The 110,725-nt window shown below is 71.0% G+C and carries 107 protein-coding genes, 1 tRNA gene and 4 pseudogenes (2 of these 112 only partly in view); 48 read left to right on the top strand and 64 right to left on the bottom strand.

The annotated features are described in order from the left end of the window. The 4 genes in view from E4T13_RS23400 to E4T13_RS23385 are tightly spaced (at most 47 nt apart) and all read right to left on the bottom strand, a layout consistent with a single transcriptional unit that may run on beyond the window. Positions 1-2,244, bottom strand: partial view of an ABC transporter permease gene (locus E4T13_RS23400; protein ID WP_170985184.1) — the 5' portion only. Its footprint begins 117 nt before the window's first position; only the first 2,244 of its 2,361 coding nucleotides appear in the window; it begins with the start codon at positions 2,242-2,244; its stop codon lies off the left edge, out of view. Continuing rightward, positions 2,241-3,017, bottom strand: a complete 777-nt coding sequence (locus tag E4T13_RS23395) for an ABC transporter ATP-binding protein (protein WP_240791253.1) — start codon at positions 3,015-3,017, stop codon at positions 2,241-2,243. Before E4T13_RS23395 ends, E4T13_RS23400 begins: the two co-directional genes overlap by 4 nt. 47 nt (positions 3,018-3,064) lie before the next feature. Beyond that, positions 3,065-3,595 carry a cytochrome b gene (locus tag E4T13_RS23390; protein WP_170985183.1) on the bottom strand — a complete coding sequence of 177 codons (531 nt, stop codon included), beginning with the start codon at positions 3,593-3,595 and terminating at the stop codon, positions 3,065-3,067. Between the two features lie 16 nt (positions 3,596-3,611). Beyond that, positions 3,612-3,920, bottom strand: coding sequence for a PepSY domain-containing protein (locus tag E4T13_RS23385; RefSeq protein ID WP_137180741.1), 309 nt, complete (start codon positions 3,918-3,920; stop codon positions 3,612-3,614). A gap of 126 nt (positions 3,921-4,046) precedes the next feature. On the opposite strand from E4T13_RS23385, the gene E4T13_RS30035 reads away from it, so the two are divergent. From E4T13_RS30035 to E4T13_RS23340, 9 genes are all read left to right on the top strand, one after another. Then, a complete protein-coding gene (locus E4T13_RS30035; RefSeq protein WP_170985182.1) occupies positions 4,047-4,295 on the top strand; it encodes a hypothetical protein in 249 nt (82 codons plus the stop codon). 169 nt (positions 4,296-4,464) lie between these two features. Beyond that, positions 4,465-6,213, top strand: coding sequence for an aconitase X (locus tag E4T13_RS23375; RefSeq protein ID WP_137180739.1), 1,749 nt, complete (start codon positions 4,465-4,467; stop codon positions 6,211-6,213). 253 nt (positions 6,214-6,466) lie between these two features. Beyond that, entirely contained in the window at positions 6,467-7,375 is a 909-nt protein-coding gene (locus E4T13_RS23370) for an aminotransferase class IV (RefSeq protein WP_137180738.1), read from the top strand. After that, a complete protein-coding gene (locus tag E4T13_RS23365) occupies positions 7,372-8,070 on the top strand; it encodes a GntR family transcriptional regulator (protein WP_206030278.1) in 699 nt (232 codons plus the stop codon). The genes E4T13_RS23370 and E4T13_RS23365 overlap by 4 nt, the downstream gene beginning before the upstream one ends. Further along, positions 8,067-9,044: a tripartite tricarboxylate transporter substrate binding protein gene (locus E4T13_RS23360; protein ID WP_137180737.1), complete on the top strand. Its 978-nt coding sequence runs from the start codon at positions 8,067-8,069 to the stop codon at positions 9,042-9,044. Before E4T13_RS23365 ends, E4T13_RS23360 begins: the two co-directional genes overlap by 4 nt. Before the next feature lie 10 nt (positions 9,045-9,054). Continuing rightward, positions 9,055-10,272, top strand: a complete 1,218-nt coding sequence (locus tag E4T13_RS23355; protein WP_137180736.1) for an amidohydrolase family protein — start codon at positions 9,055-9,057, stop codon at positions 10,270-10,272. A 261-nt stretch (positions 10,273-10,533) separates the two neighbouring features. Beyond that, on the top strand, positions 10,534-11,280 hold the full coding sequence (locus E4T13_RS23350) for an FCD domain-containing protein (RefSeq protein ID WP_170985181.1): 747 nt from the start codon (positions 10,534-10,536) through the stop codon (positions 11,278-11,280). Further along, on the top strand, positions 11,277-12,230 hold the full coding sequence (locus E4T13_RS23345; RefSeq protein ID WP_137180734.1) for a VOC family protein: 954 nt from the start codon (positions 11,277-11,279) through the stop codon (positions 12,228-12,230). Before E4T13_RS23350 ends, E4T13_RS23345 begins: the two co-directional genes overlap by 4 nt. 189 nt (positions 12,231-12,419) lie before the next feature. Further along, positions 12,420-13,388 (top strand): tripartite tricarboxylate transporter substrate binding protein, encoded by a 969-nt coding sequence (locus E4T13_RS23340; RefSeq protein WP_137180733.1) that lies wholly within the window; start codon positions 12,420-12,422, stop codon positions 13,386-13,388. Positions 13,389-13,412: 24 nt separating this feature from the next. On the opposite strand, the gene E4T13_RS23335 is transcribed toward E4T13_RS23340, so the two are convergent. The 3 genes from E4T13_RS23335 to E4T13_RS23325 form a co-directional block, all read right to left on the bottom strand. Next, a complete protein-coding gene (locus tag E4T13_RS23335) occupies positions 13,413-14,453 on the bottom strand; it encodes an Ldh family oxidoreductase (RefSeq protein WP_206030277.1) in 1,041 nt (346 codons plus the stop codon). Continuing rightward, positions 14,450-15,322 carry an alpha/beta hydrolase gene (locus E4T13_RS23330; protein WP_137180732.1) on the bottom strand — a complete coding sequence of 291 codons (873 nt, stop codon included), beginning with the start codon at positions 15,320-15,322 and terminating at the stop codon, positions 14,450-14,452. Before E4T13_RS23330 ends, E4T13_RS23335 begins: the two co-directional genes overlap by 4 nt. Positions 15,323-15,396: 74 nt before the next feature. Beyond that, positions 15,397-16,086 (bottom strand): GntR family transcriptional regulator, encoded by a 690-nt coding sequence (locus tag E4T13_RS23325; RefSeq protein WP_137180731.1) that lies wholly within the window; start codon positions 16,084-16,086, stop codon positions 15,397-15,399. An 86-nt stretch (positions 16,087-16,172) separates the two neighbouring features. Here E4T13_RS23325 and fahA point away from each other — a divergent pair, with 86 nt between their 5' ends. Genes fahA through E4T13_RS23305 form a run of 4 tightly spaced genes read left to right on the top strand, consistent with a single transcriptional unit; the run spans position 16,173 to position 20,237 of the window. Further along, positions 16,173-17,495, top strand: a complete 1,323-nt coding sequence (gene fahA / locus E4T13_RS23320; protein ID WP_137180730.1) for a fumarylacetoacetase — start codon at positions 16,173-16,175, stop codon at positions 17,493-17,495. Positions 17,496-17,506: 11 nt separating this feature from the next. Continuing rightward, on the top strand, positions 17,507-18,295 hold the full coding sequence (locus E4T13_RS23315; protein ID WP_137180729.1) for a cyclase family protein: 789 nt from the start codon (positions 17,507-17,509) through the stop codon (positions 18,293-18,295). Positions 18,296-18,300: 5 nt separating this feature from the next. Then, a complete protein-coding gene (locus E4T13_RS23310; protein WP_170985180.1) occupies positions 18,301-19,248 on the top strand; it encodes a tripartite tricarboxylate transporter substrate binding protein in 948 nt (315 codons plus the stop codon). A gap of 17 nt (positions 19,249-19,265) precedes the next feature. Continuing rightward, a complete protein-coding gene (locus E4T13_RS23305) occupies positions 19,266-20,237 on the top strand; it encodes a tripartite tricarboxylate transporter substrate binding protein (protein WP_137180727.1) in 972 nt (323 codons plus the stop codon). A gap of 198 nt (positions 20,238-20,435) precedes the next feature. Here the strand turns inward: E4T13_RS23305 and E4T13_RS31040 are convergent. Both E4T13_RS31040 and E4T13_RS23295 read right to left on the bottom strand, forming a co-directional pair. Next, positions 20,436-20,651 (bottom strand): annotated as a pseudogene (locus tag E4T13_RS31040) (enolase C-terminal domain-like protein); the annotation flags it as partial. A 93-nt stretch (positions 20,652-20,744) separates the two neighbouring features. Beyond that, the gene (locus tag E4T13_RS23295; RefSeq protein ID WP_137180726.1) at positions 20,745-21,704 is read right to left on the bottom strand and encodes an IS481 family transposase; all 960 of its coding nucleotides are present in this window, start codon (positions 21,702-21,704) and stop codon (positions 20,745-20,747) included. 177 nt (positions 21,705-21,881) lie between these two features. On the opposite strand from E4T13_RS23295, the gene E4T13_RS23290 reads away from it, so the two are divergent. Further along, positions 21,882-22,253 (top strand): helix-turn-helix domain-containing protein, encoded by a 372-nt coding sequence (locus E4T13_RS23290; RefSeq protein WP_137180725.1) that lies wholly within the window; start codon positions 21,882-21,884, stop codon positions 22,251-22,253. Between the two features lie 98 nt (positions 22,254-22,351). Here the strand turns inward: E4T13_RS23290 and E4T13_RS23285 are convergent. The 5 genes and pseudogenes from E4T13_RS23285 to E4T13_RS23265 all read right to left on the bottom strand — a co-directional run. After that, positions 22,352-22,564, bottom strand: a pseudogene (locus E4T13_RS23285) (transposase); the annotation flags it as partial. A 102-nt stretch (positions 22,565-22,666) separates the two neighbouring features. Further along, positions 22,667-23,902: an HlyD family secretion protein gene (locus E4T13_RS23280; protein WP_137180724.1), complete on the bottom strand. Its 1,236-nt coding sequence runs from the start codon at positions 23,900-23,902 to the stop codon at positions 22,667-22,669. A 3-nt stretch (positions 23,903-23,905) separates the two neighbouring features. Next, positions 23,906-24,214: a hypothetical protein gene (locus tag E4T13_RS23275; protein WP_137180723.1), complete on the bottom strand. Its 309-nt coding sequence runs from the start codon at positions 24,212-24,214 to the stop codon at positions 23,906-23,908. Between the two features lie 156 nt (positions 24,215-24,370). Continuing rightward, positions 24,371-26,089 carry a SulP family inorganic anion transporter gene (locus tag E4T13_RS23270; RefSeq protein ID WP_137180722.1) on the bottom strand — a complete coding sequence of 573 codons (1,719 nt, stop codon included), beginning with the start codon at positions 26,087-26,089 and terminating at the stop codon, positions 24,371-24,373. A 120-nt stretch (positions 26,090-26,209) separates the two neighbouring features. Continuing rightward, on the bottom strand, positions 26,210-27,670 hold the full coding sequence (locus E4T13_RS23265) for a DUF2252 domain-containing protein (RefSeq protein ID WP_137180721.1): 1,461 nt from the start codon (positions 27,668-27,670) through the stop codon (positions 26,210-26,212). 538 nt (positions 27,671-28,208) lie between these two features. Here E4T13_RS23265 and E4T13_RS23260 point away from each other — a divergent pair. After that, positions 28,209-29,066 carry a hypothetical protein gene (locus E4T13_RS23260; protein ID WP_170985179.1) on the top strand — a complete coding sequence of 286 codons (858 nt, stop codon included), beginning with the start codon at positions 28,209-28,211 and terminating at the stop codon, positions 29,064-29,066. A gap of 12 nt (positions 29,067-29,078) precedes the next feature. Then, complete coding sequence (locus E4T13_RS23255; protein ID WP_137180719.1) at positions 29,079-30,329, top strand: DUF2254 domain-containing protein; 1,251 nt, start codon at positions 29,079-29,081, stop codon at positions 30,327-30,329. A 43-nt stretch (positions 30,330-30,372) separates the two neighbouring features. Here the strand turns inward: E4T13_RS23255 and E4T13_RS23250 are convergent, their stop codons facing one another. Further along, a complete protein-coding gene (locus tag E4T13_RS23250) occupies positions 30,373-32,085 on the bottom strand; it encodes a hypothetical protein (RefSeq protein WP_137180718.1) in 1,713 nt (570 codons plus the stop codon). Between the two features lie 225 nt (positions 32,086-32,310). On the opposite strand from E4T13_RS23250, the gene E4T13_RS23245 reads away from it, so the two are divergent. From E4T13_RS23245 to E4T13_RS23210, 7 genes and pseudogenes are all read left to right on the top strand, one after another. Then, positions 32,311-32,619, top strand: a complete 309-nt coding sequence (locus E4T13_RS23245; protein ID WP_137180717.1) for a hypothetical protein — start codon at positions 32,311-32,313, stop codon at positions 32,617-32,619. A gap of 47 nt (positions 32,620-32,666) precedes the next feature. Further along, positions 32,667-34,292, top strand: a complete 1,626-nt coding sequence (locus E4T13_RS23235) for a DcaP family trimeric outer membrane transporter (protein ID WP_170985178.1) — start codon at positions 32,667-32,669, stop codon at positions 34,290-34,292. 40 nt (positions 34,293-34,332) lie between these two features. Next, positions 34,333-37,047, top strand: coding sequence for a beta-eliminating lyase-related protein (locus tag E4T13_RS23230; RefSeq protein WP_137180714.1), 2,715 nt, complete (start codon positions 34,333-34,335; stop codon positions 37,045-37,047). A gap of 13 nt (positions 37,048-37,060) precedes the next feature. Next, complete coding sequence (locus E4T13_RS23225; protein ID WP_137180713.1) at positions 37,061-38,761, top strand: aspartate:alanine exchanger family transporter; 1,701 nt, start codon at positions 37,061-37,063, stop codon at positions 38,759-38,761. Positions 38,762-38,849: 88 nt separating this feature from the next. Next, on the top strand, positions 38,850-40,064 hold the full coding sequence (locus tag E4T13_RS23220; protein WP_240791277.1) for a sodium/glutamate symporter: 1,215 nt from the start codon (positions 38,850-38,852) through the stop codon (positions 40,062-40,064). Between the two features lie 79 nt (positions 40,065-40,143). After that, positions 40,144-41,829, top strand: coding sequence for a TrkA C-terminal domain-containing protein (locus E4T13_RS23215; protein ID WP_206030276.1), 1,686 nt, complete (start codon positions 40,144-40,146; stop codon positions 41,827-41,829). Between the two features lie 452 nt (positions 41,830-42,281). Then, a pseudogene (locus tag E4T13_RS23210) lies at positions 42,282-42,695 on the top strand (transposase); the annotation flags it as partial. Here E4T13_RS23210 and E4T13_RS23205 read toward each other — a convergent pair. The 4 genes from E4T13_RS23205 to E4T13_RS23190 form a co-directional block, all read right to left on the bottom strand. Next, the gene (locus E4T13_RS23205; protein WP_137180711.1) at positions 42,669-43,205 is read right to left on the bottom strand and encodes a hypothetical protein; all 537 of its coding nucleotides are present in this window, start codon (positions 43,203-43,205) and stop codon (positions 42,669-42,671) included. The pseudogene E4T13_RS23210 and the gene E4T13_RS23205 sit on opposite strands and share 27 nt — an antisense overlap. A 5-nt stretch (positions 43,206-43,210) precedes the next feature. Further along, positions 43,211-43,414 (bottom strand): ATP-binding protein, encoded by a 204-nt coding sequence (locus E4T13_RS31035; RefSeq protein ID WP_368773296.1) that lies wholly within the window; start codon positions 43,412-43,414, stop codon positions 43,211-43,213. A gap of 591 nt (positions 43,415-44,005) precedes the next feature. After that, positions 44,006-44,479 (bottom strand): hypothetical protein, encoded by a 474-nt coding sequence (locus E4T13_RS23195; RefSeq protein WP_137180709.1) that lies wholly within the window; start codon positions 44,477-44,479, stop codon positions 44,006-44,008. Between the two features lie 328 nt (positions 44,480-44,807). Further along, positions 44,808-44,882: transfer RNA gene (locus E4T13_RS23190), tRNA-Gly, on the bottom strand. A 76-nt stretch (positions 44,883-44,958) separates the two neighbouring features. Between E4T13_RS23190 and E4T13_RS23185 the strand changes: the two genes are divergently transcribed. The 3 genes from E4T13_RS23185 (at position 44,959) to E4T13_RS23175 (ending at position 47,212) form a co-directional block, all read left to right on the top strand. Then, a complete protein-coding gene (locus tag E4T13_RS23185) occupies positions 44,959-45,480 on the top strand; it encodes a prolyl-tRNA synthetase associated domain-containing protein (protein WP_137180708.1) in 522 nt (173 codons plus the stop codon). Positions 45,481-45,562: 82 nt separating this feature from the next. Beyond that, positions 45,563-46,519, top strand: coding sequence for a tetratricopeptide repeat protein (locus E4T13_RS23180; protein ID WP_137180707.1), 957 nt, complete (start codon positions 45,563-45,565; stop codon positions 46,517-46,519). Positions 46,520-46,552: 33 nt separating this feature from the next. Next, positions 46,553-47,212: an LON peptidase substrate-binding domain-containing protein gene (locus E4T13_RS23175; protein WP_137180706.1), complete on the top strand. Its 660-nt coding sequence runs from the start codon at positions 46,553-46,555 to the stop codon at positions 47,210-47,212. Between the two features lie 3 nt (positions 47,213-47,215). Here E4T13_RS23175 and E4T13_RS23170 read toward each other — a convergent pair whose 3' ends face one another. Further along, the gene (locus E4T13_RS23170) at positions 47,216-47,494 is read right to left on the bottom strand and encodes a hypothetical protein (protein WP_137180705.1); all 279 of its coding nucleotides are present in this window, start codon (positions 47,492-47,494) and stop codon (positions 47,216-47,218) included. A gap of 148 nt (positions 47,495-47,642) precedes the next feature. Here E4T13_RS23170 and E4T13_RS23165 point away from each other — a divergent pair, with 148 nt between their 5' ends. Then, entirely contained in the window at positions 47,643-47,843 is a 201-nt protein-coding gene (locus E4T13_RS23165; protein WP_137180704.1) for a Trm112 family protein, read from the top strand. 11 nt (positions 47,844-47,854) lie between these two features. Continuing rightward, positions 47,855-48,223 carry a gamma-butyrobetaine hydroxylase-like domain-containing protein gene (locus E4T13_RS23160; RefSeq protein WP_137180703.1) on the top strand — a complete coding sequence of 123 codons (369 nt, stop codon included), beginning with the start codon at positions 47,855-47,857 and terminating at the stop codon, positions 48,221-48,223. Between the two features lie 54 nt (positions 48,224-48,277). Here the strand turns inward: E4T13_RS23160 and E4T13_RS23155 are convergent, their stop codons facing one another. Then, positions 48,278-48,667, bottom strand: coding sequence for a hypothetical protein (locus tag E4T13_RS23155; protein ID WP_137180702.1), 390 nt, complete (start codon positions 48,665-48,667; stop codon positions 48,278-48,280). A gap of 212 nt (positions 48,668-48,879) precedes the next feature. Here E4T13_RS23155 and E4T13_RS23150 point away from each other — a divergent pair, with 212 nt between their 5' ends. Then, the gene (locus E4T13_RS23150; protein ID WP_137180701.1) at positions 48,880-49,137 is read left to right on the top strand and encodes a hypothetical protein; all 258 of its coding nucleotides are present in this window, start codon (positions 48,880-48,882) and stop codon (positions 49,135-49,137) included. Positions 49,138-49,154: 17 nt separating this feature from the next. Here E4T13_RS23150 and E4T13_RS23145 read toward each other — a convergent pair whose 3' ends face one another. The 12 genes and pseudogenes from E4T13_RS23145 to E4T13_RS23090 form a co-directional block, all read right to left on the bottom strand. Further along, positions 49,155-49,418, bottom strand: a complete 264-nt coding sequence (locus E4T13_RS23145; protein WP_170985176.1) for a DUF1127 domain-containing protein — start codon at positions 49,416-49,418, stop codon at positions 49,155-49,157. Between the two features lie 188 nt (positions 49,419-49,606). Beyond that, positions 49,607-50,602 carry an NAD(P)H-dependent glycerol-3-phosphate dehydrogenase gene (locus E4T13_RS23140; protein ID WP_137180699.1) on the bottom strand — a complete coding sequence of 332 codons (996 nt, stop codon included), beginning with the start codon at positions 50,600-50,602 and terminating at the stop codon, positions 49,607-49,609. 4 nt (positions 50,603-50,606) lie between these two features. Continuing rightward, complete coding sequence (locus E4T13_RS23135) at positions 50,607-51,440, bottom strand: 23S rRNA (adenine(2030)-N(6))-methyltransferase RlmJ (RefSeq protein WP_137180698.1); 834 nt, start codon at positions 51,438-51,440, stop codon at positions 50,607-50,609. 61 nt (positions 51,441-51,501) lie between these two features. Further along, positions 51,502-51,696, bottom strand: a pseudogene (locus E4T13_RS31030) (tripartite tricarboxylate transporter substrate-binding protein); the annotation flags it as partial. Between the two features lie 111 nt (positions 51,697-51,807). After that, the gene (locus tag E4T13_RS23125) at positions 51,808-52,353 is read right to left on the bottom strand and encodes a CoA transferase (protein ID WP_137180697.1); all 546 of its coding nucleotides are present in this window, start codon (positions 52,351-52,353) and stop codon (positions 51,808-51,810) included. A gap of 451 nt (positions 52,354-52,804) precedes the next feature. After that, complete coding sequence (locus tag E4T13_RS23120) at positions 52,805-53,338, bottom strand: hypothetical protein (protein WP_137180696.1); 534 nt, start codon at positions 53,336-53,338, stop codon at positions 52,805-52,807. A 129-nt stretch (positions 53,339-53,467) separates the two neighbouring features. After that, positions 53,468-54,463 carry an LLM class flavin-dependent oxidoreductase gene (locus E4T13_RS23115; protein WP_137180695.1) on the bottom strand — a complete coding sequence of 332 codons (996 nt, stop codon included), beginning with the start codon at positions 54,461-54,463 and terminating at the stop codon, positions 53,468-53,470. A 77-nt stretch (positions 54,464-54,540) separates the two neighbouring features. Next, the gene (locus E4T13_RS23110) at positions 54,541-56,007 is read right to left on the bottom strand and encodes an aldo/keto reductase (RefSeq protein ID WP_137180694.1); all 1,467 of its coding nucleotides are present in this window, start codon (positions 56,005-56,007) and stop codon (positions 54,541-54,543) included. Positions 56,008-56,142: 135 nt separating this feature from the next. After that, a complete protein-coding gene (locus E4T13_RS23105; protein WP_137180693.1) occupies positions 56,143-57,417 on the bottom strand; it encodes an ABC transporter substrate-binding protein in 1,275 nt (424 codons plus the stop codon). A 71-nt stretch (positions 57,418-57,488) separates the two neighbouring features. Beyond that, entirely contained in the window at positions 57,489-57,893 is a 405-nt protein-coding gene (locus E4T13_RS23100; protein WP_137180692.1) for a DUF4440 domain-containing protein, read from the bottom strand. Then, complete coding sequence (locus E4T13_RS23095; protein WP_137180691.1) at positions 57,886-58,923, bottom strand: aldo/keto reductase; 1,038 nt, start codon at positions 58,921-58,923, stop codon at positions 57,886-57,888. Before E4T13_RS23095 ends, E4T13_RS23100 begins: the two co-directional genes overlap by 8 nt. After that, positions 58,920-59,255 (bottom strand): TIGR04076 family protein, encoded by a 336-nt coding sequence (locus tag E4T13_RS23090; RefSeq protein ID WP_137180690.1) that lies wholly within the window; start codon positions 59,253-59,255, stop codon positions 58,920-58,922. The genes E4T13_RS23095 and E4T13_RS23090 overlap by 4 nt, the downstream gene beginning before the upstream one ends. Before the next feature lie 114 nt (positions 59,256-59,369). On the opposite strand from E4T13_RS23090, the gene E4T13_RS23085 reads away from it, so the two are divergent. The 7 genes from E4T13_RS23085 to E4T13_RS23055 all read left to right on the top strand — a co-directional run bounded on the left by E4T13_RS23085 (position 59,370) and on the right by E4T13_RS23055 (position 66,600). Next, the gene (locus E4T13_RS23085; RefSeq protein WP_206030275.1) at positions 59,370-60,116 is read left to right on the top strand and encodes an ABC transporter ATP-binding protein; all 747 of its coding nucleotides are present in this window, start codon (positions 59,370-59,372) and stop codon (positions 60,114-60,116) included. Beyond that, on the top strand, positions 60,113-60,832 hold the full coding sequence (locus E4T13_RS23080; RefSeq protein ID WP_137180688.1) for an ABC transporter ATP-binding protein: 720 nt from the start codon (positions 60,113-60,115) through the stop codon (positions 60,830-60,832). The genes E4T13_RS23085 and E4T13_RS23080 overlap by 4 nt, the downstream gene beginning before the upstream one ends. Beyond that, positions 60,832-61,752, top strand: coding sequence for a branched-chain amino acid ABC transporter permease (locus tag E4T13_RS23075; RefSeq protein WP_206030274.1), 921 nt, complete (start codon positions 60,832-60,834; stop codon positions 61,750-61,752). Before E4T13_RS23080 ends, E4T13_RS23075 begins: the two co-directional genes overlap by 1 nt. After that, positions 61,752-62,702, top strand: a complete 951-nt coding sequence (locus tag E4T13_RS23070) for a branched-chain amino acid ABC transporter permease (RefSeq protein WP_137180686.1) — start codon at positions 61,752-61,754, stop codon at positions 62,700-62,702. The genes E4T13_RS23075 and E4T13_RS23070 overlap by 1 nt, the downstream gene beginning before the upstream one ends. Before the next feature lie 94 nt (positions 62,703-62,796). Beyond that, positions 62,797-63,783, top strand: a complete 987-nt coding sequence (locus tag E4T13_RS23065; RefSeq protein ID WP_137180685.1) for an extracellular solute-binding protein — start codon at positions 62,797-62,799, stop codon at positions 63,781-63,783. Further along, entirely contained in the window at positions 63,770-64,885 is a 1,116-nt protein-coding gene (locus E4T13_RS23060; protein ID WP_137180684.1) for an ABC transporter ATP-binding protein, read from the top strand. The genes E4T13_RS23065 and E4T13_RS23060 overlap by 14 nt, the downstream gene beginning before the upstream one ends. Continuing rightward, positions 64,882-66,600 carry an iron ABC transporter permease gene (locus E4T13_RS23055; protein WP_137180683.1) on the top strand — a complete coding sequence of 573 codons (1,719 nt, stop codon included), beginning with the start codon at positions 64,882-64,884 and terminating at the stop codon, positions 66,598-66,600. The genes E4T13_RS23060 and E4T13_RS23055 overlap by 4 nt, the downstream gene beginning before the upstream one ends. 23 nt (positions 66,601-66,623) lie before the next feature. Here E4T13_RS23055 and E4T13_RS23050 read toward each other — a convergent pair whose 3' ends face one another. Genes E4T13_RS23050 through E4T13_RS23040 form a run of 3 tightly spaced genes read right to left on the bottom strand, consistent with a single transcriptional unit; the run spans position 66,624 to position 70,092 of the window. Continuing rightward, positions 66,624-66,944: a hypothetical protein gene (locus E4T13_RS23050; protein ID WP_137180682.1), complete on the bottom strand. Its 321-nt coding sequence runs from the start codon at positions 66,942-66,944 to the stop codon at positions 66,624-66,626. Then, positions 66,941-69,421 carry a cytochrome c oxidase subunit I gene (gene ctaD, locus E4T13_RS23045; RefSeq protein ID WP_137180681.1) on the bottom strand — a complete coding sequence of 827 codons (2,481 nt, stop codon included), beginning with the start codon at positions 69,419-69,421 and terminating at the stop codon, positions 66,941-66,943. Before ctaD ends, E4T13_RS23050 begins: the two co-directional genes overlap by 4 nt. After that, complete coding sequence (locus tag E4T13_RS23040; protein ID WP_206030273.1) at positions 69,418-70,092, bottom strand: cytochrome c oxidase subunit II; 675 nt, start codon at positions 70,090-70,092, stop codon at positions 69,418-69,420. Before E4T13_RS23040 ends, ctaD begins: the two co-directional genes overlap by 4 nt. A gap of 21 nt (positions 70,093-70,113) precedes the next feature. Between E4T13_RS23040 and E4T13_RS23035 the strand changes: the two genes are divergently transcribed. Further along, a complete protein-coding gene (locus E4T13_RS23035) occupies positions 70,114-70,629 on the top strand; it encodes a DUF2231 domain-containing protein (protein ID WP_137180679.1) in 516 nt (171 codons plus the stop codon). Here the strand turns inward: E4T13_RS23035 and E4T13_RS23030 are convergent. From E4T13_RS23030 to E4T13_RS23020, 3 genes are all read right to left on the bottom strand, one after another. Then, on the bottom strand, positions 70,599-71,111 hold the full coding sequence (locus tag E4T13_RS23030) for a CopD family protein (RefSeq protein WP_137180678.1): 513 nt from the start codon (positions 71,109-71,111) through the stop codon (positions 70,599-70,601). The genes E4T13_RS23035 and E4T13_RS23030 overlap by 31 nt on opposite strands. Next, the gene (locus E4T13_RS23025) at positions 71,108-71,821 is read right to left on the bottom strand and encodes a cytochrome c oxidase assembly protein (protein ID WP_137180677.1); all 714 of its coding nucleotides are present in this window, start codon (positions 71,819-71,821) and stop codon (positions 71,108-71,110) included. The genes E4T13_RS23030 and E4T13_RS23025 overlap by 4 nt, the downstream gene beginning before the upstream one ends. 189 nt (positions 71,822-72,010) lie before the next feature. Next, the gene (locus E4T13_RS23020) at positions 72,011-72,454 is read right to left on the bottom strand and encodes an Rrf2 family transcriptional regulator (protein WP_170985175.1); all 444 of its coding nucleotides are present in this window, start codon (positions 72,452-72,454) and stop codon (positions 72,011-72,013) included. A 75-nt stretch (positions 72,455-72,529) separates the two neighbouring features. Here E4T13_RS23020 and E4T13_RS23015 point away from each other — a divergent pair, with 75 nt between their 5' ends. The 3 genes from E4T13_RS23015 (at position 72,530) to E4T13_RS23005 (ending at position 74,979) form a co-directional block, all read left to right on the top strand. After that, positions 72,530-72,994 (top strand): group III truncated hemoglobin, encoded by a 465-nt coding sequence (locus E4T13_RS23015; RefSeq protein WP_240791250.1) that lies wholly within the window; start codon positions 72,530-72,532, stop codon positions 72,992-72,994. After that, on the top strand, positions 72,991-74,208 hold the full coding sequence (locus E4T13_RS23010) for an NnrS family protein (RefSeq protein WP_137180675.1): 1,218 nt from the start codon (positions 72,991-72,993) through the stop codon (positions 74,206-74,208). The genes E4T13_RS23015 and E4T13_RS23010 overlap by 4 nt, the downstream gene beginning before the upstream one ends. An 81-nt stretch (positions 74,209-74,289) precedes the next feature. Continuing rightward, on the top strand, positions 74,290-74,979 hold the full coding sequence (locus E4T13_RS23005) for an NnrU family protein (protein ID WP_137180674.1): 690 nt from the start codon (positions 74,290-74,292) through the stop codon (positions 74,977-74,979). A gap of 12 nt (positions 74,980-74,991) precedes the next feature. Here E4T13_RS23005 and E4T13_RS23000 read toward each other — a convergent pair whose 3' ends face one another. Genes E4T13_RS23000 through E4T13_RS22955 form a run of 10 tightly spaced genes read right to left on the bottom strand, consistent with a single transcriptional unit; the run spans position 74,992 to position 88,295 of the window. Continuing rightward, positions 74,992-75,339 (bottom strand): carboxymuconolactone decarboxylase family protein, encoded by a 348-nt coding sequence (locus E4T13_RS23000; protein WP_137180673.1) that lies wholly within the window; start codon positions 75,337-75,339, stop codon positions 74,992-74,994. After that, positions 75,336-76,094, bottom strand: coding sequence for a carbonic anhydrase (locus tag E4T13_RS22995; protein ID WP_170985174.1), 759 nt, complete (start codon positions 76,092-76,094; stop codon positions 75,336-75,338). The genes E4T13_RS23000 and E4T13_RS22995 overlap by 4 nt, the downstream gene beginning before the upstream one ends. A gap of 1 nt (position 76,095) precedes the next feature. Continuing rightward, a complete protein-coding gene (glp, locus tag E4T13_RS22990; RefSeq protein WP_137180671.1) occupies positions 76,096-77,331 on the bottom strand; it encodes a gephyrin-like molybdotransferase Glp in 1,236 nt (411 codons plus the stop codon). Further along, positions 77,324-77,845 (bottom strand): hemerythrin domain-containing protein, encoded by a 522-nt coding sequence (locus E4T13_RS22985; RefSeq protein WP_137180670.1) that lies wholly within the window; start codon positions 77,843-77,845, stop codon positions 77,324-77,326. Before E4T13_RS22985 ends, glp begins: the two co-directional genes overlap by 8 nt. Before the next feature lie 2 nt (positions 77,846-77,847). After that, positions 77,848-78,702 carry a peptidylprolyl isomerase gene (locus E4T13_RS22980; protein ID WP_137180669.1) on the bottom strand — a complete coding sequence of 285 codons (855 nt, stop codon included), beginning with the start codon at positions 78,700-78,702 and terminating at the stop codon, positions 77,848-77,850. Positions 78,703-78,707: 5 nt separating this feature from the next. Further along, positions 78,708-79,508: a respiratory nitrate reductase subunit gamma gene (gene narI / locus E4T13_RS22975; RefSeq protein WP_137180668.1), complete on the bottom strand. Its 801-nt coding sequence runs from the start codon at positions 79,506-79,508 to the stop codon at positions 78,708-78,710. Between the two features lie 12 nt (positions 79,509-79,520). Beyond that, positions 79,521-80,228 (bottom strand): nitrate reductase molybdenum cofactor assembly chaperone, encoded by a 708-nt coding sequence (gene narJ, locus E4T13_RS22970; RefSeq protein WP_170985173.1) that lies wholly within the window; start codon positions 80,226-80,228, stop codon positions 79,521-79,523. Next, a complete protein-coding gene (gene narH, locus E4T13_RS22965) occupies positions 80,225-81,787 on the bottom strand; it encodes a nitrate reductase subunit beta (protein WP_137180666.1) in 1,563 nt (520 codons plus the stop codon). Before narH ends, narJ begins: the two co-directional genes overlap by 4 nt. Positions 81,788-81,792: 5 nt before the next feature. After that, entirely contained in the window at positions 81,793-85,527 is a 3,735-nt protein-coding gene (locus tag E4T13_RS22960; protein WP_137180665.1) for a nitrate reductase subunit alpha, read from the bottom strand. Positions 85,528-85,547: 20 nt separating this feature from the next. Then, positions 85,548-88,295: an MFS transporter gene (locus E4T13_RS22955; RefSeq protein ID WP_137180664.1), complete on the bottom strand. Its 2,748-nt coding sequence runs from the start codon at positions 88,293-88,295 to the stop codon at positions 85,548-85,550. A gap of 219 nt (positions 88,296-88,514) precedes the next feature. Here E4T13_RS22955 and E4T13_RS22950 point away from each other — a divergent pair, with 219 nt between their 5' ends. After that, complete coding sequence (locus E4T13_RS22950) at positions 88,515-89,186, top strand: cyclic nucleotide-binding domain-containing protein (protein WP_170985172.1); 672 nt, start codon at positions 88,515-88,517, stop codon at positions 89,184-89,186. A 115-nt stretch (positions 89,187-89,301) separates the two neighbouring features. On the opposite strand, the gene E4T13_RS30030 is transcribed toward E4T13_RS22950, so the two are convergent. Then, positions 89,302-89,478, bottom strand: a complete 177-nt coding sequence (locus E4T13_RS30030) for a hypothetical protein (protein ID WP_170985171.1) — start codon at positions 89,476-89,478, stop codon at positions 89,302-89,304. Positions 89,479-89,842: 364 nt separating this feature from the next. Between E4T13_RS30030 and E4T13_RS22945 the strand changes: the two genes are divergently transcribed. Together E4T13_RS22945 and E4T13_RS22940 are read left to right on the top strand one after the other, a co-directional pair. Further along, positions 89,843-91,321 (top strand): NAD(P)/FAD-dependent oxidoreductase, encoded by a 1,479-nt coding sequence (locus tag E4T13_RS22945; RefSeq protein ID WP_240791249.1) that lies wholly within the window; start codon positions 89,843-89,845, stop codon positions 91,319-91,321. A 135-nt stretch (positions 91,322-91,456) separates the two neighbouring features. Beyond that, complete coding sequence (locus tag E4T13_RS22940) at positions 91,457-92,239, top strand: DUF547 domain-containing protein (protein ID WP_137180662.1); 783 nt, start codon at positions 91,457-91,459, stop codon at positions 92,237-92,239. Between the two features lie 159 nt (positions 92,240-92,398). Here E4T13_RS22940 and E4T13_RS22935 read toward each other — a convergent pair whose 3' ends face one another. Then, complete coding sequence (locus tag E4T13_RS22935; protein ID WP_137180661.1) at positions 92,399-93,817, bottom strand: tetratricopeptide repeat protein; 1,419 nt, start codon at positions 93,815-93,817, stop codon at positions 92,399-92,401. Positions 93,818-94,137: 320 nt separating this feature from the next. On the opposite strand from E4T13_RS22935, the gene E4T13_RS22930 reads away from it, so the two are divergent. Further along, complete coding sequence (locus tag E4T13_RS22930) at positions 94,138-94,749, top strand: hypothetical protein (protein WP_137180660.1); 612 nt, start codon at positions 94,138-94,140, stop codon at positions 94,747-94,749. A 36-nt stretch (positions 94,750-94,785) separates the two neighbouring features. On the opposite strand, the gene E4T13_RS22925 is transcribed toward E4T13_RS22930, so the two are convergent. The 8 genes from E4T13_RS22925 to E4T13_RS22890 form a co-directional block, all read right to left on the bottom strand. Further along, entirely contained in the window at positions 94,786-95,694 is a 909-nt protein-coding gene (locus tag E4T13_RS22925) for an acetamidase/formamidase family protein (protein ID WP_137180659.1), read from the bottom strand. 187 nt (positions 95,695-95,881) lie between these two features. Continuing rightward, on the bottom strand, positions 95,882-96,847 hold the full coding sequence (locus tag E4T13_RS22920; protein ID WP_137180658.1) for a trypsin-like serine protease: 966 nt from the start codon (positions 96,845-96,847) through the stop codon (positions 95,882-95,884). Positions 96,848-96,852: 5 nt separating this feature from the next. Next, positions 96,853-97,593, bottom strand: a complete 741-nt coding sequence (locus tag E4T13_RS22915) for a trypsin-like serine protease (RefSeq protein ID WP_137180657.1) — start codon at positions 97,591-97,593, stop codon at positions 96,853-96,855. Continuing rightward, positions 97,587-98,294: a Sir2 family NAD+-dependent deacetylase gene (gene cobB / locus E4T13_RS22910; RefSeq protein ID WP_137180656.1), complete on the bottom strand. Its 708-nt coding sequence runs from the start codon at positions 98,292-98,294 to the stop codon at positions 97,587-97,589. The genes E4T13_RS22915 and cobB overlap by 7 nt, the downstream gene beginning before the upstream one ends. Positions 98,295-98,302: 8 nt before the next feature. After that, positions 98,303-99,430: a sugar MFS transporter gene (locus E4T13_RS22905; protein WP_137180655.1), complete on the bottom strand. Its 1,128-nt coding sequence runs from the start codon at positions 99,428-99,430 to the stop codon at positions 98,303-98,305. A 56-nt stretch (positions 99,431-99,486) separates the two neighbouring features. Continuing rightward, positions 99,487-99,666 (bottom strand): hypothetical protein, encoded by a 180-nt coding sequence (locus E4T13_RS22900; protein WP_137180654.1) that lies wholly within the window; start codon positions 99,664-99,666, stop codon positions 99,487-99,489. 42 nt (positions 99,667-99,708) lie between these two features. After that, positions 99,709-100,245 (bottom strand): RNA 2',3'-cyclic phosphodiesterase, encoded by a 537-nt coding sequence (gene thpR / locus E4T13_RS22895; RefSeq protein ID WP_170985170.1) that lies wholly within the window; start codon positions 100,243-100,245, stop codon positions 99,709-99,711. 82 nt (positions 100,246-100,327) lie between these two features. Then, the gene (locus E4T13_RS22890) at positions 100,328-100,951 is read right to left on the bottom strand and encodes an arylesterase (protein ID WP_137180653.1); all 624 of its coding nucleotides are present in this window, start codon (positions 100,949-100,951) and stop codon (positions 100,328-100,330) included. A 91-nt stretch (positions 100,952-101,042) separates the two neighbouring features. Between E4T13_RS22890 and E4T13_RS22885 the strand changes: the two genes are divergently transcribed. From E4T13_RS22885 to E4T13_RS22870, 4 genes are all read left to right on the top strand, one after another. Continuing rightward, a complete protein-coding gene (locus tag E4T13_RS22885; protein ID WP_206030296.1) occupies positions 101,043-101,732 on the top strand; it encodes an ABC transporter ATP-binding protein in 690 nt (229 codons plus the stop codon). Then, the gene (locus tag E4T13_RS22880; RefSeq protein ID WP_137180651.1) at positions 101,729-104,287 is read left to right on the top strand and encodes an FtsX-like permease family protein; all 2,559 of its coding nucleotides are present in this window, start codon (positions 101,729-101,731) and stop codon (positions 104,285-104,287) included. Before E4T13_RS22885 ends, E4T13_RS22880 begins: the two co-directional genes overlap by 4 nt. 20 nt (positions 104,288-104,307) lie before the next feature. Then, positions 104,308-104,811 (top strand): nucleoside deaminase, encoded by a 504-nt coding sequence (locus E4T13_RS22875; protein WP_137180650.1) that lies wholly within the window; start codon positions 104,308-104,310, stop codon positions 104,809-104,811. A 128-nt stretch (positions 104,812-104,939) separates the two neighbouring features. Beyond that, positions 104,940-105,743, top strand: coding sequence for a Bax inhibitor-1/YccA family protein (locus E4T13_RS22870; RefSeq protein ID WP_137180649.1), 804 nt, complete (start codon positions 104,940-104,942; stop codon positions 105,741-105,743). Between the two features lie 208 nt (positions 105,744-105,951). Here the strand turns inward: E4T13_RS22870 and cysD are convergent, their stop codons facing one another. The 5 genes from cysD to E4T13_RS22845 all read right to left on the bottom strand — a co-directional run. Continuing rightward, positions 105,952-106,872 (bottom strand): sulfate adenylyltransferase subunit CysD, encoded by a 921-nt coding sequence (cysD, locus tag E4T13_RS22865; RefSeq protein WP_137180648.1) that lies wholly within the window; start codon positions 106,870-106,872, stop codon positions 105,952-105,954. 146 nt (positions 106,873-107,018) lie between these two features. After that, the gene (locus E4T13_RS30025) at positions 107,019-107,738 is read right to left on the bottom strand and encodes a CarD family transcriptional regulator (protein WP_240791275.1); all 720 of its coding nucleotides are present in this window, start codon (positions 107,736-107,738) and stop codon (positions 107,019-107,021) included. 923 nt (positions 107,739-108,661) lie between these two features. Continuing rightward, complete coding sequence (gene fdxA / locus E4T13_RS22855; RefSeq protein WP_137180646.1) at positions 108,662-108,994, bottom strand: ferredoxin FdxA; 333 nt, start codon at positions 108,992-108,994, stop codon at positions 108,662-108,664. A gap of 90 nt (positions 108,995-109,084) precedes the next feature. Continuing rightward, positions 109,085-109,369, bottom strand: coding sequence for an RNA-binding S4 domain-containing protein (locus E4T13_RS22850; protein ID WP_137180645.1), 285 nt, complete (start codon positions 109,367-109,369; stop codon positions 109,085-109,087). Between the two features lies 1 nt (position 109,370). Continuing rightward, a protein-coding gene (locus tag E4T13_RS22845; protein ID WP_240791247.1) for a helicase-related protein crosses the window boundary here: on the bottom strand, positions 109,371-110,725 show its final stretch. The gene runs 1,618 nt beyond the window's last position; 1,355 of the gene's 2,973 nt are visible here — the last part of the coding sequence; its start codon lies beyond the right edge, outside the window — the gene reads right to left on this strand; it ends in the stop codon at positions 109,371-109,373.

Raw genomic sequence — 110,725 nt, 5'->3', positions numbered from 1 at the left:
GCTGCTGATCACGGCCGGCACGTCGAAGCTTTCGTTGTCCCGCGCACCCAGGATCAGCGCGACGATCCACTGCGCCAGCAGCAGCCCGAGCGGCACCGCCACCAGCACTGCCAGCGCCAGTTCCGCGAGCAGGATGCGCGATACCTCCTGCCGCGTGAAGCCGAGGACACGGAGGCTCGCCATCTCCCAACCCCGCTCCTGCAGCGCGACGCGGGCGCTGTTGTAGACGACGCCCACCGCGATGATCACGCCGAAGCCGGTGAGCGTGACGGCGCTGGTCAGGACCAGCCCGGCGATGACTTCGTCGAAGACACGCAGCCACACCGCTTTCACGTTGGTCGCCGCGACGCGCGGGCGCTCCGCGAGCTGCCGCCACAGCGCCTCGGCCGCCAGCGGGTCCACGCGCAGCGCGACATGGGAGACGAGGTCGTCCTCGCGCATCAGGCGGTTCAGCGCGCCGATCTCCATCAGCGCGGTGTAGCCGATGATGTCCTCGACCAGCGCGGCGACCGGCAGGTCGTGCACGCGGCGGGCGCCTTCCAGCACCTCGACCTGCACGGTGTCGCCCGCGCGCACGCCGAGCCGCTCGGCCAGGCGCCGGCTGAGGGCCAGGCCGTCCTGCGGGATCGGCACGGGGCGGAGGTCTGCGTCACGCGGCACGCGCAGCTCCGCGCTTTCTGGCAGGCCGGTGACGGCGAGCAGACGGCTGCGCTGTGCCGCGCGCAGCCGGACTGGCACGATGCGCTGCCCCTCCGCCGCCAGCACGCCGGGCAGGCGCGCCATCTCGCGCACGGCGCGAGAGGGGCGTGGGTCGGTGAGCGCCACGAAGGCGTCGCCGCGCTCGATGCGGTCGAATTGCAGCTCGACCATGCTGTCCATCGCGTCCCACCAGAACAGTCCGAGCACCACCATCGGCACCGCGAGCGCGATGCCGAGCACGGTCAGCGCTGTGCGCAGCGGGCGGCCGAGCAGCCCGCGCAGCGGAACCTTGGCTGCGGCGCCGAGCCGTCGTCCCACGCGGCCGAGCGCACCGCCGCCGAAGGCGGTCGGCCGCGCAGGGCGCAGCCCCTCGGCGGCGGGCTGGCGCAGGATCCGCCGGAGCGCGGCGAGGACCCCGAGCAGCGCGACCGCGAAGCTCGCCGCGGCCGCGAGCAGCGGCAGCCAGGGTGGCAGCAGGTAGGCCATCTCCGGGAAGCGGAAGAAGGGCCGGTAGTTGCCGAGCATGCCCGCCCCCATCCAGGCGCCTGCCGCGATGCCGAGTGCGGAACCCAGCAGGCAGATCACCGCCACGAACTTCGCGTGGTGCATTGCGATCGGGAATGACGGGTAGCCGAGCGCCTTCAGCGCCGCGACCTGCTCGCGCTGCGCCTCCACCATCCGGCCGAGCACGACGTTCAGCAGGAAGGCTGCGATGCCGAAGAAGACCAGCGGCACGGTCACCGCCAGCGTGCGCTGCTCGGCCAGTTCGTCCTCCAGGAAGCGATGGGAGGGCTGGTCGCGCCGTCCGTAGGCGCCGCGCCCGCCCCAGGGCAGCAGAAGGCTGTCCAGCTCGGCGATCACCGCGGGTTCGGAGGCGCCGGGGGCGAGGGTCAGCACCGCCTCGCTGAAGGCGCCCTGCATGTCGAAGGCACGCGCCACCGCCTCCTCATTTGCCCAGAGCACGACGAAGCCGCGGTCGTCGGGCAGCGGGCTGCCCGGGCGGGACGTGAAGACGAATTCCGGCGAATGGGCGATGCCGGCAATGCGGAAGCGTTCGCGCCTTCCGTTCAGGATGACAGCGATCTCGTCGCCGGGGCGGACCTGCCACGCCTCGGCGAAGGCGGCATGGATCACCGCCTCGTCATGCCGGGTCGGTTCCGGCAGGCGGCCGGCGATCAGCCGCAGCCGGTTCAGCGCCGGCTGTTCCCCACTGGTCGGTAGGGACAGGACGCGGCCGGCGACGGGCACCTCGGCGCCCGGCCAGTCCACGCGGGCCTCGCCGCCTGCGCGCCCTTCCGCCACCGCCACGCCCGGGATCTCGGCGATTCGTGCCAGCAGCGTGCGTGGCGCCCGCTTCACCTCGGCGAAGACCTCGGCAAAGCGGCTCTCGGCGTAGAAGGCCTCCTGCGCGCCGCGGAGCGAGAGGAAGCTGCTCACCGACATGACCAGTACGGCGACGCCGGCGCCGACCAGCAGAGCGATGGTCAGGACCTGGCCGCGCAGCGCCCAGAGGTCGCGGAGCAGCTTGCGGTCCAGCACGCTCACCAGACCAGCTCCTCGGGCGCCAGGCGCCGCGTGTTCGTCTCGATCGCGACGATGCGCCCGCCGCCCATGCGCAGCACCCGGTCCGCCATGCCGGCGATCGCGGCATTGTGGGTGATGACAACGGTCGTCGCGCCGACCTCGCGGTTCGCCCGCGCGATCGCCGAGAGCACCAGCTTGCCCGTCTCGACGTCGAGCGCGCCGGTCGGCTCGTCGCAGAGCAGGGCGTCGGGGCGCTTGACGATGGCGCGCGCCACCGCGACGCGCTGCTGCTCGCCACCGGAAAGCTGGCCCGGGAAATGGTCGAGCCGGTGCGATAGCCCGACCAGTGCGAGCGCCTCCTCCGGTCGCATGGGGTCGCGCGCGATCTCGGCGACCAGTTCGACATTCTCGAGGGCGGTGAGGCTGGGGATCAGGTTGTAGAACTGGAACACGAAGCCGACATGGTCGCGGCGGTAGGCGGTCAGCGCCGCCTCGTCGGCTCCGGTCAGCTCATGATCCCGCCAGGCGGCGCGGCCGGTGGTCGGGGCGTCGAGCCCGCCGAGGATGTTCAGCAGCGTGGACTTGCCGGAACCCGAGGGTCCGAGCAGAACGACGAACTCGCCCTGCAGGATGTCGAGGTCGAGGTCACGCAGCGCGTGCACCGTGGCGTCGCCGCTGCCGTAGCTCTTGCACAACCCGCGCGCGACGAAGACCGGGGTCGCACCGGTCGTCTGGGAATCGCCTTCCGGGGGCGCTGCGTCGGCTGCCATCGTCATGGGCGTCCGGCGCAGCATGGCACGTTTCGTAGGCCGGCGAGGGCAAAGGCGTCGCGGATTGCCCTTCAGCCCCGCACCATGCGGGAGATGGCTCGGTCCCGCAGGACGAACTGGTGCCAGAGCGCCGCCAGGACGTGTGCCGCGATCGCCGCGAGCATCAAGTTGGCCAGCACCTCATGCGCCTCGCCCCAGATGCGCCCCCCAGGCACCGGGAACGGGGCCGGCAGGGGCACCCCGCCGAAGACCGTGACCGCCCGGCCCCGCGCCCAGCGGTCGAGCAGCCCGCTGAGCGGCACGCCGATGGTGAGGCCAATCAGCGCGATGTGCATGGCGACGGCCGCCAGGCGCTGCCAGGCCGGCCCTTCCGCCGGGGATGGTGGCGCCATCGCACGCCAGGCGACGCGCAGCGCCGCGAAGCCGAGCACCAGGACGCCGAGGCTGTAGTGCACCTGCATCGCCAGGTCGCGGCCAGCGCCGCGTGGGAACTCCTCCATCGTGCTGCCGACCACCCAGGCCGAGAGCACCAGCAGCGCGGTTGCCCAGTGGATGGCGCGCGTCGCCATGCCGGGGGAGCGCAGCTCGACAGTCGTCGCCATCACTGTCCTCCCGCGCTTAGCGGCTGCGCGGCGCGACGGCGCCGGTCGTGGCATCCACGCGGAGCTCCACCCGGCGCCCCTGCGCGTCGTTGGCCTTCACCTGCCAGCCGCCACGCTCCCACTCGAGCTCGCTGATCGCGGTGTAGCCGGCGCCGAGCACGGCCGCGATGGCGGCGGGGGCGTCGAACCGGGCATTGCCGGGCGTCACCGCTTCCGCCGTGCGGCGGTCGGGGCGGTTGTCGCCGGAGGAGGCCAGCGCGGCCCCGAGCGGGGCGGCGACGGCGAGCGCCAGGGTGAGGGCGGCGACAGGACGGATGCGGGACATCTCGGATCTCCAGGGTTCGGCGTTGCGGCCTCTCCGCAACGGGGCGCATCCTGCTCGACACCACCTGAACCGGCGCTGAGCTGCCCGTTCAGCCACGGTTCAGGCGGGCGTCCCGATGCTGCCCGGATGCGCCGAGCCCCGCTGCCGATGCTGATGCTGTCCCTGCTCTCCCTGGGCGTGGCGGATGCACGGGGCGATGGCCGGCGCGACCACGAGCGCGCCTGCGCCGCGCTGGCCGCCGGGGAGATCCGCCCGCTGGCCGGTGTGGTGTGCGCGGGCGAGCGGCTGCAACTCGCGCCGCTCCGGCGCCGTCAGCTCGATCGCTACCGCGCCCCTGCCCATCGCCATCCCCCACGACCACCATCAGAATCGTAGGGACTGCGCGATCAGGACGCTGGCAGGTTCTCGGCCTCGGCCCACACCGGGGCCCGATAGCGGCCGGTTGCCTCGTCGATGCTGTCGGCATAGGCGATCAGATCGCCCTTGGAAGCCAATGCCTCCGCCTACGTCGCGGGTGGCCAGCCGCCACAGGATCGGAGAACGCATGAACGACGCCATTCTCCGCGGACGCTCGCTGGTGCCCGGCACTGCTGCGGGGCCCCTGCTGCACGCCGATCTGGGCCTCAGCTTCTGGGGCGGGGTGTCCGCGCAGACGGGGACCGTCATCGACAAGGAGCATCCGCTTTACGGGCAGTGCGTCACCGGGAAGGTCCTGGCCATCCCGAGTGGCCGCGGGTCATGCACGGGAAGCGCCGTCCTTCTCGAACTGATCATGAGTGAAGCGGGCCCCGCCGCCATCGTCTTCTGCGAGGACGAGACCATCCTGCCCCTGGGGGCGCTCATCGCTGATGCGCTGTTCGGCCGCAGCCTGCCGATGGTCCGTCTCGATCGCGGTGCCTTCGAGCTGTTGGGAACAGCGCGGCACGCAACAGTCAGCGACGGTCAGGTCACCGCCCTCGGCGCATCGGCATCGGCGGCGGGCCGGCAACTCCCGCCATTGCCCGACATCGATCTGGAACTCACCGAACGTGATCGCGCGATGCTGGACGGCGCAGACGGCCCCGCCCGGCAGCTGGCGATGCGCATCGTCCTCGCGATGGCCCGGCTGGAAGGCGCCTCCAAGCTCATCGACGTCACCCGATGCCATCTCGATTGCTGCATCCACACAGGCCCGGTGAGCGTCGCGATCGCCGAGCGCATGCGCGACCTTGGTGCCAAGGTGAAGGTCCCGACGACGCTCAACGCGATCTCGATCGATCGCAGCCAGTGGCGCATTCTCGGCATCCCGCCCGAGCGCGCGGCGGAGGTGGAGCGGCAGACGGACGCCTATCTTCAGATGGGTGCGCAGCCCAGCTTCACCTGCGCTCCGTATCTGCTCGAAGGCGCACCCGGCGTTGGGGAGCATGTCGGGTGGGCGGAATCGAACGCGGTCGCCTTCGCCAACAGCGTCCTCGGCGCCAGGACCGGGAAGTATCCCGACTATCTCGACCTCTGCCTGGCGCTGACCGGCCGGGCGCCCTTCAGTGGCTGCCACGTCGACGCGCACCGAAAGGCGCGGCTGCACATCCACGCGGCGGCTCCCACGGATGCGGACGACTCACTGTTCCCGTTGCTGGGCTACCTGGCCGGGAAGCTGTCGCCGCACGACATCCCCGTGCTGACGGGACTGGAGCAGACATCGCCCTCGCGGGACGATCTGAAGGCCTTCGCCGCGGCCTTCGCGACAACCTCCGCGGCGCCGATGTTCCACATCGCCGGCATCACGCCGGAAGCGCCGGATCTGTCGTCAGCGCTGGATGAAGGGCCCGTCGCCGGCCCGCTTCGGATCGGCGCTCCCGACCTGCTGGCCGCTTGGGAACACCTGAACGGCGCCGATACGTCTCAGGTCGGCTGTATCGCGATCGGCAACCCGCATTCGTCGCTCGAGGAGATGCGATTGATCGCCGGCCTCTGTCACGGACGAACGAAGTCCGCCGGAACGCAGGCCATCATCACGACCAGCCGTGCCGTGCTCGCCCAGGCAAAGGCCGCCGGCATCGCGCGATCCCTCGAACACTTCGGCTTCCGCCTGGTGACGGACACCTGCTGGTGCATGATCGAGGAGCCCGTCATCCCGAGCACCCCCGGCGGCCTGCTTACCAATTCCGGCAAGTATGTCCACTACGGGCCGGGCCTGACCGGCCAGCGCGTGCGCTTCGCCGGTCTTGCAGCCTGCGTCGATGCCGCTGCGACGGGCATGTTCGCCGGCGCGCCGCCGGCGTGGCTCGTGCGCGCTGCATCGGACACAGATTGATGCACGCGCCGTCGGCGCAGCACGAGCTCATGACGCCGCTGGCGGCCACGCTGCCAGGCCACAGCGCCAGGTGCCGGGCTGTCCGCCTTTCCTGAGCCCGTTCGCCGTTGGCGGGCGTGCAGCCGCATCGAGCTCCGTGCCGGGAGCTGGTGCCCCCCTGAGACGGCGATTGACCAGCCTCGTTCTGGCTGCCTAATGTCGACAGTCGTGTGTCGTTCAAGGGACGTGATGCCGCCTATCTCCGAGGGCTACCATGGCCGGTAGCCAGGATTTCCCCGCCGATCCGCGCAATTCGGGCGTGCGCGTCTACGTCAACGGCGCCTTGGTCCCGCGTGACGAGGCGCGGGTCTCGGTGTTCGACGCCGGTTTCGTGCTCGGCGACGGCGTCTGGGAGGGGGTACGGCTGCACAAGGGGCGTCTCGTCTTCCTCGACGCGCATCTCGACCGGCTGTTCGAGGGGGCGCGCGCCATCGACCTCGACATCGGCATGACGCGGGCCGGGATCGTCGCCGCGCTGCACCAGACGCTCGCCGCGAACGACATGGAGGACGGCGTCCATCTGCGCCTGATGGTCACGCGCGGGCTGAAGAAGACGCCGAACCAGGATCCGCGCCACACGATCGGCCCTGCGACGGTCGTCATCGTGGCGGAGTGGAAACAGCCGAACCCGGCGCTGCAGACGCGCGGGCTCAGCCTCTTCACCTCGACCATCCGCTGCTCGCCGGCCGACATGTTCGACATGCGGCTGAATTCGCACAGCCGGCTCAACCTCATCACCGCGCTCATCCAGGCGATCAAGGCCGGGGCGGACGAGGCGCTGATGCTCGACCCGCACGGCTTCGTCTCCTCCTGCAACGCCACCAACTTCTTCTTCGTGCGCGGCGGAGAGGTCTGCACCTCGACCGGCGACTACTGCTTCCAGGGTATCACGCGCGGCAACGTCATCGCGCTGTGCCGCGACAATGGCATCCCGATCCGCCTCGGGAACTTCGCGCTGAAGGATGTCCATGCGGCGGAGGAGGCCTTCGTGACCGGCACCTTCGGAGGTCTCACGCCGGTCAGCGCCGTCGATGGGCGCGCGCTGCCGGCGGCGCTGCCGGGACCGCTCACGCTGCGCCTGAGGGATCTCTATGGCGCGCTGAAGGACCGCGCGGCGAGGTGAGCGCATCAGCGCCGATCGCCGATGCCCCGCTGGCGCGCGTGACGCTGCGCCAGGGTGCCGCCGATGCGCTGCGCGCCGCGGTGCTGTCCGGGCGGCTCGCGCCCGGCGCGCCGGTGGTCGAGGTGGCGCTCGCGCGCGCGCTTGGCATCTCGCGCGCCCCGCTGCGCGAGGCGATCCGCGAGCTGCTTGAGGAAGGGCTGCTGGTGCAGCAGCGCGCCTGGGGCGGGGTGAGCGTCGCGCCGCTCGACGCCACCGTGGCGCGGGAGCTGTACACGCTGCGCACCACGCTTGAGATCTTCGCCTTCGAATGCGCCTGGGACCGCCGCGACGCGGCGTTCCGCGCTGCCCTGGCGCAACGCCGCGGCACCTTGTGCGCGGCGATCGACGCCGGCGACGACGAGGCCGCCATCGCCGCCGAGCTCGCCCTGCACGGCGTGGTCTACGAGACCGCCGGGCATGGCCTGCTGCTGCAGGCCTGGGGCGCCATCCGCGGGCGGCTCGCTTTGTACTGGGCGGCGCATCATCGCGCGCATGGCCGGCCCGGGCCGCGGCGGGACGCGCATGACGACTACATGCGCCACGCGCTTGGCGACGACCTGGACGCGATGCGCGGCGAATTGCGGGAGCACATGCAGCGGGGCCTGGCGACCGTGCTGCGCTTCATCGAGGACCGGGAAAGGGAACACCAGCCATGACGATCGCCTCCACCCGTCGCGCGCTGCTCGCCGCGGGCGCGCTGCTGCCGCTCGCGCGCCCGGCGCTGGCCCAGGCCTTCCCGAGCCGACCGATCCGCTTCATCAACCCGTATCCGGCGGGCGGCATCGTCGACCTGGTGATGCGCACCCATACCGAGGAACTCGCCGCCGAACTCGGCCAGCCCGTGGTGATCGACGTGCGCACCGGGGCGGGCGGCGTCATCGGCTCGCAGCAGCTCGTGCAGGCGCCGCCGGATGGGCACACCTGGATGATGGCGGCTCTCGGCAATCTGGTCGGGCCCATGCTGACGCCCTCGGGCTTCCATCCCGTTGAGGCCGTCCAGTGCCTGTCGCTCGTCTCGCACAGCGTCTCGGTGGTGGTGGTGCGCGGCGACAACCCGGCACGCAGCATGGAGGACTTCGCCGCCCAGGCGCGTGCGCGGCCGGGCCAGCTGAACTACCTGCGCGCGGGCAACGGCACCTTCACCCATATCTCCATGGAACTGATGCAGCAGGCCATGGGCTTCCAGGTCACGGCGGTGGATTACCGCGGCCTGCCGCCGGGCATCCTGGACCTGCTGGCCGGGCGGCTCGACGTGGCCGTGCTGAGCACCGGGCTGGTCAAGCAGCACATCGCCGATGGCCGGATGCGGGCGCTGGCCGCGATCGGCACCACCCGCTCACCCGATTTCCCGGACCTGCCGACGCTGAGCGAGATGGGCCTGGCCGCAGCAAACCTCGATTCCTGGTACATCGCCATGGCGCCCCGCGGCCTGCCCGCGCCTGTGCTGGCGCGCATCCACGCCGCCTATGTGAAGGTGCTCTCGACGCCGGCGGTGCAGCAGAAGCTGCGCTCGGTCGGCACCATCCCCGCGCCGAGCCTGCCACCGGCTGCAGAGGTGCAGGCGATGCTGGCGCGCGAGTACACGAAGTTCGAGCGCCTGATCCGCGAGGCGAACATCCGCGCCGGTTGAGGCGCGCGCGATGCGGACCCTGCTGCGCGGCGGAGCCGTGCTGGATGTGGATGCCGGCGCGCTGCGGCGCGCCGACGTGTTGCTGGACGGCAGGCGCATCGCCGCCGTCGGGCCAGGGCTTGCTGCCGGCGATGCACGCGTGGTGGAGCTTGGCGGGCGCACCGTCATGCCCGGGCTGATCGACTGCCACGTGCATGTCTGCGCCGATGGCATGGTACCCTATCCGACGCTGTTTCCCTCCCTGGTGGCCGCCCGCGCGGCACGGCTGCTGCACGAGACCCTGATGCGCGGCTTCACCACCATTCGCGACATGGGCGGCGCCGATGCCGGCCTGCGACGCGCGGTGGAGGAAGGGCTGTTCGCCGGGCCGAGGATGTTCGTCTCGGGCCGCCCGCTGAGCCAGACCGGCGGACATGGCGACATGCGCAACCCCGCCGATGCGTGCCCCGCCTGCGCGCTGCGCGCCGAGGCCAACATGATGGTCGTGGCCGATGGCGTGGATGGCGTGCGCCGCGCCGCGCGCGAGGAGATCCGCCGCGGCGTGGACCAGATCAAGATCATGGCCTCCGGCGGCGTCTCGAGCCCGGCCGACCCCGTCGACTACGACCAGTACGCGCTGGATGAGATCGCGGCGGCGGTCGACGAGGCGGCGCGGGCTGGCAAATACGTGGCGGCCCACGCCTATACGCCCACCGCCATCGCGCGCGCGGTCGGCAGCGGCGTGCGCACGATCGAGCATGGCAATTTCCTCGACGAGGCCGCCGCCGCGCTGATGGCCACGCGCGGAGCGATCCTGGTGCCGACGCTGGTGGTCTATCGCCGCGTCGTGCAGCACGCGGCCGAGGTCGGCATCTCGGCCTTCCACCTCGAGAAGGCGAGGGAGGTGCTCGCGACCGGCGCCCGTTCTCTTGAGATCGCGCAACGCGCGGGGGTACGGATGGCACTCGGGACCGACCTGTTCCGCGCACCCAAGCAGTACCAGGCCGAGGAGCTGCTGATCCGCGCCGAGGCGCTTCCGGTGGCCGAGGTGCTGCGCCAGGCAACCATCCATGGCGCCGAGGTGGTGCGCATGCAGGGGCAACTCGGGCGGGTTGCCGAGGGGTACCTGGCGGACCTGCTGGTGGTGGAGGGCGATCCCCTTGCGGACCTGCGTGTGCTGCAGGACCAGGGCGCGCAGATCGCCATGATCATCAGGGATGGCGTCTCCGCTAAGGATAGTCTGGCCTAACTTGCGGCTCTTCGCGCGGCCTATGGTGAAGCCCCTGCTTCCCGGCAGCCAGTGCGGCGATGTCCGCCGGCGCGGCGCGCCGAGCCCCGTGCCGGAAACCACGCGATCGGCCCGCAAGAGGCTGCTTACCCGCCGAGCGGATCATGGAAATCAAGCCGCTGGCCAGGATCTTCCGCACCGGACGCACACGCGCAGATTTTCGAAGATGCTTGCTTGATCGAACATGCTGCCCTAACGTCGCACCGACGGACAGGAGCTGCCGTGCCGCCGCGCGCCACCCCGCATGCCGAGCCGGATGCCGTGCTGGTCAGTCAGGACGTGCTGACGCGCCTCAAGGGCGACATCCTCGACGGCGCCTTCGCGCCCGGCGCCAGGCTGCGCTTCGCCGAGCTGCAGCGCCTCTACGGCGCCGGCATCGGCACGTTGCGGGAGGCGCTGTCGCACCTGCTGCCCGAAGGGCTGGTCGAACTCGACGCCAATCGCGGCTTCAGGGTGGCGGTGATTTCGGCCGAGGACCTGCGCGACGTCTCCGCGCTGCATGTCGAGTTCGAGCAGCGCAGCATCGTGGAGTCGGTCCGCAGCGGCGACGACGCCTGGGAAGCCGGCCTCGTCCTGGCCTTCCACCGCCTCGCCAAGATCGAGCGGCTGTCGCGGGACGAACGCAAGGCGCGCAGCAGCGAATGGCTCGTGGCGCATCGCGACTTCCACCGCGCGCTGGTGGCAGCCTGCCCGTCGCGCTGGCTGCTGCGGCTGCGCGCGCAGCTCTACGACCACATGGAGCGCTACCGACTCGTCTCGCAGCGCCATCGCCAACTCGGCCCCTCCAAGCGGGCCGAGCATGAGGCGATCAAGGACGCGGCGCTGGCACGCAAGGCGGAGCTGGCGGGCGACCTGCTCGCCGCGCATCTGCGCGAGACCACCGAGACCGTGCTGCGCCATGCCCCGCAATTCATGCCCGCCGCCACCGAACGGGGGCGCGCGCGCCAGCCGAGGAGCCCAACGGCATGACCGGACCGATCATCAAGGTGCGCGACGTCGCCTGGGTGCGCCTCGGCTCGCCGGACCTCGACGAGGCGGAGAGATTCCTCACGGATTTCGGCCTGCTGCGCCAGGTGCGCACCGACGACGCCCTCTACATGCGCGGCACCGGCGAGGCGCATCATCTGCACATCACCCAGCGCGGGCCGGACCGCGTGCTGGGCATCGGCTTCTACGCCGACAGCGAGAGCGACCTCCATCGCCTCGCGGCGCACGCCGCCGGTGCCTCCGGCGTGATGGAGCTGAACGAGCCCGGCGGCGGCAAGGTGGTGCGCCTGAAGGAACACAACGGCTTCACCATCGAGGTCGTGCACGGCATCGCGGAGGTCGCGAAGCTGCCCGAGCGCCACAGCGTGATGAACACCGGCGCCGCGCGCGAGCGGCTCGGCGAGTTCCAGCGCATCGACCCGCGCCCCTGCCAGGCGAAGCGCATGGGCCACGCCGTGCTTTCCACGCCCGACATCGAGGGCTCGGTCGCCTGGGCGCACCGCCATCTCGGCTTCGTCGTGTCGGAGCATGTCCATGCCGAGGACGACCCGGACACGCTGCTGGCCAGCTTCAACCGCGCCGACCGCGGCGAGGACTATGTGGACCACCACATCATGATGTTCGGCCGGCACAGCCGGGCCGGGCTGAACCACATCTCCTACGAGGTGCAGGACATCGACGACCTGCATGCCGGCCATGACTGGATGAAGCAGCGCGGCCATCATCACCTCTGGGGCATCGGGCGCCATCTGCTGGGCAGCCAGATCTTCGACTACTGGAAGGATCCCTGGGGCCGCGTGCACGAGCACTGGACCGACACCGATGTCCTGAACGCGGCGATGCCGGCGCGCGTGGTGCCGAAAAGCCAAGGGCTGCGCAGCCAATGGGGACCGCAGGCGCCGCCAGAATTCCGGGACGCCGCGAGTGTCTGATTCCAAGGGCCTCAATGTCTGACCGGCGGCCGGTGTCAGACGGCCGAGCGCCCGAACGGGCGCCGCGGCTTGTGCCGCGCAGCCAAGCGCCCAGAGGGCGCGCCGGCGATTGAGGCTCAAGACGACCGACCAACGGGTCGCTGAAAGCGGCCGTTGGTATGAAGCAACGAGTGGGAGGAACGACACACCATGATCACCCGCCGCGCCACGCTCGGCCTGCTCGCCGCACCGCTGCTCGCCACCCCGGCGCTCGGCGCCTGGCCGGAGCGTCCGATCCGCCTGCTGCACGGCTTCGGTCCCGGCGGCACGGCGGACATCCTCGCCCGCCTGCTGGCGCAGCCGATGGGCGATGCGCTCGGCCAGCCCGTGGTGGTGGAGCCGCGGCCCGGCGCCGGAGGCAACATCGCCTCCGCGCAGCTCGCGCGCGCGCCGGCGGATGGCTACACGCTCGGCCTGCTCACCGGCGGCCATGCGGTCAGCGCCGCCTTCGCGCAGGGGCTCACCTTCGATCCGCTGAACGACTTCGACTTCGTCGCGCTGGTCGTGCGCTATGCCTTCGTGGTGGTGGTGCGTGCCGACAATCCCGCGCGCGACCTGAAGGCGCTGCTCGACCAGGCACGTGCGCAGCCGGGCCGCGTGACCTTCGGCTCGGCCGGCGTCGGCTCCACCCACCACCTGGTCGGCGAGATGCTGAACGCCACCGCCGGCGTGCAGATGCAGCACGTGCCGTATCGCGGCGACGCCGCCGGCACCACCGCGCTGCTGGCCGGCGAGGTGACGGCGATGGTCACCACCAGCGTCGGCGTGCTGCCGCACATCCGCAGCGGGGCGGTGCGCGCACTCGCCGTCAGCTCCGCCACGCGGTCACGGCTGCTGCCGGAGGTGCCGACCGTGGCCGAGGCCGCGGTGCCCGGCTTCGAGGCGCCGACCTGGGCCGGCATCGCCGGCCCGCGCGGCCTGCCGGAACCCGTCGCGCTGCGCCTGCACGAAGTGATCGCCAAGGTGATCGCCGAGCCGACCATACGCCGCCGGCTGGACGAATTGCTGGACGGCGAGGTGGATGCGGGCCGCCCTGGCGACATGCGCCCGCTCGTCGCCCGGGAAATCGCCCGTTGGCGCGAGCTGATCCAGCGCCAGGGCATCCGCATGAACGGGTAGCGGACGCGGAGAAGGCGACGACCGTCACGACAGCGGCGGCACCGCCACGCCGAGGCGCTCCGCCGCATCCGTCAGTTGCTTCCACACGCCTGGCGGCAGCGGGATGCCGTCGCGCGCGCGCCGTGCGCGCTCGGCGTCGCCGCGTTCGCCGGGCACCATCAGGGCGTCCACGCCAGGCGCCCTCGGCTGCGCGGCGATGACCGAGGACAACTCGTCCACATCGGCCGCGAAGGCCGCGGCGTCGCCGAAGGCCGCGACGTCCACGGCGATCGCCACGCCGTTCATGTTGGTGCCCTTGCGGCCGCGCAGCGCCGGCGCCAGCACGGGATTCCCGGCTGCCAGGCTGGCGAGGCACTCGATCATCAGCGACAGCCCCGCGCCCTTCGCGCCGGCCATCGGCGTCAGCGTCTGCACCGCCGACGCATCCGTGGTCGGGTTGCCTGCCGCGTCGATGCCCCAGTCGGGCGGGATCGGCGCGCCGGCCTGTTTCGCGCTCATGATCTTGCCGAGTGCGACGGTCGCGGTGGCCATGTCCAGCAGCAGCGGCGGGTGCTTGCCCGCCGGGATCGCGATGGCGACCGGATTGGTGGAGACCACCGCGCCGCGGCTGCCCGGCCAGGCCATCAGCGGCACGGAGGCGGTCATCACCAGCCCCGCCATGCCCTGGGCCGCGGCGCGCAGGGCGAAATGGCCGACCGCCCCTGCATGGGTGATGCCGCGCGCGACGCACCAGCCGACATGCACGCGCTTCGCTGCCGCGATCGCCTCATCCATCGCGCGCGCCATCGCCACCGGCCCCGGCGCGCGGTCGGCGTCCAGCAGCGCGATCGCGCCGGCCGCCTTCAGCAGCGTCATTGCCGGCCGCGGATTGATCTCCCCGCCGGCGATCCACTCGAGGTAGCGCGGGATGCGCAGCACGCCGTGGCTGTCCACGCCGCGGAGATTCGCCCAGACCAGCGTCTCCGCCCACAGCGCCGCATCGTCGCGCGGCGTTCCCGCGGCCGCCAGGATCTCGCGGGCGAGATCCTGCAGCGCCGCCGCGGCGATGCGCGGCTTCGCGCTCACGACGCCCTGGCCGGGAAATGCACGTCGAGCCAGCCCTTCAGGATGCCCGCGGTGCGCTGGTTGCCGGCGGCGAGGGGAAAGTGGTCCGTGCCGGTGATCAGCACCAGGTCCTTCGGCTGGCCGGCCTTCTCCCACAGGCGGATGGACTGCTCGGTCGGCGTCACGGTGTCGTCGGCGCCATGGATGAACAGCACGGGGCGCGGGCTGATCCAGTGCACGACCTCTTCCGCCTTGAAGTCGAACATCGATTGCGCGGTGTCGGCCGAGACCTCCATCAGCGCGTTGGGCGACAGGTTCTTGCGCAGGTGTTCCTGCATCGGCACGACATCGAAGCGCGGCACGGTCAGCGCCGTGCCGGTCTTCTCCTTGTGCAGGCGGTTGGCTTCCAGCATCGCCATGAATTTCGGCCATGCGTCGCCCGGGTGCTGGCCCTGGAACTTGCGCTCCCCATGGCCCCAGCCGCAGGAGGAGACGACGGCGGCGAAGCGCTGGTCCATCGCGCCCGCATAGCAGGCGACGGCGGCGCCGAAGCTGTGGCCGATCACCGCGATGCGCTGCGGGTCGATCTCCGGCCGCTGGCTGAGCCAGTTCAGCGCGTTCTTCGCATCCGCCACCTGGTCGTGGCACAGCACGTAGCCGCGCCGCCCCTCGCTCTTGCCGCAGCCGCGGAAGTCGAAGCGCAGCACGGCGTAGCCGAAGCTCTCCAGCAGCCGGGCCATGATCTCGGCGTGGCTCTTGTCCTTCGAGCCGATGAAACCGTGCAGGACGATGAAGGCCGGCAGCTTCTCGCCGGGCCGGTGGCCGTCGGGGATGTGCAGGTCGCCGGCGAGCGACAGGCCATCGGAGGAGAAGGTGATCGGCGTATCCATGGCACTGCTCTCCCTCGGGCGTACGTCGCCGGGCGAGGACACCATGGATATTCGAAAACTGCAATATCTTCGAACTAGTTGGAGGCATCCCCATCGGGCCCGAACAGGGCGGGCGCCACGATGCGGGCGGTGCTGCCGATATGCGCATGCAGCGCCGCCCGGCCGGCCGCCACGTCGCGCGCCAGGGCGGCATCCGCCAGCTCCTGGTGCACCGCGACGGCGCGCGTCCAGTCCGCAAGCGCGGTCTTCATCACCCGGCGGTAGCGCGTGGTCTGGTCGTAGAGCTCCTCGCAGACGTCACGCAGCGCCGCCAGCGGGCAGGCGCTGATCAGCGCCTGGTGGAAGCGATGGTGCTTCAGCTCATACGCGTCGTGCCAGGCCATCGAGCCGGGCTCGCGCCGTTCCACCTCCCGTCGCAGCAGCGACAGGCTGGCGACGATCTCGTCCTCCCAGGCCGCGCCGCCGGCCTGCATCGCGAGCGAGAAGGCCTCGACTTCCACGACCTGGCGCGTGCCCGTGATGTCCAGCAGGTGCTCGCGCGTCACCGGCGGCACCGAGAAGCCCTTCTGCCCTTCGACATGCACCAGCCCTTCGGCGACCAGGCGCGAGAGCGCCTCCCGCAGCGGGGTGGTGCCGAAGCCATAGCGTTCGACCAGGTCGCGCAGGCGCAGCCTGGTCGCCGGGGCAAGGTCCCCGGCGATGATGTCCTGGCGCAGCCGCCGCGTCGCCGCCTCGGTCACCGTCAGGGACGTCAGATCATCCACAGTTTGATCTCGTAATATATATTTTCGGTTGACTCATGTATGTTCATCGTGATCATGGAGATAACACGGAGGAAGCGTATAGTTCCATGGGCATTCCGCTCGTCGATTCGACACACGACCCCGCGTTGCGCAGCTGGGTCGCCTCGGCCAACGCGCCGGGGACCGACTTCCCCATCCAGAACCTTCCCTTCGGCATCCTCCGCACCGGCGGCCATGCGCGCGGCGGGGTCGCGATCGGCGACGAGATCCTCGATCTCCCGGCCGCGCTCGCCGCGGGGCTCCTCGCCGGCGATGTCGCCCGCGCCGCGGAGGCCGCCACCGGGGAAGCGCTGAACCCGCTGCTCGCGCTTGGACGCCCGGGGCTGCGTGTGCTCCGCCAGCGCCTCTCAGCGATCCTGGCAGAGGGCAGCGAAGACCGCGCGAAAGCCGCGCGCTGCCTGGTGCCCATGGCCGAAGCCGAACTGCTGCTGCCGATGCAGGTCGGCAATTTCACCGATTTCATGGCGTCGCGCTACCACACCGGCCGCCTCGGCCGCCGGCGCGATCCGCAGAACCCGCTGCCGCCGAGCTTCCTGCATCTGCCCATCGCCTATCACAGCCGCGCCACCACGGTGCGCGTCAGCGGCGAGCCGGTCGCGCGCCCGCATGGCCAGAGCGCCGGGCCCGATGGCGCGCCGCGCTTCGGCCCGGTGCAGTCGCTCGATTTCGAGCTGGAGTTCGGCGCGGTGATGGGTCCCGCCAACCGCCTGGGCGAACCCATCCCCGTGGCCCGCGCCGCCGACAGCATCGTCGGCTATTGCCTGCTCAACGACTGGTCGGCGCGCGACGTGCAGCGCTTCGAGATGATGCCACTCGGTCCTTTCCTGTCGAAGAGCCTCTCCACCACGATCTCGCCCTGGCTGGTCACCGCCGATGCCCTCGCGCCCTTCGCCGCGCCGGCCTTTGCGCCGCTGCAAGGCGACCCGGCGCCGCTGCCCTACCTGATGGACACGGACGACCAGGCGACAGGGGGCCTGGACGTCACCCTGCGCGTCGCCGTCACGACGCCGCGCATGCGGGCGGAGGGCGCGGCGCCGGCCATCATCTGCACCAGCAGCCTGCGCCACCTGAATTGGACCTTCGCGCAGATGGTGGCGCATCACACCAGCAACGGCTGCGACCTGCGTATCGGCGACCTGCTCGGCAGTGGCACCGTCTCCGGCCCTGAGCCCGATGGCCGCGCCTGCCTCGCCGAGGTCGTGATGGAGGATGGCGGCTTCACCCTGCCGAATGGCGAGAAGCGCGTCTTCCTGGAAGACGGCGACGAGGTGACCTTCACCGGCCGCGCCGAGCGCCCAGGCCGCGTGCCGATCGGCTTCGGGCGCTGCGCCGCGCGCATCCTGCCCGCGCGCCCCTGGCCCACGGCCTGAGGAGACGCGCCATGCCACGCCGCATCATCGACATCTCCTCCGCCCTCAAGGCCGGCATCCCGAGCGACCCGCCAGGCATGGGGCCGCAGATCGAGTACCTCGATCATCACATGACCGCGCCGCGCATGGCCGAATACATGGGCGTGCCGGTCTCCGCCCTGCCGGAAGGCGAATACTGCGCCGTCGAGCGCGTGCAGATCAGCACGCACAATGGCACCCACATGGACGCGCCCTGGCACTACTTCTCCCGCATGAACGAGCGCACGGTCCCCGGCGGCGAGCCCTCCATGCGCATCGACGAGGTGCCGCTGGAATGGTGTTTCCAGCCCGGCGTGAAGCTCGACTTCCGCCGTTTCGAGGACGGCTACATCGTGCAGCCCGCCGACGTGGAGGCCGAGCTCAAGCGCATCGGCCACACGCTCCGGCCGCTCGAGATCGTCGTGGTGAACACCCGTGCCGGCAGCCGCTACGGCCAGGACGACTACATCGATTCCGGCTGCGGGATGAGCAAGGCCGCGACGCTGTGGCTGCTGGAACGCGGCGTGCGCGTGACCGGCATCGACGGCTGGTCCTGGGACCCGCCCTTCAGCGCCACGAAGCGACGCATCGCCGAGGGCGGCGACCCTGCGCTGATCTGGGAGGGCCACCGCGCGGGGCGCGAGATCGGCTACTGCCACATCGAGAAGCTGTCGAACCTGGAAGCCCTGCCGCCGCACGGCTTCATGGTCGCCTGCTTCCCCGTGAAGGTGCATCGCGGCTCCGCCGGCTGGACCCGCGCCGTCGCGATCATCGAGGAGTGAGCATGATGACGCTTCGCCTCCTGGGCGCCGCGCTGCTGGCCGCCGTCCTCGCCGCGCCGGCCGCCGCGGAATTCCCGGAACGTCCGATCACCGTCGTGATGCCCTATTCGCCCGGCACGCCCGATGTCCTGGTGCGCGCGATGAGCGAGCACTTCCAGCGCACGCTGGGCCAGCCGCTCGTGACGATCACGCGCGACGGCGCTTCGGGCGTGGTCGGCATGCGCACCGTCGCGAGCGCGCCGCCGGACGGCTACATGGTCGGCCACACGCCGGTGACCGCTATCGCCGTGCAGCCGCATCTGCTGCGCAACGCCGGCATCGGGCCGGACAGCTTCGAGGCGGTCTGCGGCACCAACGAGAACGTCATCACCATCGCCGTGCGCGCCGACAGCCCGATCCGCGACCTTGCGGGCCTGGTGGCCGAGGCGCGCAAGCGCCAGCTCTCCTTCGGCAGCCCAGGCCCCAACTCCCTGCCGCAGCTCGCGCTGGTGCGCGTGATGCGCGCCACCGGCACGGAGATGAGCCACATCCCCTATCGTGGCGAAGCGCCGCACATCAACGACACGCTCGGCGGCCGGCTGGATTTCTCGGCCGCCATCGTCAACTCGACGGCCGAGCTCGTGAAGGCGGGCCGGCTGCGCCTGATCGCCGTCTTCTCCGCCAATCGTCACCCGGACTTCCCGGACGTGCCAACCGCCACGGAGCAGGGCATCGAGGTGCAGATGTTCTCCCAGGTCGGATGGTACGCGCCGCGCGGCACGCCGGCTGCGGTGCTCGACCGGCTGGAGGAAGGCTGCCGCACCGCCCTGCAGCAACCCGCGGTGCTGCGCGTCCTGGCCGACAGCCGTGCGCCGGTGAGCTTCTTGCCGCGCGCTCGGCTGAACCGCCTGATCCGCGACGAGTACGAGAATTACGGACGCCTGCTCAGGGAACTCGGCGTCCAGCCGGAATAGGCGGAGCCCGGAGGAACATGACGATGCGACATGCGATGGGGCGCCGCGCCGCGCTGCTGGGCTCGGTCGGCCTTCCGCTTCTCGGGCGGCCGGCGCTGGCCGCCTTCCCGGACCGGCCGATGACGCTGATCATGCCGTACGCGCCCGGCACGGTCGCCGGCGCCTATGCCCGGGCGATCGCGGAAAGCCTTCACGCGCGCTTCGTCCAGCCCGTGGCGGTGACGCATCGCGACGGCGCCTCCGGCACGGTGGGCATGCGTGCGCTGGCGCAGAGCCCGCCCGATGGCCACACCATCGCCATCACGCCGCTGACGCCCGTCGTCGTCATGCCGCACCTGATCCGCAACCTCGGCATCTCGCCCGCCAGCTTCTCCGTGGTGTGCGGCGTGGCCGAGAACATCCTCGGCGTGGTCGTGCGCGCCGACAGCCCGATCCGCAGCATGCCCGACCTGGTGGAGGCCGGTCGGCGGCGCAGCCTGAACTTCGGCAGCCCAGGCCCGAACTCGCTGCCGCAGCTCGGCATCGTGCGGGTCAGCCGCGCGACGGGGGTGGAGTTCAACCACATCCCGTTCCGCGGCGACGCCGCGCCGATCACCGAGACGATTGCAGGCCGGCTGGACTTCGCCTCCATCGTCGTTGCCTCCGGCACGGCAGGCATCGAGGCGGGCGAACTGCGGCTGATCGGCGTCTTCTCCGACCGCCGGCATCCCGGCTATCCAGCGGTGCCGACGGTGAAGGAGCAGGGCATCGACGCCGTGCAGCTGAGCTATGTCGGGTGCTTCGCCCCGGCCGGCACGCCCGACGCCGCGCTGGACCTGCTGGAGGCAGGGATGCGCGACGCGATGCTGACCGAGCAGTTCACCAGCGTCGCGCAGCGCGGCCGCGTGGTCGTGGACTTCCAGCCGCGGGCGCGCTTCGGCCCCCTCGTGCAGCGGGAGTACGAGAGTTTCGGCGCCATCCTGCGCGCGCTCGGCGTGACGGCGGAATAGCGGAACAGGGTCGCGGCGCCCGTCCGCGCGCCCGCCGGCAGCAGGATGCATCCGTCTTCGAGGCGGAAGGTTTTCTCGGGCAGCCGGTCGAAGAGCAGGCGGTGGATCACCTGCATCTCCACCGATTCCGCATTCGCCGCCGCCGCCGTACGGGATCGCGTCAAGCTGCGCCACGTCCAGCGCGCCCGGCTCGATCAGCCGCCGGAAGCCGTCGAGGCCGCAGGCGAACTCGTTGCCCTCGATCGCCACGGGGCTGCGACGGCGCACTCCGGCAAGACCCTCGACATCCTCCGGCGCAACGGGCGCCTCGAGAAAGCGCACGTCGTGGCGTTCCACCGCGCGCGCGAAGCGCAAGGCATCACCATCGGCGTAGGCGTAGAGCGCATCCACCATCAGGGCGACATCGGGCCCCACCGCTTCACGCACGGCGGCAACGCGAGCGACATCCTGTCGCAGCGGCGCCGCCGACCTTGATCTTCACGGCACGGAACCCCTGACCGACATAACCTAGCTGTCGTTGCCAAGGAGGTTGTCTTTGGTGATGCGGGTGATGGGCGGGTTACCGCCGAGGGCGGAGTGTTGCCTGGAGCCATTATATCGGCGGACCCATGCGGGCATGGCGCGGGCGCGGTCGGCGGAGCTGTGGAAGGGCGCGGCATAGGCCCATTCGCGCAGTGATGTCTGGATGAAGCGCTCTGCTTTGCCTTTGGTGCGTGGGGTGTAGGGCCGGGTGCGCTTGTGCTTGAGGCCGTGCGCCTGCATGGCGGCGCCGAAAAGTTTGCTTTTGAAGGCGGAGCCGTTGTCGGTCATGACGCGCTCGACGACGACGCCACAAGCGCTGAACCAGGCCAGCGCGTCCTTGAGGAAGCGGACGGCGCTCTCCTTCTTCTCGTCGGGCATGAGCGCGATGTAGGCCAGCCGGGAGGCGTCATCGATGGCGACGTGGAGATACTCCCAACCCAGCCCTTCGCCGCGGCCGCGCCTGCTGCTCTGGCCTGTGCGCTCGCCAGTGATGCGATGCCCGATGCCATCGATGCGGCCGAGCTTCTTGATGTCGATATGGATCAACTCGCCGGGCCGCTCGCGCTCGTAGCGGATGACCTGACGGGGCGGGTCGAGGGCGGCGAGCCGGCCGAGACCGAGGCGGCGCAGCGCGACGCCGACGGTGGAAACGGGTCGCCCGAGCTGGCGAGCAATGGCGGGGCCGGAGAGGCGCCGGCGCCGCAGCGCCTCGATCTCGGCCTCTGCCGCCGCGGGCAGCCGCGCCGGGCTGCGGTGCGGGCGGCAGGAGCGGTCGCGGAGGCCGGCATCGCCCTCGGCGGCGAAGCGGTCGCGCCATTTGCGCACGGTGCTTGGGCTGGTGCCGAGCGCTGCCGCCACCGCAGCCACCGTCCAGCCAGCGGCCAGCCGCTCGACAATCAGCATTCGACTATGCGGCGTGGTGCGCGCATTCTCATGGGCGTCCATCCGGGGCTCCGGGTTGGTGGTTGTCGGCCTCGCAACCACAGCCTCCCAACTCAGCCCCGGAGGGACAACCTCCATAGCAGCGACAGCTAGAGCATGCTGTTTTCGAGCGGAATCGGGATTCCGGCGCGGGCTGATTTCTGATTCAAGCTACGGGCTGGGTGTTGGAGGCCAGCCTGTATGCGGCCGTACTCCGAAGATCTGCGTGAACGAGCGGTTCAACGTGCCGAGGCGGGCGAGACGATCCGCGAGATCGCTGCTGCCTTGCGTATCAGCCCGTCCTGCGTGTCGAAATGGCGCAAGCGGCAGCGCGAGACCGGCTCGCTTGCGCCGGACAAGATCGGTGGTCACAAGCCACGCGTGCTGACGGGCGATTACGCGGATTGGCTACGGGCGCGTGTCGCTGAAGGCCCCTTCACCACGCGCGGCCTGACGGCGGAACTCGCGGCACGCGGCATCAAGACTGACCGGCGCGCGGCCTGGGTGTTCCTGCACGCCGAAGGGCTGAGCTTCAAAAAAAACCGTGTTGCCCGCCGAGCAGTCGCGCCCTGACATCGCCTTCAAGCGGGCGCGATGGCTGGCGCACCAACGCAAGATCGACCCGCGACGGTTGGTATTCGTCGATGAGACCTGGATCAAGACCAACATGGCGCCGCTGCGCGGCTGAGCTTCGCATTCTCCTCCTCGAGTTGCTTCAGCCCTCGGATCTCGGCCACCCCCATCCCAGCAAGCTGCTTCTTCCATCGGTAGAACGCCGGCTCTGAGACGCCCGGCTTGCGGCATATCTCCTCCACCGACGTCCCGCCCTCCGCCTGCCTCGGCGCAAAGGCGATCGGCTCATCCGCGTAGCGCTTCCGCTTCATGGCACCCTCCTCCAGCAGTTAGAGTGCCCGAAAATATGCGCTCCGCTCAGACCAGTTCCCCGGGTCAGGACCACCGCTGATCGTCGCCGACACGCAATGCGGTCAGTGCCCACCACCCAGCACCAGGGTCTTAAACGGCAGCAAGGCAACCTGGATCCGCAACAGGATCGCATGCACGAGGCCAACTGCGTCGACGACGTGCAGCCCAAGCCATCGCCCGGTGCTGATGCCCGGCTCCGCTAGCTCCTCGTGCATCGATGTGTAGGCGTTGGCGATGCAGCTGCTGCCGGGCACCACGGCGTCCAGCCCGCCCTCGTAAAGCGGCTCCAGCACGGCAAGCACGGTGCCGGGCTGGCGGAACTGCTGAAGATCGATGAGCTGGTCCGTGCTGCGCAACTGACCCGTGGCGATGAAGCCCTGCACATTCGTCATCACCATCGGGATGACGCGCCAGGGCAGCGACGCGCAGGTCGCTTCGGCCAGCATCCCTGGGCGCATGACCTGCGCCTCGATCTGCCCGAACCCCGCCGCGAGCACCGGGCGCAGCATGCCCTGATCCTCGGGGACAAGAACGCCGGCGGGGCGCATCATCGGGTTCACGATGTCGCCGGGCTGCACCATGAACTGCTCGACACGACCGGTCACGCCGGCGCGGACCACGGTCTTCGCAAGCTCCGCCTCGGCCTGCGCAAGCGCGGCTTCGGCGCTCGCGCGCTGTGCCGGCAGTTGCTCCCCGATGCGCGCCTCCACGGCGGCCTTCGCGGCTTCGGCCGCGGCGACCCCGGCCTGGCGCGTGCGCACCAGCACCTCGAGCCGCTCCGCCTCCCGCCGCGCCACCACGTCGCGCGCGGCGAGCTGCGACTTCGTCTCGAACTCGTCGATCGCCTGCTGCAGGTTCCACGGCGCCTCGAGCACGCGCGCTTCGGATTGCAGCAAGTCGGCACGCGCCGCGACGACGGCGGCGTCCACCTCCGCGACACCCCGGCGCGCGGTCTCGACCGCGGTGCGCTGCGTCGCGTCGTCCATGCGGAACACGGGTTGCCCCACCTCTACGCGCTCGCTGCCGCGGACATAGACCTCCGCGACACGGCCGATGCCTTCCGACAGCACCGGCACGCTGCGATAGACGGCGCTGACATAGGTCGAGGCCGGGTGGAAGTAGAAGACCAGCGTGATCAGGCTGATCGTCAGGATCAGGCAGCCGACGATGCCCCAGCGCAGCTCGAACCAGACGGAGAACAGCGTGATCTCGTGCCCGATCCGCTTGCCCTGCGCATAGCGACGGAAGAGGTAGTCGGGCAGGATCGTCAGCATCGAGCAGATCATGAGTTCGAGCATCGGTCAGGCCTCGTGACGCTCGGCAACCGGGCCGCCGGCCTGCGCCAGCGGTGCATCGGGGGGCGCGGGATGCTCGGCGGAATGGAACGGGCCGACCGTCGCCGTCTCCGCAGCGTCGCCGCCGCCGGGCGGCAGCCCGGCCAGTCGCTCCGTCGAGCCCGCGATCCGCCGCATCGGTCCGGTGAAATCGGGAATGTCGATCAAGGCCAGCAGCAGGCCGGCCACCCAGAAGGCGTGGATGTGGGTGAACAGCGCGAGAAGGCCGAGCACCGCGACGATCTCGAATTGCAGCTTGTGACCGCGGTGCGCCATGCGCTCCGGCAGTGTGCAGGCGCAGGAAGACCAGGCCGAAGGTCACCACCGCCACGACCAGGAAGATGCTGGTGCCGATGAGCAGCGGGTCGGAGCCATCCGGGCCCGGCAGGAAGACGGGAAGCCGGTGCGGTGCGGCCGGGTGCATCGATACGGTCACGGGGGTGTCCCCTCTGCATCCTGCAGGACGGCCTCGATCGTCGCGAAGCGCGAGACGCCGCCGACCTCCTCGGCGAAGCCGTCGCGCCGCAGCAGGTCTCGGATCCGCCCATGCGCACCGGTGATCGTGAAGCGGATGTCCCGGCCCGCAAGGCTCGCATGCAGCTTCCGCAGCATCCCGAGCGCCGAGAGATCCATGTGCGGCGCGGCGGAAAGGTCACAGACCACCAGCCGGACGGAACCGTGCGGCTGGGCGGCCAGCCGCGCCAGCACCGCATCCCGGACGTTCTCCGCATTCACGTAGAGCAGCGAGCCTTCCGGCCGGAAGGCGAGAACGCCGCGAATCGGTTCGTTCTCGGGATGGCGCGCCATGTCGCTGTAGTGCGCCGTGCCGGGAGCGCGGCCGAGGAAGGCGACATGTGGCCGGCTCGCCCGGAGGAGCATCATCACCAGCGAGGCAAGCGCCGCGAGCAGGATGCCTTGCAGGATGCCGAGCAGCAGCACGCCGACGAGCGCGACGGCGGCGGCGGCGAAATCCACGCGGCTCACGCGCCAGAGGCGCAGGAGTTCGGGGACATTGATCAGGCCCGCCACAGCGGTCAGGACTATGGCGGCCAGCGTCGCCTTCGGGAGGTTCGCAAGGAGCCCGGTGAGGAACAGCAGGCAGACGCCGAGCGTCGCCGAGGCGACCACCAGCGTCAGCGGCGTCCGCGATCCCGCCTTCTCGGCGACCGCGGATTGCGAGAGCCCGCCGGCGACAGGATAGCCGTGGCCAAGGCCCGCCATCAGGTTCGCGGCGCCGATGCCGAGGAATTCCTGGCGCGGGTTCAGCGCGTAGCCGTGCTTCTCCGCGAAGCTGCGCGCCGCGGAAACCCCCTCGATATAGGCGAGCAGCAGGCAGCCGGCGGCGAGCGGCACGATGCCCTCCACATCCGAGATGCGCAGCGAGGGCAGGCCAAGTTCGGGAAGTCCTGCCGGGATGATGCCGGTGACCACTACGCCCTGCGCGGCCAGGCCGAACAGGCTCGCGGCGAGGATCGACAGGACGACCACGGCAAGCGCGACAGGCCGCCCGGGCAGCGCCCTGCCCCCCGCGACCAGCAGCGCAAGGCCCGCCAGTCCGACGCCGAGGGTGGTCGCGTCGAGTTGCGGCAACTGGTCGGACAGCTTCACGAGGCGCTCGATCGTGTTCTGGCCGCCGCCCGGCACGCCGAAGAAGGCCGGCAGCTGCGTCACCGCGATGGTGATGCCCGCGCCCGCCTTGAAGCCGACCAGGATGCTGTCGCTGATCAGCTTCACCAGGACGCTGAGCCGCAGCGCCCAGGAGAGCAGGCAGAGCAGCGCGACGGTGAAGGCGGCGAGGCTCGCGATCTCGGCGTAGCGCGCCGCATCCCCGCCGGCCATCGCGCCGACATTCGCGGCGACCATCAGCGAGATCGCCGAGGTCGGCCCGATGGCGAGGTGGCGGGAGGAGCCGAGCAGCGCGTAGCCCAGTCCGCCCAGCATGTAGCCATAGACGCCGACCTGCGGCGGAAGCCCCGCCAGTGTGGCGTAGGCCAGCGCGACGGGCAGCGCGTAGGCGGCGAGCGTCACGCCGGCCACGAGGTCGCCGCGGGCGGCGTCGGACGAATAGCCACGCAGCCATCGGAGCGGCGGGAACAGCGCGGCCAGGCCAGCCTCTGTCTTGCGTGCCGGCGCCCGTTGCCCTGCGGCCATCACGCCCTCCTGCACGCGGCGCCGGTTCCGTGCGCGAGCCAGGCCGCGCGGCGCGGCGCCGCCGCTGGACGTGTCACGGACCGCTTCATGCGCATCCTGCTCCCCCTCGCGCCGGGTGCCTCACGCCTCGGAGCGGATCTCGATGCGGCCGGCGCGCACCGCGGCGACCATCGCCTCGTGGTCGCGCTCGGCCTGGTCGGCATAGGCGGCGGCGAAATCCGCCATCGCGTCCTCGAAGGCCTCGCTGTCGCCCATATAGGCGCTGAGCAGCACCGGATCGCCCGAGCGGCAATGCGCCCGCGCCAAGGTCATCCCCGTGTAGCGGGCATAGACCTTGGTGCCGGAGGGGATCGCGACCTCGATCTGCGGCTTGATCTTCACGTCGTTCAACTGCCGGACATAGAGGTTCGGATGCCCCTTGCCGGCACCGGTGAGCCAACCGAGGAACATGTCGCTCGCGCCCTGCATCAGCCGCTGGCCCTGCACCACGCGCTCACCCGGGTGCGCGATGGGGTTCTCGCCGGCAAAGGGCTCCAGCACCGATCGGCGCGCCTCCTTCACTTGCAGGAACAGCGGGTCGCCGTTGCCCGACATCAGCAGGACGACGGCGCAGAGCGTGCCGACGCTGCCAACGCCCACGACCTTGATCGCGATGTCCACGAGCCTGTAGCGATCGAGCAGCGTGGCGACCGAAGGCAGCACCGACTCCTTGTAGCGACGGAAGGATTCGGCGACGTCGTCGCGGAAGTACCGGCCGCGCTCGTCGTCGAGGTGGTAGATCAGCGGCTGCTGATCCCGGATGCGCGGCTCCGGTCGGCTGCGCACGGCGAGCTTCTCGAATTCCAGCTCGTGGCTGGAGGTCACGGTGCCGTCCTTGACCTTCTTCTGGAGCTTCTTCTGCAGCGTGGTGTTGCCTGTCGCCTCCAGCAGCTCCTCCAGGTCGAAGCTGTCGTACCAGGCTTCCAGGATGGGCATCTCCGCGTAGCGCGCCATGCGCTTGCGGTAGGCGCGGGCGGCCCGCCAGGCGCATTCGCGCGTGTCGTCGAGCGAGAAGTTCCGGTAGCGGCCGAGCAGCACGAAGCTCGCGACCAGACGCTTCACGTCCCACTCCCAGGGCGCGGGGGAGGTCTCGTCGAAGTCGTTGATGTCGAACACGACGCGCCGTTCCGGCGTCGCGAAGCCGCCGAAATTCACCGCGTGGCAGTCGCCGCAGGCCTGCACATGGATGCCGGTGGACGGCGTGCGCGACAGGTCCGCCGCCATGATGCCGGCCGAGCCGCGATAGAAGGCGAAGGGGTTGGCGAGCATGCGGCCGTAGCGGATCGGCACCAGGTGCTCGATGCGCCCCGTGCTGCTCTCGACCAGCAGGTCGATCGGGTCGTGCTTGCGCTGCGCCGCGCGCCAGGCGGCGTGGTCCTTCAGCGGCGTGTGCTTCGCCAGGGCGCGGCCCGCGGCCTGGCGATCGCGCACGGCCGCGGTCTGCGGCGGGGGCGCGCCGGCCGCGCGATGCGCGGCGCCGCCCGCCTTCGCCGATTGCTTGTCCTGGCTACGCCGATCCTTGTCCTTCGACGCCTTTGACATCTCAGTCCGGTCCCTCATGGGTGGGGTTGGCCCCGCGATGGATGCTCGCCGGGCGCGCGTGCTCGCGTCAGGCATGCTCACCTCCCGTCGCGCCGTCCGCCCGGATCGGGCGCTCGCCTCGCGCGTGGACCCTTCGCGTCGCCGACACCGCACGACGCCGATGCGCAGACGACACCTAGCACCGCGGCAGCGCGCCGAAGCGGACGCGTCGGCGTCCTTGGGGTAAGTTACGGTGACATGCGGTGCTGTGCGGCCGCCCGTCGCCCGGGCCTCCATCCTGCAGGCCGGTGGGGCGGCGGGCGCCCCGAAGGCCGAGTGGCACCCCCCCGCCTTGCTCCGGCCTTCACCGCTCGGGCGCGACCGAACGCGGCGGCGTCGCGGATTTACGGTAACGTACTGCGCCGCCGCACCTCCGGGATCATGCTGCGATCCGCCCGCGAAGCTTGGCCCGCATGAACGAGACACGACGGTTCCGACACGACGCGTCGAGGGCGGTTGCACCGCCGCCGTCCCCGCGATCCTGACGCCCATGGAAGGCATGGACGGCCCCCTCGCCCTGGCGCTCAAGGTTCTGCTGGTGATCTTCATGGCGGGATCGCTGCTCGAGATGGGGCTCGGGCTGAGCGTGACGGAGGCGCTGAAGGGGCTGCGCAATGCGCGCTTCCTGGCCCATGGCGTGCTGTTCGCCTTCGTGCTCGGGCCGCTCCTCGCCTGGCTGCTGACCCGCGTCCTCCCGCTCGCCGAGCCCTATGCGATCGGGCTGCTGCTGCTCGGCATGACACCCTGCGCGCCCTTCCTGCCGACGATGGTGGACCGTGCGCATGGCGACATCGGCTATGCGCCTGCCATGCTGCTGCTCTGCGCCGTCGGCACGCTGGCCCTGATGCCGGTCGGGGTGCCGCTGCTGGTGCCCGGCCTCGCCGTGGACGCCTGGACGATCGCACGGCCGCTGCTGGGCATGGTGTTGCTTCCGCTGCTGGCCGGACTGGCCGTGTTCCGAGCCGCACCATCCTTCGCAACGGTGGTCCGGCCCGTGGCCAGGCGCGTGAGCGGGATCGCCGCGGTCGGGCTGCTGGCGGTCTGCCTCCTGCTCTACGGGCGGGGCTTCGCCAGCACCTTCGGCACCTTCGCGATCGGCGCGCAGATCCTGTTCCTGGCGCTGCTCACCGCGGCGGGCTACGCCATCCCGCAAGGCCTCGCGCAGGCGCAGCGCAGCGTGCTCGGGCTCGGCCTCTGCACGCGGAACCTGGGCGCCGCCGTCGCGCCGCTGCTCGCCGTGGCAGGGCTGGACCAGCGCGCGGTCGTCATGGTGGTGCTCGGCGTGCCGGTGCAGATCGCCTGCAGCCTCGCGGCCGCCGCCTGGTTCGCGCGCGATGCGAAGCGCGCCCCGCGCTGAAGGACACGCCGCATGCCGGTCTGGCTCATTCCCATGGTCTACACGGCGGTCAGCCTGGTCTGCGCCCTCTTGCTGCCGCGCGTCGAACACGCGATGGCCCTGCCCATCGACCTCGGGATCTCGGCCGCCGCGGCGCTTGCGGTGCTGTCCTCGATCGCGTCGGGGATGATGGCGCTGACCGGCATCGTCTTCTCCATCGCCTTCGTCATGCTGCAGTTCAGCGCCGTGACGTACTCGCCGCGCTTCGCCAACCGCTTCGCGCGCGATCCCGTGCTGTTCCACGCGCTCGGCATCTTCTTCGCGACCTTCACCTATGCGCTCGCCGCGACCGCCTGGTCCGACCGCGGCGGGTCCGGCCAGGTGCCGGCCGTCTCGACGGTGCTCGCCGTCGCGCTGCTGTTCGCCAGCCTGATGGCCTTCGGTCTCCTGATGCGGCGGCTGGGCGACCTGCAGATCGCGAACACGCTGCGCTACATCGGCGACAAGGGGCGCGCCATCATCGAGGAGAGCCTGGCCGCCTCTGCGCAGGGCAGTGACGGCCCCGGCGCGGGCCGGGCCGTCGCGGGGCCGCCGGCTGCGCCGGTGACGCAGATCCTGCGCCATGCCGGTCCGCCGGGCTACGTCCAGCGCTACGACGTCCCCGCCCTCATCGCCCTCGCGCAGGGTGCGGGCGCGTGCATCAAGATCGAATGCGCCGTCGGCGACATGATGATGGACGGCAGCGTGATGCTGCGCGTGCTCGGCGGCCGCGGGACAGTGCCCGAGACCGCCCTGCGGCGCGCGATCAGGCTCGGTGCCGACCGCACCTTCGAGCAGGACCCGAAATACCCGATCCGCCTGCTGGTGGACATCGCGATCAAGGCGCTGTCGCCGGCGATCAACGACCCGACCACGGCGGTGCAGGCGCTCGACCAGATCGAGGACCTGCTGCGCCGCCTCGCGCGACACGACCTGGAGGACGGGCGCCTGGCCGATGCAGAGGGCGTGGTCCGCGTCGTTTTTCCGACGCCGGACTGGGACGACTACCTGGCGCTCGCCTTCGACGAGATACGCTTCTTCGGCGCCACCTCGGTGCAGGTCATGCGGCGGCTACGCTCGGCACTCCGCGGCCTCGCGGAGTTGGTCGGCGACAGCGCGCGCGCCGAGGGCGTGCAGCGCTACCTCGAGCATGTGGACGCGGTGATCGAGCACTCGGCCTTCGACGAGCGCGACCGCCTGGCCGCCCGGCAGGAGGATCCGCAGGGCCTCGGCCTGACGCGGTAGCAGCCGGCCCGCAGCTCTCGGGCTCCGGTGGCGACGCGGCAGGCTACCGCGGCATGCCGCGCGCCGATGCCGCCTCGAGGGCCTGGTCGATCCGCAAGCCGGGCATCGCGCGCTGCCGCCCGGGGCTTTCACGCGGGCAGCCCGTTTCACGGCCGGGCAAGCCGGCCTTCCGGAGGCCCTCGATCATGGCGGCGACGATGTCCGGGTGGGCGTTGCGCGCCATCAGATCGGCCTTCGCGTGGTCTCCATAGGCGGGGTCGATCCGAAGGATCGCCTGGACCGCCGCCTCGGCCTCGGCGGCTAGGCCGAGCTCCGCCGCGGCGGACGCCACGACGACGAAGGCCGGTATGGCATGCTCGACCGTCATGCGCCGCATTTCCGCGAGGGCCTCCGCGTGGCGGCCCTGCATGTAGTGGTAGAGCGCCAGCCCGATCCGGTAATTGCCGGGCTGGGCCGGATTGCGCGCGTAGGAGTCCCGCAGCAGCGGCAATGCCTCGTCCCACTGCATCAGGACCGCGTGACGGAGGCCGAGATCGGACATGATCTCGGTGTCGTTCGGGTTGAGCGATAGACCGGTGCGGAGTTCGGCGAGCCCGCCGGCGACGTCGCCGCCGAACCAATAGGCGAGCGCAAGTGCGTGGTGGCCGCGGCTGCAATGCGGCGCGAGCTCCACGGCCCGAAGCGCCAGATCCCGTGCGCGCTTGAGGAGGTCGGCCGCCGTGCGCGACGGCTCGTGGCCGAAGCGCAGCAGGTTCACATGGACCTGCGACAGGCAAGCGAAGGCTTCCGCATAGTCCGGATCGCGCCGGATCGCCTGTTCCAGCCCATCCTGGACCGAGCGGATCAGGGCGCGGTCGTAGGTCCGCCAGTACTGGTAGAACCTGATCACGCTGTCATAGGAGGAAAAGCTCCCCGGCGGCTTGCCCTCCACCTCGCGCGCGCGCTCGCTGAAGATCACGCCATAGGGTTGGGCGAGGCTGCGCACCACGCTGTTCGCCACCTCGTCCCGCACGCGCAGGATCTCGCCCGGCTCGAGGGTGCGATCGAAGGTGCCGCCCCAGATGTAGCGGCCCGTGCGCGCGTCGCTCAGCAGCGCTTCCAGCACGAACCGGTCGGCGGTGAGCGCCGTGCCGCCCGCCAGCAGGAGGTCGAAGTCCAGCGCGCCGCCGGGCGCTGCGCCCTCGCCCTGCGCGGCTTCGTGGCTGAAGGCGGTGTCGGCGCCGAAGACGAAGAGGTCGGTGAAGCGCGTCAACCCGACGATCACCTGGCGCGTCAGACCGCGGCTGAAGTTCGGGAACGAGGAGTGGTCGCCCTCCTCCTCGAAAGGGCGAACCAGTATGGCGCAGCCACGGCGGCTGTCCGTGCGGCACGGCGCGAGCGGTGCGGCCGCCGGCACGGGCGCGCTTGCCGAGTGCGTTGAGAAGGCGGGCACATATCCGCCGCGCGGGATGGCGATCCGGACGCCATCGGCTCGCCCGGCGGTGAGGTAGTAGCGCTCGAGCGCGCGCCGCAGCCGCCCGGCCTCAATGCGGACGATGGAGTCGACCTGGGGGTCGAAATCCGCCGCCCGGCCGAAGACCGACGTGGCGATAGTGTAGGCCTTGATGCGGTCGGCGCGACCGCTCAGCGCTTCCTCGACCACGTAGCTGAGGAAGTTCCGGTTCCGATCGGATGCCTCGAAGTCGTGGGACGCAAGGATGCGACGCAGTTCTTCACGAACCGCAGACGCATCGTCCTTGCGCACGCCCTCATCCATCCCGACCCCACGTCCCGCGATCACGCGGTGCCCGCAGGACTCATATATACCACAACTAATTTAGATTCAGCGAAATTTAACGCCGGACGAAACCGTGCAGCCGCCGGCCGGGCGCGGCGGACCGGCAGAACTAACAGTGACGTACTTCGCCATGGGCGGATGCCGCCGTCTCCTGACCCGGATGATCCAGCCGTGGCCGACTAGGTTTCTGGGAGTCAGGGAGCCATGCCCGACGAGCCCGCAATCCGCTCCGATCTGGACTGGGTACTTTCCCGATTTCCGGAGAAGGCGGCGCTGGTCCGGCGCCTGTTCGAGACGCAGCCTTCCTTCCGCAGCGCCTGCGAGGACTACCGCCTGGCGCGGCAGGGCCTCTCGGCCTTCGAGGAACGGCTCTCCGCAAGCGGGCCGCGCGCCGAGATCGCCGAATACCGGACGCTCGTCAGCGAACTCGAGAGCGAGCTCCTGGCGATGCTCAGCACCGCCGGCGACGGGACCCGGCCGCCGGGCGCCGCCCTGCCTGACACCATCCAATGAGAGCGACGGCCCGGGCGCCCGCCCCGGAGATCCGCGGAAGGAGGCGCATGCGACAGCTTCGAGGCATTCGCGCGATACTGGCGAGCGGGGTGTGCAGCGCCGTGCTGCTCGCGTCGCCGGCTGCCCACGCCCAGAGCAACGAGGAACTCCTCCGCCGCCTGGACGCGATGCAGCGGCGCATGGATGAGCTGGAGACGGCGTTGCGCGAAGCCACGCGCGCGCCCAGGCCGGCGGCGCAGGCTCCCGCAGCCGCGGTCGCGCCCCCTCGCGCGCCGCGGCCGAGCCCGCCGCCGGCCGCCATTGCCCAGGCGGCCGCGCCCGTCGGCACGCCGGCACCCGCGCCGGCCGCTGCCCCCCGCGTGACGCGCGAGGAGGTGGACGAGGCGCTGCGCGGCAGCATGCCGAATTCCTGGCGCATCCCCGGCACGGACACCTCCGTGCGGCTGTATGGCTTCGTGAAGGCGAACCTGTTCAGCGACCTCGACATGGTGAACCGCAGCGACGCGCCCTCGGTGCAGGGCATCCCGCTGATCGGCAGCGCCGCGACGCAGCAATCCGGTGACACACAGTTCAGCGCAAGGCGGTCGCGCATCGGCTTCGACACCTCGACGCCGACGGGCCTGGGCCCAGCGACAACCAAGATCGAATTCGACTTCGCCGGCGACCAGCCGAGCCCGTCGGGCGCGGCGACGTCTTCCGGCTATATGCCGCGCCTGCGCCAGGCCTATGTGCAGCTGGGCGGCGACGTCTTCAGCGTGCTGGTCGGCCAGGCGAACAGCGTCTGGAACGACGGCTTCATCGAGACACTGACCGACTCGACCTTCGTCAACGCCTCGGCGGTGCGCCAGGCGCAGATACGCGTGACGGGTAGGCTGGCGCAGGGCCTGACCGGCCAGCTTTCGCTCGAGGCGCCCTACACCGACTACACGAGCAATGCGGGCGTCTTCTATCCCGACAGCAGCCTTGACGGCGGCGCGAGCCCGTCCACCACGACGTTCCCCGACCTCGTCGGGCGGCTGACCTATCGCGGCGACTTCGGCGATGTCTCGCTACGCGGGCTGCTCAGGCAGCTGAGCATCGACACCAACGGCACGAACGCCACGCCGAAGGGCACGGCAGATACCCTCGGCTGGGGCTTCGCCGCGGGAACCAACCTCAACCTGCGCGGGCTCTGGCGCGGCTTCGGCGCCGACCAGGTCAGCCTCATGGCCTACTACGGCGAGGGTATCGGCCGCTACTTCGACGCCACCACATCGGGCCAGTCCGCATTCAGCAACATCGGCCTGCCGGGCGTCACCGACGTCTCGTTGGCGCCCGTGCCGACTTACGGCGCATCGATCGGCTATCGCCACTACTGGATTCCGACGCTGCGGAGCAACGCGGCGTACGGCTACGCGCGCGTCGACAATCCTGCCTTCGTCTCGCAATTCGCTGCCGGCGGATCCGGGGCGACGGCGGCCAACCGCGACATGCAGATGGGCGTGGTCAATCTGATCTGGAGTCCCTTCGCCACAGAGCGCGACGACCGGATCAGCAATGGCTGGCTCGATGTCGGCATCGAATACATCTACTTCCGCCGCGACCTGCAGGACGGGTCCATCGCCGCGCCAGTCGGCCAGGGCGGGTACGGCATCGAGCAGCGCATCCAGGCATCGGCGATCGCCCGCTTCTAGCAGCGGGCGGAACAGCGACCACGACGAAACGGAGCGTCACATGAGCAGCAGCGCACCACGCATCGACCAGTTCACGCTGGCGCATGCGGGCCGGGCCGATGGCTGGCGGGACCTGACACACCTGGCCGATGCCTGGGCGCGCGGGGCCGCCGCACGTTCGGACGTCGAGGCCGCGATGTCGGCGCTCGGGCCCACGGAGGCCTTCCACGCCTATCCCGGTCCGCGTCTGTTCGGCGTGCTGGCGGAGCGGGTCGCCAGCGACGATGCGGGCGGCGTCGCGCGCCTGGTGCGCCGCATCTCCAACGCGCTGCTCACGCGTTCCTACCGTACCCGGCAGAGCGAGTGGGATGTCCACGACGACCGCGTCGGGTCCGAACTGGCGGAGGTGTTGCCGCCCGCCCTCGACGAGGACGTGAGCGGCCACCGACCCTATTTCGAGGCGCTGTTCGTCACCAGCCAGCCGGCATCGCGCTGGCCCATCCTGGCCGCGGAGATCCGCCGCGTCCGCCGGCCAGAGGACTCTTTCATCTACGAGCCCGTCTTCGTCGGCTCCTTCGAGGACGCCTTCTGCGCGGCCGCGATCAACACCGCGATCGCCTCCGTCGTCATCGCCGAAGGCTTCCCCTATCGCTCGCGCCACGATGCGCCCGTGCTGCGGGCGGTGCTGGAGCCGTTCGGCGAGCCGGAAAGCACCGACGTCTCCGCGCTCCGCCTGGCAGGTTCGCTGAAGCGCATCCGGCCCGAGCTCGACATCTTCCTGCTCTCCGACCGGGAGGTTGAGGAGCTTGCCGGCAATCCGGCCGCCGATTGCGTCCGGCGTATCTTCTACGCCATCGAGGAGCCGCTGGAGCTGCACCTGGCCGTGCTCGAAGGCGTGCGCGACCGCTACGAGACGCCGTTCTTCGACAACCTGAAGCGCTATGCGCAACGCCCGATCGGCACCTTCCACGCGCTGCCGATCGCGCGCGGCAAGTCGGTGTTCCGCTCCGACTGGATCCGAGACATGGGCGAGTTCTACGGCATCAACCTGTTCCTGGCGGAGAGCAGCGCGACCACCGGCGGCCTAGACAGCCTTCTCGAGCCCACCGGCAACATCAAGAAGGCGCAGGACATGGCGGCGCGCGCCTTCGGCGCCGACCACGTCTTCTTCGTCACCAACGGCACCTCCACCAGCAACAAGATGGCGGTGCAGGCGCTCACCAAGCCGGGCGACATCGTCGTGGTGGACCGCAACTGCCACAAGTCGCACCACTACGGCATGGTGCTGACGGGCGCTCAGCCCTTCTACGTCGAGGCCTTCCCGATGACGGAGTACTCGATGTACGGCGCGGTGCCGCTGCGCACGATCAAGCGCGCGCTGCTGACGCTGCGCGCCGAGGGCCGGCTGGACCGGCTGAAGATGCTGGACCTGACCAACTGCACCTTCGACGGGCACATGTACAACGTCCGCCGGGTGATGGAGGAATGCCTGGCGATCAAGCCGGACCTCATCTTCCTGTGGGACGAGGCGTGGTCCGGCTTCGCGCGCTTCTCGCCCTTCCTGCGCCCGCGCACCGCGATGGGCGCGGCCGCCGACATCGAGGCCTGGATGCGCGACCCCGCCTCCGTGGCGGCGTACGAGAAGCAGCGCGCGGCACTCGGCGAGAACCCGACCGACGAGGCGCTGCTCGAGACCCGGCTGATCCCCGATCCGCGCCAGGTGCGGCTGAGGGTCTACCAGACCAATTCGACGCACAAGTCCATGTCCGCGATCCGCCAGGGCTCGATGCTGCTGGTGAAGGACGTGGACTTCCACACGGTGGAGGCGCAGTTCCACGAAGCGGTCTTCACGCATGCCTCCACCAGCCCGAACCAGCAGCTCATCGCCAGCCTCGACGTCGCGCGGCGGCAGATGGAGCTGGAGGGCTACGGCCTCGTGATGAACGCCATCGAGATCGCGCTGTCGATCCGCCGGGCGGTCAACGAGCATCCGCTGATCTCGCGCTACTTCCGCGTGCTGGGGGCGGACGCGATGATCCCAGCGGAGTACCGGCAGTCGGGTTTCACGGACTACCTCTCGCCGGGCGTCAACTGGGCGACCGTTGCGCAGGCCATGCGGGAGGACGAGTTCTACCTCGATCCGACGCGCATGACGCTGGTGTGTGGCACCGCGGGCTTCGACGGCACGCAGTTCAAGGGCCTGCTGGCCAGCGAGTACGACATCCAGCTCAACAAGACCTCGCGCAACTCGGTGCTGCTGCAGTCCAACATCAACAACACGCGCAGCGACGTGGCGCACCTGATCCGCGTGCTGGTGGAGATCTGCCACGGCATCGAGAAGCGGCTGGAGAGCGGCGGCGAGGCGGCGCGGCAGGCCTTCGAAGCCCGCGTGAAGGCGCTGATGACCGACGTGCCGGACCTGCCCAACTTCTCCCGCTTCCACGAGGTGTTCCGCGACGATGCGGGGCGGGATTCGCCGGAAGGCGACATGCGCACCGCCTTCTTCGGCGCGTATGAGCCGGAGCTGTGCGAATACGTCCCGCTGTTCGGCGCCGAATGCGACCGGCGCCTGCGCGAAGGGCCTGAGATGGTCTCGGCCAACTTCGTGATCCCCTACCCGCCGGGCTTCCCGATCATGGTGCCCGGCCAGGTGCTGACGCAGGAGACGATCGACTTCATGCGCAAGCTCGACGTGAAGGAGATCCATGGCTACGAGCGCGAGCACGGCCTCAAGCTACTGAAGCCCGACGCCATCGCCGCCCGGTCGAAGCGCTGAGGAGCCGACTGCGATGGACGCCTTCTTCGCCTGGATCGCCGCCAACCCCTTCATCCTGCTCTTCGTCACCGTCGGCATGGCCGTGTGGCTGGGGCGGCAGAGCGTCGCCGGCTACGGCCTCGGCATGGTCGCGGCGGCGATCATCGTGGGCTGCGGCCTGTCCGTCTGGGCCTCGCTCTACGGCCACAAGCTGGAGCTGAACAGCTTCACCAAGAGCCTGTTCTACTACCTGTTCATGTACGGCGTCGGGCTCCGCGTCGGCCCGTCCTTCGTGAACAGCCTGGGCGGCGACGGCATCAAGTTCACGGTGCTCGCTGTCGTCTCCTGCTTCGTCGGGCTTCTGCTCGTCGTCGCCGGCGTCAACCTGCTGGACCTGCCGCCCGGCGCAGCCGGCGGCATCCTGGCGGGCTCGCAGACCATGTCGGCCGCGATCGGCTCGGCCGAGCAGGCGGTGACGGCCGGCGCCGTCGCGCTGCCGCCGGGGACCGACCCGAACAGCGTCACCGCGATGATCGCGCTGTCCTACGGCATCACCTACATCTGGGGCACGGTCGGCATCATCCTGATCACGAAGTACCTGCCGAAATGGTGGGGCCTGGATGCGAAGGCTGCGGCGCGGGACTACGAGAAGGAGCACGGCGTCGCCTCCGGCGACACGCCCGCGCTGTCGGGCTGGACGGCGGGCGGGCTGCGCGCCTACCGGCTCGAGAACGAGGCCTGGGTCGGGCGCACCATGCAGGACATCCTGCGCGAGAACCCCGAATACCGCTTCGTCAATTTGGTGCGCGACGGCCAGGCGCTCGGCGCGCTGGATCACGAGCGCCTGCAGCGGGGCGACATCATCGCCCTCGGTGGGCGGCGCGAGGCGATGACGGAGAAGATGGGCCTGATCGGCCCGGAGGTCTCGGATCGGACGGCACTCGACCTGCCGCTGGACCGCGCCGAGATCCTCGTGACCAACAAGGAGATGCTGAAGAAGACGCGCGAGGAATGGCGGGCGCAGCCGGGCGTGGATCAGATCCAGGTGGTTTCGCTCGAGCGTGGCGGCGTGCCGATCCCCATCGGCAACGACACGACGCTGCAGCGCATGGACCTCGTCACCGTGGTCGGGCTGAAATCCGCGGTGCAGAAGGTTGGCGACGCCTTCGGCCGTGTCGTGCGCCCCTCCACGGCGACCGACCTGCTGACCCTCTCGCTCGGCATGATCCTCGGCTTCCTGATCGGCGCCATCGAGTTTCCCGCCTTCGGGGCCAAGGTGGGGCTCGGCAACGCTGGCGGGCTGCTGGTGTCCGGCGTGATCGTCTCCTCCCTCTCCTCGCGGCTGCGCTTCTTCGGCAACACGCCGGCCGCCGCGCGCAACGTGCTCGAGGATCTCGGCCTGATCGTCTTCGTGGCGATCGTCGGCATCAACGCCGGCAACTCGCTGCTGGCGCAGCTGACCGGCGTGCTGGCGGTGAAGATCTTCCTCGTGGGCTTCGTCGCCTGCAGCGCGCCGCCCTTCATCGTCTGGATGGTCGGCCTCTACGTCTTCAAGTTCAACCCGGCGATCCTGATGGGCGGCGTCGCGGGCGCGCGAAGCCATTCCGGCCCCTGCCGGGAAGCGGCGGTGGAGATCCAGTCCAACGTACCGTGGATCGGCTTCCCGGTGGCCTATGCGGTCTCCGGCGTGCTGCTCACGGTGTTCGGCTACTTCGCCATGGTGTTGGCGCAGTAGGCCACGGGGCGTCGCGTCGCAAGCGAAGAGGCGCTGCCGCGGGCCGTCCCGCGGCAGCTCCCGCCACCGAAAATGGGAGCACGCCTTGATGGTACGCTACGAGTTGGATGAGCTGACGACGCTTCTGGTCGGCATCGCTGCCCTGTTCGCCGGCAAGGCCATCCGGCAGTCCATACCTCTGCTGCGCCGGATCGACATGCCCAATGCGGTGGTCGGCGCCTCGCTCGTCTCGCTGCTCGTGCTGTTCGGGCAGCTCGCGCTCGACGTGGATGTCGCTTTCGGAGCGCGGACGCGAGACGCGCTGCTTCTGATCTTCTTCACGACCATCGGTCTCTCGGCGAAGCTGAGTGCGCTGCTCAGCGGCGGCAAGCCGCTTCTGATCCTCTGCGTCGTGACCGTCTTGGCGCTGATGGCGCAGAACCTCGGCGGCGCGGCCTTCGCCAACGCGTGGGGCACGCACCCGGCCTATGGCGTGCTTGCCGGGTCGCTCTCCTTCGTCGGCGGGCCCGGAACCGCGATGGCCTGGGCGAAGGAGCTCGAAGCGCAGGGACTCGCGGGTGCGCAGATCGTCGGCGTCGGGGCGGCGACGCTGGCGGTTATCAGCGGCGCGCTGGTTGCCGGGCCGATCACCGGCTGGATCATCCAGCGGCACCGCCTCGCCTCCACGGATGCTCCCGCCGGACCGGTCGCCTCGGCGGCGGCGCCCGAGGAACCGAAGGAGGGCGGCGACCACCTCGAATCGCTTCTGGCGTCGGTCTTCGTGATCGCGCTCGCGGTGTATGTGGGAGAGCATCTGAACGACCTCGCGCGCTCCGCAGGATTGCTGCTTCCAGGCTTCCTGTCGGCGATGATCGCCGGTGTCGTCATCACCAACCTGGCCGATGCGCTGAAGCTGCCGCTCGCCTTCGCGCCGATCGAGCGCGGCGGCGCGATCGCCCTCCAGCTGTTCCTGGTGATCGCGCTCATGGCCACGCCGCTGATCTCGGTGGCGCAGATCCTGCTTCCCCTGGTCATCAACGTCGTGATCCAGATCGGGGTGACGGTTGCGATCGCCTATTTCGTCCTCTTCCGCCTGCTGGGCCGCGACTATGAGGCGGCAGTGACCGCCGGCGGCTTCCTCGGCTTCGGCCTGTCCTCGATGCCGGTCGCCATGGCGACCATGGATGAGGTGACGCGGCGCTACGGGCCTGCGCCGAAGGCCTTCCTGCTGATCACACTGGCCGGGTCGTTCTTTGTCGATCTGGCCAATGCATTCGTGGCCAAGGGGTTCCTCGCCCTGCCGTTCTTCGCCATCGCGCGATGATGCCCGGGCAGCAGGCAAGGGCGCCAACACCGGCGCACCTGCCCTGGATCTGACCGCGCGGGGGGGCGGCGATGCTCGAATGGCTCAGCCATTTCCTGGAGAGGTATCCGGAATTCGCCGGCTTCTGGCGATCGGCATCGGCTACTGGTTCGGCGCGCTGAAGTTCGGCGGCTTCAGCTTCGGCGCGGTCACCGGCTCGCTCTTCGCCGGCGTGCTGATCGGCCAGTTCGCGCATGTCCCGGTCTCCTCGCAGGCGAAGTCCTTCCTGTTCCTGCTGTTCCTCTTCGGCATCGGCTATTCCGTCGGGCCGCAATTCATGTCCGCGCTGAAGCGCGACGGGGTGCGGCCCATCGCGCTGGCCGCGCTCATGTCCGTCACCGGCCTCGCCGTGGCCTATGTCGTGGCGCGCATCCTCGGACTCGATGCCGGTTTCGCGGCCGGGCTCGTCCCCGGCGCGCTGACCGAGAGTCCCGCGATGGGCACCGCGACGGAGGCGATCAACGCGCTGCCGCTGGCGGAGGCCGAACGCGCCAGGCTCGTGGCGCACATCGCGGTGGCGGATGCGGTCTGCTACCTGTTCGGCGCGCTCGGCGTGATCTTCTTCTGCGGCACGCTCGGGCCCCGGCTGCTCGGTATCGACCTGCAGGCCGAGGCGCTGGCCCTCGAGAAGCAGCTCGGGATCGTGCGGGCCCGGCCCGGCGTCTTCTCCGCCTGGCGGCGGGTGGAGGTGCGCGCCTTCGGCATCCCGCCCGGCTCGCCGGTCGCCGGGCTCACCCTCGCCGAGGCGCGGAATCTCAAGCCGGGCCACCGGCTCTACATCCAGCGCATCCGGCGTGACGGCGAGATCATCCCGGCCGAACCTTCGCTGCGGCTGGAGGCGGGCGACGTGGTCGCGCTCGCCGGCCTGCGCGAAGTGCTGATCGGCGAGATCGGCCCGCTGGCGGAAGAGGTCGAGGATCGCGAGCTGCTCGACATCCCCGTCGCCGTGCGGCAGGTGCTCGTCGCGCGCGCCGAGACCGCGGGGCGCAGCCTCGGCGAGCTCGCGGAGACGGACTGGGCGCGCAGCATCTACCTCAACGGCGTCACCCGCGGCGGCGAGGCCATCCCGCCCTCGCTCGAGACGATCGTCGAGCGCGGCGACCTGCTGAGCATCGTCGGCCCCGAGGGGGCGATGGAGGACGTCGCAAGGCGCATCGGCCCGCTGGTGCAGCCGACCGAGGCGACCGATTTCGTCGTGCTCGGCCTCGCCATCTTCCTGGGCGGCGTGGTGGGCGTGCTGGTGCAGCTGCCGATCGGCGGCATGCACATCTCGCTCAGCACCAGCGTCGGCACGCTGCTGGCGGGGCTGCTGGTCGGGCATCTGCGCACCCGACTGCCGCTGTTCGGGCGCATCCCGGACGGTGCGATCTCGCTGATGACCTCGCTCGGCCTCGCTGCGTTCGTTGCCATGACCGGGCTGCATGCCGGCCCGATCTTCTTCGAGGCGCTTGCCGAGGCGGGCATCGGCCTGTTCCTCGGCGGCATTCTGGTCACGCTCGCGCCGCTCTTCGTCGGCCTCTATGCCGGCCGCTACCTGCTGCGGATGAACCCGGTGTTGGTGCTTGGCAGCCTGGCCGGGGCGCAGACCATGACGGCCGGCCTCGCCGCCGTGCAGGACAAGTCGGGCAGCCCGGTCGCGGTGCTGGGCTACACCCCCGCGGTGCCGATCGGGCACATCCTGCTGACCACCTGGGGCACCGTCATCGTCGCCCTGGTCACAGGATGAGCGGCGATGCGGCGTGGACGGCGCTTCGGCACATGCGGCACCGGAGCCGGGCCACGGATCGGAGCACGACATGATCCGCCACGCGCCGCGCCGGGCGCTGCTGATCGCTGTCGGCGGAGTGTTCCTCGGCGCCGCAGGGGATCCGAACCCGGATGCGAGCCTCTGGATCGAGGAGATCCGGATCGGCCTGTTCGGCCGCACCGGTGCGATCGGCGGCGGCCGGCTGCGCTACCGGGGCGAGGTGCGCGCCTTCGCCATCGAGGGGCTCAGTGCGGCCGGTGTCGGCGTGACCACCGTGCGGGCGCAGGGCGAGGTGTTCGATCTCCGGCGCCTGTCCGACTTTCCCGGCACCTACACCGCCTTCGACGGCAGCCGCAGCCCGGCCGACGGGCCGGTCGAGGTCCACTGGCTGCGCAACCCGCGCGGCGTCCGCCTGCGCCTGCGTTCGGCACGCAGGCAAGAAGATCAAAGGCCGCAAGCGCCACGCCATGGTGGACACCGACGGGCGCGGCCTGACGCTGGACAACCATCCGGCCAGCATCCAAGACCGCGACGGTGCGCCGCCGTTGATGCGGTTGTCGCGCTGCCGCTGGCCATTCGTGCAACTCGCCTTCATGGATAGCGGCTACGCCGGAGACCGCGTCGCCGGTGCCACCACCATCCGCGTCGAGATCGTGCGCAAGCCCAAGGGGCAGATCGGCTTCGCCGTCCACGCGCGCCGCTGGGTGGTCGAACGCTTCTTCGCGTGGATCGGCCGCAACCGACGCCTCGCCAAGGACTTCGAGGCCACCATCGCTTCCGCCAACGCCTTCCTCTACGCCGCTTCCGTCATCATCCTGCTACGCCGCATCGCACGTTCCGTGTGAGATTCGAGACAGACTCTTAGTGGGGACATCCGCGGCCAGTGTAGAGAAGTTGTTATCGGTCAGGTGTTTCCTGAGGCGCTTGGCGCCATCGGAGAAGCGCACTGCCTCTGCTTCCTGCTCCTTCCTGAGCTTGCGAGGCAGGGTACTTCGCAGGTACTCCTGCACTCGCCGACTACGCTGGCCGAGGTGCTGGAGGGGCCGAAGGCCAGTCACTTCCGCGAGCGCCCTGGCGAGGTCATTCGCCTCGTCGAACCTGATGTGCGGTACCCGGTGCAGCATCACAGCCGCAAGCTCGATCGACCGGGCCGGCGCGCCCAACGCCGCGGCTAAATCCCCACATTCGGCGCCGTCGATCGAGAGCATCTCCGCGATGGTGCCTCGGGGCCGGCGTTCGAGGCGGCGCTCTACGACCATCGAGCCGCTGCCGTCCGCGCGCTCAAGGCTTAGGCGGACGGCGGTCCGCACACGGGGCACACCCCCGACCGACCGAAGTTCGTCGGCAGTGGGCATCGGGACTATCGGAGGTAGTTGGAATCACGAGCTCCAGGCGGAAAATGACCGTGGTGCTCATCTGACACATGGAAGGCAGTGTCCACGCCAGGCTTCGCCGGCGCTGTCTGCGGCCGCTGGATCAGCCCCGTCAGAACCCAGGAGATCGCGTTAGCTAGGGAGCTCTTTCCGGCGCCGTTTCGCCCACGGCAGGCGACCAGCCCCTTCATTAGGTCGAGGCGGAGCGGCGCCGGGTTCGCGCCGTCAGAGGTGCAGTGCGCGTGCAGGCCGCCGAACTGCTCAATCTCGACAAGCACGGGCAGCCACACCACAGCGCTGCGTCGCGTCGGCACCGGCGCCTCGGTGTCCGCCTGATCGGGGGCGGCGAGGGCGTCTATCAGTTCCCGGACCTCGGGCTCCGTGACGTTGTTCGGCGCCGACCATCAAAGCTGCCGTCTGTTCGCGTAGAAGGCCAACGCTGTCCGAGCGGCCGTCGGAAGGACGCGGGCACCGCTGCCTTGGGCGTCGATCGGTCGCCCGGAGATCAGCGACGAGACCAGTTCGTCCAGCGTCAACCGCGCAATATCGGAAAGCTGTTCGGACAATCCCGCCTCGAGCATAAACCGCCCTCGGAATGTCCGATTCGGTCATCGTAGGGCGTTGCGAGAATGTCCCGCAGCGCATCCCTGCGCAATCAAGAGTAGCGGTAGGGCGGTCGCATTCTCCCCGGGGGGGCGAGGTCGCGACGCTAAACGATGCTACTCACACCCCGCGCACGTCATCACCCCGCGCCGCTCACGCGCCGGCTCGATGACGTAGCCTCAACGCAGGCAGTTCGCGCCCTCGTCGCTCGCGTCGAACGGATCTGCGAAGCGCCTGATTGGCGCTGCGGCCGCCTGCTTGCGAGGCCGCCCACGACCGCGACGGCTTGCAATGACGGGCGTCGGGTCAAGGACGACAGGTGCGGCTTCAGCCGCAAGCGTCGACGGCGACCGCGGGGGCATGATGTGAAAGGTCGGTTCGACCGGCACACTAACGGGCGGCTGCGGTGCGGCAGGACGCGGAGGCGCTTGCTTGGCCGGGAAGCCATCGTCCCACGCTGCGGCCCGAACTCCGAAGGACGAATGACGCGGCTCGCCGGCGGGACGGGGCGTTGCGCCGGACCGAACATGCACGACCTCGATGGTCCTGCTGCTGCGGGTGCCACGCTGAGGAATGATACGAGTCCCGCGCCGACCGGTGGATGCAGACTTCTCGTCGCGAAAGCTGGCGAACACGTCGTCGATGTCGGACATGGATCTCCATATGTGTCAGTGGCTTGGGCTTCCTAGGCCTGCCTGCCGAGGCTCGGGGGCCAGGAGAAAGTTGAGCAGCCGAATCGCCCGAGCAGTCAGAATGCTGAATTCCAGGGCAGGGTCCTGCAGAGAACGATTCGCAATCAATGACTTAAGCTTGAGGGTAAAATCGGGCTACCCTCAAGGTTCGGAGACTCCCCGCTCTCCGGGGCACGAATTCGGCCTTCGTTCCGCCTGCGCACCCTCAAGGTCTGCGCGAAAACATCGGCCACACGGGCGCATATTCGCGGCGTGACCGGCAGCGGAGAGAGTTGAACGAAGGACCGACTGGAGCGGGCGAAGGGATTCGAACCCTCGACCCCGACCTTGGCAAGGTCGTGCTCTACCCCTGAGCTACGCCCGCGCTCCGTGCGGAGGCCGGGCTTTTAGCATCCCGGATCGGGATTGCAAGCCACCCCTCCGCACGGCATTCCCGCCCCATGCCTGAAACGCCCGAAAGCCTCCTCGCCAGGCTCGATGCCCTCGGCATCGTCCACCGCACGGTCACGCATCCGCCCGTCTTCACCGTCGAGGAAAGCAAGGCCCTTCGCCCGGAACTCCCCGGCGGGCATTCCAAGAACCTGTTCCTCAAGCCCCAGAAGGCGCCCGGCCCCTTCATCCTCATCGTCCTCCAGGAGGATCGGCGGGTCTCGGTGAATGCGCTGGCCCGCGCGCTGGGCGCGCCGCGGGTCGCCTTTGGGCCGGCCGAGGACCTGATGGCCCAACTCGGCGTGCAGCCCGGCTCGGTCACGCCCTTCGGCCTGGTGAATGCCGCGCCCGGCGCGGTGCGCCCGGTTTTCGACCGGCATCTGATGCAGGCGCATGACTGGGTGAATTTCCACCCGCTCACCAATGCCATGACCACCGCAATCCGCCCGGACGACCTGCTGCGCTTCCTACGCGCCCTCGGCCATCTCCCCGAACTGATGGACCCGCCCGAAGCCCCGCCCGCGTCGGGCTGAGCGCAGCTTCGGCCTGCCGCCCCATTGCCCTCCGCCGCGCGGCTGCGCATCTATCGGCGCGAAAAACTGGGAAATGCCCGACATGGACGTGATCTTCGACCCGACCCGCCAGACCGCGCCCGGCGGCAGCCCCGCCTCCGGGGGCGCCGGCGACCTCATCAAGGATGGCGACCAGCGCACCTTCATGGAGGACGTGGTCCAGGCCAGCCGGGAAGTGCCGGTCCTCGTCGATTTCTGGGCGACCTGGTGCGGCCCCTGCAAGCAGCTCACCCCCACGCTCGAGAAAGTGGTGAAGGCCGCGCAGGGTCGCGTGCGGCTGGTCAAGATCGACATCGACAAGAACCGCCAGCTCGTCCAGCAGCTCGCCCAGATGGGCCTGCCGCTGCAATCGGTGCCGACCGTTGTCGGCTTCGTGCAGGGCCAGATCGCGGACCTGTTCCAGGGCGCGCTGCCGGAAGGCGAGGTGAAGAAGTTCGTCGAAGCCCTGCTGAAGATGGGCGGCGGCAGCCTGCCCGGCGCCGACCTGCTGGCGGAGGCCAAGGCGGCCGCCGAGCAGGGCGACCACAATACCGCGCTGCAGCTGTTCGCCGCCCTGGTCGAGGCCGAGCCGGAAAATCCGGAGGCCTTCGCCGGCCTCGCCCGCTCGCTGATGGCGCTCGGCGAGGAGGAGCAGGCGCAACAGGTGCTGGACCAGGTGCCGGACAAGCTGAAGGAGCATGCCGAGATCGCCTCGGTGCGCTCCGCCCTGCAACTGGCGATCGAGGGCCGCGCGGCGCGCGAGAAGCTCGGCGAGTTCGAGCGGCGGCTGGCCGCCGATCCGGATGACCACGCGGCCCGCATCGACCTTGCCGTCGCGTTGAACGCCATGGGCGAACGCGCCAAGGCAGTGGACGCGCTGATGGAAGCGATCAGGCGCGACAAGGCCTGGAACGAGGAAGCCGCGCGCAAGCAGCTGCTGAAGTTCTTCGAGGCCTGGGGATTCGATGACCCCGCGACCCTTGCGGGACGCCGGAAGCTCTCCACCCTTCTGTTCAGGTGATCCGGGCCGCTCCATGCGGCCGAACAGGGGAAAATGTCCGCCTTCCACCCGGCCTTCGCGGATCTCCCCGGCGAGATTCCCATCTTCCCGCTTTCCGGCGCATTGCTGCTGCCGGAAGGTCGGCTGCCGCTGAACATCTTCGAGCCGCGCTATCTTGCGATGGTGGAGGACTCGCTCGGCGGCGGCCGGATGTTCGGCATGGTGCAGGGCGATCCCGGCCTGCCGCGGACCGCGCTCGGCAGCCAGCTCTATCGCATCGGCTGCCTCGGCCGCGTCTCCTCCTTCGCCGAAACGGATGACGGGCGGCTGCTGATCACGCTGACCGGCGTGATCCGCTTCCGCATCGCCGAGGAGCTCGAGATGCACCGCGGCTACCGCCGCGTGCGCGCGGACTATGCGCCGTATGAGCGCGATCTCGCGCTAGACCGGCCGGCGCCGCAGCTTGACCGCGCGGAGCTTCTGGGCGCGCTGCGGCCCTATTTCCGCGCGCGCGGGATCGAGGCGAACTGGGAGGCGGTGGAGCAGACCAGCGACGCAATGCTCGTCACCACGCTCTGCATGGTCTGCCCCTTCGATGTGCGCGAGAAGCAGGCGCTGCTGGAGGCGGCGAGCGTCGAGGAGCGCGCCCGCATGCTGGTGGCGCTGATGCAGATGGACAGCCACGGCACGGTGCCGGAAGGACGGCCGAGCTGAGCCTCAGCCGGCGGCCGTGCAGGTGAAGCGTCCTGCCTTCCGGCGGATGGAGGCGCGGGCGGCCGGTTCCGCCATCGCTGCCCGGCAGGCCTCGAGAATACGCAGATGCGCGGCCCAGGCGATGGCGCCGCTCTTCTCGCCGAGGGCTATGCGCCAGGTGGCGTCGTCCAGCGCCTCGCCCGGCATGGCGCGTTCCATCGCGCGTGCGCGGCGGGCGATGTCCGCGGGCATCAGCGCCGGCCGCGGCTCACGCGCATCCCAGTCCTCGCAGGCATCGCACATGCAGCGCATGCTTGCCGCCTTCGCGAGCGGGGATCAAGCGGCATGCCGATTCGAAAGCATGGGATAACAAGGTCCTGCGACGCCACGCCGCTTCTAACGGCGCGGCCGATGGGCTAGACAGGGCGTGCATCCGCAGGGGTATCGAGGCATGAGCGGCGAGGCAGGCGTGACGACCGGCGGGGCGGTGGATCCGCGGTTGCTCGAGATCCTGGTCTGCCCGGTCACCAAGGGACCGCTGCGCTACGACCGCGAACGTGGTGAACTGGTCAGCGAGAAGGCGGGGCTCGCTTATCCGATCCGCGACGGCATCCCGATCATGCTGCCGGAGGAAGCGCGCAAGCTCGACTGATCGGGCGCGCCATGCCGACGCCGACGGAGCTCCGGCTCAACCGGGCCGATCGCGTGCTGCATGTCCGATTCGACAGCGGCGAGCACTTCGCCCTTCCGGCCGAGTACCTGCGCGTCGAAAGCCCTTCGGCCGAGGTGCAGGGGCACGGCCCCGGGCAACGGGTCACCGTGCCCGGCCGGCGGCATGTCGGGATCATGCGGGTCGAGCCAGTCGGAAACTACGCGGTGCGGCTGGTCTTCGACGACCTGCACGACACCGGCATCTACTCCTGGGACTACCTGCACAGGCTGGGCAGCGAGCAGGCGGAGCGCTGGGCGGCCTATGAGCAGGCGCTGGCGGCGCAGGGGCTCAGCCGCGATCCGCCGTCGCGGACAGGCTGACTCGACCGCGGCGGCAGGAAGGCGAGGCGGCCCTCGGCGCCGCCGCAGCCTGGCTCAGTGCCGCGTGACCGGCGTGCGACCGCGCTTCGGGGCGGGCTTCGCCGCCTTCCGACGCTCCACCGCCGTGCGCAATTGCACCGGGCGCTTCGCGGTACGCAGCGGCTTCGGCTCGGCTGCCGCCTCGGCGGTCGGCAGCGCGGCGGGCGCGGGCAGCGCCGGCGGCGCGGCGGGCACCGCGTGCTCCGCGACCGGGGCCGGGGAGGGCGTCGGGGCGAGCGCCGCCTTCGCCCAGGCACCCGTCCAGAACTGCAGGGCCTGGCGCTGCCATTCGGTGACCAGCGCGGTCTGCTGGCGGGCCATCTCCGCCGTCCAGAAGCCGCGCCAGGACCCGGATGCGGCGTTGGCGGCGCTCAGCCACTGGCTCAGAAAGGGATTGCTGCTCATTCTCGCTTGCCTTCACAGGGGAAACTCGCGGCCTTATGCTGCGATGCAGCATGAAAGGCTACCCCGCGCCCGGGGGCGTCGATGACGTTCCCGCGAGAGTCCGGCGTGTCTGCCCGGCCGAGTTCCGAGCAACGTGTTGCAGCGCAGCATGGGCGGGCCTAGCCTTCCCTCCGACCATGGGGAGGTCGTTCCTTCCTTCACGAGGTGCAATCTTGGGCCGCCTGACAGCCGTTTCCTTCCGCTCCTACCGGGGGCACCAGATCGAGTTGCGGGATAGTGGCCGCGACCGTTACCAGGTGATCATCCATCCGCCGGGCGGCCGCGGCGCGCCGCATGAGATGGCGCCGCCGGAGCCCGGCGCGACCCTGGCCGCGATGGTGTCGCATGCGAAGGCGATGATCGACGCGGTGATGGGGCCGCGGCCGGAGCCGGTCCGGCCGATGGGCGGCTTCGCCCGCCGGCGGGCCTGACCGCCGGCGGCTGCCGGTCACGCCAGGTTCCGCCACGCGCCTTCGCGCAGCAGCACCCGGTCGCGTTCCGCGCGCAGCTGCGCATCCAGGCTGCCGCGCGTCAGGCCGATATCCCGCAGCACGGCGGGGTCGAGTTCCGCGATGGCGGCGCGCGTCGCCTGTTCCAGTCGCCACCGGCGGAAGCGCAGCGCCAGGCGGGCAAGGATCGGCGGCAGCCGCGCCGATGCGAAGGGCGCGGACAGGCCGTGGCCTTGCAGTGGGGCGATGGCGGGGGCAGGCATGGCACGTCTCCTGGCGGAGCCCCGCCGGCGGCGGGCTGCCGCGGCCGAGGCGATACCGGGATCCTGCCGGAGAGACCTTGCTGCGCGATGTCGCGGCGTGTTGCACCGCGGCAAATCAGGTTGCGCGCATGTCGCGACCATGCCGCGACATGCGCCGGGACGACATGCGATGCCGTGTGTTGCGCGGGCTACTCGTCCCGTCGTGGCCGTGCCAGCAGGCGCCCCATCGCGTCGCCGACCGACATCCGCCCGGCCAGCAGGTCGGCGACGGCCGCGCAGATGGGCAGCTCGATGCCGGTCTCCGCGGCACGCGCCACGATGGCTGGCGCGGTCTCGACGCCTTCCGCCACGCCGACCCGGCTCGCCAGCGCGTCCTCGAGGCTGGCCCCGCGCGCGAGCTCGACGCCGAGCGAGGTGTTGCGGCTGCCCGGGCCCGTGGTGGTCAGCAGCAGGTCGCCCAGGCCCGACAGGCCCGCCGCCGTTTCCGCGCGGCCGCCAAGAGCGACGGTAAGGCGCGACAGCTCCGCGAGGCCCCGGGTGACCAGCGCGGCGCGGGCATTCTCCCCCAGGCCCGCGCCGATCACGGCGCCGGCGGCGATCGAGATCACGTTCTTCGCCGCGCCGCCGACCTGCACGCCCATCGGATCGTCGCCGCCATAGATGCGGAAGCCCGCGGTCCCAAGCAGATCGCCGGCCATCTGCCGCAGCCCGGCATCGCTGCTGGCCAGCACCGCGGCGGCGGGCAGGCCCTTGGCGATCTCATGCGCGAAATTCGGGCCGGACAGCACCGCCCCCGCGCGGCCCGGCCGCAGGGACTCGACCACCTCCAGCGGGAAGCGCAGCGTGCCGCGCTCCACACCCTTTGCGCAGACGATCAGCGGCGCACCGGTATCCGGCACCGCCTGCAGCACCGGCCGCAGGAACTGCGCAGGGACGACCAGCAGCACGAACAGCGCATCGGCGAGCGCCGCGGCGGGATCGGCGGTCACCTCGATGGCGGGTGACAGCGTCACGCCTGGCAGATAGGTGGCATTCTGCCGGCCGGAGGCGATCGCGGCCGCACGCTCGGGGTTGCGCGCCCAGAGACCGACGGAATTGCCGGCGCGCGCGGCCTGAACGGCGAGCGCCGTGCCCCAGGCGCCTGCGCCGAGGACCGCGATGCGTCGCCTGGGGCGTCCTGCCATGGCGCTATCTCTCCCCGGTGATGCGCGTCACCGCTGCCGTTGCACCATCCTCGCCCCGGCCGAGGCGGGCGAGCAAGGCATCCAGGATCGCCTGCGCCTGATCGGCGAAGCCGAAGGGCGGGTTGGCGACAAGCAGCCCGCAGCCGTTCAGCCGTGCCGGATCCGTCGGCTCGCGCAGCGCAAGCTCGCAGGCGAGGCAGTCGGGCACGTCGGCGTCGCGCAGCGCGGCGTGGAAGGCGCGCACCGGCGCGCGGTGCTTGATCGGATACCACGCGGCCACGATCGCCGCGCGGAAGCGGTGGCGCAGCGTGACGATGGCGCCCGCAAGGCGATCGAACTCGCCCTCCTGCTCGAAGGGCGGATCGATCAGCACCAGGCCGCGACGCTCAGGGAAGGGGGTGAGGGCGGTGATCGCCTCCCAGGCGTCGCGACGGTGCACGGCGACCTGGCCGTCGCCGCGGAAGGCAGCCTTCAGCGTCGCATGGTCGTCCGGGTGCAATTCGCACAACAGCAGACTGTCGCCGGGGCGCATCAGCGCCCGGATCAGCGCGGGCGAGCCGGGGTAGGTCGCGGGAAAGCCGGCGGCACCGACCAGCGACAGGTAGTCGGCGAGCGCGGGATGCGGCGCGCCTTCGGTCAGGCGCGCGATCCCGTCGCGCCACTCCCCCGTGCGCTGCGCTTCCGACGCCGACAGGTCGTAGCGCCCGATCCCGGCATGGGTATCGAGCACGCGGAACGGCTTGTCCTTCGCCAGCAGGGCGCGCAGCAGCGCAACCAGCAGCGCGTGCTTGACGCAGTCGGCGAAGTTCCCGGCATGGAAGGCGTGGCGGTAGTTCACGCGGGCGGGCTAGCCCGCGCTCCACCGCCGCGCAAGCGTGCCGGGAGGTGGACGAGGTCAGGATCATGGAATCGACCTGGCCGCCCACGATGTCGCGCTGCGCATCCGCGCCGCCGCGATAAGGCGCATGCAGCAGCCGGATGCGGGCGCGCTGTTCCAGCAGCGCCAGCGCAAGTTGGCCGGCACCGGCCGCCGGCGGCGTGCCGCAGGAGACGCGGGCGGGATTGGCCTTCGCATGGGCGATGAAGCCCGTGATGTCATCATGGGCCCGCGGGTGAGCGTGGGCAGGTCCTGCCCTTCCCGGAAATCCTCGAAGAACCGCACCTCCCGTTCGCGTGTCTCGAGTTTCAGCACGACCGCTTCCCTCTCATCGGATCGCTCCGCTTTCTTCCAGCGCGGCGCGACCCGCAGGATCGAGCCCGAGCAGATCGCCGAACACGTAGCCATTGTCGGCGCCCAGCCCCAGCCCCGGCACCGGCACCGGCACCGGCGCCAGCGCGCCGCGCCAGCCATCGGCTTCCATCCGGGGCAGCGCGATGCTCCAGCCGCCGTTGCACATCTGCCGGTAGACGCCGCGCGCATCCAGATGGCGGTCGCGCACCAGGTCGAAGATCCCGCGCGAGCGTGCCGCGGGCACGCTCTCGGCGTGCAGCGCGGCTTCCGCCGCACGCGCCTCGCGGCCATGGCACCAGGCGGCCAACGCTTCCCGCAGCGCGGGCGCATCCGCCGCAAGCGAGTCGGGCCGCGCCAGCGCCACGCAGAGCCCTGCGCGTGCGGCGGCATCGGGCGCGGAGAGGGCGAGCCACTCATCCTCGCCCGCGCCGCGAACAGGCCGGACAGCGGCGCCGAGAGGTCCTCCGCGCGGCCGTCGCGCGGCACGCCGCGCCCGAGGCCCGCATGCAGCAGCGCGTATGCCCCGTCGCCGCGCGGTGCCGCAGCGCCGCGAGGATCGCGAAGCTCTCCCAAGACGAGGCGACGGGACCGGTCCAGGCGGGCATCACGCCCATCGCCTCGAGCTGCGGATTGGCGCGGCCGATCAGCCCGACGAACATCGCCGCCTCGCGATCGGGGCAGCACCGCGGCGCAGGTGGAAGCGTTGGCGCGCCATGCGGCGAAGCGCGGCGCCTTCTGCGCGGTGACGCTGGTGTTCCGCAACGGGGAGTTCTTCCGGCTGCTGGAACCTGATGTGCGTCGCCTCCGGCATGGCGCGCAGCGGCGACATTCCCTTCGTCAACACCTTCGGCGCCTTCGCCACGCGCCGCGCCCTGCCGGCCGCGCAGAACCCACGCTGAACCGCGCCGATCGGATCTCGTCGTGCCATGCGCGGCCGATGGGATCCGATCCCGCCCACGCCCCGTCTTCGGTCAGGCGGCAGCCAGTCCCGGCAGGAAGGACCGGAGCTCGCGGACCCGTTCGAATGTCCAATCGGCCAACGCCATCGGCGACCCCTGGTCGAGCAGCGGACGTGACGCAGCGAGGAAGGCCGCCTCGCCCCGGATCAACGACCAGCCTTGCGGCAGCGTCGCCGACGACGCCGCGTGCGGCACGATCCGGGGCAGGCCGCTTGCGCCGAGGGCAACGATGGCGTGCGGCGTCTTCGGCAGGCGAGGATCGGCGCCGTCCCAGCCGCTTCCCCCGTCCGGGAAGCGCAGGCCCCATCCGATGAACCACTCCGCCTCCGCGCTCGGCGCGTAGGGCGGGCGGAGGAAGGCGTGGCCCCAGATCACGCCTCGCTCCGGGTCGGTCATATAGGTCGTCCGCCCCGTCGCGCGCATGCTCCGCAGCAGCGGTGCGATGCCCTCCTCGATCCGCTCGAAGCAGGCGGCTATCCGCGCTTCGGCGGCAAGGAAGCGCTCGGCGGCGAGCAGGTCGTCGGCATCCGGCATGGCGTCGTGCATCGCATTCCTTTCGCGCGGATTGAAGGCCAGAGCAGATCGCGTTCAGATGGGATCATCTGAACGCGTGAAGATGCTCTGAAAACATGAGGCCAGAGCCTGCGACGTGAGCGCGAGCGAACGCAGCATGCTCTATGCGCCCGCGGGCGGGTGCACATCGGCCAGGATCCCGAAGGATCGCACCCGGGCCGCATGGTCATGGATCTGCGCGGTGACCATCAGTTCGTCGGCGCCGGTGCGCGCGACGAATTCCGCGATCCCGTCGCGCACGGCCCCCGGCCCACCGACGACGGAACAGGCGAGGGCATGGTCCAGCATGCGTCGCGCCTGCGGGTCGAGTTGCCCATCCAGCCCGTCCACGGGCGGTGGCAGTTTGCCCGGCCGCCCCCGCCGAAGGTTCAGGAAGGCCTGCTGCAGCGAGGAGAACAGGCGGCGCGCCTCCACCTCAGTCTCGGCGGCGAACACGTTGAGGCCCAGCATCACACGCGGCGCGGCGAGGCGTTCCGATGGCCGGAAGCGCTCGCGATAGACCCTGATCGCGTCCATCATCTGCGCCGGCGCGAAATGCGAGGCGAAGGCGTAGGGCAGGCCGAGATAGGCGGCGAGCTGCGCGCCGAAGGTGCTGGATCCGAGGATCCAGACCTCCACCTCCTCGCCGGCGCCGGGCACGGCCTGCAGCGCCTGGCCCGCCTCGGCAGGCTGGAAATAGCCGAGCAGCTCGACGACGTCCTGCGGAAAGGAATCCGCCTCCGCATCCAGGTTCCTGCGCAGCGCGCGTGCCGCAAGCTGATCGGTACCCGGCGCGCGGCCGAGCCCGAGGTCCACCCGGCCGGGATGGAGCGCGGCGAGCGTGCCGAACTGCTCGGCGATGATCAGCGGCGCGTGGTTCGGCAGCATGATGCCACCCGCGCCGATCCGGATGCGCTGCGTGCCAGCCGCGACATGCGCAAGGGCGACCGCTGTCGCCGCGCTCGCGATGCCGGGCATGTTGTGATGCTCGGCCATCCAGAAGCGCCGATAGCCGAACGCCTCGGCATGGCTGGCGAGGTCGAGCGAGTTTCGCAGCGCCTGACCGGGATCGCTGCCTTCGGGCACCGGCGAAAGATCGAGAACGGACAGACTTGCCATGGCCCGCATATGGGCGGGCGAGGCCGGCGCGGAAACCCGTCCGTCCGTGTCGTTCCGGAGGCGGCGCTGCGCCGCGATCAGTCGAGCAGCGCCTCGGCTTCGATCTCCACCAGATAGGGGCCGACGAGCCTGCCGATCTCGACCAGCGTATTGGCCGGGCGCGCCGTGGCGAAGACGCGACCATGGACACGGCCGACCGCTTCCCAGTCATTCGCGTCGCGCAGCCAGATCCGCGTCTGCACCACGTCGTCGAGGGTTCCGCCCAGCGCCTCGATCGCGGCGCCGATCTTGTCGAGGATGTAGACCGCCTGGCCGCCGGGATCGCCGGGGCAGACGACGGAACCATCCGTGTGCGTCGCCGTGGTGCCGCTGACCAGGATGCGCTTGCCCACGCGCACGGCGCGCGAATAGCCGCACAGCCCTTCCCACACGCTGCCGGAATCGACGCGGAGGCGGCCGGGGCGGAATTCCGTGGCGTCGTAGATCTTCGGCAGGCTTTCGAGGTGGTGGCTGAGATCGCCGGCCGCGGTCAGGTAGGGCGGCTTGCGGTATTCGTCGCCGCAATCGCCGGGAATCGGCGTGCTGCCGACCAGCGCGCTGTCGATCCGCGCCTGGTCCTCCGCATCCAGTGCGAAGGAGAAGAGGCGGAGATTGTCCGCGCGGTGCTCCGATTCCGTCAGCCGCGCGCCGACGATCACCGCGCCGACCGCCGGGTGCTGCAGCACCCAGCGCGTCGCGACGTTGGAGACGGAGACGCCGTGGCGCCGCGCGATCGCCTGCAGCTCCCGCATCAGACGCTGGAACACGCCCCAGCCGCCCATCGCGCCGATGAAGCGGCGGTATTTCATCTTGGACCAGTCGGCGATGTCGGCCTCGGCCGGCTCCTCGCGCCCGACCCAGCGTTCGGAGAGGAAGCCGCCGCCGAGCGTGCCGTAGGCCAAAATCTTCACGCCGTTCGCCAGGCAGAAGGCGGACATCTCGCCCGCCGCGCGACGATCGAGCAGCGAGAAGGAGAGCTGGTTGGTCGCGATCGGGATGCCGTTCTTCACTGCGACGCGCAGATGGTCGGTGTCGAAATTCGTCACGCCGAGATGCTTCAGCGTGCCCTCCGCGCGCATCGCCGCCATCTGCTTCAGCGCATCGAGCCAAGCGGGGTGCTTGAAGGTCCACCAGTGGAACTGCATCAGGTCCGGCGCGCCGCCAAGCCGTTCCAGGCTGCGGCCGACACCTTCGCGCACGACCTCGCTGGTCATCGGGCCGGGGGTGGGCACCCATTTGGTGAAGAGCGCGGCCTGGCCGCCCTGGCGGCGGAACAGCCCGGCGATGTCCTCGGCGCCGCCATAGTGGTCGGCCATGTCGAAGCTGTCGAAGCCGGCGGCAGCGTATTCCGCGAGAGTCGCCGCGGCCGCCGCGTGATCGAGGCTGCGTCCTTCCCGCTCCTGGTCCGCCACCTGCCAGAGGCCGGTGACGATGCGGCTGCTTTCGAGACCCGGAGCGAGAACGACACGAGGCGGACGAGCGGGAATGGTCACGACATCACCCATTCAGTGCTGGCGGCGGGCGACGCCCGCCGAGCGGCCGAATGGCCGCCGCGCACAAACCGACGGCGATGCCGGGCGCGACAATCGCCTGCGCGCAAGCCAAGCGGCCGGAGGCCGCGCCCGGCGTCTGAGGGCGGATTATCTCAACTGCCGCTGGACCGCCTGCACTTCCTCGGTCGTCATCTGGCCGACGGTGGTGATCTCGCCGTTCTGGATGCGCCACTTGCGGAAGGGGCCGGTGATGTCGCCGTTCTGGTCGAAGGTCACCGGGCCGATCACGCCCACATAGCGGATCTTCTGGCCCGCCCGCAGCAGCTCCAGGGCGCGCTTGAAGCCATCGGGGCCGGCATGCACCACCTCGCCCTCCGCGCCCGTCACCTCGCGGATCGCGTCGCGGATCGGCGCGGCTTCGAAGCGGCCGGCCTTCGCGATGGCGAGGCCCAGGATCGCCGCGGCGTCGAAGGCGCGGTCGGCCGCCGGCGCGCCGGCGCCGAAGCCGCCCGACATCGGCGGATAGGCGCGGGCGAAGAATTCCGTCGACGGCGTCGTCACCGTGCCGGAGGAGGTGCCGAAGGCGTTGTTGAGGAAGCGCGGGCCGACATCGCGGATGAAATCGGCGCTGTTCATGCCGTCATTCAGCAGGAAGGTGTTGGCGCCGCCCTGCTGGATCCAGGTGCGCGCGATGGTGGTGCCGTCGCCGGGGTAGGAGACGAGGTAGAGCGCCGGCGGATCGCCCGCCAGCGCGCGCGTCACTTCCGGCGCGTAGCTCGCCTGGCCCTGGTTGTAGGGCGTGGTGGAGGTGATCTGCCCGCCCAGCGCGACATAGGCGCGGCGGAACTCGTTCACCATGTTCACGCCAAAATCGTTGTTGACGTGGATGATCGCCAGGCGGCGCAGCCCCTGGTCCATCGCGTAGCGCGCGGCGGCCGTGCCCTGCAGCGCGTCGGAGGTGATGGTGCGGAAGAACCAGCCGCGCGTCTGGCCCTCGGCCGCCATGCGGGTCAGCGTGGGCGAGGAGGAGGCGGGCGAGATCTGCACCACGCCGGCGGGCCCCGTCACGCTGGTGACGATCGGGATCGAGACGGAGCTTATGATGCCGCCGATGATCGCCGGCACGCGGCGCAGGTCCACCAGCTGCCGCGCCTGGTCCACCGCGACGCTGCCCTGCGACTGCGCATCGCGCAGGTCGAAGGCGAGGCGCCCGCCGGCGATGCCCGCGCTGCCGGCCGCCTCGTTCAGCGTGTTGAAGGCGAGCTCCACCGACTTCGCCGCCGCCTGCCCGAAACGGCCCGCGGGGCCGGTCAGCGAGACCACCATGCCGACCGTGTGGGTGGCGCCCTGCGCCCGGGCCAGGGTGGGCGCCGCGAGGACGCCGAGGCCGGCGCCCAGCGTGGCGCGGCGGGTGATGGACATGAAGTTCGCTCCCGATCCACAGATGGATTTCAGGCAATCTCGCCCTGCGCCCGGCGCTTGTAAACGGGGGTTCAGGCCGGGGGCGGGGTGACCCAGGTCTCCTGCACGAAGAGCCAGTGCGGGCCGGTGGGCTCGATGCGGAACAGGGCGGCGGCGCGGCGGGCTGTCTCGATCCCGCCCGGAAGCCATTGCCGCTCGATGTAATGCATCAGCATCAGCGGCGGCGCGGCGTGCAGAACGCCGACATCCTCGATGGCGATGCGGAAGCCCGGCCCGCGCACGCCGCGGGCCTGGCGCAGGAAATCCAGCACCTGGGCGCGGTCGAGCCGGGTTCCGTTCGGCATCACCATGGCGAAGCCGGGCGCGAAGGCCGCTTCGTAGCGGCCGTTGTCGTCGGCGCCGGGCGCGCCCAGCGTCTTCTCGAAGACTCGGTGAAGGTCGCGGATCTCCTCCGCGCAGCGTTCCGCGTCAGTCACGGTTGAGCTCGTATTTCATGATGCGCCCATGCGGCCCGGCGCGATCGCGTTCCAGCGCGTAGAAGTCCCCCTGCGGCCCCGGATGCTGCGCCAGCAGCGCCGCGATGGCGGCGCGGTCCTCGGCGTCCAGCGCGAAGCGGAAGACCGCGAGGTTGTCCGGCAGGTGCTCGGCATAACGCGCGCCGACGATCGCGCCCGCGACATGCGGCTGGTCCAGCACCCAGCGCGTGGCGACGGCGGTGATGGACACACCGTGCTTGCGCGCGATGCCGTCCAGCAGGCGCAGCAGCGCCTGGAAGGCGTCCCAGCCGCCGAACTCCTCGATGATGAGCCGGTATTTGACCAGGCTGCGGTTCGCCAGCGGCTCCGCCGGCGCGTCCTTGCCGAGCCAGCGCGACGACAAGAAACCGCCGGCCACGGTGCCGTAGCAGAGGAAGCGCATGAAGCTGCGTGCGCAGAGATCGCTCATCGCCCCGGCGACGCGGCGGTCCAGCAGCGAATACTGCACCTGCATGGAAACCAGCTTCACGCCGGCCTCGATCATCGCCGCGCTGTGCGGCGTGTCGAAATTGGTGCCGGCGAGGTTGCGGATCTTCCCGCGTTCCTTGAGCCGCGCCAGGTGCTGCGCGGCGTCCAGCCAGCCGGGAATGGCGTAGTCCCACCAGTGGAACTGCACGAGGTCGAGCGCCTCGGCGTGCAGGCGCTGCAGGGACCGGTCGATGATCCGCTCGATGTCGGGGGGCGTCAGCGTGGCGAGCGCGGAGAGGTCGGGCACGAACTTCGTGTGCACCTGCAGCCGCGCGCGCTCGGATGGCGGCAGCGTGGCGCGGAAGGCGCCGATCATCTCCTCGACGCCGGTGTAGATGTCGGCGCAGTCGAAGGTGGTGATGCCGGCCTCGAGGAAGGCGCGCATGTCGGCGATGGCGCGGTCGCGCTCGATCTCGCCATGCCCGCCGGCCAGCTGCCAGCCGCCGCGGATCAGGCGGGAGATCGTGTAGCCCGGGGCGAGTTCGAAGCGCTGGACGGTCATGGGGCCTCGGTCGCCGTGGTGTCGGAGCGCTTGAAGCGCCGAAGCTGGGTGCGGGTGATGCGGAAGCGGCTCGGGCAGTTCGGGTCGGGGCAGGCGACCTCGGCGTCGGAGGTCATCCAGTCCATCGGATGCGTCGGCCGCTGCTTCGCCGCCAGCAGCGGCAGCACCGCCGCCAGCGAGTAGATCGAAAAACCCTGGCCGGGCGGCAGGTGCAGCATCTCGCCACGCAGCTCGAAATGGTCGCCGGGCACGGCGCCGCACCAGAGCCTGGCGCCCGGCGGCGCCACCACCTCCACCCGCAGGTCCCAGAGGTCGAATCCGTCCTCGTCCATCGCCGTTCTCCCGCTGGCGGCTATCTCGGCCGGGCGGAACGGCGGCGCAAGCGGGGGCCTTGACTTGCGCTGCGCCGCGCGGCCTTTCCGCGGCCAAGACCGGGGGATGACCGCGTGCTGGTGGCCGAGGGCGTGACGAAGGGATTCGGGGGGCCGCCCGTGGTGGACGGCGTCTCCTTCACCCTCGCGCGCGGCACCATCACCGGGCTGATCGGGCCGAACGGCGCCGGCAAGACCACGTTGTTCAACCTGATCGCCGCCAGCCTGGCGCCGGACACCGGGACGATCACGCTGGATGGCGCGCGCATCGACGGCCTCCGGCCCGACGAGGTTTTTGGGCGCGGCCTGGCGCGCACCTTCCAGATCCCGCGCCCCTTCCCGGCGATGACCGTGCTGGAGAATGTGATGCTCGCGCCGCAGGGCCAGCGCGGCGAGCGCTTCTGGGCCAACTGGCTCAGCCCCGGCGCCGTGGCGGCCGAGGAGCGGCGCAACCGCGAGCATGCGATGCACTGGCTCGATTTCGTCGGCCTCGCGAAGCTCGCCGCGCAGCCGGCCAGCGTGCTCTCTGGCGGGCAGCGCAAGCTGCTGGAACTGGCGCGCGTGCTGGTGGCGGAGCCGAAGCTGATCCTGCTGGACGAGCCGGGCGCCGGCGTGGCGCCGCCGCTGCTGGCGATCATCATGGAGAAGATCGCGGCGCTGAACGCTGATGGCATCACCTTCCTGATCATCGAGCACAACATGGACCTGGTGATGACGCTGTGCCGCCCGGTGATGGTGCTGGCGCAGGGCAGGCTTCTGCTGGAGGGCTCGCCGGAAGAGGTGAAGCGCGATCCGCGCGTCGTCGAGGCCTACCTGGGATGACCGCGGCGCTGTCCATCGAAGCGATCGAAGGCGGCTACGAGCCCGGCCTGCCGATCCTTCGCGGCGCCTCCGTCAGCGTGGCGCCGGGCGAGATCGTGGCGCTGCTCGGGCCCAACGGCGCGGGGAAGTCCACGCTGGTGAAGGCCGCCGCGGGCCTCGTGCCGATCTGGTCGGGGCGCGTGACGCTGGCGGGCCGCGACGTCACCGGCCTGCCCGCGCATCGCATGGTGCATGAGGGGCTGGGCTTCGTGCCGCAGACGGAGAATGTCTTCGCAAATCTCAGCGTGCTGGAGAACCTGCAACTGGCCGCGGCCCTCATCGCAAGGCAGCGCCGCGGCAGCCTGTCGAAGATGTTCGCGCTGTTCCCCGATCTCGACCGCCAGCGGACGCTGGCGGCGGGGCGGCTTTCGGGCGGACAGCGGCAGATGCTGGCGGTGGCGCGCGCGCTGGTCGCCTCGCCGTCGGTGCTGATGCTGGACGAGCCCTCGGCCGGCCTCTCGCCCAAGCTGGTCGGCGTGGTGTTCGAGCGTCTGCGCGCCGTGCGCGACACGGGGGTGACGATCCTGCTGGTGGAGCAGAACGTGAAGGCCGCGCTGGCGCTGGCGGATCGCGCGGTGGTGCTGGTGGAGGGGCGGGAACGCCTGGAAGGCGCGGCCCGCGACCTTGTCGATGATCCACGGATGGCGGCGCTCTATCTCGGCGAGGCCGCTCACTGATGCTGCAGCTGATCGCCGATGGCCTCGTCGTGGGCAGCGTGATCGCGCTCGGCGCGGTCGGGCTGACGCTCACCTATTCCATCCTGCGCTTCGCCAATTTCGGCCAGGGCGAGTTCATGACCTGGGGCGCCTATCTCGCCGTCTCCGCGCTCGCGCTGGTGCTGGCGGTGACGGGCGGCGGCGTGATGGAGCCGCTCGGCCCGTTCAGCTTCGGCTGGCAACTCATCGTCGCGATGATCCTCGCCGCCGCGCTGACGGCTTGCCTCGCGCTGGTCGTGGACTGGCTGCTGTTCCGCCGCCTCCGGCGCGGCAACGCCATCACGCTGGTGATCGCGAGCTTCGGTGCCGCGCTCGCGTTGCGCAACCTGGTGCAGTTCCTCTACGGCACCCTGCCCGAATACTACACGCGGGAGATCCAGATCGCGATCCGGCTGGTGCCGCGCGATGTCCTGGGCGGGCTGCGCATCACGCCGGACCAGATGCTGGTGATCGGGCTGACGCTGGTGCTGATGCTCGCGCTGCAGGGACTGCTGACGCGCACCACGCTCGGGCGCGCGATGCGTGCCACCGCACAGAACCCGGCGCTGGCGCGCGTGGCGGGCGTGGACGTGGAAGGCGTGATCCGCGCCACCTGGGTGATCGGCGCGGCGCTCGCCGCCGTCGCGGGCGTGCTGGCCGGTGTCGTGGGGCAGGTGCGCCCCGGCCTCGGCTTCGAGTTGCTGCTGCCGCTGTTCGCCGCGGCGATCCTCGGCGGCATCGGCAGCGTGCGCGGCGCGGTTGTGGGCGGCTACATCGTGGGTCTTGCCGAAAGCCTTTCGGTGCCGCTGGTCGGCGCCGAGTATCGAGCCGCCACCGCCTTCGTCGTGCTGATCGGCATCCTGCTGCTGCGCCCGACCGGCCTGTTCGGGGAGCGCGCGTGATGGAGTGGCTGCCCGTCCTGAACTACCTCGCCTTCTTCCTGGTCTTTGCCGGCATCTTCGCCGTGATGGCGCTGGGCCTCAATCTGCAATGGGGCTTCTGCGGCCTGTTCAATGTCGGCGTCGCGGGCTTCGTCGCGGTGGGCGCCTATGCCTCCGCGCTGCTCACCGGCCCGCCGGAGCCTGAGCGCTTCGGCGGTTTCGGCCTGCCGGTCGCGGTCGGATGGCTGGGCGCGATGGGCTTCTCCGGTCTCGCCGCGCTGGTGGTGGGCGTCGCGGCGCTGCGCCTGCGCGAGGACTACCTGGCGATCACCACCTTCGGCATCGCGGTGGTCATCCAGCTCATCGCGCTGAATGCGCAGGCGCTGACCGGCGGACCCTTCGGCATCCAGTCCATCCCGAAGCCCTTCGCGGAGTCGCTTGGCACCGGACTCGGCTGGAACCTGGCGTATCTCGGGCTGGTGCTGGCCGTGCTCGGGCTTGCCTGGTGGGCGCTGGAGCGGCTGGTCGCCAGCCCCTGGGGCCGCGTGCTGCGCGCGATCCGGGAGGACGAGCTCGCCGCCGCCTCCCTCGGCAAGCGGGCCAGCGCCTTCCGGCTGCAGAGCTTCGTCATCGGCTGCATGCTGATGGGGCTGGCGGGCGCGATGTATGCCCATTTCGTGGGCTACATCGCACCGGAGGATTTCCTGCCGGTGCTGACCTTCCAGATCTGGGCCATGCTGATCGTCGGCGGGTCCGGCCGCAATGCCGGGGCGGTGCTGGGCGCGGTGCTGGTCTGGGCGATCTGGAGCACCGCCGGCACCCTGATCCGGGAGGCGCTGCCCGCCGCCGAGCAGGCGCGCGGCGCGGCGCTGCAAGTGGTGCTGATCGGAGTGCTGATCGCGGCCATCCTGGTGCTGCGTCCGCGCGGCGTGCTGGGCGAGCGTGCGACGGTCTCGCGCCACGCCGGGTAGGACCGCGGAAGGGCGTTACGTCCGGCGCGGAAACACGATAGACCGTCCAGGCAGCGGGGCAGGGAGCCCCCATGGGACGACGAAGGAGAGACAGATGACGATCGGCCGCAGGACTGCGTTGCTGATGGGCGCGGGCGCCGCGCTCGGCCTGGCCCGCCCTGCCTTTGCGCAAGGCGGCAACGTCGTCGCCTACACCGCCTTCTCCGATTCGATCACCGCGCTCGCGCCCGGCTTCAAGGCCCGCAGCGGCGCCGACATCCAGGTGGTCGCGGCCGGCTCGGGCGAGCTGGTGCGCCGCGTGGTGGCGGAACGCGCCCGGCCGTTGGCGGACGCCATCGTCTCGGTCGGCGGCGAGTCGATCGATGCCAACCCGGGCGTCTTCGCCCGCTACACCCCGCGCGAGGATGCGGCGATCCTCGAATCGCTGAAGGTCAGCCCGAACTACATCCCCTTCTCCGTCACCCTGCCGACCGTGATCGCGGTGAACACCCGCCTGGTCCCGGAAGCCGAGATCCCGACCACCTGGGCCGCGCTCGCCGACCCGAAGTGGAAGGGCAAGATCGCCTTCGCCGGCGCCGACCGCTCCGGCTCCGCGCTGCAGCAGCTGATGCAGATCCTGTACAATTTCGGCGAGGAGGAAGGCTGGCGCCTGTTCGAGCGCATGCTGGAGAACTTCGTCATCACCGGCAGTTCCGGCGCGGTGCCGCGCGGCGTGGCGCAGGGTGAATACGCGATCGGCTTGACGCTCGAGGATTTCGCGCAACGCTTCATCACGGGCGGCGCGCCGGTGCGCATCATCTACCCGCGCGAAGGCATCACCATGGCGGCGGATGCGATGGCGCTGGTCGCGGGCGGACCGAACCCGGATGGCGGCCGCGCGCTGCTGGACTACATCGTCTCGGCCGAGGCGCAGACGCTGATCGTGGAGCGCTTCAACCGCCGCCCGATCCGCAACGACGTGGCGCCTCCGGCCGGCGCTGTGCCGCCTTCCGACCTGCCGATCAAGAACATCCCGGTCGAGTGGTCGAACGCGAACCAGCGCAACATCCTGAACCGCTACCTGCGCCTTGTCCGGCGCTGAAGCCCGCACCGGCCCGGCCCCGCATCTCGCGGCGGCCGGGCTGGTCAAGCGGTTCGGCAGCTTCACCGCGCTCGACCGCGTGGAGCTCTCCGCCGAGCGCGGCGAGCTGCTGACGCTGCTCGGCCCCTCGGGCTGCGGCAAGACCACGCTGCTGCGCGTGATCGCGGGCTTCCTGCAGCATGAGGAAGGCACGCTGCGCCTCGCCGGCCGCAGCCTGGACGGCACGCCGCCGGAAGCGCGCAACTTCGGCATGGTGTTCCAGAGCTATGCGATCTTCCCGCATCTCTCGGTGGCGGAGAACGTCGCCTACGGCCTGCGCGCCCGCCGCGTCCCGCGCGAGGCCGCGGAGCGGAAGGTGGCGGCTGCGCTGGAGCGCGTGCGCCTCGGCAATCTCGGCGCGCGCTACCCGGATGCGCTCTCCGGCGGGCAGAAGCAGCGCGTCGGCCTGGCGCGGGCGATGGTGATCGAGCCCGACCTGCTGCTGATGGACGAGCCGCTGTCCAACCTCGACGCCAAGCTCCGCATCGAGATGCGCGACGAGATCCGCCGGATGCAGCGTGAGATGGGCATCACCACCATCTACGTCACGCATGATCAGGAGGAGGCGCTGGCCATCTCTGACCGCATCGCGGTGATGGAGCGCGGCCATATCCGCCAGTTCGCGACGCCGCGCGAGGTGTTCGAATCGCCCGCGCATGCCTTCGTCGCTGAGTTCGTCGGCGGCTGCAACTGGCTTGACGCCACGCTGCTGCGGGACGGCGCCGGCGCCGCCGCGCGCATCGCCGATGGCGCCGCCTTCGCGCTGCCGGCGGCCGCGCCCGGCGCGCAGGGCGCCGCGCGCGCCGCGCTGCGCACCGAGGATCTGCGCCTCGCCACGCCGGAAGACCCGCCGGGCTGCTGCCTGGAAGGCCGCGTCGCGAGCCTCGCCTATCTCGGCCCGCGCACCCGCATGCGGGTGATCATCGGCCCCGGCGAGGCGGCGGTGGAAGCCGACCTGCCGAGCGCGCTGCCCCTGCCCAACGAGGGCGAGCCCGTGCGCCTGTCCTTCGAGCCGCACCGGCTGCGCCTGTTCGCGCCCGAAAGCGGCGTGCGGATCGCATGAGCGCCGCGGGGATCGCGCAGCCGAACGCCCCCGGCTGGCCGGCGCGGCTGCTGCGCGGCATCCGCCACGATCCCTGGACGGCCATCGCCTGGGCGACGGTCGCCTTCATGCTGGTCTTCGTCGCCTGGCCGCTGGCCGAGCTCGCGCGGCAGAGCTTCATCGGGCAGGAGAGCGGCCGCCTCGGGCTGGAGAACTACCAGACCTTCTTCGGCTCCAGCTATTTCCGCCGCGCGCTGTTCAACAGCCTCACGGTCGGCGTGCTCGGCACGGTGATCGCGCTCGCCATCGGCCTGCCGCTCGCACTCGTCTTCGCGCGCTTCGACTTTGCCGGGAAGGCCTGGATCGAAGTTGCGATCCTGCTCTCCATGCTGTCGCCGCCCTTCGTCGGCGCCTATGCCTGGATCATGCTGTTCGGCCGCAGCGGCCTCGTGACAGAGGCCGCGCGCGGCATCGGCATCGAGCTGCCGCCGATCTACGGCGCCTTCGGCATCGCGCTGGCCAGCGCCTTCGCGCTCTATCCCGTGGTGTTCCTGGTGGTGCGCGGCGGGCTCGCGCGGGTGAACCGCACGCTGGAGGATGCGGCGGCCAGCCTCGGCCGCGGGCGCATCGGCGTGGTGCGCACGGTCACGCTGCCGCTGATCCTGCCCTCCGTGCTGACAGCCGCGCTGCTGGTCTTCCTCGGCATCATCTCCGATTTCGGCACGCCCTCGATCCTGGGGGAGGGCGAGCGCTTCCCGGTGCTCGCGACGCTCGCCTTCTCGCTCTACCTGTCGGAGATCGGGGCGGAGCCCGGCATGGCGGCGACCACCTGCGCCGTGCTGGTGGTGATCGCGATGGCGCTGGTGGTGGCGGTGCGCATCTTCTCCACCCGCCGCTCCGTCGCGGATGACACCGGCGGCGGCGCGGCGCCGGTGCGGCTCCGCGGGCGCACCGGCGCGCTGCTCGGCTTCGGCACGGCGGCGCTGGTCGCCATTGCCAGCACGCCGCAGATCGTCGTCACCATCTGCTCCTTCCTCGAGGTGCGGGGCGTGGTGTTCCAGCCGGTCCTCACGCTCGACAACTATGCGCGCGCGATCGAGGCGCTGGGGGACGCGCTGTGGAACAGCCTGATCTTCGCGGGCCTGGCGCTGGCGCTGATCATCCTTGTCGGCTCGGCCATCGGCTATGTCATCGCGCGCCGCACGGGCCCGCTTACCCGCGCGCTCGACCTGCTGATCATGGTGCCCTACGTCGTGCCAGGCACCGTGCTCGGCATCGGCTACGCCACCGTCTTCAACGAGCCGCCGCTGCTGCTGACCGGGACGGCGACGATCATCGTCACGGTCTATTTCGTCCGCCGCCTGCCCTACATGACGCGCGCCTCGGCGGGCATTGTCTACCAGATCGACCGCGGGCTGGAGGATGCGGCGCGCAGCCTGGGCGACCCGCCGCTCACCGGTTTCCGTCGCGTGATGGCGCCGCTGATGCGCCCGGGCATCCTGGCCGGCGCCGCGATCGCCTGGGTGGAGGTGTTCAGCGAGCTTTCTGCCTCCATCGTGCTCTACACCGGCACGACGCGAACGCTGCCCATCGCGGCCTACCAGCAGGCGCTGTCGGGCGATGTCGGCATGGCGGCGGCCTACGCGACCATGCTGGTCGGCGTGGCGGCGGCGGGGCTCGTGCTGTTCGTCATCGCCCGCGGGTCGGAACGCGAGCGCAGCCTGGGCTGGCTTTAGGCGGGTCGCCGGCCTTCATCGCATCACAGGCACAGCGTGCTCGTGGCCACCGGCAGCAATGTCCAGGCCGTGGCGAGCAGCGCGACCCCGGCGAGCGTCAGGCTGACGCATCGGACGAAGCCGGATGGCGAGGCAAAGCGCGGCGAGCGAAGCCCGATCAGCAGGACAGCCTGCAGCGCGACGGCCGCCGCCCAGGCCCCCACCAGCGCAAGGCGGCCCGTGGCGCGGTCCAGCCCGGCCGCCGTCCAGCGCTCGGAACAGACAAGCCCCTCCAGCCCGTAGACGGCGCTGAATGCACCAAGCCAGACCGTCAGCGGCAGCGCGATGCGCAGGACGTCCCTCACATCGCCAGCCCCGGCAGCCAGGCCGCACCGAGGCCGAGCAGCGCCACGGCCGCCATGTAGTCGTGCCAGAGCCGGACGATCCGCGCCTCGCCGATCCGCCGGCCGGTGACGTAGCCCGCGGCAATCCGCGCACCGAGGAACAGGGTCATCGCGCCTGCCAGCGTCGCGTGGAACAGCACATAGCCGCCCAACACCCATACCGTCGCATCATAGGCATGCGCATCATGCGCGGTGCCGAGCAGCAGGGTCGTCGCGGCCAGTCCCGTTGCGCCAGCGCCCGCCACGCCCAGGACCAGGCCGATCCATGGGCCGCGGCCGCGCCTCAGCGCCCGATCGGTCATCCGTATGCCGCCCACCGACAATGGTATGCCCGCGAGCAGGAGCGCGGGTCCCGCGAGGCCGGGCTGCAGATAGGCGGCTGGCGGCCAGCCCGGTGCGACCGTCCACAGGAAGGCGTAGCCGAACAGCAGCGAGCCGAAGAGCGTCACGTTCGCGAGCAGCAGGAACCGCGTGCCCCACCAGCCCGGCGGGTCCGCGGCCTCCGCGGCAAGCGGCAGCGCCAGGCCACGGCCCACGTCCTGCGGACCCTCCTCGCGCGTCGAGCCGAGGCTCCATGCCCAGCGCGCGACGAGCGCCGCGACGCCCAGTACGGCAACGGGTACGAGCCAGTAGAGCTTCAGCAGCATGCCGAGGAAGATGCCGCCGGTGACGAAGGCCATGAGGATCGGCAGCGCCGTGTTGGCGGGGAAGACGACGATCTGCGCGGGTTCTCCGCTCGCCACCTCCACCACAAGCGTTTCGCGACGGTTCCGGGACGGATCGCCCAGATACCCCTCGCCGCGTGCAAGTCGGGCCGGCAGTTCCGGTTCGTCGTGCAGCGGATCGCGTGACGCGACCTGCGGCAGGCTCGCGAAATTGTAGGCCGGCGGCGGCGTCGGCATCGCCCATTCCAGCGTGCCGGCGCGCCAGGGGTCGCGCGAGCCGCGGACCGCCATGGCTGCGTTGGCCACGACGTCCACGATCACCAGGGCGAAGCCGATCGCCGTGGCGAAGCCGCCGATGGAGGCGATCAGGTTGATCACCTCCCACCCCTGGCCCTCGTCGTAGGTGTGGATGCGGCGCCGCTGGCCCAGCAGCCCCGCCCAATGCACCGCGAGGAAGGTGACGTGGAAGCCGCCGGCGATCAGCCAGAAGGCCGTCTCGCCGAGCCTGAAGAAGCGCTTCCGGCCCGTGACGTGCGGCATCCAGTAATACAGCGCGGCGAGCATCGGGAAGACGAAGCCGCCGACGAGCACGTAGTGCAGGTGCGCCACGACGAAATGCGTGTCGTGCACCTGCCAGTCGAAGGGCACCACCGCCACCATTACGCCGGTCAGGCCGCCGATGACGAAGGTGGCGAAGAAGGCCAGGATCCAGAGCATCGGCAGCGTGAGGGTCGGGCTGCCTTTCCACAGCGTGCCGATCCACGCGAAGACCTGCACCGCGGTCGGCACCGCCACCAGCGTCGACGCGGCGGAGAAGAAGGCCAGCGCCATGTGCGGGATGCCGGTGGCGAACATGTGGTGCACCCAGAGCCCGAAGCCCAGCACGCCCAGCGCCACCGCCGCCGCCACGACCCAGCCGTAGCCCAGCAGCGTCGTGCGCGCCATGACCGGCAGGATGGTCGAGATCACGCCCGCGGCGGGCAGGAAGATGATGTAGACCTCCGGGTGTCCGAACAGCCAGAACAGGTGCTGCCACAGCAGGCTGTCGCCGCCCCGGGCGGTGACGAAGAACGGCATGTCGAAGGCGCGTTCGAGCTCAAGCAGGATCGAGCCCAGGATCAGCGGCGGGAAGCCCGTCAGGATCATCACGGCGGTGACAAGCGCGTACCAGGCGAAGATCGGCATGCGCGACAGCGACATGCCCGGCGCACGATAGCGCAGCACCGTCACGGTGATCTCCACCGCGGCGCAGATCGCGGAGATCTCGACGAAGGTGATGCCGAGCAGCCAGAAATCCGTGTTGATGCCGGGGCTGCTCGCCCGCGAGGTGAGCGGCGGGTACATGAACCAGCCGCCGTCGGGCGCGACGCCCAGGAACAGCGAGACCAGCAGCAGCGACCCGCCGAAGGCGTAGCACCAGAAGCCGTATGCCGTGAGCCGCGGGAATGCCAGGTCGCGCGCCCCGAGGAGCTTCGGCAGCAGATACACCGCGATCCCCTCGAAGAGCGGGATCGCGAACAGGAACATCATGATGGTCCCGTGCATCGTGAAGACCTGGTTGTAGACATCCGGTCCCATGAAGGCCGAGCGCGGCGTGGCGAGCTGGGCACGGATCAGCATGGCCAGGATGCCGCCGATCAGGAAGAACACCACCGCGGCCAGCATGAACATGCGTCCGAGATCGGTGTGGTTGACCGTGGTGAACCAGCCTCTCCAGCCCGGTTCCGAGGCCCAGATGCGCGTGAGCGCGCGATGCCGGCGAAGCGCGTTCATGGCGCGCCACCGGCCAGGAAGCGGCCCCAACCCGCTTCGTCATGCGCCCGCACGGTGAAGACATGCCCCCGATAGCCGGGACCGTTGTACTCGGCGTTGACGCCGGCATAGTCGCCAGGCGCCCAGGCTTCGATCCGCAGCACGTTCACATGGCCTGGGATCGCGTCGAGCTTGCCGGCCAGGCGCGGCACCCAGAAGCTGTGGATCACGTCGGCCGAGGTGATCTGCACATCCACCGGCCGCCCGGCGGGGACATGGAGCACGTCGCCGGTGATGCGTCCGGGGGCATCGGCGTAGGAGAAGGACCACGCCCATTGGCGCCCTTCCGCCCGGACGGTCACCACATCGGATGCCGGCCGCGGTAGCAGCCGCTCGCCGACGACGAGACCGTAGGCGAGCAGCGAGGACAGCACCGCGAGTGGGAAGCCGAGGCCGAGGGCCGCGATCCAGATCCGCTCCTGCCGCTGCTCCGCGGCCGGCGCCTGCGGCGCGGGCGCGCGGCGGAAGGCGAGGACCAGCAGCACCATGACGAAAAGGAAGATGGCGCTCGCGCCGATCAGCATCACCCACCACAGCGTTGCGATCGTTGCGGCGGCCGGGCCGGCCGGGTGCACCGCGGAGAGCCTCTCCGCGCAACCGGCCAGCACCGGCAGTGTTGTGGTTGCGATCAACAGCCGGAGAGAATGGTCGCGATGACGCAGCAGATGCGGCAGGAGACCGGCAGCGAGCTGACCGACCCGATCGCGCAACACCCCGCCTACGGGGTCACCGAATCGCGGATCGCACTCTGGGGCCATCCGCTGCACGCCATGACCGTGGCCTTCCCGGTCGCGCTGACCTTCTGCACCTTCGGGGCGGATGCGCTTCACTTGCTTTCGGGCGACGAGTTCTGGGCCCGCGCCGGCGTCTGGGCCGCCGGCACGGCCTTCCTCTTCGGGCTCGCGGCGGCCGTCACCGGGACGATGGAGCTGCTGATGGTGCGCGGCATCCGCATCCGCGCGCCGGCCTGGACTCATGCCGTCATCGCGGTGCTGCTGCTGGCCCTGCTCGGCGCGAACTGGGGCTATCGCATGCAGGGCTACGAGGCAGCGGTGCTGCCCTACGGCATCCTGCTGTCGGGCTTCAACGTGCTGGTGGTGTCTGCGACCGGATGGCACGGGGGCAAGCTCGTCTTCGACTATCGGCTGGGCACGTCGAAGGGAAGCTGAACGTCCCAGGGCTGCTCCAGCCAGGCCGGCATCGGGATGCCGTCGAGATCGGGCTTCCCGAGCACGAGCGCCAGGATGACGAGGATCGTGAGCGTCAGCAGCAGCGCCGGCCAGAGCGGCTCCGGCGGCGTGTGGGCGCCTGGCGTCTCCGCCGTGGCGACGATGGCGTAGCTGACCCAGGCATGGAAGGCGACGAGCAGTGCCACGAACACCAGCTTGGCGAACATCCACAGGACGAAGACCTCGCGCAGGAAGATGAGCAGCGTCCCGGACGCAATGGCGATGATGCCCGCGGGGCTGATCACGAAGGCGTAGCCGTAATGCGTGGCGCGGCGGATGCGTGCGTAGTCCTCCTGGCCGGTTGCCGTGTCGTGCCGCGCGAGCATGAGCGGCAGGGCGAACAGCCCCGCGCACCACAGGCCGAGCGCGACGATATGCAGCGCCTTGAGATGCGGGATGATCGGCTCCAGCCACGCGATCACGCCGGGCGTCCTTCCGCGGACAGCCATGCGCGCCGTGCCACGGCCGCGCCCCAACCCATGTAGAGCAGGCCTGCAGGTACCCACATCAGAAGCCCGCCGAGCTGCTGGTCCTGCAGCGGCCACAGGCCCCAATCCAGCGGCGCGATCGCGTGGATCGCGTAGAGCGGCTGCGGTGCGAAGGTGAGCAGCGCGCCGAGCAGCGCCATCTGCACATAGCCGCCAAGGATGAGCAGAAGCGCGTGCCCGCCGGCCTGTTGCGGATGAAGCACGGCGCGCCAGAACGCCGTTGCGGTGACGAGCAGCGAGACCTGCATCGCCCAGTAGGCCGGCACGAAGGACAGCGCGAGATCGTAGGCGCGCGGCACGTGCCAGGCCCAGAGCACCACGGTGGAAACCACGAAGGGCAGCGCCAGCGATCCCGCCGCGCGCGACGGCCAGGCAAGCGCGAGAAGCGGCGCGGCGGCCGCGACCAGCAGGATGTGGTGGACGACGCGTGCCGAGAACAGCGACGCGGACAGCGCGCAGAGCGGCGAGACAAAGGCCACGGCAAGCACCGCCACCGCTATTGCGCCGGGTCGGCGCCGGCCGACCGCGCATGCGAGGACCAGGAGGCCCAGAAGCACCGCCGGGTCGAGATTCCAGCGCAGCCAGATTTCCGACGGATCGGGCGCAGGGCCGCAGTAGATCCGGCTCCAGAACTCCGTGCCCATTGCGCCCCCTCACCGCCTCCAACCCCGCCGCGCATCCGCGCCGTCCCATGGCTGGTCGGCACGCGCACGCGACCCGGCACGGGCGCGACGTGCGGCGATCACGCGCCGCGGCCGTACCGCCGATGGTTGCTAGCGCCCTGTGACGACGATGGTTTCCATGCGGCGAAATTGTCCCGGACGGCGCGGCGGTCAGGGCGCCGCGTCGTCGCCGACGGCCTGCGGCATCGGCCGTGGTGGCGCCACGCATGCCGCCAGCGTCGTCGCGTCCAGCTCCGCCAGGAAGGCCTCGCGCGCCCGCCACAGCACGTTGCGCAATCGGCAGTCCGGCGCCAGGCAGCAGGCACCGCCATCCGGGCGGAAACATTCCACCAGCGCCTGGCCCCGCTCGAGCCGGCGCACGACCGCGCCGACGCTGATCTCACCCGGCGACTTCGCGAGCATGACGCCGCCGCGCGCGCCACGCAGCGTGCGGACGAGCCCGGCTTCCGCCAGGTCCTGCACGATCTTGTGGAGATGGTTGCGCGGCACGCCGATATCGGCCGCCAGGGTCTCGGTGCTGCGATGCCGGGCCGGGTCGGCACCGAGACGCATCAGCACGCGGAGCGCAAAGTCGGTGGAGGCGAGCAGGCGCAAGCGGGCGAGCTCCATAAATTGGTATTGACGATACCATATTTTGGGCTGAAGGTAATTGGCATTGGAGATACCAATTTGCTCGCCTCCACACCCATCCCAGAAAGCGCCGAGCGTCGCGCCGCCCTCTCCGTCGCCGTGACGGCGCGGACCGGCCTGGACCCCGCCGCCATCGAGCGCTTCCTGCGCGCCTTCTATGGCGCGGCCCGGCAGGACACGCTGCTTGGGCCTGCCTTCGCCGGCGTGGCCGACTGGGAGCGCCACATCGCGGTGATCACGCGCTTCTGGTGCTCGGTCGCCCTGATGACCGGCGACTATCACGGCCAACCGATGCAGGCGCATGCGCATCTCGCGCTGCAACCCGCGCATTTCCGTCGCTGGCTCGCGCTGTTCGAGCAGGTGGCGGGTGCCGAACTGACGCCGCAGGGCGCCGAGCACATGCTCGAACGCGCCCGGCGCATCGCCCGCAGCCTGGAGATGGGGCTTCTTCCCCTCCCGCTCCCCGCGACACCGCGCCCGACGGCGCAAGGACAGCCCGCATGAACGCCGCCATCATCCGAGCCGGGAACGGCGCGCCTGCCCGTGTGGCGCGCCTGCCGCTGTTCGGCCACGGCTTTCGCCCGTTCTTCCTGCTGGCCGGCCTCTGGGCACCGCTCGGCGTGGGTCTCTGGCTTGCGGTGCTCACGGGTCTCGATGCGCCGGACCATCCGCTGCCGCTGATCCGCTGGCATGCCCACGAGATGCTGGCCGGCTTCGTCGGGGCGGCCATGATCGGCTTCGTGCTGACCGCCGTGCCGAACTGGACCGCGCGGCGCGGCTATGCCGGCTGGCCGCTGGTCGGCCTGGTTGCGCTGTTCGTCGCCGGGCGCCTTGCGCTGCTGCCGGGATCGCCGGTGCCGCCCGGCATCGCCGCGCCGGTCGCGCTCGCCGCCATCCCCGCGACGCTGCTGCTTGTGCTGCCGGCCCTCGTCGCTGCGCGCAGCGCACGGCTGTTCGGCCCGCCCATCCTCGTGCTGTGCTTCTGGGCCGGCGACCTTCTCATGCTGGGCGAGGCTGCCGGGTGGTGGGACGGGACATGGCGCGCCGGGCAACTCCTCATGGCGGATGTCGCGCTGTTGCTGGTCGGCCTGATCGGTGGACGCATCATCCCCTCCTTCACGCTCAACGCGCTGCGCAAGACCGGCAGGCCTGCGGAGCCGCAGCCGCTGCCGGGCGTCGATGCCGCGGCGCTGCTTGCGCTGGCCGCCGTGGTGCTCGTGGATCTGGCGGCGCCGGACAGCGCGCCGGCGGGCGGCGTCGCGGCGCTGGCCGCGGTGCTGGTGGTGCTCCGCCTCTCGCGCTGGCACGGCCTGCGGACGCTCGGCCAGCCGCTCCTCTGGGTGCTGCACCTCGCCTACGGCTTCGTGGCGCTCGCACTGGCCACCAAGGCGGCCTGGCTGTTGGCGGGGGCGGATTGGGCCGTCCACTGGCTGCACCTGCAGGGCGCCGGCGCGCTCGCGCTGATGATCATGGCGGTGATGACCCGCGCGACGCTCGGGCATACCGGGCGCCACCTGGTCGCCGGGCCGGCGACCGTCGCGGCCTATGCCCTGGTCGCGATCGCCGCGCTGGTCCGCGCCTTTGGCCCTGCGCTGACCGACAGCCGGCTGGTGCCGCTCGTCCTCGCGGGTTCCTGCTGGCTGCTGGCCTTCGGCCTGTTCCTCGGCATCTACATGCCCATGCTGCTGGCACCGCGCGCCGATGGAAAGCCGGGATGAGCGCCCGAAGGCGGCGGGAGACCGCCCCCGCTTCATGCGTCGCCTTGCGCCCGCAGGGCGGCTGAACAGGGCTGCGTGAACATGGCCGGGTGGGGTGGCTTCGCCGCGGCCTTCGTGGCCTTCCTGCTCTCCCACGCCATTCCGGCGCGGCCGGCGGTGCGAGGGAAGCTGGTACGCCGGCTGGGTGAGCGCGGCTACGTCGCGGCCTACAGCGCCGCTTCGCTCGCGCTGCTGGCATGGCTTGTCATCGAGGCGGCGCATGCGCCCCCCGTGCTGCTCTGGCCCTACGCCGCCTGGCAGGCCTGGCTGGTCAACCTCGTCATGCCCGTCGCCTGCCTGCTGATCGCCGCTTCGCTCGGGGCGCCGAACCCGCTGTCCTTCGGCGGCGACGCCCACGGATTCGACCCGGCACGGCCGGGCATCGCCGGCGTGGCGCGGCACCCGCTGCTGCTCGCGCTCGCCCTCTGGGCCGGCGCGCATGCGCTGGCGAATGGCAGCCTGGCGCATGTCCTGATGTTCGGCAGCTTCGCCGGCTTCGCGCTGCTGGGCATGCGGATCATCGACCGGCGGAAGCGGCGGCAGATGGGGGAAGCGGCGTGGGCAGGGCTTGCCGCGCGGACCTCCCTGTGGCCCTTCGCCGCGCTGCTCGGGGGACGCTGGCGTCCCGCCGGTCGGCCGAGCCTCGCACGGCTTGGCGCAGGCCTTCTGCTCTGGCTCGTGCTGCTGCACCTGCATGCGCCGGTGCTCGGCGTCTCGCCGCTGCCGCCCTGACGCGCCGCGTCTTCACACCTCTGCGGGAGGACGTCGCGCTTCCGGCCCGGTGACATCCTCGACCCAGGTCAGCGCCGCGACCGCGCGCGGGAAGCCGAGGGTGGGGATCGCGAGCAGCGCGACCTGCTTCAGCGCATCGGGCGCGATGCCCTGCTCGAGGGCGCGCCGGCAGTGCGAATGCACCGCGCCTTCCGACCCTGCGCCGATGGCCAGCGCCAGCTTCACCAGGCGCAAGGCCTGGCCTTCGACCGGCCCGGCCTCCGCCGCCGCCTTGCCGAGCGCGGCGAAGGCGCGCCAAAGCTCCGGGTAGCGCGCCGCCACGTCGCCGGCCGCGCCGGGCAACTCGCCTGCATCCGTCATCCGCCATCCCTCCAGGCTGCCCCTGATGATCGGACGGAACGCAGCAGCGCCGAGCCGGCTTCGCCGCCGATGGCCGGGCGCGGCGTTTCGCCGGGATCGAGCTGCCGGAAGGGACCGTCCGGGCCTTCGGAGGCCTGCAGCACGCCCCAGCCGAAATGGAAGTACCAGCCATGCAGCGCGAGCGTGCCGGCCGCGACGCGCTCCGCCACGAAGGGATAGGCCGCGAGATGGCGCAGGCTGGTCAGCACCGAGGCCTGCTCGGCGCGGCGGGCGATAAGGCTGCGCTCGGCCTCCGTCACCAGCCCGTCCATCTCCCTGCGCACCTCCTGCGCGATCTCGACCCAGTCCGAGACGTAGTCGAAGCGATGCCCGCCATGATCGTGATCGAGCATGCAGCGCACCCCGGCGCAGAAGGAATGCCCGAGCACCACCACCTCCCGCACGCCGAGCGCCTTCACGCCGAACTCGATCGCCGCCGCCGTGCCGTGCGGCGCGCCGTCGGTGGTGGGCGGCGGCACCAGGGCGGCGACGTTGCGCACGACGAACAGGTCGCCCGGCTGCGCGCCGCAGATGATCGCCGGGTCCGTGCGGCTGTCGGAGCAGGCGATCACCATCACCTCCGGCCGTTGGCCCTCCAGCAGGCTGTCATAGAGGGCGTGGTCGTTCTCGAAGTGCACGCCGCGGAAGCGGTCGAACCCCTCGACCAGGCGCCGCAGCGCGCCGCCCGCGCCGGCGGCGGTGTCGAAGCGCGCCATGTCAGCCGCCGGCGGGGAAGGGCAGGAAGCCGACGGCGGCGCCCGCCGGGAGCCACGCCGTTTCCGCCGCGATGCGGAGCAGGCCATCGGCCCCGCCGAGCGGCAGCAGGCTGGCCGAGCCGCCGCGACCCAGCGGCTCCAGCACCGGGCGGCCCAGCGCGTCGGCGCCGAGGATGCGTGCCGGGCGGTATTCGCAGCGCCCTGCGCGGCGGCGCAGACCCTGCGCCATCACGCCCGGCTGCAGGCGCGCCGGCCGCGCGTCCTCGCCGGCCAGCAAGGACAGCAGCGGCAGGCCGAGCGTCGTCATCGCGACGAAGGCCGCCACCGGGTTGCCCGGCAGCAGCAGGCAGCGCGCCGCGCCCAAACAGCCATGCGCCAGCGGCTTGCCCGGCTTCTGCGCCAGATGCAGCGTCTCCACCACGCCGCCCGCGCGCCGGAGAGCGTGGGCGAGGTGATCGGCATCGCTGCCGGAGATGCCGCCGGATGTGACGATCAGATCGGCCTGCGCCGCGGCATCCCGCAGCGCCGTGGCAAGCGCGCCCGCATCGTCCCGCACGAGGCCGAGGTCGGACGCCTCGGCACCCGCCGCGCGCAGCAGCGCCAGCAGCATCGGGCGATTGCTGTCGCGCACCGCGCCGCCATGCAGTTCGTTACCGTTGGACAGCACACCCACGCGCAGCCTGCGCCGCACCGGGACCTGCGCGACGCCGAGCGCGGCGAGCAGCGCGACATGCCGTGCGCCGAGACGCAGGCCCGGCGGCAGCGCCGGCATGCCCGGCCGTACATCCTCGCCCCGGCGACGGATGTTCTGTCCGCGCTCCGCCTGGCGCAGCACCTCCAGCCTGTCGCCGCGCAAGCGGGCATGCTCCTCCATCACCACGGCGGCGGTGCCTGCGGGTACCGGCGCGCCGGTCAGCACGCGCGCCGCCTCGCCCTTTCGAAGCGCGCGGCAGGGCGCCTCGCCGGCGGCGATGCGGGCGACCACGCGCAGAGGTCCGCCGGAATCGAGGCCACACGCCGTCAGCGCGAAGCCGTCCATGGCCGCAGCGTCGAAGGGCGGCAGGCTGACCTGTGCGACGACCGGCTCCGCCAGGATGCGGCCAGCGCAGTCCGCGATCGCACACGTCTCCACCGGCGCGACCGGCGCGATGCCGGCCAGGATGCGGGCCAGCGCCGCTTCCGGCGCGATCAGGCCGGCTTCCTCGTCGCAGCTCCGCAGGACGATGCCGTCAGGCATGTGTCGCACCGCGATGGCGGCGCGCCGCCATTTCCCGCGCGATGGCGCTGCGTTCGGCGCCGCGCAGGCGGCGCCTGGCAAGCGGCATGATCTCTTCCTCCTCGATCGTCAGGTGGCGCCGGTATGCGGCGGCGAAGGCGAGTGCCGCCTCCGCGAAGCCGGCGGCGGGCGCATGCCCGGTGGCGATGGCGGCAAGCGCGGCACGCAGCCCCGCGCGGACGTCCGGCGCGGTGGCGGCGCAGCCGGCCAGCGCGCGGTAGCGCCGCGCAGCCTCGGCGCCGAGCCGCGGATAGACCGAGTCTTCCTCGTCGGCGGCATGCAGCGGCAGCTCGCAGGCGAACCACGCGGCGAGCGCGCGCGCGATCGGCCCCTGCGCGGGCCCGCCGGGCTGGCGGGCAAGGCGTTCCAGGTGGCCGAGCAGCACCCGCTGACGGGCATGCTCGGCGCTGAGGAAGACGAGTGGATCCCGCAGCAGCGCCTCGTCCAGGGCGCCGATCCAGGCTTCGCCATGCATGGTCAGTTCACCAGCGGGCCATCCGCGCGCGCTTCGCCCTCGGCGCCAAGGACGAAGCCCTCGATCCGCGCCTGCGCGGCAAGCACCGCGATGGTGTGGCGCAGCGCCGCTTCCCAGGCGGCGGCGCGCAGGTCGCGCAGCACCTTCGCCCGCACCTCGGGATAGGCCGGCAGCCGCGCGGGGATATGGCGATGAACTTGCACAACGTGCAGCCCGTAGCGCGTGGCGACCGGCGCCGTGCAGAAGGCACCGGGGGCAAGGCCGGCCAGCGCCGCCTCGAAGGGCGGCACGGTGCTGCCGCGCTCGACACGGCCGAGCAGCCCGCCCTGCTCGCGCGACGGGCAGGCGGAGTGCTGACGGGCCAGTTCGGGCAGCTTGCCGGGCACCGCGCGCAGCTCCGCGAGCAGCGCCTCCGCCTTCCGCGTCGCGGCGGCGCGCGCCGGGGGGTCCTCGGGATCGGCGGCGAGCAGGATATGGCTCGCCTCCCAGGCCTCGGGCGTGCCGAAACGCTCGGGATGGGCGGCAAGCCAGCGCGCGCCGGCGGCGTCATCCGGCTCCGGCACGCGGATCTCGCGGGCCAGCAGCGCATCCACCGCCGCCTCCTCGTCCTCGCCTTCAGCGGGCGCGGCGGCATCCAGCAGCAGGCGCCGCACGACCAGCGCCCGCGCCGCGCTCTCCCAGGCTGCCATCGCATCCGGCGCGGGATGGTGCTGCATCTCCGCCGCGATCTCCGCCGCGGCGATGACGGTGCCGTTCACGACGATGTCGTGCTCGGGCAGGGCGGGCTGCGCCGGATGGGCGTGCGGCGCGGGCGCGTGCGCCTGCGGCTTCGGCGGCGGGTTGAAGACCACGGCCATGGCGCCTACTCCGCCGGCACGCGCTGCGCAGGGGCGGCGGCTGCCGGCTGCGGTGCGCCGCCGGCAAGCCCCGGGCGCGCCACCGGACCCGGTCGTGTCGTGGCGCCGCCACGCACCCGCACGATCTGCCAGGCGCGGAACAGGTACCAGACCGGCGCCGAGAAGATGTGCACGAGCCGCGTGAAGGGCGTCAGCAGGAACAGCGTCATCCCCAGCACGAGATGCGCGAGATAGGGGAAGTCGATGCCGCGGATCAGCTCGGCCGCGCCGCCCTGGAAGGTGACGATCGCCTGGCTCCAGGCCGAGAGCTTCAGCATCGCCACGCCGTCCGAGTGCCCGAGCGAGAAGGGCAGGGTGATGAGGCCGAGCGAGAGCTGCACCCAGAGCAGCACCAGGATCGCCATGTCGGCGCGCGTCGAGGTGCGGCGGATGCGTTCGTCGAACAGGCGGCGATGCAGCAGCATCGAGAGGCCGACGAAGCAGACCGCCCCGGCGATGCCGCCCGCGGTCACGGCGACCATCTGCTTCTGCGACGGCGCGATCGCCCATTCATACGCCCAATGCGGCGTCAGCAGGCCGACGAAGTGGCCGAAGAACAGGAAGATGATGCCGAAGTGGAAGAGGTTGGACCCGAGGACGAGCTGCTTGCGGCGCAGCAGCTGGGATGAGCCGGAGCGCCAGGTGTACTGGTCGCGGTCGAAGCGGATCAGCGAGCCGATCACGAACACGCCCATGCAGATGTAGGGGTAGATCCCGAACAGGAAGTCATGGAGGTAGTGGAGGAAGCCGTTCCAGGGGACGGACATCGCGTCGCTCCTTCAGCGGATGGCATGGTTGGCGCGCAGCGTGCGCAGCCGGTCGATCATGGCGCCGAGCTTCGCGCGCGCGCCCTGCTTGTCGGGATCGGATTCCGGGCCGAAGACCACGGGCTCCGATTCATAGGCGGCGTCGAGCGCGGCGAGTTCCTCGGCGTCGGACAGCTCCTGTTCCTCGGTCGGCCGTGCCTCCGGCCTGACGCCGGCCTCCGCCAGCACGGCGGCGACGATGGCGGCATAGGCGCGCGACGTCGCGGTGCCGCGCCCGAGCAGCTTCGCGTGCAGCTGGTCGAGGATCGGCGCGCATTGGCCAAGCAGGTTCGTCGTGACCCCGGGCTCCGCATGCGCGCAGAACTCCAGGAACAGCGGCAGGTAGTCCGGCAGTTCGCGCGCATCCAGCGCGAAGCCGGACTGCTCGTACACCTGCGCCAGCTCGATCATGGCGGGGCCGCGGTTGCGCGTGTCGCCATGCACATGCTCGAACAGGTGCAGGCTGGTGCCGCGCCCGCGATCGAACAGGCGGACATAGTCCTCTTCGCGGTCGAGCGCATCGCCCAGGCCAAGCCGGCGGACCAGCCTTGCCAGGTTCGAAGCAAGATCCGCGCGGAAGCCGGCGTCCGTGATCGCCGAGGCGACCTGCGGCAGGTCCGCGCGCAGCGCCTCGTCCGGATAGCGGAGCAGGACGGACAGGATCGCGAGACGGCGGTTCACTGGCCCGCCTCCTGCTTCGCGACATCCTGGGCTTCGCGGATGCGGGTCGGCGCCATGCGCCCGGCCGAGGGGCCGGAGGCGCTGAACAGGTTGCCGACGGTGCGCCCGTCGTAGCAGCCCTGGCCGAAGCTGAAGCCGCAGGACGATTTCAGGTCGAAGGCGTTCTCGGCGTATTCGCGATGCGTGCTGGGAATCACGTAGCGGTCCTCGTAATTCGCGATCGCCAGCGTCTGGTACATCTGCTCGACCTGCGCGGCGCTCATGCCGACCTGGGCGAGGATCGCGGTGTCGTCGCGGTTCTCCACGGTCCGCGCCCGCATGTGCATGCGCATCGCCATCATCCGCTGCAGCGCGCTGACGATCGGCGCCTCGGCCCCCGCGGTCAGCAGGTTCGCCAGGTACTTCACGGGGATGCGCAGGCTCTCGACATCCGGCAGCCCGTCCTTCCAGCCGATATGGCCGGCTTCCGCGGCCGACTGCACCGGCGAGAGCGGCGGCACGTACCAGACCATCGGCAAGGTCCGGTATTCGGGGTGGAGCGGAAAGGCGATCTTCCAGTCGATCGCCATCCTGTAGGCCGGGCTGTTGCGCGCCGCCTCGAGCCAGGCCTCCGGCACGCCATCGGCGCGCGCCTGGGCGATGACCTCCGGGTCCTCAGGGTCGAGGAAGACGTCGAGCTGTTCCTGATACAGGTGCTGCTCGTTCTCGACGCTTGCCGCCTTCTCGATGCGGTCGGCGTCGTAGAGCATCACGCCGAGGTAGCGGATGCGTCCCACGCACGTCTCGCTGCACACCGTCGGCTCGCCCGCCTCGATGCGCGGGTAGCAGAAGATGCACTTCTCGGCCTTACCGGACTGCCAGTTGTAGTAGATCTTCTTGTAGGGGCAGGCCGAGACGCACATGCGCCAGCCGCGGCACTTCTCCTGGTCGATCAGGACGATGCCGTCCTCCTCCCGCTTGTAGATGGAGCCGGAGGGGCAGGAGGCGACGCAGGCCGGGTTGAGGCAGTGCTCGCAGAGCCGCGGCAGGTAGAACATGAAGGTCTGTTCGAACTGCCCGTAGATCTGCTTCTGGATCCCTTCGAAGTTCCGGTCCTTGGAGCGCTTGCGGAACTCCGTGCCCAGGATCTCCTCCCAGTTCGGCCCCCACTTGATCTCCATCCGCTCGCCGGTCAGCAGGCTGACGGGACGCGCGACAGGCATCGTCTCGCTCTCGGGCGCGGTCTGCAGGTGCGTGTAGTCGAAGGTGAAGGGCTCGTAGTAGTCGTCGATCTCCGGCAGGTGCGGGTTGGCGAAGATGGAAGCCAGGATGCGCCACTTGGCACCCATCTTCGGCTGGATCGTGCCGTTGCGCTTGCGCGTCCAGCCGCCCTTCCACTTCTCCTGGTTCTCCCAGTCCTTCGGATAGCCGATGCCGGGCTTCGTCTCGACATTGTTGAACCAGGCGTATTCGACGCCCTCGCGGCTGGTCCAGACCTGCTTGCAGGTGACGGAGCAGGTGTGGCAGCCGATGCACTTGTCGAGGTTGAGCACCATCGCGATCTGCGCGCGGACCTTCATCGTCTTCACTCCGCTGCCTTGAGGTCGGCCGCCTGCGGCGTCACGCGCGGGCCGTCGAGCCATGCGACATTCGCCATCTTCCGCACCAGCACGAACTCGTCGCGGTTGGTGCCGATCGTGCCGTAGTAGTTGAAGCCGTAGGCGAGCTGCGCGTAGCCGCCGATCATGTGCGTCGGCTTGATCGTGGCGCGCGTGACGGAGTTGTGGATGCCGCCGCGGGCCTGCGTGATCTCGCTGCCCGGCACGTTCACGATCTTCTCCTGCGCGTGGTACATCATGATCATCCCCTTCGGGACGCGCTGGCTGACCACGGCGCGCGCGCAGAGCGCGCCGTTGGCGTTGAAGGCCTCCACCCAGTCATTGTCCTCGATGCCCATCGTCTCGGCGTCTGTCTCGCTGAGCCAGACGATCGGGCCGCCGCGCGACAGCGTCAGCATCAGCAGGTTGTCGGTGTAGACGCTGTGGATGCCCCATTTCTGGTGCGGCGTGATGAAGTTCAGCGCCAGCTCCTTGTTGCCGTTGGGCTTCGCGTTGTGCAGCGCCTGGTGCGCGCGCAGATCCACCGGCGGGCGGTAGAGGCAGAGCGCCTCGCCGAAGGCCAGCATCCACGGATGGTCCTGATACAGCTGCTGCCGCCCGGTCAGCGTGCGCCAGGGGATCAGCTCGTGCACGTTGGTGTAGCCCGCGTTGTAGCAGACCTCCTCGCTCTCCAGCCCCGACCAGATGGGGGAGGAGATGATCTTGCGCGGCTGCGCCTGTACGTCGCGGAAGCGGATCGCCTCGTGCTCCTTGGGCAGCGCCAGATGCGTGTGGTCGCGGCCGGTCGCCTTGCCCAGCGCCTCCCACGCCTTCACCGCGACATGGCCGTTGGTCTCCGGCGCCAGGTGCATCAGCACCTCGCAGGCGTCGATGTCGCTCTCGATCTTGGCGAGCTTCCCTTCGACGCCGGCGACCTCCGTCGTGCCGTTGAGGTTGCGCAGGAACGCCACCTCGTCGCCGGTCTTCCAGGCCATGCCCTTGCCGTTGTTGCCGAGCTTGTCCATCAGCGGGCCAAGGGCGGTGAAGCGTGCATGGGTGTTGGGGTAGTCGCGTTCCACCACCGTGACCGCCGGCATGGTCTTGCCGGGGATCGGCTCGACCTCGCCCTTCTTCCACTCGCGCACCTGGTGCGTCTGGCCGAGCTCGCCCGGGCTGTCATGCATCAGCGGCGTCAGCACCACGTCGCGTTCCTTGCCGAGATGGCCCTTCGCCATGGCGGAGAAGCGCTTCGCGATACCCCGAAAAATCGCCCAGTCGGTACGGCTCTCCCACGCCGGATCCACCGCGGCGGAGAGCGGGTGGATGAAGGGATGCATGTCCGAAGTGTTGAGGTCGTGCTTCTCGTACCAGGTCGCGGTCGGCAGCACGATGTCGGAATACATGCAGGTGGTGCTCATGCGGAAGTCGAGCGTCACCAGCAGGTCCAGCTTTCCCTTCGGCGCCTCGTCATGCCAGGCGGCCTCCTCCGGCTTCGCCGCGCCCTGCTCGCCCAGGTCCTTGCCCTGCACGCCGTGCTGCGTGCCGAGCAGGTGCTTCAGGAAATACTCGTGCCCCTTGCCCGAGGACCCCAGCAGGTTGGAGCGCCACACGAACAGGTTGCGCGGCCAGTTCGCCGGATGGTCGGGATCCTCGCAGCTCATCTCCAACGCGCCGGACTGCAGCGACTGCGCGACGTATTGCGGCACCGGAACGCCGGCCTCGTCGGCGTCCCGTGCGATGGTCAGCGGGTTGCGCGCAAGCTGCGGCGCGGAGGGCAGCCACCCCATCCGCTCGGCGCGGATGTTGAAGTCGATCAGCGCGCCGGTCATCGGCTTCGGCGCGGTGGGAGACAGCAGTTCGCTGACCTGCACGGTCTCGTAGCGCCACTGGTCGGTATGCGCGTACCAGAAGCTGGTGGAGTTCTGCTGCCGCGGCGGGCGCGCCCAGTCCGTGGCGAAGGCGAGCGGGATCCAGCCCGATTGCGGCCGCAGCTTCTCCTGGCCGACGTAATGCGCCCAGCCGCCGCCGGACTGGCCGATGCAGCCGCACATCACCAGCAGGTTGATGATGCCGCGGTAGTTCATGTCGGAGTGGTACCAGTGATTGAGCGCCGCCCCGAGGATGACCATCGACTTGCCGCGCGTCTTCTCGGCGTTGTCGGCGAACTCCCGTGCCACGGTGATGATCTGCCTGCGCGGGACGCCGCAGACCGCCTCCGCCCAGGCCGGGGTGTAGGGCGCCATCGCGTCGTAGTCCGGGCTGCCGCCCTGGGACACGCCGTAATTCGCGAGGAACAGGTCGTAGACGGTCGCGACGCGCGCGGTGCTGCCATCCTTCAGCGTCACCGCCATCACCGGCACGCGGTGCGTGACGGTGTTGCCCAGATTGGTTGGGTTGAAGAATTCCGGCGCGCCGTCGCCGAAATAGGGGAAGGTGACCTCCGCCGCCTCGCCGCCCGAAAGCGTCAGCCGGGGCGTCGTCACCTCAAGCGTGCGCGCATCGCGCCCCTCGAGGTTCCACCTGCCCTGCTCGCCCCAGCGGAAGCCGACGGAGCCGGTCGGCACGTAGAGCGCGCCGGTCGCGTCATCCACCGCGATCGTCTTCCAGTCCGGATTGTTCGCCTGCCCCGCATCCTCGACCAGGTCGGACGCGCGGAGCTGCCGGTCCGCCACCAGGCGCCCCTCGCGCTCCGCCAGCAGCACCAGCATCGGCATGTCGGAGTAGCGCCGGCAGTAGTCGAGGAAGTAGTCGCCCTTCCCCTGCGCATGCCACTCGCTGAGGATCACATGGCCCATAGCCAGCGCCAGCGCGGCGTCCGTGCCCTGTTTCGGGTGCAGCCAGAGATCGGCGAATTTCGACGCCTCGGAATAGTCGGGCGTCACCGTCACCACCTTGGTGCCGCGGTAGCGCGCCTCGGCCATGAAGTGGGCGTCGGGCGTGCGCGTCTGCGGCACGTTCGAACCCCACATCATGATGAAGCCGGCATTGTACCAGTCGGCGCTCTCTGGCACGTCGGTCTGCTCGCCCCAGGTCTGCGGCGAGGAGGGGGGCAGGTCGCAGTACCAGTCGTAGAAGGACATGCAGACGCCGCCGATCAGCGAGAGGTAGCGGCTGCCGGCCGCGTAGCTGACCATGCTCATCGCCGGGATGGGCGAGAAGCCGATCACGCGGTCCGGCCCGTGCTGCTTGACGGTGTGGACGTTGGCGGCGGCGATGATCTCCTCCGCCTCATCCCAGGTCGCGCGCACGAACCCGCCCTGGCCGCGCACCTGCTGGTATTCGCGCCGCGCCGCCGGGTCGTCCTGGATGAACTTCCAGGCCTGCACCGGATCGGCGTGCGCTGCCCGCGCCTCCCGCCACAGCTTCAGCAGGCGCTTGCGGATCATCGGGTACTTCACCCGGTTCGCGCTGTAGAGATACCAGGAGTAGGACGCCCCGCGCGAACAGCCGCGCGGCTCGTGGTTCGGCAGGCCGGGCCGCGTGCGCGGGTAGTCTGTCTGCTGCGTCTCCCAGGTCACGATCCCGCCCTTGACGTAGATCTTCCAGGAGCAGGAGCCGGTGCAGTTCGCGCCATGGGTGGAGCGCACGATCTTGTCGTGCGCCCAGCGCGAGCGGTAGGCGTCCTCCCAGGCGCGGCTCTCGGTCGTGGTCTCGCCGTGGCCGTTCGCGAAGGTGCCGGTGTACTTCTTGAAGTAGGTCAGGCGGTCGAGGAAGTGGCTCATTCCGTGCTTGTCCTTCCCGGTCATTCGGCGGGCATGGCCGCGGCAGTCGGCGGCTTGCGTTCGATGTCGTGCAGCAGCCCGCCGCGGCGGGTGTAGACCCACCAGGTCACGCCGATGCACAGCAGGTAGAAGATGAAGAACCCCCACAGCGCGGCGAGCGGCCCGCCCGTCATGGCGATGGAGGTGCCGTAGCTCTTCGGGATGAAGAAGGCGCCGTAGGCCGCGATGGCGGAGGTGAAGCCGATGATCGCGGCGCTTTCCTTCTCGGCCTGCAGCCGCCGCGTGGTCGCATCGGCACCAGGCATCAGCCGCGCCATGTCCTTGCCCATGATCGCGGGGATCATCTGGAAAGTGGAGGCATTGCCGACGCCGCTGGCGAAGAAGAGGAACATGAAGCTGCCGAAGAAGCCCCAGAAGGCGCCCGGCTCCTCCTTTATGCCGATGAAGTGGATCACGCCGTAGACGCCGAGCGCCATGGCGACGAACACCCAGAAGGTCACGCGCCCGCCGCCCCACCGGTCCGAGATCCAGCCGGTCAGCGAGCGCGAGAGCGCGCCGACCAGCGGGCCCAGGAATACGAGTTGCAGCGCGTCAACGGACGGAAACTGCGTGCGGGCGAGCAGCGGAAAACCCGCCGAGTAGCCGATGAAGGATCCGAATGTGCCGGTGTAGAGGAAGCACATGATCCAGTTGTGCTTGCGCTGGAAGATCACCGCCTGGTCGGCGAAGGACGCCTTCATGCTGGCGATGTCGTCCATGCGGAACCAGGCCGCGAAGGCCGCCGCCGCAATGAACGGCACCCACACGAAGCCGGCGTTCTGCAGCCAGAGGCTGCTTTCCGCCTGACCGATGCGCGCCGTCTGCGCATCGCCGCCGAGGGCGCCGAACACGCCCGCGGTGATCACCAGCGGCACCACGAACTGCACCACGCTGACGCCGAGATTGCCGAGCCCGGCGTTGAGCGCGAGCGCGTTGCCCTTCTCCCGCCGCGGGAAGAAGAAGGAGATGTTCGCCATCGAGGAGGCGAAGTTGCCGCCGCCGAAGCCGCAGAGCAGCGCCAGCGCCATGAAGATCCAGTAGGGCGTCTGCGGGTTCTGCACCGCGAAGCCGATGCCGAGCGCCGGCACGATCAGCGACCAGGTCGCCAGCGTCGTCCACAGCCTTCCGCCGAAGATCGGCGGCATGAAGGAGTAGAAGATGCGCAGCGTCGCGCCCGAAAGGCCGGGCAGCGCCGCCAGCCAGAACAGCTGGTCCGTCGTGAAGGCGAAGCCCACCTGCGGCAGCTTGGCCACCACCACGGACCAGACCATCCAGACCGCGAAGGCCAGCAGCAGGCAGGGGATCGAGACCCAGAGGTTGCGCCTGGCGATGGCGCGGCCCGTCTGCTCCCAGAAGGTCTGGTCCTCGGGCCGCCAGTCCTCGATCGCCTTGCCACGCAGCGCGCCGGCCTGCGCCGGGCCATGGATCGGCTGCATCTCCGGCAGTTCGGGCAGGGCAGCGAGCGCGGGGGCGGCGGCTTCGCGCTCCATGCGCAGGATGGCCAGGTGCATCCACACCAGCGCGACCGCACTGATCGCGAACAGCAGCATGAAGCAGGACTGCCGGATGCCCGTGAGGTCGTTCAGCAGGCCGAAGACGATCGGCAGGATGAACCCGCCGAGGCCGCCGATCAGGCCGACGATGCCGCCCACGGGGCCGACGCGGTTCGGGTAGTAGACGGGGATGTGCTTGTACACCGCGGCCTTGCCGAGGCTCATGAAGAAGCCGAGCACGAAGACGAGCACGATGAACGTACCCACGCCCGTGGCGAGGCGGAATTCGATCGGCCCCTTGATGCCGTCCATCACATAGGTGGTCGGCGGGTAGGAGAGGATGAAGCTGACCACGACCGAGACGCCGAGCGTCCAGTACATGATCCGCCGCGCCCCGTACTTGTCCGACAGCACGCCGCCATAGGCGCGGAAGATCGAAGCCGGCACGGAATAGGCGGCGCCGATCATGCCGGCGGTGGCGATGTCGAAGCCGTAGGTATCGATGATGTAGCGCGGCAGCCACAGCGACAGCGCCACGAAGGCGCCGAAGACGAAGAAGTAGTAAAGGCTGAAGCGCCAGACCTGCACGTTCTTCAGCGGCTCGAGCAGGGCCGACATCGGCTCTGGCTTCGCCCCGGCCGCGCGCCGCGCCGCCAGCGAGGGATCGTCCTTCGTGCCGAACCAGAACACGATGGCCATGACCAGCAGGCCGGCCGCCCAGATCTGTGCGACCAATTCCCAGCCGAAGGCGACCATGATCACCGGCGCGAGGAACTTCGTCACCGCCGCGCCGACATTGCCCGCGCCGAAGATCCCGAGTGCGGTTCCCTGCTTCTCCTTGGGATACCAGCGCGAGACATAGGCGATGCCGACCGCGAAGGACCCGCCGGCGATGCCGACCCCGAGCGCTGCCAGCAGGAATGTCGGATAGTCGTAGGCGAAGGTCAGAAGGTAGGTGGCGATCGCCGCCGAGACCATCACGCCGACATAGACGACCCTGCCGCCATACTGGTCTGTCCAGATGCCGAGAAGCAGCCGGATCAGGCTGCCTGTCAGGATGGGCGTGCCGACGAGCAGGCCGAACTGCGTGTCGGTCAGCCCAAGGTCCTTCTTTATCTGCACGCCGATGATCGAGAAGATCGTCCAGGCTGCGAAGCAGACGGTGAAGGCGATGGTCGAAAGCCATAAGGCGCGCGATTGCGCCCCAGGCTCCGGTGCAGTGGATGCGACGCTCATGCCCTCCTCCGGGTCCATACGACGGGGCATTTGCGCGGAGCGGCGCCGGAGCGGAGTTGATATCGATCAAGCTTGCCGGGTTCCGGGCGGGCATTTCACCGCCAATCCTGCCTGCGACAACGGAAGCGATGATCCAGGCGCGCCGTCGTCTTGATCTGGATCAACGCGGACGGGCCGCCGATGCGCTCTCCTGCCGGGGAAGCAGAAGGAAGCCGACCGATGCCGGACAAGGGCGTGACCGCGACGCTGATCGAGCGCAGCCCGTTCTTCACCGCGGCCGGTGCGGCTGCGATGGCCGAGTTGCTGCGGCCGAGCTTCACCCAGTTGCTGCCGCGCGGCACCACGCTGTTCGATCAGGGAGAGGAGCCGGACTTCCTGCACATGCTGCTCGAAGGCAGCATCGGTCTTCAGGCCAGAGTGGAGGGCAGCGGGCGCACCATGGTCGAACTCTTCGGCCCCGGTGAGGTCTTCCTCGCCCCCGCCGTGGTTCTCCGCATGCCCTACCTTGCCTCAGCCGTCGCGCTCACCGAGATCCGCGTGCTGATGGTGCCGGCCGAGTGCTTCCGCGAAGGGGTCGCGCGCTCCCACGATTTGTGCCGCGCAACGACGCAGTTGCTGGCGCGGCATTGGCGCCTGATGGTCGACCAGGTCGTGGACCTCAAGCTCCGGCCGGCCGAGGCGCGCGTGGCGCGCTTCGTCGCGCGGCGCGTGTCGGAGGAGTCCGCCGCCGGCAGCGTCGCCCTTCCGGAACCGCGCGGTGCGATCGCAGCGCGGCTGGGCATGACGCCGGAAACGCTGTCCCGTGCCCTGGCGGGACTTGAGCAGAAGGGCAAGCTGCGCCGCGGCGCAGAAGGCGCGGAGGTGATGGATCGTGCGGCCCTGACCGGCTGACCGCTCCAGGGCCGCATGGGCCACACGCCGGCCCGTGTTCTGTCGCGGCGTGCCCGAAGCGCGGCGGGACAGCGGCGAAGCCCGCCGTCCCGCGGCCGCGGAGACGTGGCGCTCGTCAGCGGTCGCCTTGCTTGCGGCTGCTCTGCGCCGTCTTGCCGACGCCACCCTGCTTGAGATTGCCGCTGTACTTCGACCCGGCGCGGGCATCCTTCGGATTGGCCTTGCCGGCCGCGGCATTGTTGCCGCCCTGGGGTGCACGACCGGCGGGCGGGAGAGGGGGAAGTTTCGACATGCGGTCCTTTCAGGACTGGATGGGGCCTGGCTGGCTGCCGGGCCGCCGGCAAATGCAGGCGATGGCGTGTCCTGCGCGGTCGCGGCCGATGCGGCGACGACGCACATCTGGCGATCCGCGGGCGACAAAGCAATCGCATAAAGGGATTCCGGTACAGCGCCGACCGAGGCCGGTCTGGCGCGCGGACCATGCGCGGTGCTGGACCTGTCTTGCTCCATCGTCCGCTGAGGCGCCGCCGCGACCGTTAAGGCGCGGGCGGGCAGGCGACGTGTCGCCTCCCGATCCGCCGCTGCCGGCGGAAGGGCGCTAACCTTCCGCGGCATCACGGCGAAGCAGGTCCAGCGAAACAGACCGGGCCCGCTCCATGACCGATATCCCATCCCCGCCGGGCCGCCCCGCCCGGGCGCCCGAGCGGCGCGACGGCATGCTCAGCGCCGATCTCTGCATCATCGGCGCCGGGTCGGGCGGGCTCTCCGTTGCGGCCGGCGCGGTGCAGATGGGCGCCTCCGTCGTGCTCATCGAGAAGCACCTGATGGGCGGGGATTGCCTCAACACCGGCTGCGTCCCGTCCAAGGCGCTGCTCGCCGCGGCGCATGCCGCCGACGCCGTCCGACACAGCGGGCGCTTCGGCGTCAACGGGCATGAGCCGGCGGTCGATTTCGCCGCCGTGCACCGGCATGTGCATGGGGTGATCGCGGCCATCGCGCCGCATGACAGCGTCGAGCGCTTCGAAGGCCTCGGCGTCACCGTCATCCAGGCCGCGGCGCGCTTCACCGGGCCTGACGAGGTCGAGGCGGGCGGCGAGCGCATCCGGGCGCGGCGCTTCGTGGTGGCGACAGGTTCGGCCGCGGCGGCTCCGCCTGTGCCCGGCCTCGCCGAGGTGCCCTTCCTCACCAACGAGACCGTCTTCGGCCTGACGGAGCGGCCGGAGCATCTGATCGTGCTCGGCGGTGGACCCATCGGCATCGAGATGGCGCAGGCATTCCGGCGTCTCGGCGCCGCGGTCACGGTGATCGAGCGCGCGACCATCCTCCCGAAGGACGAGCCGGAAGCGGTGGACATCATCCGCGCCACGCTGCGCCGCGACGGCGTGGTGCTGCATGAGGGCGCCGAGGTCGCGGCCGTGCGCCGGGCGGCCAACGGCGTGGAGGTGTCGTTTGCGATCGGGGGCATCCCGCAGGACGTCGCTGCGACGCATCTGCTCGTGGCGGCCGGCCGCAAGCCGAACCTCGGCGGCATGGGCCTCGACGCCGCGGGGATCGAGGCGACGCCGCGCGGCATCACGGTGGATGCGCGGCTGCGCACCACCAACCGCCGCGTCTTCGCCATCGGCGACGTCGCCGGCGGCCCGCAATTCACGCACATCGCCGGCTATCATGCCGGCATCGTCATCCGGAACGCGCTGTTCGGCCTGCCGGCCAAGGTGGACTACGCCGCCTTGCCCTGGGTCACCTACAGCGACCCCGAGCTCGCCCATGTCGGCTTGACCGAGGCTGATGCGCGCGCGGCCGGGCATGCGGTCTCGGTCCTGCTGCAGCCGCTTGCCGGAAACGACCGTGCGCAGGCCGAGCGCGCGACCGAGGGGCTCATCAAGGTCGTGCTGGGGAAGGGGGCCAGGATCCTCGGCGCGACCATCGTCGCGCCGCGTGCCGGCGAGATGATCGGACTCTGGGGGCTGGCGATCCAGCGCAGGCTGAAGATCGGCGCGATCGCTGCATCCCTCGCGCCCTATCCGACGATGTCGGAGATCTCGAAGCGTGCCGCTGGCGGCTTCTACACGCCCACCCTGTTCGGGCCGCGCACGCGCCGCCTGGTCGGGATGATCCAGCGCTTCCTGCCGTGAGGAGGTTTCCGATGACATGGCATCACCTGCTCCGCGACCGTCGGATATGGCTCGGTGCCGGCGCGCTGCTCGGACTTGCCGCGCTGTCGCTCGCGGCCATCCCGCTCAGGGCGCGCTTCGCCCGTGGCTGAGCGGATGGCCGCGCGCCGCGCCGTGCTCGGCCTCGCCGGCGCGGCCGCGCTGCCGGGGATCGTGGCGGCCGATGCCGATGCGGCACTGGATGGGTTGCTTGGTCGCTACGTCACGCCCCATCCGGACGGCGTGAATCGCGTTCGCTACGCAGGCTGGAAGGCGAGTTCGGCCGATCTCGGCGCGCTGGACGCCTGGATCGCGCAGGCGGCCGCGCGCCGTCCCTCCGCCATGGGACGGGCGGAGGCTTTCGCCTACTGGGCCAATCTCTACAACGCGCTGACGCTGAAGGTGGTGCTGGATCGCTACCCCGTGCGCTCGATCCGCGACATCCGCTCGACGGGCGTGCCGCTGGATCCGAAGGGCTGGATCGGCCCCTGGCGCACACGGTTGGTGGTGGTGGAGGGGCGCCGCATGTCGCTCGACGACATCGAGCACGAGACGATGCGCCCCGGCTTCCGCGATCCACGCGTGCACTACGCCGTGAACTGCGCTTCGATCGGCTGTCCGAACCTCTGGCCGCGCGCCTGGCGCGCCGCGACGCTGGAGGTTGAGCTCGATGCTGCCGCCGCCGCCTTCGTCAACCATCCGCGCGGCGCCGCCATGCGCCCCGACGGGCGGCTGCGCGTCTCGTCCATCTATGTCTGGTTCCGCGAGGATTTCGGTGGCGACGAGGCGGGGGTGCTGACGCATCTGCGCCGCCACGCCGGCCCCGCCCTCGCTGCGCGCCTGCCGGGCGCCACGATCGCGGAGGACGGTTACGATTGGGCGCTGAACGACGCGCCGTGATCGCTCCGCAGGGTCGGAACGGGAAGGAGCGCGCTGCTGCGCCACCGGATCGGCGCGCAGCGCCTGCGCCATGACGCCAGGCGCCCCGCCGTTCCTCGGCACGGGAATGACCAGGGCGTCGAGCCGTCGGCGGCGCGATGCGACACCGCCCTCGCCGCGTCAGGCGAAGCCGACGCGCAGCAGGGCCGGCATGCCGCTCCCCGGCCGCGCGGCCGAGGGGCGGACGCGCCGGGGCGAGCGCCGACGCATGGCGGCGAGCCGCGCCAGCCGCGCCGCCTCCCACGCGCCGGAGGCGCGCGACGCGGCACGCTCGACCAGCGCGCGCTCCGCTTCCGCGCCGTCCTGCGCCGCAAGGGCAGCCTCCACCCCGATGCGATGCACGAGGTCGCGCTGCGCATTGCTGCCGCCAAGCGCCTGCACCTCGTTGCGATGCGCCCGCAGCACCGTCGCGGCCTCCGCGGGGTCGCCGAGCAGCGCGCCCACCACGCCGCGCACCACCGGCAGGCCGACGCGCGCCATCACCTCCGCCTGACTGTCGGCATGCTCCGTCGCGCGCACCCGCATGCCGCGGATCAGCCGTGCCGCCGCGCCACGCCGCCCGGCCGCACCGAGCGCGACGGCGTGGTGCAGGTCGGCGAAGGCCAGGCAATGCTCACCGAGCCGACGCTCCGCCTCATCCGCCAGCGCGTCCCAGCGCGCCGCGCCGACCGCGACGCCCTGCGACTCCAGGCGCCACAGCAGCGAGGCGGCGTTGGCGAAGTCGCGAAAATCGGTGCCGGGCTCACGCCACACCTCGGTGTCGTAGAGATGCAGCGCCGCCTCGGCCTGGCCGAGATGCAGATGGAACAGCGCGCGGTGCCAGACGAGGTGACGGCCGAACACCGACGCGCCGGCGGTGCTGCGCGCCGTGCCGTCGAGCCAGCCGAGGCCTTCGCGCGCGCGGCCGGTCTCCTCCATCACATGCGCGACCGCATGCGCACCCCAGAGGTCGTCCGGCGCCTCGGCCAACGCAAGCCGCCCTTCGCACTCGGCGCGCCAGCGTTCGCCGGTCTCGCCCAGGGCGAAGGCGAGGCAACCGCGCAGATAGCCGCGTCCCGGCGCGTGCAGCGGCAGCGCGTCCAGTACGGGCTGCACGGCGAGCCGCATGCCGACGGGATCGCCGAGCATGAAGCGGATCGCATAGGCAAGCCGCAGCATCAGCGGGTCCGCTGGTGCGTCGCGCAGCTGCTCGTCCAGGATGTCGGCGGCGCGCCACATGTCGCCGGCTTCCCCCCAGGCGCCGAGCGCCAGCACCAGCGCGCCCTCGCGCCGCGTACCGCCGCGCTCCGCGAAGGCGATGCGTGCGGCGCCGAGATGGTGCAACGCGTCCGCCTGCCGCGGGCGCCTGCCGCTGGCCAGATGCAGCAGGCCGAGCGCCGCATGCGCCGCGACGAGGCCCGGATCGGAAGCGATCGCCGCGGCCAGGTTGCGCGCGGTGTCGTCGCGCTGCGCAAGCAGCGAGAGCGTCGCGGCATCCAGCGCATCTGCCGCCGCCCGGCTCGTCGTGGTGACCGCGCCACCCCACAGGTCCTGCTGCATCCTGGCATCCTCCCGGCCGACGCGGCGCGATGCCGCGCGGCGACCATCGATGCGTCCTCTTCGCTGCTGTCGTGCGGACGTTACGCCGCGGCCAAGGAATTCGCCCTGCATCGCGGCGTAACCTGGGCGGTACTGTAAGCGAAGCGCAGTGCAGGCGACGCCTCCCGCGAAGGCGGCGGCCCGGTGCGACGGGCGCTCCAGACGGGCGCTCCATCCGTGCGCGCGAGAGCCGGCGTGTGCCGGCGACGCGCAAGGGCGCCATTGATCCGACCGCGTTCGCGGCGCACGGTTCGGATGCACAAGCAGCGGAGGACCGACGCATGGCTGAGACGCTTGTCTTTCCGGGCACCGTGGAATGGTCCGGCGAGAACCCCGGCATCTCCCTCAAGGAGACGCCGGACGGCCCCTTCACGACCCTCGCCTCGTTCTTTCGCGTGGTGCTGTCGCCGCATGGCCGCGGGCATGCGCTGGTGCTCATGCTGTCGCCGCAGGAGTCGGCTCCGGCCGCTGACCGGGCTAACCTGTGCCTGACCGACAACGAGCCGCTCGCACGCTGGCTGGTGTCCGACTACGTGTCCCACTTCGGCGCGTGGCGCGGGCTGCCGGGCTTGCGGGGCCTCGAATACCGAAGCCTCGACAGCGTGACATCAGGCGGCGATGCCATCAGCCGCTACAGCGAGACCGTGCGGGCCGGTGGCACCACGGTGGTTCTGGAGTGGTCCGGTCTGGGCAAGCCGTTCTGCTTTGCGTTGCCGCCCGCGCAGTCCGCCACGGGCCATCACCACATGCCGAGCCTGTTCGTGGGCTGCGACGCCGCGACCGTGACCGTGAACGGGCAGAAGCGGCCTGGCGCCCCGATACCGCGGGAGATCGCGGGGCATCGCATCTCGACCGCGATGCTGGCCTTCTCGGAAACCTGGATCCGCGCCTGACGGCACGGAACGCCCTGCGCGGCGTGGCGTCCGATCCTACCGCTGCGGCAGCCAGCGCCGGGCGATGCGGCAGGACACCGTGAAGGCGGGGTTGAAGACATTGCCGATATCGTAGCGGACGACCTGGCCCATCAGGTGGCTCGCCGCGCGCGCATCCAGGCCGTAATCCTCGCCGAGCCAGCGTGACATTTCGGTCGTCGCGTGCTGCAGCGCCTGGTCCAGCGGCCGGGCATTGCCGACGGTGAAGATGTCGTCGGCCGTCTCGCCACGCGGCCAGGTGATCCTCCGCTTCAGGACGCGGAAGGTCACTTCCATCTCGAAGGATGTCTCGATGCCGGTGCCCGTGATCTCCCCGTCGCCCTGGCAGGCGTGCCCGTCGCCCAGATAGAACAGCGCGCCGGGCACCGCGACGGGAAACCAGGCCGTCGTGCCGGGTGCGAACAGGCGGTAGTCCATGTTGCCGCCGTTCTGCGCGCTGGTCGCGGTGGACAGCGCCTGCCCGCCCGGCGGCGCGACCCCGAAGCAGCCGATCATCGGCTGGAGAGGTGGCGCGAAATCCTCAAGCCCCGTCACCGTGTCCTGCAGGCGCACGGTGCCGGCCTCGCGGTCGATATTCCAGACGACGCGCTGCTGCGGCGGCCGCTCGAGGATCGCGGCCGGGTCCAGCACGGTCAGCGCCAGCGGCGAATAGGTCCAGCCGGTCGCCCGGCTCGGTGTCAGGCGGTCAATCCGCACGGCCAGCGTGTCCCCGGGCTCGGCGCCTTCGATGAAGAACGGACCGGTCATGGGGTTCGGCCGGGGGGCGACGGTCACCTCCCGCGCATCGAGGCCGGATGCATCGATCGTGTCGGTGATCACGGTGTCGCCATCGGCGACGCGCAGGCAGGGTTCGGCGATGCCGATCACGTTGAAGTATCGCGTGGGATGGAAGCGGTGCGTGGCCATGGGCTCCCCGGAGATTGCGCTGTGATGGCGGCGGACTGGTGCGCGACAAGGCTGCTCGAGGAACGCTAGAGCGTTCTCGAGCCGAGCGGAATCGCCCGGCGACCCGCCGCGCTGCGCCGCCTGATGCCGGGAGTTGATGCCGGGCGCGCGGCACGCCACGCAGCAAGCCTTCGGCGCGGAGGCGCCCCTAGCGGATCTCCGGCAGCACCTCCGCCGGCACCGCGAAGCCCAGCGCCATGCCGCGGGCCATGCTGACCAGCACGCCCGCCACCGCCCAGCCGCCCTCCTCCGGCAGCTCGACCAGGATCGGCGAGCCGGAGGCGCCGCGCGTCGCGGTGCAGTCATGCAGCAGCATCGGTCGCCCGAGCCCCTGCATCCTCTGTCCGACCACGCGGCAATCGGGATCGGCCATCAAGACCTCCCGCCGGTCCTGCTGGTAGCCGCCGACCATCGTCCGGTCGCTCGAGAGCGGCATCCGGCGCAGCAGCGGCAGCACGCGGTCCGGCGTGCCGAGCGGGCTGTCGATGGTCAGCAGCGCCCAATCCGCCCATTGCGGGCCGGGCGTTCGGCTGGTGGCGTCGTAGTCGGGATCGACGCGGATCGCGGTCACGCGCGCCTCCGCCACCCGCCGTCCGCGGTCGTAGCCGAGCAGGAAGCGGAAATCGGCCGCGGGCATGATGCGGTTGCCGTCCTCGCCGCGGCCCACCAGGCAATGCGCCGCGGTGATCACGCTGCTCGGCCCGACGAGCGCGGCGGTGCAGATCGTGTTCTCCCGCTGCAGCCGGCCGACGCCGCGCCAGGGCGTATCCGCCAGGTTCACCGGTTCGCGCGGGTCCACCCGCCCGATCCCGATACGCTGCGGCTGGCGGCGCGCGGGCTCGGCCTCGCCGGGCTCGGCCGGTGGCCGGGCCGCCGAAGGCCGCGACGTGCCCTGCGACGGGGGCTGCCGCTGCGGCTGGCCCTGCTGCCTCCCCTCGGGGGTGATCAGCCAGTCCGGCGCGCGGCGCAGCTCGATCTGCGGCCGGCCGCGCGGCTGCGGGTCGGTCATCCAGGCCGGCGGCGGACGCAGCTCGACCTTGGGTGTGGCCTGCTGCGCGGCCGCGGGAGTGCCCAGCAGCAGCAAGGCCAGCGCCGCGAGGAATGGGGGCTTCATGCGCCCTAATCCATCGCCGGCAGCGCGGCGGCCGGCACCGCGAAGCCGAGCGCCATGTCGGCGCTCACCGAGGAGGCGACGCCGGCCACGCCCCAGGCACCGCCGGGCAGCTGCACCAGCAGCGGCGCGCCGCTCGTGCCCCGCGTGCCGGCGCAGTCATGCACCAGCGTCGGTGGGCCGGTGCGCGAGCGGTTCAGGCCGATGATGCGGCATTGCGCATCGGCCAGCAGCACCTCCGGCCGGTCCTGCTGGTAGCCCGCCAGCATCGCCGGCGTGCGCGGCGCCGGCACGTCGCGCAGCACCGGCAGCGGGCGATGCGGCGGGCCGAGCTTCCGGTCCAGCGTCAGCAGCGCCCAGTCGGTGCCCGAATCGCCGCGTTCGAAGTCGTAGCCCTCGCCGATCACGAAGCCGGTCACCCGGGCCTGCGCGGTCCATTCGCCGCGCTCGTAGCCCAGCAGGAAATGCACCGATCGCGGCTGCACCATGCGGCGCGTCCGGATCGAGACCAGGCAATGCGCCGCGGTCAGCACCCGGTCCGGCGCCACCAGCACCCCGGTGCAGCGCCCGCCCAGCTCCGTCTGCACCCGCCCGAGCGACTCCCAGGGCTGCAGCCGGCGGTTCACCGGCCGCCGCGGGTCGTCGGAGCCCACGCCGGGCAGCAGCACGCCCGGCGGCCCGGGCCGCGCCTGCTGCGCCGCCGCCGGCAGCGCGAGGAGCAACAGCGCGAGGGCAGCGCGGATCAGCATGAAGCCAGCAGCTCCGCCACGAAGCGCGGCACGGTCTCCGTCGCCGGCCCGTGCCGTGCCTCGTCGAATTCGCTGCGCACCGCCGAGGCTTCGAGGTTCAGCTCCACCGTCCGGGCACGCCCCCGCACCTCCGCCACGAAGCCGGCGGCCGGATAGACCTGCCCGCTGGTGCCGATCGCCGCGAACAGGTCGCAACGTGCCAGCGCGGCGCCGATGGCGTCCATGTGCAGCGGCATCTCGCCAAACCATACCACATCCGGCCGCATCCCGCCGGCCTGGCCGCAGGCAGGGCAGGGGTTGGCGGTGGAGAGGTCCTCCTCCCACGGCATCACGGCGGCGCAATGCCGGCAGCGTGCCTTCATCAGCTCGCCATGCATGTGCAGCAGGCGGCGGGAGCCGGCGCGGTCATGCAGCGCATCCACGTTCTGCGTCACCAGCAGGAAGTCGCCGGGCCAGCGCGCCTCCAGCTCGGCCAGCGCGCGATGCGCGGCATTCGGCACGATGGCGGGATCGCGAAGCTGGGCGCGCCGGGCATTGTAGAAGGCATGGACGCGGGCCGGGTCGCGGGCGAAGGCCTCGGGCGTCGCCACATCCTCGATCCGCACCTTGGCCCAGATGCCATCCGCGTCGCGGAAGGTCGCGAGGCCCGATTCCCGGCTGATGCCGGCGCCGGTCAGGATGACGAGAGACGGGGCGGCCATGCCGCATCCTACCCCGCCGCGCGGGGCTTCGGCAGCCCGTGGATCAGCCAGGTCAGCAGCCCCGCCAGCGCCACCAGCAGCCAGGGCACCGCGTTCGCGCCGGCCAGGTCGGCCGCGACGCCCATCAGCCCCGGCAGCACCGCCACCCCGGCCATCGCCGCCGCCACCTGGAAGCCGATGGCATGCACCGCATGCGGGCCGAGCCGGGCCGGCGTCAGCGCCATCATCGTCGGGTAGACCGGCGCCAGCAGCGCCGCCATCAGCAGCAGCGAAGCGAGGTCGGCGAAGCCCAGCGCGAAGCCCGTCGCTGCCAGCACCACCGGCGGCATCGCCAGGCGCAGCAGCCGGTCGGCGCCGATGCGGTCCACCACGAAGCCCATCGCGATCCGCGCGCCCGCCAGCCCGGCAAAGAACAGCGTCGCGGCGAGCGCGCCTTCCGCCGGCGTCGCGCCCCGCGCGCCGAACACCGTGGCGGCCCACTGTCCGGCGCCGGCCTCCAGCCCGGTATAGACGAAGAACACCGCCATCTGCCGCCGCACCAGGGGCACGCGCAGCGCCGCCAGCGCGGTGACATGCACCGCCGCATCGGCCGCGGGCCCGTCGTCCCAGCGCCGCCGCGTCGCGACGAAGGCCAGCGAGAGCAGGGCAAGCGCGGTGCCAACCGCGGCATAGACCGCCTGCCAGCCTGCCCCCGCCGCCAGCAGCGCGGCCGCTGCCGCGGGACCGAGTGTCGCCCCGATGCCCCAGCAGGCATGCAGCCAGTTCAGGTGGCGCGGCGCGAAATGCTTCGCCGAATAGGCGTTGAGCGCCGCATCCACCGCGCCGCCGCCCAGCCCCGCCAGCACGGCAAGCGCCACAAAAATCAGGAAGGGCGGGGCCGTCGCCTGGCCGAGCGCGGCCAGGGCCGTGGCGGCGACGCTCGCCGCCAGCACCCCGCCGATGCCGAGCACGCCGATGATCCGCCCGGCCAGCAGCCCCGCCAGGATGTACCCGGCCGAAAGCCCGGCGAGCACCAGGCCGAGCCCGGCATTCGGCAGCCCATAGGCCGGCGCCACTTCCGGCCAGAGCGCGCCGGGCAGCGGATCGGGCAGGCCGAGGCCGACGAAGGCGAGATAGGCGAGGGCGAGAAGCGGCACCCGCCTGCTCTACCGCCTGGTGCCGCCGGCCGCACCTGCCGGCGGGCGGGCGTGGATCAGGAGGTCGGCGCCGGCGTCCGCGGCTGGCAGGAGCGCGGCGGCGCGGGCATCTGTGGCGGCGTCCGCGGCGGGTCGGCGCTCTGCGCCAGGATCAGCGGCGGCTCCGCAGCAGGGGAGCCGGCAGCCGGCATCATCAGCGGCAGGGCCAACAGGCAGGTCAGGAGGACGCGGCGCATGGACCGGACGCTATCATCGCCGCGCCGCAGCGGGGAAGCGAATCATGCGAGTTCGTATTCCACCTCCGGCACGTAGTGCGCCGATTCCTTGCCGAGGCGGGAGGAGAACAGCGTGAAATGCTCCACCGGCACTGGCGGCGGGCGGAACAGCGCATGGGCCTGCAGGAAGGAGACGAGCTTGTGCGTCTCCGCCCGGTCGGTGCGCGCCAGCGTGACATGCGGGGTGAAGCGCCGTCGCTCCGGCTCCAGCCCCACGCGCTGCAGCGCGGTCTCCACCTTGCCCTGCAGCCGTCCCAGCGCCTCCGACCGCTCGGCGGGCACATGGAGCGAGACGATGCGCCCGCCCTTCTCGAAGGTGCCGATGCCGGAGAGCGCCAGGTCGAAGCGCGGGGCGCGGATGGCGGCGAGCGCGGCATCCACCTCCTCGGCGCGCCAGGGCTCGATCTCGCCGATGAAGCGCAGCGTCAGGTGGTAGTTCTCGGGCGGCACCCATTTCGCGCCGGGGATGCCCCCCGACAGCGCCGCAAGCTGGGTCTTCACCAGGGCAGGCAGGGTGAGGGCGACGAAGAGGCGCAGCATGGGGAGGCCCTCCGCGAGTCACGCCGCCCGATCGCTGCAGGGCCGAAGGCCCGTAGGCGTGAATCGGTCGGCCAGCATCCCTTCAGCCTGCGGCCGGAACGGGCACGCGGTCCAGAAGGGTTTCGATGAAAGGAAGCATCCGCTGGGCGATCAGGTTCGCCCCGTCCGCCGTCGGATGGATGCGGTCGGGCTGGTTCAGCGCGGGATTGCCCGCAACCCCGTCCAGCAGGAAAGGATAGAACACGAGTTCCGGCCTCTCGCGGGCCAACTCCTCGAAAACGGCCGAAAATTCCAAGCCGTAGTCGCGCCCGAGATTGGGTGGCGCGACCATGCCCGCCAACAGTACCGGGATGTTCCGCTGCTTCAGCCGGTCCAGGATGCTCTCCAGGTTTGCCCGCATCTGCGCCGGCGTCAGGCCGCGCAGCCCGTCATTGCCGCCGAGCGCCACGATCACCGCCTGCGGCCGGTCAGCCAGCGCCCAGTCCAGCCGTGCCCGCCCCCCTGCCGTGGTGTCGCCGGAGACGCCGGCATCGATCACCCGGACGTTGCGCCCCTTCTCCCGCAGCAGCGCCTGGATCCGCGCCGGCGGCCCTTCCTGCCGCGCCAGGCCGTAGCCCGCGGTGATGGAATCGCCGAGCATCAGCAGCCGCACCTCGCCGCCCGGCGCGCCCTGCGCCCTGGCGACGCCGGTCGCCGTCAGCAACATTGCGATACCGGCCGCCGTCTTTTGCAGCGCCGCACGGCGACCATATCGGGGCGAACCGCCGGAGAGACCCGTGACCGACCACAAGCCCCCCTTGATCCAGGCCAGCGGCCTCGTCTTCACCGCGCAGGCGGCCTCCGGCCCGGTGCAGGTGCTGCGGGGAGTGGACCTGTCGGTGACGCCCGGGGAGGCGGTGGGGATCGTCGGACCCTCGGGTTCAGGCAAGACTTCGCTCCTGATGCTGCTGGCGGGGCTGGAGCGGCCGACCTCCGGCCGCCTGTCCGTGGCGGGCCATGACCTCGCCGGGCTCGACGAGGATGCGCTGGCCCGCTTCCGCCGCGATCAGATTGGGATCGTCTTCCAGGCCTTCCACCTGGTTCCCACCATGACCGCGCTGGAGAATGTCGCGATCCCCCTGGAATTCGCCGGGCGCCGCGACGCCTTCGACCGTGCGGCGGAGTCGCTGAAGGAGGTCGGGCTCGGCCACAGGCTCGAACACTACCCCGGCCAGCTCTCCGGCGGCGAGCAGCAGCGCGTGGCGCTGGCCCGCGCCGTGGTCGCGGAGCCGGGTCTGATCCTGGCGGACGAGCCCACCGGCAACCTCGACCGCGCCACGGGGGCGGTGGTGATGGACCTGCTGTTCGGGCTGCGCGCGCGGCTCGGCACCACGCTGCTGCTGATCACGCATGACCCGGCCCTGGCCGAGCGCTGCGGCCGGCAGGTCCGGATCGAGGATGGCAGGATCGTCAGCGACACGCCGGCGATAAGGCTGGCCGCGGAATGAGCGCCGCGACCGGCCCGGCCGGCGCCGCCCTTGCCGGCGGCGCCAGCCCCCTCCGTGCCCATCTGACGCACGGGCTGCGCCTCGCCCGACGCGAATTGCGCGGCGGGCTGAAGTCGCTGCGCATCGTCCTCGCCTGCCTCGCCCTCGGCGTCGCGGCCATCGCCGCCGTCGGCACGCTGCGCGCCGCGACCGAGGCCGGCCTCGCTGCCGACGGCGCGCGCCTTCTGGGCGGCGACATCGAGGTCCGCACCAGCCAGCGCCCCATGCCGCAGGCCGCGCTGGCCTGGGCCACGTCCCGCGGGGCGGTGGTCTCGGAAGTCATCGAGATGCGCGCCATGGCCGTCGCCCCCTCCGGCGAGCGCAGCCTGGTCGAGCTGAAGGCAGTGGATGGCCGCTACCCGCTCTACGGCGAGCTGATCCTGGCCCCGGCCGAGGCGCGACTCTCGCCCGCCAGCGTTGCGCTGGAGGCCTCCGTGGCCGAGCGCCTCGGTCTCGCGCCCGGCGACACGGTGCGCATTGGCGATGCGAGCTTCACGCTGGCCGGCCTGATCGCCACCGAGCCGGACCGCATCGCCAGCCCCGCCGTGCTGGGCCCGCGCGCGATGATCCTGGCCGAGGCCATCCCCGCCACCGGCCTGGTCCAGCCGGGATCGCTGATCAACTACGACACCCGCGTGAGGCTGCCGCCGGGCACCGATCCGCGCGCCTTCGCCCGCGACTGGCAGCAGGCGCAGGGCGATGGCGGCTGGCGCGTGCGCTTCGCCGGCCAGGCCGAGCCCGGCGTGAACCGCTTCCTCGATCGCGCCGCCTCCTTCCTCACCCTGGCCGGGCTGACGGCGCTGCTGGTCGGCGGCATCGGCGTGGCCACCGGCGTGCGCGCCTGGCTGGAGGCGCGCGGCCGCACCATCGCGACGCTGCGCTGCCTCGGCGCGCCGGCGGGCACGATCCTCGCGACCTACCTGATCCAGGTACTGGCGCTGGCGCTGCTCGGCATCGCCATCGGGCTTGCCGCCGGCTTCGGCCTGACCTGGCTGGCCGCGCAGGCGCTGGCCGGCGCGCTGCCCGTGCCGCCGCGCTTCGGCATCTACCCGCGCGAACTCGGCCTCGCGGCGCTCTACGGCCTGCTGACCGCGGTAGCCTTCGCCCTCTGGCCGCTCGGCCGCGCGCAGCGCATCCCCGGCGCCGCGCTGTTCCGCGACACCGTCACCGCGACGCCCGGCTGGCCCTCCCGCGCGCTGATCCTGGCCAATGTCGCGGCCGCGCTGGCGCTGGCGCTGCTGGTGGTGGCGACCGCCGAGCAGCCGCGCTTCGCCATGGGCTTCGTCGCCGGCGCGGCGATCACGCTGCTGCTGTTCCGCCTTGGCGCCACGCTGCTGATGCGCGCGGCGCGCGCCATGCGGCATGTGCGCCGGCCCGCCTGGCGGCTCGGCCTCGCCAACCTCCACCGCCCCGGCGCGCCGACGCCGACCATGCTGGTGGCGCTCGGCATCGGCCTGACCACGCTCGCCGCCATCGCCACGATCGAGGGCAACCTGCGGCGGCAATTGCAGGAGCAATTGCCGGACGCCGCGCCCTCCTTCTTCTTCATCGACATCCAGAACGACCAGGCGCCGCTTTTCGACCGCCTGGCCCAGGCGCAGCCCGGCGTGCAGGACGTTCGCCGCGCGCCCTCCATGCGCGCCCGCGTCGTCGCGGTGGATGGCGTGCCGGCCGAGCGGATGGTCGTCGCCGAGGATACGCGCTGGGCGCTGCGCGGCGACCGCGGCCTGACCTATGCCGCGACGCCGCCCGAGGGGACGAAGCTGGTCGCCGGCGAATGGTGGCCGGCCAATTACGACGGTCCGCCGCTGGTGTCCTTCGACGCCAATATCGCCGCCGGCTGGGGCGTCGGGCTCGGCTCCGTGATCACCGTGAATGTGCTGGGCCGCGACATCGACCTGAAGATCGCCTCGCTGCGGGAGATCCAGTGGCGGGGGCTGGGCATCAACTACGTCATGGTGGCCTCGCCCGGCCTGCTGGAAGCGGCGCCGCACACGCATATCGCCACCGTCCGCAGCACGCCGCAGAGCGAGACGGGCGTGCTGCGCGCCATCACCGATGCCTTCCCCAACGTCTCCGGCATCCGCGTGCGCGATGCGCTGGAAGCGGTCGCCGGGCTTCTTTCGCGCGTCGGCGTGGCGTTGCAGGCGACCTCCTCCGTCACGCTTCTGGCGGGCATGCTGGTGCTGGCCGGCGCCGTGGCCGCCGGGCAGCGGCGGCGCGTGCGCGACGCGGTGGTGCTGAAGACCGTCGGCGCCACGCGCAGCCAGATCCGCGCCGCCTGGCTGGTGGAGTTCGGCATCCTTGGCCTGGTCGCCGGACTGCTGGCCGCCGCCGCCGGCTCCGCCGCCTCCTGGGCGGTGGTGCGATTCGTGATGCGTGGCGAATGGATTTTCCTGCCGGGAACGCTTGCCGTCGTCGTGGTCGGCTGCGTGCTGCTGACGCTGGCCTTCGGCTATGTCGGCACCGCGCTGGCGCTGCGGGCCCGGCCGGCGCCGCTGTTGCGCAACGAGTAGCGGCGCGCTTCCCTGGACCGATGGACCAGCCACTCGCCGAGCCCGACGCCGCCCGCCTGCGCCATGCCTTCGCGCTTGCGATGCAGGCCCGGCAGCGCGGCGACCGGCCCTTCTCCGCCGTGATCGTCGCGGAGGACGGCGCCATCCTGGCCGAGGGCCTGTCCACCCAGGGCGCGGGCGGCGGCGGCACGCTGGCGCATTCCGAGATGAATGCCTGCCAGGCCGTCATCGCCGCCAAGGTCCCGCGCGAGCGCCTGCGCCGGGCCACCATCTATTCCTCGGGCGAGCCCTGCGCCATGTGCTCCGCGGCGATCTTCTACACCGGGGTCGGGCGCGTGGTGTACGGTCTCTCGGCGGCCGCCATCCTGCACCTGCGCAACGCTCAGCCGCACACCGCCGGCCTCTCCCTCTCCTGCCGCGCCGTGCTGGACAGCGCGGCGGAAAAGGTGGAGGTCGTCGGCCCCTGCCTGGAAGCCGAGGGCGCGGCACCCCACCAGGGCTACTGGGTCACCGGCGCGGCCTGACGGCGCCGTCATGGTGCAGTGCAGGAACTGCTCCCTCACCTGTTGATCCGGATTACAGAAACTCCATATAATGGGCGACGCCGGGACGGCCCTCTCCACCCTCGTCCCGCCGGGAGGACTTTCTCACCATGGCTTTCGGTCCCGACAACCGCTTCCAGACGGGCGGCTCGGCCTGGACCCAGCCCTTCGGGCGGGCCTCGGCCGTTGACGCCGCCCAGCTCGATGAGGGTCTCAGGGCATACATGCTGCGCGTGTACAACTGGATGGCCTCCGGCCTCCTGTTGACCGGCATCGTCGCCTTCCTCATCTCCAGCAATCCCAGCATCGCCAGCATGTTCTACGAGGTGGTGCGGACGCCGCGCGGCAACGCGACGGTGCCGACGATCCTCGGCTGGATCGCGATGTTCTCGCCCCTGGCCTTCATCCTGGTGCTGAGCTTCGGCATCAACCGGATGAGCAAGACCGGCGCGCAGGCGCTGTTCTGGGCGTTCTGCGCGGTGATGGGCGCCTCCATGGCGAACATCTTCGCCATCTACACCGGCGCCTCCATCGCCAGCACCTTCTTCATCACGGCCGGCATGTTCGGCGCGGTCAGCCTCTACGGCTACACGACGAAGGCCGACCTGACGAAGCTGGGCAGCTTCATGATGATGGGCCTGATCGGCATCATCCTGGCCAGCATCGTGAACATCTTCATCGGCAGCAGCGCGCTGCAGTTCGCCATCAGCGTGATCGGCGTGGTGGTCTTCGTCGGCCTCACCGCCTACGACACGCAGCGCATCAAGGCGGACTACATCGAGCACGCCTACGCCGAGGGCACGGAGCTTGCCGGCAAGCGCAGCGTCTTCGACGCGCTGGGCCTCTACCTGAACTTCGTGAACCTGTTCCAGCTGCTGCTGCAGTTCATGGGCGTGCGCCAGAACAGCGAGTGATCCTCGCGGCGCACACCGCAACGACAAGAGGCTGAACGCCCGTCACACGAAACCCCGGCAGCCCTCTGCCGGGGTTTTTCGTGCGGCTGCCGCGGTCGTGTTGGGAAGGTGTCTCTTCGCCCCCGGCAGGCAGCGCAGCCGCGCTGTCAGCCGGTTCGACCCAAGCCGCAACGGGTGCCCCACTTCCCAGCCAGGCAGCGGCAGCCGCTCAAAAATACCCGTCGCGTTTCTTGCGTTCCATGGAGGCGTCCTGGTCGCGGTCGATCAGGCGGCCGGCGCGTTCGCTCACGCGGCTTTCGCGCAATTCGGCGATGACGGCGTCGATGGTCGCGGCGCGGCTTTCATGGGCGGCGGTCAGCGGCCAGTCGCCCATGGTGCGGAAGCGCACCCAGCACATCTCGACCTGTTCGCCTTGCAGAAGCGGCATGCGCTCGTCGTCGCGCATGATGATCATGCCGTCGCGGCGCAGGATCGGGCGTTCCGCGGCGTAGTAGAGGGGGACGATGGGGATGTCCTCGGCGGCGATGTAGTCCCACACGTCGAACTCGGTCCAGTTCGACAGCGGGAAGACGCGCATGCCCTCGCCCTGGTTGATGCGCGTGTTGTACAGGCCCCAGAGTTCCGGCCGCTGGTTGCGCGGTTCCCAGGTGTGGCCGCTGGTGCGGTGGCTGAAGACGCGTTCCTTGGCGCGCGCCTTCTCCTCGTCGCGCCGCGCGCCGCCGATGGCGGCGTCGAATTTGTGGGCATCGAGCGCCTGCTTCAGCGCCTCGGTGCCCATGATGTTCATGTGGACCTGCGACCCGTGCTCGATCGGGTTGATCCCCCGCGCCAGGCCGTCCGGGTTGGTGTGGACGATCAGGTTCAGCTCGAGCTCCGCGGCGCGGCGGTCGCGGAAGTCCAGCATCGCCCGGAAATCCCAGCCGGTGGCGATGTGCAGGCAGGGGAAGGGCAGGCGGCCCGGCGCGAAGGCCTTCTGCGCCAGGTGCAGCACCACCGAGCTGTCCTTGCCGATGGAATAGAGCAGGACGGGATTGCGGAAGCTTGCGGCGGTCTCCCGCAGGATGCCGATGGCCTCCGCCTCCAGGCGGCGCAGATGCGGTGTCAGCCGGCTCGAGGGCGCCGTTGCCATGCTTGCTGGAATCCTCGGAAGGTGCGGTCCGGAGCGCGCCAGATCGCACGACCGCGGGTTGCAGGAAACCCCTGCGCCCGCGCGGCGTCCACCATACACGGCGCAGACGAGCGCTCGACCGGCGCTTGAGGCGCGAACGAATACTCTCAGCCGGACTTCAGCACGCCCTGCAGCTTCTCCGACGCCGCGGCCTTGTCGGTGCGGTCGATGGCGGCGAGTTCGGCCGCCAGGCGGTCCAGCGCCTGTTCGTAGATCTGACGCTCGGAGAAGGACTGGTCGGGCTGGCCGGCGTTGCGATGCAGGTCGCGGACCACTTCCGCGATGGCCAGCGGGTCGCCCGAATTGATCTTCTGCTCGTATTCCTGCGCGCGGCGCGACCACATGGTGCGCTTGATCCGCGCCCGGCCGCGCAGGACATCCAGTGCCTCGCGGATCAGCGCCTCGCTGGCCAGCTTGCGCAGGCCGGAGGAGGCCGCCTTGTTAACCGGCACCCGCAGGGTCATGCGGTTCTCCTCGAAGGTCACGATGATGACCTTGAGGGAGAAGCCGGCGACCGGGATCTCCTCGATGCCCTGCACCTGGCCGACGCCATGGGTGGGGTAGACGACGTGGTCGCCCGACTTGAACTCCACCTGGGGCGCACGGGCGCGGGGCGGGGGTGTGGGCGGCCCGCCCATCACCGGCCGCTGCGGCATCGGGCGCGTGGGCGGGGGCGGCGAGTCGGCCGTGGCGAGCGAGGGCGCGGACGGCTTCACCGGCGGCGGGGCGGGCGCGACGGCGATGGGGGCCGTGGCGGGCGCGGCCTCCTCGCGTCGCGGCGGCTGGTGGCCGGCCTCGCCGCGGGGCGGGGCCGGTGGCGGGGCCATCCGCACCGGCTGCGCTTTCGGGGCGGCAGCCCTGGGTTCGGGCGGCGGAGCGGGCGAGGCGGCCTTCGGCGCCGCCGCCTTGGCGGCTGCTGGCTTCGGCGCCGCCTTGGCCGGTGGGGGTGCCTTGGGCGGCGCGGCCTTGGCGACGGGGCGCGGCGCCGGCTTCGTGGCGGCCTTGGCGGGCTTGGGCGGGGGCACCGGCTTCGGGGCGGGGGCGGTGCGGTTCGCGGTCTTGGAGGCTGATGCCGGCTTGGCAGCGACAGCCTTGGCTGCGCCAGTCTTCGCACCAGCCGGCTTCGCACCAGCCGGCTTCGCACCAGCCGGCTTCGCTGGGGCAGGCTTCGCTGGGGCAGTCCGGGCAGCAGCCGCCTTTGCGGCGGCGGCCTTCGCAGCGTCAGGCTTCGCGGTGGGCTTGCGGGCGGCCGTCTTCACCGCCGGCTTCGTGGCGGCGGATTTTGCGGTGCTCGCCACTGGCCGCTTGGGGGCTGCCTTGGCGGCTGCCGGCTTCGCCGCCGTCCGCCTCGCCGTCGCCACCTGCTTCGGCTTGGCGGCGGGCTTGGCGGCGCGCGGCGCCTTCGCTGCCGGCTTCGCCGCCCGAGCGGGCTTTGCCCCACCCTTGGCGGTTCGGCCGGCCTTCGACTGGGCGCTTGCCTTCATCGCGTTACCCGCTCATCCCGCTTCCGGGCTTTGCGACCCGGGAACCTTGTCGCCGGGTTCGGTGGCAAGCGCATGCCGACGAGGCCCTTATGCAAGGTTTCGCCCAGGCACGCCCTCAGTCGCGCCCGGGCATATGCCCGCAGCCACGACCTTTTCCCGATCCCGTTGAAAAGATAATGCAATCGCGCGCTTTTTGCCACCCCCGGAGGGGACCGGGGGCGCCAAGCGTCTCGCGCTGCAGGATGGACCCGGCCGCCGGCCGCCCGTCAGGGCTTGCCGGGTTCGGGGCTCAGCAGCTCGCGCTTGCCCGGCTTGTCCTTCCACTCGTCGGCGTCGGCGGGAGGCTCACCCTTGCGGGTGATGTTCGGCCACTGCGTGGCATAGGTGCGGTTGAGTTCGACCCAGGCCGCCGCCTTGTCGTCGGAGTCCGGCACGATGGCCTCGGCCGGGCATTCCGGCTCGCAGACGCCGCAGTCGATGCACTCGTCCGGATGGATGACCAGCATGTTCTCGCCGACATAGAAGCAGTCCACCGGACAGACTTCCACGCAGTCCATGTACTTGCACTTGATGCAATTCTCGACGACGACGTAGGTCACTTGAGCCTCCGGAGCGGGCTGCGCCGACACCCCGGCCGGCACAGGATAGCATTGGCGCGGGAATCCCGACCTGACAAGTCGGATGTCCCCTCAGGTTTCGGCAATTTCCTCATAGAGCAGGCGCGCCTCGGCAGGGGGGCCGCGGCGTGTCGCCAGCGCCAGCACGCGCCAGACCAGCACGCGGCCATGCAGCGCCAGCGTCAGCACGTCGCCGATCCGCAGCCGCGCATGTGCCTTGTCGGTGGGCTGGCGGTTGAGGCGCACGCCGCCCGCGGCAACGAGCCGGGCACACTCCGCGCGCGTCTTTGCCAGCCGCGCACACCAGAGCCAGAGGTCGAGCCGCTGCCAATCGGCCCCGCCCTCCGGCTCCGCCATCTCAATCCTTCTTCAGCTTGAGCTGCGCCAGCACGGCGAAGGGCGAATCCGCCTTCGGGCCGGACTGGTATTCGCGCGGTGCGCGATCGCCCTCGCGGTCGCGATCCCGGTCGCGGCGCGGTCCGTCGAAGCGCGGCCGGTCCGGACGAGGACCGCGATCATCGCGCCGGCCCTCCCGCGGCGGGCCATCCGGGCGCGGCCCATCCTGGCGCGTTCGGTCGAAGCGGGGCCGTTCCGGCCGCGGCCCGCGATCCTCGCGCCGCGGCGGCGCGCCACCCTCCGCCGGTGCGGCCTCGGGGCGCGGGGCGTCCGGCCGCGCCCGGTCAGGGCGCGGACCGTCGCGCCTTGGATCGCGGCGCGGACCACGCTCGGGCCGCGGGCCGCGCAGCTCGCGCGGGATGGGCGGGCCGAACATCACGGCCGGGTCCCAGCGCGGGCCTTCCTGCCGCGGGGCCTGCTGCGCGCGTTCCGGCTGCGGCGGGCGGCGCGGCGGGCGCTCCGCGCGCAGCGTGCCGATGCGCGCCGGCACGGGCGGGCCGAACTGCCCCTCCTCGACCGGAATGGCGGGGATCAGCCGGAAGCCCATCGCCTCCAGCACCATGCCTAGCGTGTCGCCCTTCAGCCCGAGCCGGGAGGCCAGGCCTTCCGGCAGCGGCGCTGGCGCCCGGCGCGTCAGGTAGCCGAGCTCGCCTGCCACGCGCTCCACCACATCCAGGCGCAGCAGCACATGGCCGGCCTGCAGCCAGCCGATGAAATGCGCGAAGCCCGGCGGCCAGCTCTCCGGCGGGCGTGAGGCCTGTGGATCCTCCGGCGGCGGCTGCGGCACCTCGGGCAGCGTCACCGAAACGAGCCCCGGATTGGGCAGCGCGGGGGTCGGCAGGTGGTGGCGCAGCGCCCAGAGCTGGGCGCGCAGTGCCATCGCCCGCGGCTTCAGCACTTCCGGCACATAGAGCGCGTAGCGCCCGGCGCGGATGCCGATGGATTTGAGCCTGGCGCGCAACTCGCCGGGAACGTCGCGCTCGGTCGCGCCGGGCACCAGGCCCATGCCTTCGCGCAGGCGGAAGGCGGGGCCGCGCAACGTGTTGTCCTCGGCGGCCTTCGCCTCGATGGCGGCGAGCGTGCCGAGCTCCTTCTTCACCAGCCCGTCGAGCCAGGCGGCGATCCGCGTGCGCACGCGCTCGCGCTGCGCGTTGTCGAGGAACTCGCTGGCGACGGGGTCGATCTGCGGCTTCAGCGGCTCGGGCCCCGGGCGCAGCCGCGCAACCTCCGCGCCGTCCCACGTCACGCGGTGCTGCGGCGTCAGCGAGAAGACGTCATCCTTCGCCACTTCGAGCGAGGCGAGGCGGCGCGGCATCT

The sequence above is a fragment of the Roseomonas sp. AR75 genome, assembly GCF_005222815.1.
Classification (GTDB): Bacteria; Pseudomonadota; Alphaproteobacteria; order Acetobacterales; family Acetobacteraceae; genus Falsiroseomonas.
This window is presented reverse-complemented; position numbering and strand designations above follow the sequence as displayed.

Bases quoted from the DNA above. Each gene is read 5' to 3' on its own strand.
- E4T13_RS22925 (WP_137180659.1), bottom strand. From the start codon at position 95,694: ATGGCCACGCACCGCTTCCATCCCACGCGATACTTCAACGTGATCGGC.
- E4T13_RS23095 (WP_137180691.1), bottom strand. From the start codon at position 58,923: ATGACCGTCCAGCGCTTCGAACTCGCCCCGGGCTACACGATCTCCCGC.
- E4T13_RS23055 (WP_137180683.1), top strand. From the start codon at position 64,882: ATGAGCGCCGCGGGGATCGCGCAGCCGAACGCCCCCGGCTGGCCGGCG.
- E4T13_RS23180 (WP_137180707.1), top strand. From the start codon at position 45,563: ATGGACGTGATCTTCGACCCGACCCGCCAGACCGCGCCCGGCGGCAGC.
- E4T13_RS22950 (WP_170985172.1), top strand. From the start codon at position 88,515: ATGCCGGACAAGGGCGTGACCGCGACGCTGATCGAGCGCAGCCCGTTC.
- E4T13_RS22880 (WP_137180651.1), top strand. From the start codon at position 101,729: ATGAGCGCCGCGACCGGCCCGGCCGGCGCCGCCCTTGCCGGCGGCGCC.
- E4T13_RS22875 (WP_137180650.1), top strand. From the start codon at position 104,308: ATGGACCAGCCACTCGCCGAGCCCGACGCCGCCCGCCTGCGCCATGCC.
- E4T13_RS22930 (WP_137180660.1), top strand. From the start codon at position 94,138: ATGGCTGAGACGCTTGTCTTTCCGGGCACCGTGGAATGGTCCGGCGAG.
- E4T13_RS23385 (WP_137180741.1), bottom strand. From the start codon at position 3,920: ATGTCCCGCATCCGTCCTGTCGCCGCCCTCACCCTGGCGCTCGCCGTC.
- E4T13_RS23275 (WP_137180723.1), bottom strand. From the start codon at position 24,214: ATGGCGCACCGCGGTCACAAGCTGCAATTCGAGATCGTCGCGGTGCTC.
- E4T13_RS22980 (WP_137180669.1), bottom strand. From the start codon at position 78,702: ATGGCCGTGGTCTTCAACCCGCCGCCGAAGCCGCAGGCGCACGCGCCC.
- cobB (WP_137180656.1), bottom strand. From the start codon at position 98,294: ATGGCCGCCCCGTCTCTCGTCATCCTGACCGGCGCCGGCATCAGCCGG.
- E4T13_RS23195 (WP_137180709.1), bottom strand. From the start codon at position 44,479: ATGTCCGACATCGACGACGTGTTCGCCAGCTTTCGCGACGAGAAGTCT.
- E4T13_RS23005 (WP_137180674.1), top strand. From the start codon at position 74,290: ATGGCCGGGTGGGGTGGCTTCGCCGCGGCCTTCGTGGCCTTCCTGCTC.
- E4T13_RS23080 (WP_137180688.1), top strand. From the start codon at position 60,113: ATGACCGCGGCGCTGTCCATCGAAGCGATCGAAGGCGGCTACGAGCCC.
- narI (WP_137180668.1), bottom strand. From the start codon at position 79,508: ATGTCCGTCCCCTGGAACGGCTTCCTCCACTACCTCCATGACTTCCTG.
- E4T13_RS23025 (WP_137180677.1), bottom strand. From the start codon at position 71,821: ATGGGCACGGAGTTCTGGAGCCGGATCTACTGCGGCCCTGCGCCCGAT.
- E4T13_RS23370 (WP_137180738.1), top strand. From the start codon at position 6,467: ATGGCCGGTAGCCAGGATTTCCCCGCCGATCCGCGCAATTCGGGCGTG.
- E4T13_RS23035 (WP_137180679.1), top strand. From the start codon at position 70,114: ATGACGCAGCAGATGCGGCAGGAGACCGGCAGCGAGCTGACCGACCCG.
- ctaD (WP_137180681.1), bottom strand. From the start codon at position 69,421: ATGAACGCGCTTCGCCGGCATCGCGCGCTCACGCGCATCTGGGCCTCG.
- E4T13_RS22945 (WP_240791249.1), top strand. From the start codon at position 89,843: ATGACCGATATCCCATCCCCGCCGGGCCGCCCCGCCCGGGCGCCCGAG.
- thpR (WP_170985170.1), bottom strand. From the start codon at position 100,245: ATGCTGCGCCTCTTCGTCGCCCTCACCCTGCCTGCCCTGGTGAAGACC.
- E4T13_RS23225 (WP_137180713.1), top strand. From the start codon at position 37,061: ATGGACGCCTTCTTCGCCTGGATCGCCGCCAACCCCTTCATCCTGCTC.
- E4T13_RS23360 (WP_137180737.1), top strand. From the start codon at position 8,067: ATGACGATCGCCTCCACCCGTCGCGCGCTGCTCGCCGCGGGCGCGCTG.
- E4T13_RS23205 (WP_137180711.1), bottom strand. From the start codon at position 43,205: ATGCCCACTGCCGACGAACTTCGGTCGGTCGGGGGTGTGCCCCGTGTG.
- E4T13_RS23165 (WP_137180704.1), top strand. From the start codon at position 47,643: ATGAGCGGCGAGGCAGGCGTGACGACCGGCGGGGCGGTGGATCCGCGG.
- narH (WP_137180666.1), bottom strand. From the start codon at position 81,787: ATGAAGGTCCGCGCGCAGATCGCGATGGTGCTCAACCTCGACAAGTGC.
- E4T13_RS23310 (WP_170985180.1), top strand. From the start codon at position 18,301: ATGACGCTTCGCCTCCTGGGCGCCGCGCTGCTGGCCGCCGTCCTCGCC.
- E4T13_RS23245 (WP_137180717.1), top strand. From the start codon at position 32,311: ATGCCCGACGAGCCCGCAATCCGCTCCGATCTGGACTGGGTACTTTCC.
- E4T13_RS23390 (WP_170985183.1), bottom strand. From the start codon at position 3,595: ATGGCGACGACTGTCGAGCTGCGCTCCCCCGGCATGGCGACGCGCGCC.
- E4T13_RS23160 (WP_137180703.1), top strand. From the start codon at position 47,855: ATGCCGACGCCGACGGAGCTCCGGCTCAACCGGGCCGATCGCGTGCTG.
- E4T13_RS22915 (WP_137180657.1), bottom strand. From the start codon at position 97,593: ATGCTGATCCGCGCTGCCCTCGCGCTGTTGCTCCTCGCGCTGCCGGCG.
- E4T13_RS23000 (WP_137180673.1), bottom strand. From the start codon at position 75,339: ATGACGGATGCAGGCGAGTTGCCCGGCGCGGCCGGCGACGTGGCGGCG.
- E4T13_RS23220 (WP_240791277.1), top strand. From the start codon at position 38,850: ATGGTACGCTACGAGTTGGATGAGCTGACGACGCTTCTGGTCGGCATC.
- E4T13_RS23110 (WP_137180694.1), bottom strand. From the start codon at position 56,007: ATGGGTGATGTCGTGACCATTCCCGCTCGTCCGCCTCGTGTCGTTCTC.
- E4T13_RS23070 (WP_137180686.1), top strand. From the start codon at position 61,752: ATGGAGTGGCTGCCCGTCCTGAACTACCTCGCCTTCTTCCTGGTCTTT.
- E4T13_RS22920 (WP_137180658.1), bottom strand. From the start codon at position 96,847: ATGAAGCCCCCATTCCTCGCGGCGCTGGCCTTGCTGCTGCTGGGCACT.
- E4T13_RS23355 (WP_137180736.1), top strand. From the start codon at position 9,055: ATGCGGACCCTGCTGCGCGGCGGAGCCGTGCTGGATGTGGATGCCGGC.
- E4T13_RS22890 (WP_137180653.1), bottom strand. From the start codon at position 100,951: ATGTTGCTGACGGCGACCGGCGTCGCCAGGGCGCAGGGCGCGCCGGGC.
- E4T13_RS23235 (WP_170985178.1), top strand. From the start codon at position 32,667: ATGCGACAGCTTCGAGGCATTCGCGCGATACTGGCGAGCGGGGTGTGC.
- E4T13_RS23175 (WP_137180706.1), top strand. From the start codon at position 46,553: ATGTCCGCCTTCCACCCGGCCTTCGCGGATCTCCCCGGCGAGATTCCC.
- E4T13_RS23330 (WP_137180732.1), bottom strand. From the start codon at position 15,322: ATGGATACGCCGATCACCTTCTCCTCCGATGGCCTGTCGCTCGCCGGC.
- E4T13_RS22850 (WP_137180645.1), bottom strand. From the start codon at position 109,369: ATGGCGGAGCCGGAGGGCGGGGCCGATTGGCAGCGGCTCGACCTCTGG.
- E4T13_RS23250 (WP_137180718.1), bottom strand. From the start codon at position 32,085: ATGGATGAGGGCGTGCGCAAGGACGATGCGTCTGCGGTTCGTGAAGAA.
- E4T13_RS23065 (WP_137180685.1), top strand. From the start codon at position 62,797: ATGACGATCGGCCGCAGGACTGCGTTGCTGATGGGCGCGGGCGCCGCG.
- E4T13_RS23090 (WP_137180690.1), bottom strand. From the start codon at position 59,255: ATGGACGAGGACGGATTCGACCTCTGGGACCTGCGGGTGGAGGTGGTG.
- E4T13_RS23340 (WP_137180733.1), top strand. From the start codon at position 12,420: ATGATCACCCGCCGCGCCACGCTCGGCCTGCTCGCCGCACCGCTGCTC.
- E4T13_RS23345 (WP_137180734.1), top strand. From the start codon at position 11,277: ATGACCGGACCGATCATCAAGGTGCGCGACGTCGCCTGGGTGCGCCTC.
- E4T13_RS23215 (WP_206030276.1), top strand. From the start codon at position 40,144: ATGGCTCAGCCATTTCCTGGAGAGGTATCCGGAATTCGCCGGCTTCTG.
- glp (WP_137180671.1), bottom strand. From the start codon at position 77,331: ATGCCTGACGGCATCGTCCTGCGGAGCTGCGACGAGGAAGCCGGCCTG.
- E4T13_RS22960 (WP_137180665.1), bottom strand. From the start codon at position 85,527: ATGAGCCACTTCCTCGACCGCCTGACCTACTTCAAGAAGTACACCGGC.
- cysD (WP_137180648.1), bottom strand. From the start codon at position 106,872: ATGGCAACGGCGCCCTCGAGCCGGCTGACACCGCATCTGCGCCGCCTG.
- E4T13_RS23290 (WP_137180725.1), top strand. From the start codon at position 21,882: ATGCGGCCGTACTCCGAAGATCTGCGTGAACGAGCGGTTCAACGTGCC.
- E4T13_RS22935 (WP_137180661.1), bottom strand. From the start codon at position 93,817: ATGCAGCAGGACCTGTGGGGTGGCGCGGTCACCACGACGAGCCGGGCG.
- E4T13_RS23395 (WP_240791253.1), bottom strand. From the start codon at position 3,017: ATGCTGCGCCGGACGCCCATGACGATGGCAGCCGACGCAGCGCCCCCG.
- E4T13_RS23265 (WP_137180721.1), bottom strand. From the start codon at position 27,670: ATGTCAAAGGCGTCGAAGGACAAGGATCGGCGTAGCCAGGACAAGCAA.
- E4T13_RS23170 (WP_137180705.1), bottom strand. From the start codon at position 47,494: ATGTGCGATGCCTGCGAGGACTGGGATGCGCGTGAGCCGCGGCCGGCG.
- E4T13_RS23155 (WP_137180702.1), bottom strand. From the start codon at position 48,667: ATGAGCAGCAATCCCTTTCTGAGCCAGTGGCTGAGCGCCGCCAACGCC.
- E4T13_RS23230 (WP_137180714.1), top strand. From the start codon at position 34,333: ATGAGCAGCAGCGCACCACGCATCGACCAGTTCACGCTGGCGCATGCG.
- E4T13_RS23120 (WP_137180696.1), bottom strand. From the start codon at position 53,338: ATGCACGACGCCATGCCGGATGCCGACGACCTGCTCGCCGCCGAGCGC.
- E4T13_RS23295 (WP_137180726.1), bottom strand. From the start codon at position 21,704: ATGGACGCCCATGAGAATGCGCGCACCACGCCGCATAGTCGAATGCTG.
- E4T13_RS23305 (WP_137180727.1), top strand. From the start codon at position 19,266: ATGACGATGCGACATGCGATGGGGCGCCGCGCCGCGCTGCTGGGCTCG.
- E4T13_RS22870 (WP_137180649.1), top strand. From the start codon at position 104,940: ATGGCTTTCGGTCCCGACAACCGCTTCCAGACGGGCGGCTCGGCCTGG.
- E4T13_RS22985 (WP_137180670.1), bottom strand. From the start codon at position 77,845: ATGCATGGCGAAGCCTGGATCGGCGCCCTGGACGAGGCGCTGCTGCGG.
- E4T13_RS23315 (WP_137180729.1), top strand. From the start codon at position 17,507: ATGCCACGCCGCATCATCGACATCTCCTCCGCCCTCAAGGCCGGCATC.
- E4T13_RS23145 (WP_170985176.1), bottom strand. From the start codon at position 49,418: ATGCCTGCCCCCGCCATCGCCCCACTGCAAGGCCACGGCCTGTCCGCG.
- E4T13_RS22955 (WP_137180664.1), bottom strand. From the start codon at position 88,295: ATGAGCGTCGCATCCACTGCACCGGAGCCTGGGGCGCAATCGCGCGCC.
- E4T13_RS22995 (WP_170985174.1), bottom strand. From the start codon at position 76,094: ATGGCGCGCTTCGACACCGCCGCCGGCGCGGGCGGCGCGCTGCGGCGC.
- E4T13_RS22940 (WP_137180662.1), top strand. From the start codon at position 91,457: ATGGCCGCGCGCCGCGCCGTGCTCGGCCTCGCCGGCGCGGCCGCGCTG.
- E4T13_RS23255 (WP_137180719.1), top strand. From the start codon at position 29,079: ATGCCGGTCTGGCTCATTCCCATGGTCTACACGGCGGTCAGCCTGGTC.
- E4T13_RS30025 (WP_240791275.1), bottom strand. From the start codon at position 107,738: ATGGCCCCGCCACCGGCCCCGCCCCGCGGCGAGGCCGGCCACCAGCCG.
- E4T13_RS30035 (WP_170985182.1), top strand. From the start codon at position 4,047: ATGCGCCGAGCCCCGCTGCCGATGCTGATGCTGTCCCTGCTCTCCCTG.
- E4T13_RS23375 (WP_137180739.1), top strand. From the start codon at position 4,465: ATGAACGACGCCATTCTCCGCGGACGCTCGCTGGTGCCCGGCACTGCT.
- E4T13_RS22900 (WP_137180654.1), bottom strand. From the start codon at position 99,666: ATGCGCCGCGTCCTCCTGACCTGCCTGTTGGCCCTGCCGCTGATGATG.
- E4T13_RS23075 (WP_206030274.1), top strand. From the start codon at position 60,832: ATGCTGCAGCTGATCGCCGATGGCCTCGTCGTGGGCAGCGTGATCGCG.
- E4T13_RS30030 (WP_170985171.1), bottom strand. From the start codon at position 89,478: ATGTCGAAACTTCCCCCTCTCCCGCCCGCCGGTCGTGCACCCCAGGGC.
- E4T13_RS23115 (WP_137180695.1), bottom strand. From the start codon at position 54,463: ATGGCAAGTCTGTCCGTTCTCGATCTTTCGCCGGTGCCCGAAGGCAGC.
- E4T13_RS31035 (WP_368773296.1), bottom strand. From the start codon at position 43,414: ATGAAGGGGCTGGTCGCCTGCCGTGGGCGAAACGGCGCCGGAAAGAGC.
- E4T13_RS23270 (WP_137180722.1), bottom strand. From the start codon at position 26,089: ATGGCCGCAGGGCAACGGGCGCCGGCACGCAAGACAGAGGCTGGCCTG.
- E4T13_RS23260 (WP_170985179.1), top strand. From the start codon at position 28,209: ATGGACGGCCCCCTCGCCCTGGCGCTCAAGGTTCTGCTGGTGATCTTC.
- fahA (WP_137180730.1), top strand. From the start codon at position 16,173: ATGGGCATTCCGCTCGTCGATTCGACACACGACCCCGCGTTGCGCAGC.
- E4T13_RS23105 (WP_137180693.1), bottom strand. From the start codon at position 57,417: ATGTCCATCACCCGCCGCGCCACGCTGGGCGCCGGCCTCGGCGTCCTC.
- E4T13_RS23010 (WP_137180675.1), top strand. From the start codon at position 72,991: ATGAACGCCGCCATCATCCGAGCCGGGAACGGCGCGCCTGCCCGTGTG.
- E4T13_RS23280 (WP_137180724.1), bottom strand. From the start codon at position 23,902: ATGCTCGAACTCATGATCTGCTCGATGCTGACGATCCTGCCCGACTAC.
- E4T13_RS23140 (WP_137180699.1), bottom strand. From the start codon at position 50,602: ATGGCAGGACGCCCCAGGCGACGCATCGCGGTCCTCGGCGCAGGCGCC.
- E4T13_RS23185 (WP_137180708.1), top strand. From the start codon at position 44,959: ATGCCTGAAACGCCCGAAAGCCTCCTCGCCAGGCTCGATGCCCTCGGC.